General features: G+C 65.7%; 113 protein-coding genes and 2 tRNA genes (1 of these 115 only partly in view). 73 read left to right on the forward strand and 42 right to left on the reverse strand.

The window, feature by feature from the left end:
- The 7 genes from RJT48_RS00270 to RJT48_RS00295 form a co-directional block, all read left to right on the forward strand.
- Positions 1-198: hypothetical protein (locus RJT48_RS00270; protein ID WP_311170223.1), on the forward strand; the 198-nt coding region annotated here is incomplete at its 5' end.
- 63 nt (positions 199-261) lie between these two features.
- Positions 262-903, forward strand: coding sequence for an Era-like GTP-binding protein (locus tag RJT48_RS00275; protein ID WP_311170224.1), 642 nt, complete (start codon positions 262-264; stop codon positions 901-903).
- Positions 904-908: 5 nt separating this feature from the next.
- Positions 909-1,298, forward strand: coding sequence for a DUF2073 domain-containing protein (locus RJT48_RS00280; RefSeq protein ID WP_311170226.1), 390 nt, complete (start codon positions 909-911; stop codon positions 1,296-1,298).
- 74 nt (positions 1,299-1,372) lie between these two features.
- Positions 1,373-2,335 (forward strand): OapC/ArvC family zinc-ribbon domain-containing protein, encoded by a 963-nt coding sequence (locus tag RJT48_RS00285; RefSeq protein ID WP_311170227.1) that lies wholly within the window; start codon positions 1,373-1,375, stop codon positions 2,333-2,335.
- 99 nt (positions 2,336-2,434) lie between these two features.
- Positions 2,435-2,524 (forward strand): hypothetical protein, encoded by a 90-nt coding sequence (locus RJT48_RS20710; protein WP_425604684.1) that lies wholly within the window; start codon positions 2,435-2,437, stop codon positions 2,522-2,524.
- Between the two features lie 101 nt (positions 2,525-2,625).
- The gene (locus RJT48_RS00290) at positions 2,626-3,429 is read left to right on the forward strand and encodes a DUF7089 family protein (protein ID WP_311170228.1); all 804 of its coding nucleotides are present in this window, start codon (positions 2,626-2,628) and stop codon (positions 3,427-3,429) included.
- A gap of 270 nt (positions 3,430-3,699) precedes the next feature.
- Positions 3,700-4,677, forward strand: a complete 978-nt coding sequence (locus RJT48_RS00295; protein ID WP_311170229.1) for a D-2-hydroxyacid dehydrogenase — start codon at positions 3,700-3,702, stop codon at positions 4,675-4,677.
- 70 nt (positions 4,678-4,747) lie between these two features.
- Here RJT48_RS00295 and RJT48_RS00300 read toward each other — a convergent pair whose 3' ends face one another.
- The 5 genes from RJT48_RS00300 to RJT48_RS00320 all read right to left on the reverse strand — a co-directional run bounded on the left by RJT48_RS00300 (position 4,748) and on the right by RJT48_RS00320 (position 10,671).
- Positions 4,748-6,127 carry an aspartate aminotransferase family protein gene (locus tag RJT48_RS00300; RefSeq protein WP_311170230.1) on the reverse strand — a complete coding sequence of 460 codons (1,380 nt, stop codon included), beginning with the start codon at positions 6,125-6,127 and terminating at the stop codon, positions 4,748-4,750.
- Between the two features lie 459 nt (positions 6,128-6,586).
- On the reverse strand, positions 6,587-6,835 hold the full coding sequence (locus RJT48_RS00305; RefSeq protein WP_311170231.1) for an acetyl-CoA carboxylase: 249 nt from the start codon (positions 6,833-6,835) through the stop codon (positions 6,587-6,589).
- Positions 6,836-7,012: 177 nt separating this feature from the next.
- Complete coding sequence (locus RJT48_RS00310) at positions 7,013-7,984, reverse strand: 5-oxoprolinase subunit C family protein (RefSeq protein ID WP_311170232.1); 972 nt, start codon at positions 7,982-7,984, stop codon at positions 7,013-7,015.
- Entirely contained in the window at positions 7,984-8,883 is a 900-nt protein-coding gene (locus RJT48_RS00315; RefSeq protein WP_311170233.1) for a 5-oxoprolinase subunit B family protein, read from the reverse strand. The genes RJT48_RS00310 and RJT48_RS00315 overlap by 1 nt, the downstream gene beginning before the upstream one ends.
- Positions 8,884-9,039: 156 nt before the next feature.
- Positions 9,040-10,671, reverse strand: a complete 1,632-nt coding sequence (locus RJT48_RS00320) for a TCP-1/cpn60 chaperonin family protein (RefSeq protein ID WP_311170234.1) — start codon at positions 10,669-10,671, stop codon at positions 9,040-9,042.
- 134 nt (positions 10,672-10,805) lie between these two features.
- Between RJT48_RS00320 and RJT48_RS00325 the strand changes: the two genes are divergently transcribed.
- Both RJT48_RS00325 and RJT48_RS00330 read left to right on the forward strand, forming a co-directional pair.
- The gene (locus RJT48_RS00325; protein WP_311170235.1) at positions 10,806-11,915 is read left to right on the forward strand and encodes an ABC transporter ATP-binding protein; all 1,110 of its coding nucleotides are present in this window, start codon (positions 10,806-10,808) and stop codon (positions 11,913-11,915) included.
- A 275-nt stretch (positions 11,916-12,190) separates the two neighbouring features.
- Positions 12,191-13,534, forward strand: coding sequence for an acetyl-CoA carboxylase biotin carboxylase subunit (locus tag RJT48_RS00330; protein ID WP_345784718.1), 1,344 nt, complete (start codon positions 12,191-12,193; stop codon positions 13,532-13,534).
- Between the two features lie 58 nt (positions 13,535-13,592).
- Here RJT48_RS00330 and RJT48_RS00335 read toward each other — a convergent pair whose 3' ends face one another.
- Complete coding sequence (locus RJT48_RS00335) at positions 13,593-14,081, reverse strand: Lrp/AsnC family transcriptional regulator (RefSeq protein ID WP_311170236.1); 489 nt, start codon at positions 14,079-14,081, stop codon at positions 13,593-13,595.
- Between the two features lie 215 nt (positions 14,082-14,296).
- Between RJT48_RS00335 and RJT48_RS00340 the strand changes: the two genes are divergently transcribed.
- From RJT48_RS00340 to RJT48_RS00350, 3 genes are read left to right on the forward strand one after another with little or no spacing between them, the layout of a single operon-like run.
- Entirely contained in the window at positions 14,297-15,547 is a 1,251-nt protein-coding gene (locus RJT48_RS00340; RefSeq protein WP_311170237.1) for an ABC transporter substrate-binding protein, read from the forward strand.
- 25 nt (positions 15,548-15,572) lie between these two features.
- Entirely contained in the window at positions 15,573-16,526 is a 954-nt protein-coding gene (locus tag RJT48_RS00345; protein WP_311170238.1) for an ABC transporter permease, read from the forward strand.
- Positions 16,526-17,371, forward strand: a complete 846-nt coding sequence (locus tag RJT48_RS00350) for an ABC transporter permease (protein WP_311170239.1) — start codon at positions 16,526-16,528, stop codon at positions 17,369-17,371. Before RJT48_RS00345 ends, RJT48_RS00350 begins: the two co-directional genes overlap by 1 nt.
- Positions 17,372-17,511: 140 nt before the next feature.
- Here the strand turns inward: RJT48_RS00350 and RJT48_RS00355 are convergent, their stop codons facing one another.
- The gene (locus tag RJT48_RS00355) at positions 17,512-18,273 is read right to left on the reverse strand and encodes a LamB/YcsF family protein (RefSeq protein WP_311170240.1); all 762 of its coding nucleotides are present in this window, start codon (positions 18,271-18,273) and stop codon (positions 17,512-17,514) included.
- Positions 18,274-18,552: 279 nt separating this feature from the next.
- On the opposite strand from RJT48_RS00355, the gene RJT48_RS00360 reads away from it, so the two are divergent.
- The gene (locus tag RJT48_RS00360; protein WP_311170241.1) at positions 18,553-18,969 is read left to right on the forward strand and encodes a RidA family protein; all 417 of its coding nucleotides are present in this window, start codon (positions 18,553-18,555) and stop codon (positions 18,967-18,969) included.
- A gap of 8 nt (positions 18,970-18,977) precedes the next feature.
- Entirely contained in the window at positions 18,978-20,348 is a 1,371-nt protein-coding gene (locus RJT48_RS00365) for an MFS transporter (RefSeq protein ID WP_311170242.1), read from the forward strand.
- Positions 20,349-20,421: 73 nt separating this feature from the next.
- Here the strand turns inward: RJT48_RS00365 and RJT48_RS00370 are convergent, their stop codons facing one another.
- From RJT48_RS00370 to RJT48_RS00380, 3 genes are all read right to left on the reverse strand, one after another.
- Positions 20,422-22,089 carry an aldehyde ferredoxin oxidoreductase family protein gene (locus tag RJT48_RS00370; protein WP_311170243.1) on the reverse strand — a complete coding sequence of 556 codons (1,668 nt, stop codon included), beginning with the start codon at positions 22,087-22,089 and terminating at the stop codon, positions 20,422-20,424.
- A 107-nt stretch (positions 22,090-22,196) separates the two neighbouring features.
- On the reverse strand, positions 22,197-22,775 hold the full coding sequence (locus RJT48_RS00375) for a DUF7090 family protein (protein WP_311170244.1): 579 nt from the start codon (positions 22,773-22,775) through the stop codon (positions 22,197-22,199).
- A gap of 129 nt (positions 22,776-22,904) precedes the next feature.
- Positions 22,905-23,357: a DUF2391 family protein gene (locus RJT48_RS00380; RefSeq protein WP_311170245.1), complete on the reverse strand. Its 453-nt coding sequence runs from the start codon at positions 23,355-23,357 to the stop codon at positions 22,905-22,907.
- 123 nt (positions 23,358-23,480) lie between these two features.
- Here RJT48_RS00380 and RJT48_RS00385 point away from each other — a divergent pair, with 123 nt between their 5' ends.
- Positions 23,481-24,161: a class I SAM-dependent methyltransferase gene (locus RJT48_RS00385; protein ID WP_311170246.1), complete on the forward strand. Its 681-nt coding sequence runs from the start codon at positions 23,481-23,483 to the stop codon at positions 24,159-24,161.
- Between the two features lie 93 nt (positions 24,162-24,254).
- On the opposite strand, the gene RJT48_RS00390 is transcribed toward RJT48_RS00385, so the two are convergent.
- The 5 genes from RJT48_RS00390 to RJT48_RS00410 all read right to left on the reverse strand — a co-directional run bounded on the left by RJT48_RS00390 (position 24,255) and on the right by RJT48_RS00410 (position 29,330).
- On the reverse strand, positions 24,255-24,674 hold the full coding sequence (locus tag RJT48_RS00390; protein WP_311170247.1) for a type II toxin-antitoxin system VapC family toxin: 420 nt from the start codon (positions 24,672-24,674) through the stop codon (positions 24,255-24,257).
- Positions 24,674-24,931 carry a hypothetical protein gene (locus RJT48_RS00395; protein WP_311170248.1) on the reverse strand — a complete coding sequence of 86 codons (258 nt, stop codon included), beginning with the start codon at positions 24,929-24,931 and terminating at the stop codon, positions 24,674-24,676. Before RJT48_RS00395 ends, RJT48_RS00390 begins: the two co-directional genes overlap by 1 nt.
- Positions 24,932-25,170: 239 nt before the next feature.
- Positions 25,171-26,370: an ABC transporter ATP-binding protein gene (locus RJT48_RS00400; RefSeq protein ID WP_311170249.1), complete on the reverse strand. Its 1,200-nt coding sequence runs from the start codon at positions 26,368-26,370 to the stop codon at positions 25,171-25,173.
- Between the two features lie 34 nt (positions 26,371-26,404).
- Positions 26,405-28,150: an ABC transporter permease gene (locus tag RJT48_RS00405; RefSeq protein ID WP_345784719.1), complete on the reverse strand. Its 1,746-nt coding sequence runs from the start codon at positions 28,148-28,150 to the stop codon at positions 26,405-26,407.
- 34 nt (positions 28,151-28,184) lie between these two features.
- Complete coding sequence (locus RJT48_RS00410; protein ID WP_311170250.1) at positions 28,185-29,330, reverse strand: thiamine ABC transporter substrate-binding protein; 1,146 nt, start codon at positions 29,328-29,330, stop codon at positions 28,185-28,187.
- A gap of 199 nt (positions 29,331-29,529) precedes the next feature.
- On the opposite strand from RJT48_RS00410, the gene RJT48_RS00415 reads away from it, so the two are divergent.
- Together RJT48_RS00415 and RJT48_RS00420 are read left to right on the forward strand one after the other, a co-directional pair.
- The gene (locus RJT48_RS00415) at positions 29,530-30,585 is read left to right on the forward strand and encodes an AI-2E family transporter (protein ID WP_311170251.1); all 1,056 of its coding nucleotides are present in this window, start codon (positions 29,530-29,532) and stop codon (positions 30,583-30,585) included.
- Positions 30,586-30,721: 136 nt separating this feature from the next.
- Positions 30,722-31,045: a HalOD1 output domain-containing protein gene (locus RJT48_RS00420; RefSeq protein WP_311170252.1), complete on the forward strand. Its 324-nt coding sequence runs from the start codon at positions 30,722-30,724 to the stop codon at positions 31,043-31,045.
- A gap of 75 nt (positions 31,046-31,120) precedes the next feature.
- Here the strand turns inward: RJT48_RS00420 and RJT48_RS00425 are convergent, their stop codons facing one another.
- From RJT48_RS00425 to RJT48_RS00435, 3 genes are all read right to left on the reverse strand, one after another.
- Entirely contained in the window at positions 31,121-33,733 is a 2,613-nt protein-coding gene (locus tag RJT48_RS00425) for a DEAD/DEAH box helicase (RefSeq protein ID WP_311170254.1), read from the reverse strand.
- A 122-nt stretch (positions 33,734-33,855) separates the two neighbouring features.
- Entirely contained in the window at positions 33,856-34,032 is a 177-nt protein-coding gene (locus tag RJT48_RS00430; RefSeq protein ID WP_311170255.1) for a hypothetical protein, read from the reverse strand.
- Between the two features lie 76 nt (positions 34,033-34,108).
- Complete coding sequence (locus RJT48_RS00435) at positions 34,109-34,348, reverse strand: ferredoxin (RefSeq protein ID WP_311170257.1); 240 nt, start codon at positions 34,346-34,348, stop codon at positions 34,109-34,111.
- A gap of 132 nt (positions 34,349-34,480) precedes the next feature.
- Here RJT48_RS00435 and RJT48_RS00440 point away from each other — a divergent pair, with 132 nt between their 5' ends.
- Together RJT48_RS00440 and cgi121 are read left to right on the forward strand one after the other, a co-directional pair.
- Positions 34,481-37,123, forward strand: coding sequence for a DEAD/DEAH box helicase (locus RJT48_RS00440; protein ID WP_311170258.1), 2,643 nt, complete (start codon positions 34,481-34,483; stop codon positions 37,121-37,123).
- 34 nt (positions 37,124-37,157) lie between these two features.
- Positions 37,158-37,733 (forward strand): KEOPS complex subunit Cgi121, encoded by a 576-nt coding sequence (gene cgi121 / locus RJT48_RS00445; RefSeq protein ID WP_311170259.1) that lies wholly within the window; start codon positions 37,158-37,160, stop codon positions 37,731-37,733.
- Between the two features lie 136 nt (positions 37,734-37,869).
- Here cgi121 and RJT48_RS00450 read toward each other — a convergent pair.
- Positions 37,870-37,942 (reverse strand) — tRNA-Gln (locus tag RJT48_RS00450).
- Between the two features lie 181 nt (positions 37,943-38,123).
- Between RJT48_RS00450 and RJT48_RS00455 the strand changes: the two genes are divergently transcribed.
- Both RJT48_RS00455 and RJT48_RS00460 read left to right on the forward strand, forming a co-directional pair.
- Complete coding sequence (locus RJT48_RS00455; RefSeq protein ID WP_311170260.1) at positions 38,124-38,711, forward strand: IMP cyclohydrolase; 588 nt, start codon at positions 38,124-38,126, stop codon at positions 38,709-38,711.
- A 131-nt stretch (positions 38,712-38,842) separates the two neighbouring features.
- Positions 38,843-40,651 (forward strand): type IV pilin N-terminal domain-containing protein, encoded by a 1,809-nt coding sequence (locus RJT48_RS00460; protein ID WP_311170261.1) that lies wholly within the window; start codon positions 38,843-38,845, stop codon positions 40,649-40,651.
- A 6-nt stretch (positions 40,652-40,657) separates the two neighbouring features.
- Here the strand turns inward: RJT48_RS00460 and RJT48_RS00465 are convergent, their stop codons facing one another.
- Positions 40,658-41,869, reverse strand: coding sequence for a hypothetical protein (locus tag RJT48_RS00465; RefSeq protein WP_311170263.1), 1,212 nt, complete (start codon positions 41,867-41,869; stop codon positions 40,658-40,660).
- Between the two features lie 147 nt (positions 41,870-42,016).
- Between RJT48_RS00465 and RJT48_RS00470 the strand changes: the two genes are divergently transcribed.
- Positions 42,017-42,676 (forward strand): metallophosphoesterase family protein, encoded by a 660-nt coding sequence (locus RJT48_RS00470; RefSeq protein WP_311170264.1) that lies wholly within the window; start codon positions 42,017-42,019, stop codon positions 42,674-42,676.
- An 86-nt stretch (positions 42,677-42,762) separates the two neighbouring features.
- Here RJT48_RS00470 and RJT48_RS00475 read toward each other — a convergent pair whose 3' ends face one another.
- Both RJT48_RS00475 and RJT48_RS00480 read right to left on the reverse strand, forming a co-directional pair.
- Positions 42,763-42,999 (reverse strand): hypothetical protein, encoded by a 237-nt coding sequence (locus tag RJT48_RS00475; RefSeq protein WP_311170265.1) that lies wholly within the window; start codon positions 42,997-42,999, stop codon positions 42,763-42,765.
- A gap of 218 nt (positions 43,000-43,217) precedes the next feature.
- Positions 43,218-44,396 carry an aspartate kinase gene (locus RJT48_RS00480; RefSeq protein WP_311170266.1) on the reverse strand — a complete coding sequence of 393 codons (1,179 nt, stop codon included), beginning with the start codon at positions 44,394-44,396 and terminating at the stop codon, positions 43,218-43,220.
- Positions 44,397-44,597: 201 nt separating this feature from the next.
- Here RJT48_RS00480 and RJT48_RS00485 point away from each other — a divergent pair, with 201 nt between their 5' ends.
- Positions 44,598-45,038 (forward strand): hypothetical protein, encoded by a 441-nt coding sequence (locus RJT48_RS00485; protein WP_311170267.1) that lies wholly within the window; start codon positions 44,598-44,600, stop codon positions 45,036-45,038.
- A gap of 275 nt (positions 45,039-45,313) precedes the next feature.
- Positions 45,314-48,409 carry a PAS domain S-box protein gene (locus tag RJT48_RS00490; protein WP_311170268.1) on the forward strand — a complete coding sequence of 1,032 codons (3,096 nt, stop codon included), beginning with the start codon at positions 45,314-45,316 and terminating at the stop codon, positions 48,407-48,409.
- A gap of 67 nt (positions 48,410-48,476) precedes the next feature.
- Here RJT48_RS00490 and RJT48_RS00495 read toward each other — a convergent pair whose 3' ends face one another.
- Positions 48,477-50,342: a DNA-directed DNA polymerase II small subunit gene (locus RJT48_RS00495; protein ID WP_311170269.1), complete on the reverse strand. Its 1,866-nt coding sequence runs from the start codon at positions 50,340-50,342 to the stop codon at positions 48,477-48,479.
- A gap of 144 nt (positions 50,343-50,486) precedes the next feature.
- On the opposite strand from RJT48_RS00495, the gene RJT48_RS00500 reads away from it, so the two are divergent.
- Complete coding sequence (locus RJT48_RS00500) at positions 50,487-51,356, forward strand: S24/S26 family peptidase (protein WP_311170270.1); 870 nt, start codon at positions 50,487-50,489, stop codon at positions 51,354-51,356.
- A gap of 101 nt (positions 51,357-51,457) precedes the next feature.
- Here the strand turns inward: RJT48_RS00500 and RJT48_RS00505 are convergent, their stop codons facing one another.
- The 3 genes from RJT48_RS00505 to RJT48_RS00515 form a co-directional block, all read right to left on the reverse strand.
- Positions 51,458-51,688, reverse strand: coding sequence for a CDGSH iron-sulfur domain-containing protein (locus RJT48_RS00505; RefSeq protein WP_311170271.1), 231 nt, complete (start codon positions 51,686-51,688; stop codon positions 51,458-51,460).
- A gap of 128 nt (positions 51,689-51,816) precedes the next feature.
- A complete protein-coding gene (locus RJT48_RS00510; protein WP_311170272.1) occupies positions 51,817-52,452 on the reverse strand; it encodes an Sjogren's syndrome/scleroderma autoantigen 1 family protein in 636 nt (211 codons plus the stop codon).
- A gap of 269 nt (positions 52,453-52,721) precedes the next feature.
- Positions 52,722-53,246: a DedA family protein gene (locus tag RJT48_RS00515; protein WP_311170273.1), complete on the reverse strand. Its 525-nt coding sequence runs from the start codon at positions 53,244-53,246 to the stop codon at positions 52,722-52,724.
- Positions 53,247-53,339: 93 nt separating this feature from the next.
- Between RJT48_RS00515 and hemB the strand changes: the two genes are divergently transcribed.
- The 14 genes from hemB (at position 53,340) to recJ (ending at position 68,022) form a co-directional block, all read left to right on the forward strand.
- On the forward strand, positions 53,340-54,320 hold the full coding sequence (gene hemB / locus RJT48_RS00520; RefSeq protein WP_311170274.1) for a porphobilinogen synthase: 981 nt from the start codon (positions 53,340-53,342) through the stop codon (positions 54,318-54,320).
- A gap of 429 nt (positions 54,321-54,749) precedes the next feature.
- Positions 54,750-56,144 carry an ammonium transporter gene (locus RJT48_RS00525; protein ID WP_311170275.1) on the forward strand — a complete coding sequence of 465 codons (1,395 nt, stop codon included), beginning with the start codon at positions 54,750-54,752 and terminating at the stop codon, positions 56,142-56,144.
- Positions 56,137-56,499: a nitrogen regulatory protein GlnK1 gene (glnK1, locus tag RJT48_RS00530; protein WP_311170276.1), complete on the forward strand. Its 363-nt coding sequence runs from the start codon at positions 56,137-56,139 to the stop codon at positions 56,497-56,499. The genes RJT48_RS00525 and glnK1 (RJT48_RS00530) overlap by 8 nt, the downstream gene beginning before the upstream one ends.
- A gap of 318 nt (positions 56,500-56,817) precedes the next feature.
- Positions 56,818-58,281 (forward strand): ammonium transporter, encoded by a 1,464-nt coding sequence (locus tag RJT48_RS00535; RefSeq protein ID WP_311170830.1) that lies wholly within the window; start codon positions 56,818-56,820, stop codon positions 58,279-58,281.
- Positions 58,278-58,643 (forward strand): nitrogen regulatory protein GlnK1, encoded by a 366-nt coding sequence (gene glnK1, locus RJT48_RS00540; RefSeq protein WP_311170277.1) that lies wholly within the window; start codon positions 58,278-58,280, stop codon positions 58,641-58,643. The genes RJT48_RS00535 and glnK1 (RJT48_RS00540) overlap by 4 nt, the downstream gene beginning before the upstream one ends.
- Before the next feature lie 156 nt (positions 58,644-58,799).
- Positions 58,800-59,258 carry a universal stress protein gene (locus tag RJT48_RS00545; RefSeq protein ID WP_311170278.1) on the forward strand — a complete coding sequence of 153 codons (459 nt, stop codon included), beginning with the start codon at positions 58,800-58,802 and terminating at the stop codon, positions 59,256-59,258.
- Between the two features lie 63 nt (positions 59,259-59,321).
- The gene (locus tag RJT48_RS00550; protein WP_311170279.1) at positions 59,322-60,107 is read left to right on the forward strand and encodes a CPBP family intramembrane glutamic endopeptidase; all 786 of its coding nucleotides are present in this window, start codon (positions 59,322-59,324) and stop codon (positions 60,105-60,107) included.
- Between the two features lie 82 nt (positions 60,108-60,189).
- Positions 60,190-61,536, forward strand: a complete 1,347-nt coding sequence (gene hemL, locus RJT48_RS00555; protein ID WP_311170280.1) for a glutamate-1-semialdehyde 2,1-aminomutase — start codon at positions 60,190-60,192, stop codon at positions 61,534-61,536.
- A gap of 83 nt (positions 61,537-61,619) precedes the next feature.
- Positions 61,620-62,252, forward strand: a complete 633-nt coding sequence (locus RJT48_RS00560) for a hypothetical protein (protein WP_311170281.1) — start codon at positions 61,620-61,622, stop codon at positions 62,250-62,252.
- A gap of 105 nt (positions 62,253-62,357) precedes the next feature.
- A complete protein-coding gene (hemC, locus tag RJT48_RS00565; RefSeq protein WP_311170282.1) occupies positions 62,358-63,497 on the forward strand; it encodes a hydroxymethylbilane synthase in 1,140 nt (379 codons plus the stop codon).
- A 2-nt stretch (positions 63,498-63,499) separates the two neighbouring features.
- A complete protein-coding gene (gene cobA, locus RJT48_RS00570; protein ID WP_311170283.1) occupies positions 63,500-64,372 on the forward strand; it encodes a uroporphyrinogen-III C-methyltransferase in 873 nt (290 codons plus the stop codon).
- Complete coding sequence (locus RJT48_RS00575) at positions 64,369-65,190, forward strand: uroporphyrinogen-III synthase (RefSeq protein ID WP_311170284.1); 822 nt, start codon at positions 64,369-64,371, stop codon at positions 65,188-65,190. The genes cobA and RJT48_RS00575 overlap by 4 nt, the downstream gene beginning before the upstream one ends.
- Positions 65,191-65,274: 84 nt before the next feature.
- Positions 65,275-66,435: an MFS transporter gene (locus tag RJT48_RS00580; protein WP_311170285.1), complete on the forward strand. Its 1,161-nt coding sequence runs from the start codon at positions 65,275-65,277 to the stop codon at positions 66,433-66,435.
- A 138-nt stretch (positions 66,436-66,573) separates the two neighbouring features.
- On the forward strand, positions 66,574-68,022 hold the full coding sequence (gene recJ / locus RJT48_RS00585; protein WP_311170286.1) for a RecJ family nuclease: 1,449 nt from the start codon (positions 66,574-66,576) through the stop codon (positions 68,020-68,022).
- Between the two features lie 581 nt (positions 68,023-68,603).
- Here the strand turns inward: recJ and RJT48_RS00590 are convergent.
- Positions 68,604-69,731 (reverse strand): RNA ligase, encoded by a 1,128-nt coding sequence (locus RJT48_RS00590; protein WP_311170287.1) that lies wholly within the window; start codon positions 69,729-69,731, stop codon positions 68,604-68,606.
- Positions 69,732-69,851: 120 nt separating this feature from the next.
- Between RJT48_RS00590 and RJT48_RS00595 the strand changes: the two genes are divergently transcribed.
- Complete coding sequence (locus RJT48_RS00595; RefSeq protein WP_311170288.1) at positions 69,852-70,544, forward strand: RNA ligase partner protein; 693 nt, start codon at positions 69,852-69,854, stop codon at positions 70,542-70,544.
- 97 nt (positions 70,545-70,641) lie between these two features.
- Complete coding sequence (locus RJT48_RS00600) at positions 70,642-71,013, forward strand: Hsp20/alpha crystallin family protein (protein WP_311170289.1); 372 nt, start codon at positions 70,642-70,644, stop codon at positions 71,011-71,013.
- Positions 71,014-71,226: 213 nt separating this feature from the next.
- On the opposite strand, the gene RJT48_RS00605 is transcribed toward RJT48_RS00600, so the two are convergent.
- Together RJT48_RS00605 and RJT48_RS00610 are read right to left on the reverse strand one after the other, a co-directional pair.
- The gene (locus RJT48_RS00605) at positions 71,227-71,526 is read right to left on the reverse strand and encodes a DUF424 domain-containing protein (protein ID WP_311170290.1); all 300 of its coding nucleotides are present in this window, start codon (positions 71,524-71,526) and stop codon (positions 71,227-71,229) included.
- Positions 71,526-72,275 (reverse strand): tetratricopeptide repeat protein, encoded by a 750-nt coding sequence (locus tag RJT48_RS00610; RefSeq protein ID WP_311170291.1) that lies wholly within the window; start codon positions 72,273-72,275, stop codon positions 71,526-71,528. The genes RJT48_RS00605 and RJT48_RS00610 overlap by 1 nt, the downstream gene beginning before the upstream one ends.
- A gap of 144 nt (positions 72,276-72,419) precedes the next feature.
- Between RJT48_RS00610 and thpR the strand changes: the two genes are divergently transcribed.
- The 13 genes from thpR to RJT48_RS00675 all read left to right on the forward strand — a co-directional run bounded on the left by thpR (position 72,420) and on the right by RJT48_RS00675 (position 81,110).
- The gene (gene thpR / locus RJT48_RS00615; RefSeq protein ID WP_311170292.1) at positions 72,420-72,980 is read left to right on the forward strand and encodes an RNA 2',3'-cyclic phosphodiesterase; all 561 of its coding nucleotides are present in this window, start codon (positions 72,420-72,422) and stop codon (positions 72,978-72,980) included.
- A gap of 320 nt (positions 72,981-73,300) precedes the next feature.
- Positions 73,301-73,453 carry a 50S ribosomal protein L39e gene (locus tag RJT48_RS00620; RefSeq protein WP_311170293.1) on the forward strand — a complete coding sequence of 51 codons (153 nt, stop codon included), beginning with the start codon at positions 73,301-73,303 and terminating at the stop codon, positions 73,451-73,453.
- A 2-nt stretch (positions 73,454-73,455) separates the two neighbouring features.
- Entirely contained in the window at positions 73,456-73,734 is a 279-nt protein-coding gene (locus RJT48_RS00625) for a 50S ribosomal protein L31e (protein ID WP_311170294.1), read from the forward strand.
- Between the two features lies 1 nt (position 73,735).
- Positions 73,736-74,398, forward strand: coding sequence for a translation initiation factor IF-6 (locus RJT48_RS00630; protein WP_311170295.1), 663 nt, complete (start codon positions 73,736-73,738; stop codon positions 74,396-74,398).
- 191 nt (positions 74,399-74,589) lie between these two features.
- A complete protein-coding gene (gene rpl18a / locus RJT48_RS00635) occupies positions 74,590-74,784 on the forward strand; it encodes a 50S ribosomal protein L18Ae (RefSeq protein WP_311170296.1) in 195 nt (64 codons plus the stop codon).
- Positions 74,784-75,236 (forward strand): prefoldin subunit alpha, encoded by a 453-nt coding sequence (gene pfdA, locus RJT48_RS00640; protein ID WP_311170297.1) that lies wholly within the window; start codon positions 74,784-74,786, stop codon positions 75,234-75,236. Before rpl18a ends, pfdA begins: the two co-directional genes overlap by 1 nt.
- Before the next feature lie 60 nt (positions 75,237-75,296).
- Entirely contained in the window at positions 75,297-76,514 is a 1,218-nt protein-coding gene (gene ftsY, locus RJT48_RS00645) for a signal recognition particle-docking protein FtsY (RefSeq protein WP_311170298.1), read from the forward strand.
- A gap of 55 nt (positions 76,515-76,569) precedes the next feature.
- The gene (locus RJT48_RS00650; protein ID WP_311170299.1) at positions 76,570-77,976 is read left to right on the forward strand and encodes a signal recognition particle protein Srp54; all 1,407 of its coding nucleotides are present in this window, start codon (positions 76,570-76,572) and stop codon (positions 77,974-77,976) included.
- Between the two features lie 177 nt (positions 77,977-78,153).
- Positions 78,154-78,429 (forward strand): type II toxin-antitoxin system HicB family antitoxin, encoded by a 276-nt coding sequence (locus RJT48_RS00655; protein ID WP_311170300.1) that lies wholly within the window; start codon positions 78,154-78,156, stop codon positions 78,427-78,429.
- Between the two features lie 2 nt (positions 78,430-78,431).
- A complete protein-coding gene (locus tag RJT48_RS00660) occupies positions 78,432-78,689 on the forward strand; it encodes a type II toxin-antitoxin system HicA family toxin (RefSeq protein ID WP_311170301.1) in 258 nt (85 codons plus the stop codon).
- 163 nt (positions 78,690-78,852) lie between these two features.
- A complete protein-coding gene (locus RJT48_RS00665) occupies positions 78,853-79,434 on the forward strand; it encodes a magnesium transporter (protein WP_311170302.1) in 582 nt (193 codons plus the stop codon).
- Positions 79,435-79,992: a magnesium transporter gene (locus tag RJT48_RS00670; protein WP_311170303.1), complete on the forward strand. Its 558-nt coding sequence runs from the start codon at positions 79,435-79,437 to the stop codon at positions 79,990-79,992. It begins immediately after the preceding gene.
- Positions 79,993-80,072: 80 nt separating this feature from the next.
- Positions 80,073-81,110, forward strand: a complete 1,038-nt coding sequence (locus tag RJT48_RS00675; RefSeq protein ID WP_311170304.1) for a nucleoside recognition protein — start codon at positions 80,073-80,075, stop codon at positions 81,108-81,110.
- 62 nt (positions 81,111-81,172) lie between these two features.
- On the opposite strand, the gene RJT48_RS00680 is transcribed toward RJT48_RS00675, so the two are convergent.
- Together RJT48_RS00680 and RJT48_RS00685 are read right to left on the reverse strand one after the other, a co-directional pair.
- Positions 81,173-81,592, reverse strand: a complete 420-nt coding sequence (locus tag RJT48_RS00680; protein ID WP_311170305.1) for an RNA-binding domain-containing protein — start codon at positions 81,590-81,592, stop codon at positions 81,173-81,175.
- Positions 81,589-82,215 carry an AAA family ATPase gene (locus RJT48_RS00685; RefSeq protein WP_311170306.1) on the reverse strand — a complete coding sequence of 209 codons (627 nt, stop codon included), beginning with the start codon at positions 82,213-82,215 and terminating at the stop codon, positions 81,589-81,591. The genes RJT48_RS00680 and RJT48_RS00685 overlap by 4 nt, the downstream gene beginning before the upstream one ends.
- A 95-nt stretch (positions 82,216-82,310) precedes the next feature.
- Between RJT48_RS00685 and RJT48_RS00690 the strand changes: the two genes are divergently transcribed.
- From RJT48_RS00690 to mdh, 3 genes are all read left to right on the forward strand, one after another.
- Positions 82,311-82,384, forward strand: a tRNA-Arg gene (locus RJT48_RS00690).
- A gap of 195 nt (positions 82,385-82,579) precedes the next feature.
- Positions 82,580-82,726: a hypothetical protein gene (locus tag RJT48_RS00695; RefSeq protein WP_311170307.1), complete on the forward strand. Its 147-nt coding sequence runs from the start codon at positions 82,580-82,582 to the stop codon at positions 82,724-82,726.
- Positions 82,727-82,801: 75 nt separating this feature from the next.
- Positions 82,802-83,716, forward strand: a complete 915-nt coding sequence (mdh, locus tag RJT48_RS00700; protein ID WP_311170308.1) for a malate dehydrogenase — start codon at positions 82,802-82,804, stop codon at positions 83,714-83,716.
- A 52-nt stretch (positions 83,717-83,768) separates the two neighbouring features.
- On the opposite strand, the gene RJT48_RS00705 is transcribed toward mdh, so the two are convergent.
- From RJT48_RS00705 to RJT48_RS00715, 3 genes are all read right to left on the reverse strand, one after another.
- Positions 83,769-85,037, reverse strand: coding sequence for a hypothetical protein (locus RJT48_RS00705; RefSeq protein ID WP_311170309.1), 1,269 nt, complete (start codon positions 85,035-85,037; stop codon positions 83,769-83,771).
- Positions 85,038-85,095: 58 nt separating this feature from the next.
- Positions 85,096-85,497, reverse strand: coding sequence for a CBS domain-containing protein (locus RJT48_RS00710; RefSeq protein WP_311170310.1), 402 nt, complete (start codon positions 85,495-85,497; stop codon positions 85,096-85,098).
- 328 nt (positions 85,498-85,825) lie between these two features.
- Complete coding sequence (locus tag RJT48_RS00715) at positions 85,826-87,559, reverse strand: excinuclease ABC subunit C (RefSeq protein ID WP_311170311.1); 1,734 nt, start codon at positions 87,557-87,559, stop codon at positions 85,826-85,828.
- 181 nt (positions 87,560-87,740) lie between these two features.
- Here RJT48_RS00715 and RJT48_RS00720 point away from each other — a divergent pair, with 181 nt between their 5' ends.
- From RJT48_RS00720 to RJT48_RS00735, 4 genes are all read left to right on the forward strand, one after another.
- Positions 87,741-88,028 carry a DUF7967 family protein gene (locus tag RJT48_RS00720; RefSeq protein ID WP_311170312.1) on the forward strand — a complete coding sequence of 96 codons (288 nt, stop codon included), beginning with the start codon at positions 87,741-87,743 and terminating at the stop codon, positions 88,026-88,028.
- A 128-nt stretch (positions 88,029-88,156) separates the two neighbouring features.
- Positions 88,157-89,200, forward strand: a complete 1,044-nt coding sequence (locus RJT48_RS00725; protein ID WP_311170313.1) for an ABC transporter ATP-binding protein — start codon at positions 88,157-88,159, stop codon at positions 89,198-89,200.
- Entirely contained in the window at positions 89,197-90,117 is a 921-nt protein-coding gene (locus RJT48_RS00730) for an ABC transporter permease (protein WP_311170314.1), read from the forward strand. Before RJT48_RS00725 ends, RJT48_RS00730 begins: the two co-directional genes overlap by 4 nt.
- A 139-nt stretch (positions 90,118-90,256) precedes the next feature.
- On the forward strand, positions 90,257-92,182 hold the full coding sequence (locus RJT48_RS00735; protein ID WP_311170315.1) for a hybrid sensor histidine kinase/response regulator: 1,926 nt from the start codon (positions 90,257-90,259) through the stop codon (positions 92,180-92,182).
- 34 nt (positions 92,183-92,216) lie between these two features.
- On the opposite strand, the gene ligA is transcribed toward RJT48_RS00735, so the two are convergent.
- On the reverse strand, positions 92,217-94,409 hold the full coding sequence (gene ligA / locus RJT48_RS00740; protein ID WP_311170316.1) for an NAD-dependent DNA ligase LigA: 2,193 nt from the start codon (positions 94,407-94,409) through the stop codon (positions 92,217-92,219).
- Positions 94,410-94,593: 184 nt separating this feature from the next.
- On the opposite strand from ligA, the gene RJT48_RS00745 reads away from it, so the two are divergent.
- Complete coding sequence (locus RJT48_RS00745; RefSeq protein WP_311170317.1) at positions 94,594-95,844, forward strand: pyridoxal-phosphate-dependent aminotransferase family protein; 1,251 nt, start codon at positions 94,594-94,596, stop codon at positions 95,842-95,844.
- Positions 95,845-95,968: 124 nt separating this feature from the next.
- On the opposite strand, the gene RJT48_RS00750 is transcribed toward RJT48_RS00745, so the two are convergent.
- Positions 95,969-96,361, reverse strand: coding sequence for a type II toxin-antitoxin system VapC family toxin (locus tag RJT48_RS00750; protein ID WP_311170318.1), 393 nt, complete (start codon positions 96,359-96,361; stop codon positions 95,969-95,971).
- Entirely contained in the window at positions 96,358-96,618 is a 261-nt protein-coding gene (locus RJT48_RS00755; RefSeq protein ID WP_311170319.1) for an antitoxin VapB family protein, read from the reverse strand. Before RJT48_RS00755 ends, RJT48_RS00750 begins: the two co-directional genes overlap by 4 nt.
- A 142-nt stretch (positions 96,619-96,760) precedes the next feature.
- On the opposite strand from RJT48_RS00755, the gene RJT48_RS00760 reads away from it, so the two are divergent.
- The 6 genes from RJT48_RS00760 to RJT48_RS00785 all read left to right on the forward strand — a co-directional run bounded on the left by RJT48_RS00760 (position 96,761) and on the right by RJT48_RS00785 (position 102,863).
- Entirely contained in the window at positions 96,761-98,140 is a 1,380-nt protein-coding gene (locus RJT48_RS00760) for an O-acetylhomoserine aminocarboxypropyltransferase/cysteine synthase family protein (protein WP_311170320.1), read from the forward strand.
- On the forward strand, positions 98,137-99,336 hold the full coding sequence (gene metX, locus RJT48_RS00765; protein ID WP_311170321.1) for a homoserine O-acetyltransferase MetX: 1,200 nt from the start codon (positions 98,137-98,139) through the stop codon (positions 99,334-99,336). Before RJT48_RS00760 ends, metX begins: the two co-directional genes overlap by 4 nt.
- A gap of 90 nt (positions 99,337-99,426) precedes the next feature.
- A complete protein-coding gene (locus RJT48_RS00770; RefSeq protein ID WP_311170322.1) occupies positions 99,427-99,786 on the forward strand; it encodes a hypothetical protein in 360 nt (119 codons plus the stop codon).
- A gap of 165 nt (positions 99,787-99,951) precedes the next feature.
- Positions 99,952-101,250 (forward strand): O-acetylhomoserine aminocarboxypropyltransferase/cysteine synthase family protein, encoded by a 1,299-nt coding sequence (locus RJT48_RS00775; protein ID WP_311170323.1) that lies wholly within the window; start codon positions 99,952-99,954, stop codon positions 101,248-101,250.
- A gap of 187 nt (positions 101,251-101,437) precedes the next feature.
- Positions 101,438-101,827: a ferredoxin Fer gene (gene fer, locus RJT48_RS00780; protein WP_311170324.1), complete on the forward strand. Its 390-nt coding sequence runs from the start codon at positions 101,438-101,440 to the stop codon at positions 101,825-101,827.
- A 292-nt stretch (positions 101,828-102,119) separates the two neighbouring features.
- Complete coding sequence (locus tag RJT48_RS00785) at positions 102,120-102,863, forward strand: DNA polymerase sliding clamp (RefSeq protein WP_311170325.1); 744 nt, start codon at positions 102,120-102,122, stop codon at positions 102,861-102,863.
- 63 nt (positions 102,864-102,926) lie between these two features.
- Here the strand turns inward: RJT48_RS00785 and RJT48_RS00790 are convergent, their stop codons facing one another.
- Together RJT48_RS00790 and RJT48_RS00795 are read right to left on the reverse strand one after the other, a co-directional pair.
- Positions 102,927-103,406 carry an SHOCT domain-containing protein gene (locus RJT48_RS00790; protein WP_311170326.1) on the reverse strand — a complete coding sequence of 160 codons (480 nt, stop codon included), beginning with the start codon at positions 103,404-103,406 and terminating at the stop codon, positions 102,927-102,929.
- 239 nt (positions 103,407-103,645) lie between these two features.
- Positions 103,646-104,233 (reverse strand): DUF7474 family protein, encoded by a 588-nt coding sequence (locus tag RJT48_RS00795; RefSeq protein WP_311170327.1) that lies wholly within the window; start codon positions 104,231-104,233, stop codon positions 103,646-103,648.
- A 129-nt stretch (positions 104,234-104,362) separates the two neighbouring features.
- Between RJT48_RS00795 and RJT48_RS00800 the strand changes: the two genes are divergently transcribed.
- The gene (locus tag RJT48_RS00800) at positions 104,363-105,610 is read left to right on the forward strand and encodes a DNA primase (protein WP_425604695.1); all 1,248 of its coding nucleotides are present in this window, start codon (positions 104,363-104,365) and stop codon (positions 105,608-105,610) included.
- 54 nt (positions 105,611-105,664) lie between these two features.
- Here RJT48_RS00800 and RJT48_RS00805 read toward each other — a convergent pair whose 3' ends face one another.
- On the reverse strand, positions 105,665-105,859 hold the full coding sequence (locus tag RJT48_RS00805) for a DUF7472 family protein (protein ID WP_311170329.1): 195 nt from the start codon (positions 105,857-105,859) through the stop codon (positions 105,665-105,667).
- A gap of 127 nt (positions 105,860-105,986) precedes the next feature.
- On the opposite strand from RJT48_RS00805, the gene RJT48_RS00810 reads away from it, so the two are divergent.
- The gene (locus RJT48_RS00810) at positions 105,987-106,793 is read left to right on the forward strand and encodes an SWIM zinc finger family protein (protein ID WP_311170330.1); all 807 of its coding nucleotides are present in this window, start codon (positions 105,987-105,989) and stop codon (positions 106,791-106,793) included.
- A 12-nt stretch (positions 106,794-106,805) separates the two neighbouring features.
- On the opposite strand, the gene hjc is transcribed toward RJT48_RS00810, so the two are convergent.
- Positions 106,806-107,276 (reverse strand): Holliday junction resolvase Hjc, encoded by a 471-nt coding sequence (hjc, locus tag RJT48_RS00815; protein WP_311170331.1) that lies wholly within the window; start codon positions 107,274-107,276, stop codon positions 106,806-106,808.
- A 117-nt stretch (positions 107,277-107,393) separates the two neighbouring features.
- Between hjc and RJT48_RS00820 the strand changes: the two genes are divergently transcribed.
- The 3 genes from RJT48_RS00820 to RJT48_RS00830 are packed head-to-tail and all read left to right on the forward strand — an operon-like array spanning position 107,394 to position 110,958.
- Complete coding sequence (locus RJT48_RS00820; RefSeq protein WP_311170332.1) at positions 107,394-109,064, forward strand: ATP-binding protein; 1,671 nt, start codon at positions 107,394-107,396, stop codon at positions 109,062-109,064.
- A 28-nt stretch (positions 109,065-109,092) separates the two neighbouring features.
- A complete protein-coding gene (locus tag RJT48_RS00825; protein ID WP_311170333.1) occupies positions 109,093-110,532 on the forward strand; it encodes a sulfatase in 1,440 nt (479 codons plus the stop codon).
- On the forward strand, positions 110,533-110,958 hold the full coding sequence (locus RJT48_RS00830) for a GtrA family protein (RefSeq protein WP_311170334.1): 426 nt from the start codon (positions 110,533-110,535) through the stop codon (positions 110,956-110,958). It abuts the gene before it with no gap.
- A 37-nt stretch (positions 110,959-110,995) separates the two neighbouring features.
- Here RJT48_RS00830 and RJT48_RS00835 read toward each other — a convergent pair whose 3' ends face one another.
- A protein-coding gene (locus RJT48_RS00835) for an adenosylhomocysteinase (RefSeq protein ID WP_311170335.1) crosses the window boundary here: on the reverse strand, positions 110,996-111,882 show its 3' portion. 397 nt of this gene lie beyond the right edge of the window; 887 of the gene's 1,284 nt are visible here — the last part of the coding sequence; the start codon falls outside the window, past its right edge; the stop codon is at positions 110,996-110,998.

Consider the following 111,882-nt stretch of genomic DNA (forward strand, 5'->3'; position numbering starts at 1 on the left):
ACTGGACACACCAACGTAACCACTGGACACACCAACGTAACCACTGGACACACCAACGTAACCACTGGACACACCAACGTAACCACTGGACACACCAACGTAACCACTGGACACACCAACGTAACCACTGGACACACCAACGTAACCACCGGACGACAGTTCGCCGTCGATAGCCTGTCTGACGCAGTGTTTAAGTGAACACGGAAATGTGGTTCCTTCATACGCCCTCTTCGAGCGGAACCGGAGGGCCGGGAGGCCAGGATGGGACTGTTAACAGACCTCAAAGACAGCATCTCACGGGCCGTCGACCGGATGTTTTCGGACACCGAGCCGAAACGGATCGGGATCTATGGACCCCCGAACGCCGGAAAGACGACCCTCGCAAACCGAATCGCACGGGACTGGACGGGCGACGCCGTCGGTCCGGAGAGCCACATCCCGCACGAGACTCGACGCGCGCGCAGAAAGGAGAACGTCGAGATCGAGCGCAACGGCAAGACCGTCAACATCGATATCGTCGACACTCCCGGCGTCACGACGAAAGTCGACTACAAGGAGTTCCTCGAACACGATATGGAGAAAGACGACGCCGTTCGCCGCTCACGGGAAGCGACCGAGGGCGTCGCCGAGGCGATGCACTGGCTCCGGGAGGACGTCGACGGCGTCATCTACGTTCTCGACAGCACCCAGGATCCGTTCACGCAGGTGAACACGATGCTCATCGGGATTATCGAGAGCCAGGATCTTCCGGTGCTCATCTTCGCGAACAAGACCGACCTCGGGGAAGCGAACGTCCAGCGCGTCGCGAACGCCTTCCCGCAGCACGAGACGGTCCCGCTGTCGGCGCTCGAAGGGAACAATATGGACGAAGTCTACGGGAAGATCGCGGAGTACTTCGGGTGAGACCGATGCCGGAAGTCACACCAGGAGAGACCACCGATGGTGTCCAGATCGACCTCATCAGCGGCGCCCGGATGGAGGGGCTGACGAGTATGGAGAAGATCCGCCTCATCCTCGACGGCGTCCGCGACGGCAACATCGTCGTCCTCGAAGAGGGCCTGTCCCCCGACGAGGAGTCGAAGCTCATCGAGGTCACGATGACCGAGATCAGCCCCGACGAGTTCAACGGGATCGAGATCGAGACGTATCCACGGTCCGGAAGCACGAACCAGGGCTTTATCGGACGGTTGATCGGCAAGGAGTCGACGAAGAAACTCACCGTTATCGGCCCGGCGAACCAGATCGAAACGCTCCACAAAGACGAGAACCTCATCAGCGCACTCGTCTCACGGAAGTGAACCGCGGCGCCCCGCGACACGTTCCACCCGAACGGGACGCATCCCCCACGAAACGCACACACTAACCCACACAGATGCCCCACGAATGCACCAACTGCGGACAGGTGTTCGCCGACGGTTCGAAGGAGATGCTGTCGGGGTGCCCGAACTGCGGCGGAAACAAGTTCCAGTTCCAACCGTCGTCGGCGATGGACGCCGATCCAGGCGCCGAGACACACGAAGCTGACACCGGCGGGAACACCCCCAGACGCGACTCCGGCGGTCCGTCGACCGGATCGAACGCGTGGAGCGGGACTGCCGATCGCGCACTCGACGACACGAGCGGAGCGGACAGCGACCCCGAAGCGGGATCGCCGCACGCCGAATCCGCCGGGTCCGCAGAGTCCGCCGAATCTGCCCAGCAGCCGGACTCGTCCCGCCAGTGGGTGAATCAGCGAGACGGAGAGGCGTCCGATATCACCACCGACTCCACGGGCGACCACGAATCGCCGCTCGTCGATGACTCCGGACCCGACGCCGACACGGGCGCTCCCCACGCCGACTCCGGACCCGACGCCGACACCGACGCCTCCGACGTCGAATCCCCGCCCGACGCCGATCCTGCGTCAGACGACTCCCAGTCGGCGGAACGGGGGCCTCTCGAAGACACGGCACAGGCGAGCGCTCGCAGCGACGTCGTCTCCCCCGACGAAATTCCCGCTGCAGGGCGTGACAGCTCCGATCGCCGACAGCAGGACCCCGCGTCGTCGTCTCCTTCGGGGGCCGACCGGCCAGACCGCGACGGCCCGCCGACCGACGCCGATGGCAGAGTTATCGAACCGTCGAGCGAGGACCGTCCCGACCTCGAAGACCTCCGGGAGGAACTCAACGAGCAGTTCGAGAGCATCCGTATTGTGGCTCCCGGCGAGTACGAACTCAATCTGATGGAACTGTACGACCGGACCGAGTACATCATCTCTCTCCAAGAGGACGGTCGGTACGTCATCGAGGTCCCGGACACCTGGGACACCACCCCCGATCCCGGCGACGATACCTGAGACGACGGATTCGATGACGACGGATTGCGACGGTACACAACGAGGCTTCCGTCGCGACGGATTGAAGCTTTTAAGCGCTATCGCGGAGACGGAGTCTGTATGAGTCAAGCGACGAAGATCGTTCTCGGTACCGTCGGCGTGTCGGCTATCCTCGCGATCGCCATCATCTTCGCACTCGCGTTCGGGTGACGGTCCCCCGAGACCCACTCGGCTGTCCGAACTGCTGAAACAGTCCCGGAATCCACTTCGCGTAGCGGACCTCTCAAGCAGCTCCGTCTCCAACAACGGGTATGTTCGACCGACGCGAACTCTCCGAAGATGTCGCGGCCGTCCGCGCGGAGCACGCCCCCGACTCGATCGTGCTGGATACGGCGGCCGATTTCGAGACGATCCCGCCCGCAGCAGCGGAGGATCTCGGCCTGCTCGTCGACGCGCTCGACCCGGCCACGTACCCGAATGAGTGGCTTCCACCCGACGCCCCGAGCCCGCTTGTCGCGTACGCGGGGGCTGATTTCACTGTCGGAATGCCCGGGGACGGCACCGTCGTCTGGACGCGACAGACGTCCCCGCCGACGGTCCTCGTGAAGAAACGCGCCGAAGGTACCCCCGACCCCTTCCTGGAGTTTCTCCTCGCGGAGGCGTTCGTCCAGGTGGGAACGGACGCCCCCGAGCATTTTCTTCCATTCTTCGGCGAGGGCTACCGCGAACTCGACGATGCGGTCCCCCTCGGTCCCGCGGACGTCTATCAGATCGCCGCCGCCCTCTACGACGCCTGGCTGGGGCTCCAGACCCGCGAGACGTTCGCCGCGTGGGAGGGCGATCACCCGGGACTCTACGACGCGTGGGCCGATGCCGGCGAGAGACTGGAAGGTCGCCTGTCGACGCTTCCTCGCGCGGTCGCACGCGGGGAGACTTCCTTCCCGGAGGCGACCGAGTACGCCTGCTCGGCGATCAAACACGGGCTGGGTCTCCCCGCCCCGTTCGCCGCGCTCGACACGCAGGCGTTCGTCGAATACGGCGCCGAGTACGGGGTCCGCTGGGCCGAAAAGACGTTCGAGAAACTGGAAACGAGCGCCGAGACCGACTCGGCGTAGTCTGCGATCAGGGGTGAATGGCTCTGCGATCAGAGGAAAGCGGATCTGGGATCAGAGGAAAGCGGCTCTGGGATCAGAGGAAAGCGGATCTGGGATCAGAGGAAAGCGGCTCTGGGATCAGAGGAAAGCGGCTCTGCGATCAGAGGAAAGCGGATCTGGCATCGTGGCTGTGCGGTCCCGACATCTGCAAAACCAGGTGCTCTCGTCACAAAAGATAAATCCGCAACCGTTGAGGGGAGAGTAGACCCGAATTCGGGTATACCAACCTCTATGACAGACACTGATGTCGATATTCTGGTTCTCCGAGAAGGAACCGAGGGACTCTCGATGGCCGCCTACGCCGACAAGCTTCGCGAACGACTGCCGGACCGGGCTGTGGTCCACGCCCGAACGCCGCAGGAGGAACGGGAGTACATCTCGACCGCCCGGATCGTCACCGGTAACACGATCGACGAAGGTCTCCTCGAACGCGCGGACCGTCTCGAACTGTTCGCGTGCACTTTCGCCGGGACCGACCACCTGCCCGGCGACCGCCTCCGCGACCGCGGCGTCACCGTCACGAACGCCAGCGGGATCCACGCCCCGGGGATCGCCGAGCAGGCGCTCGGCCAGATGCTCGTGTTCGCCCGGGGGCTCCACGAAGCGTGGCGCCGGCAGAAAAACGGCGAGTGGCGACACTTCGGCCCGGGCGAGTTCACTGGCAGCACCGTGACGATCGTCGGTCTCGGCACGATCGGCCAAGCCCTGGCGCAGCGCCTGCAGGGGATGGATGTCGAGTCGATCGGCGTCCGCTACACGCCCGAAAAGGGCGGCCCCACCGACGAGGTCGTCGGATTCGACCCCGCGGCCGTCCACGACGCCCTCGCCCGGAGCGACTACGTCGTCCTCGCCTGTCCGTTGACCGAGACGACCCGCTCGCTGATCGATCGGGCGGCATTCGCAACGATGCAACCCGACGCAGTCCTGGTGAATATGGCGCGCGGCGGCGTGGTCGATACCGCCGCACTCGTCGATGCTCTCAAAACGGAGAAGATCCGCGGGGCGGCACTCGACGTCACCGAACCCGAACCGCTTCCGGAGGATCATCCGCTGTGGACGCTGGAGAACTGCCTCATCACTCCACACATCGGCGGCCACACCCCGAAGCACTGGGATCGGCTCGCCGACATCGTCGCCGAAAACGTCGACCGGTTGGCTGCGGGCGAGACACTCACCAACGTGGTGTCCGCTCCGGACGACGAGACCTGACAAAAAACAGAGTTGTTCCAGCGAACCCGTCGGCGAACAGAATCGCGAAGGGAGTCGCGAGCGGAGCGACTTACTCGGCGACGGCGGCGGTGACTTCCGTGATCGCGTCGGCGATGATATCCAGTGCGGTCCGGGTCTGCTCTTCGGTGATGACCAGCGGTGGCAGGAGCCGGAGGACGTTGCTGTGCTGGCCGGCCTTCCAGACGAGCAGTCCGTGCTCGTAACAGTATTCTTGGACGTCTTCGACGATGTCGCCGGCGTCTTCGACGGATCCGGTTTCGTCGACGAACTCGGCGCCGATCATCAGTCCCTTCCCGCGGACCTCGGCCACGTGCGGGTTCTCGTCGGCGACTTCCCGCAGGCGCGACTGGATCAGTTCACCCATCTCGGTCGCGTGATCCAGGAGGTCGTGTGCTTCGATGTACTCGATCGCCCGGAGGCCGGCGCGCATCGCGGGCACGTTCCCGCGGTACGTCCCGGCGTGATCCCCGGAGTCCCAGGTGTCGAGGTCCTCGTGGTAGATCGTACAGGAAAGCGGCAGTCCGTTCCCGCCGAGGGCCTTCGCGCTCGTGATGATGTCCGGCGTGATGTCGTAATGTTCGCTGGCCCACCACTCGCCGGTCCGGCCGAACCCGGCCTGGATCTCGTCGACCATCAGCGGCACCTCGGCCTCGTCTGCGATCTCGCGGAGGCCCTTCATAAACTCCGTCGGCGGGACGACGACGCCGCCCTCGCCCTGAATCGGTTCGACGAAGATCCCTGCGGGGTTTGCGAGTCCGCCGTACGGCTCGGTCAGGATCGATCGAACCTCCTGGAGGGCGTGGTCGACGGCCGCCTCGGGGTCCCTTCCCTCCTGGAACGGATACGGGTAGGGGGCATGCACGACGTCCGGAAGCATCGGCGTGTAGTGGCCCTTGAATCCCTTGTTCGCCGTGAGACTCATCGCGCCGGCGGTCGCGCCGTGGTAGGAGTTCCTGAACGCGACCAGTCCGCTCCCCTCGGTGTTGAACTTCGCGAGTTTGATCGACGCTTCGACCGCGTCGCTTCCCGTCGGCCCGCCGAACACGACGCGGCTGTTCCCCGACAGGTCGCCCGGGGCCAGCTCCTCGAGCTTCTCGATGAGGTCCAGTCGGGCTTCGGTCGGGAAATCGACCGTGTGGACGAACTTGTCCGCCTGTTCGTACATCCCCTCCATCACGTAGGGGTTCGTGTGCCCGACGTTGAGCACCCCGATGCCCGCGAAGAAGTCCAGAAACGTGTTACCGTCGACGTCCCGAACGGTCGCGCCGCTGGCTTCGTCGAGCGCGATGGGGATGTTCTCCGGGTAGGCGACTGCGCTACTGTCGATTTCGCGCTGTCGTTTGAGGAGTCGCTTGCTCTCCGGACCCGGAACGCTGTCGACGTTCGGTGCGTCGTCGAAATGTAGTTCGTGTATCTCTGGGCCGACCATACTGACCGTTTCGGCTCGTATAATAAATAACTTTGTTACCTATTTATGAATCAGGTACATAATATCTCTCATTTATCGGATGAGGTCTATCTACGCTCGTTTCGGTCTCTCGCCATCGCCCCGGCGGTCGCTCCCCGGGTGATCCCAGTCCGCTCCCGGGGGATGTCTATAGTAGCGTTTGCAAGTCTTCGCTCACACGATCGCACGACAGCGTGCGATCGGATGAGTAATCAGTTGCAAACGCTACTATAGCGGACACTCGACGACTCCTTTACGGGGCCGACTCTTTCGTGATTCCGACTCCTTTATGAGACCGACTCCGTCGTGAGTCCGACTCCTTTATGAGACCGACTCCGTCGTGAGTCCGACCCACCAGCCACTCTCCGAAGTCACCCTCGGAAACGGCATTTCGTCTCATCTGTAGGTGCGCGAAAACCGGAAGCGCCCGCTCGGACGGCGTCAGACGGGAGCGATCTCGACGAGTTCGTCCCCTGCGTCGACTTCCGACTCGTGCTCTGCGAGGAACTCGACGACCTCGCCGGCTTCGTCGGCTTTCACGTCGTGGAAGTTCTTCATCACGCCGATGAGACCGACGACGTCTCCCGCCTCGACTTCCTCACCCTCGTCGACGAATACGGGGTCTTCGGGGTCGGGACGTCGATAAAACACGCCCGGCATCGATGCTTTGATGACGACATTCTCGGCCATATCGTTCCGTATGTGCCGACGCCGATCTACATATATCTTCCCCTTGGTCCGGGCTGTCAGCCGAATACTGACTCTCCTTTGAGAAACCTGGAAAAAATGGAAACATATCCAACTGCGTGTCTCCCGTGGCCGGTCACACCGGCCGCCGACACGAGGAGTTGCCTACTGCAACTGCTCTCACTCGAGGAGCGCTGTTCGCACCGACTCCAGTTGCTCGTCGTGCTGCGCACGAGCGTCCAGCGCCTCGTCGATGTCGATCGCCTCGAAGGTGATGTTCCGGTGGGTACGGGCCTGTGCGAGCATGTTCCGGTCGATACTGATGACCGTCCCGACGGTCGCGTAGCCGCCGCCAGTCACGGCGTCCTGCATCAGGATGATCGGCTGTCCGGCCATCTGGATCGAGCCGACCGGATATCCCAGGTCGACGACGTTCGTCGCGTCGGGACCCGCCCCGAAGGGCTGTTCGCGCTTCTCGAACATCGGCTCGATGTCCGGACCGGTCAGTCGGCAGCCGACCCGATCGGCCTCGTCGCTGACTTTCCACTCCGCACCCAGGAACTCCTCGCGCCCTTCGTCGGTTAACCGATAGTCACAGAGTCCCATCACGATCCGGATCGTGTCGTTGTTCGCGTAGTCCGGGACGTTTTCGCTGTCGACCGACGCTCCGACGGGCGCGCTTTCAGTCGCCTCGCCGATCGCGAGCGTGTCACCGTCTTCGAGGGCACGCCCCTCGTAGCCGCCGATCCCGATGAGCGTGTACGTCGACTGGCTCCCCATAATCGACGGGACGTCGATGCCGCCCGCGACGCTCAGATACGACCGGACGCCTTCGGTCGCGAACTCGAAGGAGAGGGTGTCGCCCGCCTCGACCTGCACGGCGCTCCACATCGGTACCGGCTCGCCGTTGAGCTTCGGTTCCATGTCGGCCCCCGTTGCGGCCACGACGGCGTCCTCGCCGAATTCGAGGTCGGGACCCGCATACGTCATCTCGAGGGTGGCCGCGCTCTCGTCGTTGCCGACGAGGTAGTTCGCGACCTTGTGGGCGTACTGATCCATCGCGCCCGACGGCGGCATCCCGATGTGATAGTGCCCGTACCGACCCGTGTCCTGTACCGTCGTAGACAGTCCCGATTCGACGACTTCGATCATTACTGTAGCACCTCCTGGATCCGCTGGTTGTAGCCATCTGGGTCCTCGAAGAACTCCTCGGGATGGAAGTCGATCGTCCCCATATTGTACTCGTAGGTTCCGTTTTCGACCTCCTCTCGGATCGCGTCGTACTCCGCCCGGTCGATCTGGCGGTAGTTGAGAATGTCACCCGGGTTCGGGAGGACCATCGACTCCTGGAAGTCGGCCAATTCCTGATCGACGTCCAGCACCTCGACCGGCGTCCGACCGAACAGCTGGTAGCCGCCGGCCCCCTTGACGGGATAGATCGCGGTAAACGCCCCGCCGTAGCCGACCGCGCGGCTCGGCGTGGCCGTCCGCGGTTGGACGTACTTCGGGACCTCGATCTGCTGCTCACGCGGGACCATCTGGAAGGTAAACGGCAATCCGGGCACGAACCCGACCATCGTGACCATCTGCGGGGCTCCCGAGTGGGCGTCGATGAACGCCTCGACGCTGTCGAAGCCGTTGATCCGCGCCGAGTACTCCAGGTCGGTCGCGTCGGGGTCCTGGTGCCGCTCCCGGAACTGCATCAGCGTCTCGTGAGTCCACTCGTCCTGGTACAGTACCGGGATGTCGATGACCCGGGCCTCCCAGGTGTACTCGGCGATGTCGATGTCCTCTTTCAGCTGTTTGAGTTCCTCGATGAGGTCGTCCGGATTCTGCTCGGCGGGATCGAACCGGATCATGTACGAGGCGTTCGACGGTGCTACCTCGACGATACCGGGGAGGTCCCGCTCTCTGATCTCCTGACAGATTGCCTGCGCTGTGAAGTTCGCGTCGAAGCTCATCTCCTCTGCGAGTTCCACGAACACGTGGTCGTCTCCCCCGTATTCGTATCTGGGCGAGGAGAGCTCCTGTCGCTGGATACCGTTCGTCATCTCTCTGGGTGTTCAGTTTCTCTTCTCCGAGTTATAGATTCTGGTAAATCTCCGCTGGCTAATACTTTTGAGAATATGACGTACAACAACGGAATCGATACCGGAACGTCATCCGATATTGGACGTGCAGACCGGCACAAGGTTTCTATCTGCTACTCAGACGACATCTCGCTCCGGATCGGGCTGGAAATCGTAGTCGTCTTCGACCTCGTCGTCGTCGTCAGCGGCCGGGAGAGTGTCGTCGATGCGGACGAGTTGAATGACGACGTCGGACGCCGCCGTCACGGCGCTTTCGACCACTGGCGCGAGATCGAACGGGCCGCGGTCACCCGCGTCGCGCACGACCTTCTCGTCGGCGTCGAAGACGGCGTCCGCGCCCGACGCCCGAAGCCGTGTGAGCGTATCGATCGGATCCCCGCCCGCGTTCCGAACGAGCGTCCGTGGCAGTGCTTCGAGCGCCTCGGCGTACTCGTCCATCGCGACCGCAGAGCGGTCGCCGACCCCCTTGGCCTCGTCCCGCACGGCGGCCGCGATTTGCATCCACGTGCCGCCGCCGCCCGGCACGAGCCGGGTCCCCTGTAAGATCGTCCGACCCGTCGAAATTCCGGACATCAGCGCGCGCTGGATCGACGTCGCGTCGTACTGAAGTGCCCCCGAGATCACGAGCGTCCCGACTTCGCTCTCCGCACACTCCTCGATCCGCACGTACGTCTTGTCGCCCGATTCGACCGTGACTCGCCCCGCGGAACCGACGTCTTCGGGGCCGATGTCGGTGTTCCCCATCACGATCCTGGCGCCGGTCGCTCGCGACACGCGACGGGCTTGCGGGGCCTGGAGACTCCGGAACGCGGTGATACCGGCCTTGTCGAGCTCCGCGATCGCGCGATCGCTGATTCCCATCGTCGTGAACACGACATCCACGTCGGCGTCGACGAGCGCCTGAACCTGGGCTTTCACGTCCTCGACCTCGTGCTGTCGGAACGCCTCGAGATCCTCCGGCGTCTCGGCCTGCAGGGTCACTTCCGTCCGTCCTTTCCCCGTACTCCCGCCGGTCCGTTTCAGTTCCCGTTCTTCGATCCCGTGGCCCGCCTTCTTCCCGCCGCCGAGGACGGCGATCCGTGCGTCCTCGAACTGCCGTGCTGTGTTCGGTGTTACCGGCTCCCGTTCGAGAAAGAGTCCCCGCCGGAATTCGACAGCGGGGGCCGACGCACCAGTCCGGTGGTGAAACTCGACGTGATCGACGCCGATCCCCCTGGTTCCGCGGTCCCGTGCGCGCTGGGTGAGTCTGGCCGCTTCGATCACTGCCTCGACGCTGCCGTCGAGTTCGGTGGCCCGACCGAGCGACGCGCGGATCGCCGCACGGCTTCGTGGGTCGTCGAGGTCCGCGACCGGCGTTCCGGGATCCGCAACTGCGGCGACCGCGGCGCGCTGTCCGCGATGAAAGCCCTTGGCGATGGTCGCCCGGTGCATCCCCTTCGCCAACAGGTCGTCTGCCCGGTCACCGAGCGCCCCGATGAGCAGGGCAACGGCGGTCGACCCGTCGCCGGCGGTCTCCTTCTGTTCGACCGCGGCGTTGGCTGCGATGCGAGCGCCCGGATGGACAAGATCGAGCGTGTCGAAGAGCTGGTGGAGATCGCCCGTGACGACCGTCTCGCCGTCGGTGACGACGAGTTTGTCCCGCCCGCCGGGTCCGTAGAGCCCCGCTGCCAGTCCGCCGAGCTGTACGGCACCATCGAGCACAGCGTGGTCCTCGCCCGCGTCTGCGGAGGTGATCGAACTCGAATCCATTCGTGCATATAGGACACCCTCCCACATCTAAGCCTTTTCTTTATATGCGATCTAATTTCGAACCACAAACTCGGGACTGTGTTGTTCTCCCACAGATGGATTTAAATATACCCGTCGTCAGTATTCGATGAAAAATGAACGCGGAGGCCAGCGAAGAAACTACTACGCCCGAGCAGAACGTCATCGAAATTCGGAACCTGCGGAAGGAATACTACGGGCCCGAAACCGTCGTCGCCGTCGACAACGTCGATCTCGACATTCGCGAAGGGGAGTTCTTCACGATCCTCGGTCCCTCCGGCAGCGGCAAGTCGACGCTGCTACAGATGATCACCGGCATCGAGACCCCGACTGACGGGGAGATCCGGATCGACGGCGATCTGGTCAACAACGTGAAATCGTACAACCGGAACACGACCCTCGTGTTCCAGGAGTACGCCCTGTTCCCGCATATGACCGCCCGAGAGAACGTCGAGTACGGACTGATGCTCCGCGGCGTCTCCGAAGCCGAGCGCCGCGAGCGGGCGGACGATATGTTCGAGCTGATGGATCTCGTGGGGAAGGAAGACCGGAACATCCAAGAGCTCTCCGGCGGCGAGCGCCAGCGCGTCGCGACGGCTCGCAGCCTCGTCATCGAGCCCGACGTGCTCCTCTTAGACGAGGTCCTCGGCGCGCTCGACGAGAAACTCGCAAAGGAGATGCAGGTCGAACTGAAGCGCATCCAAGAGGAGGTCGAAAAGACGTTCGTGTTCGTCACGCACAGCCAGGAGGAGGCGTTCTCGATGAGCGACCGGATCGCGATTATGAACCAGGGCAACGTCGAGCAGGTCGGGACGCCGCTGGAAATATACAACAACCCGGCCTCGGAGTTCGTCGCCGACTTCCTCCAGATGCCTAACCTCATCACTGGCGAGATCGTCTCGGTCCACGACCGACTCGTCACCGTCGAGAGCGACGGCATCGAGTATCGGATCGCCAAAAAGAAAACCGCCGGCACCCCCGCCGTCGGCGACGAACTGACGTTTCTGATTCCCAACGAGCGGCTGCTTTTCGACAACGACCACGAGAACACCTTCGAGGCGGTCGTTACCGATACGATCTTCAAGGGATCCTACACCGAGTACGCTGTCCAACTACTGAACGACCGCGAACTCCGGGTCCACGAAACCACCGGCGAGTCGCTCCTCTCGGAGGGCTCGGAGGTCAAGGTCGGCTTCGCGCCCGACGCCGTCGTCGTGTTCTCGTAGTCTGCCGGTCTCTCCGTCGTCGTGGTCTCGTAGTCTGCCGGGCTCTCCGTCATCGTGGTCTCTTAGTTCACCGGGCTCTCCGTCGTCGTGGTCTCGTAGTTCGCCGGCCTCTCCGTCGTCGAAACGGTGACAGCGTTTCGCTGTCTCCGGAGCTGTTGTTTCGCTGCCTCCGGAGCTATTGAACGCTGTCCCGCATACAAATTCTATTCCGAATAGCGTACGAATATACGGCTTATCAAAAGACTAATATTGGAGATACGGCGTAATTGACCCGTATGTTTGACAGTGTCTTGGTCGCGAACCGGGGGGAGATCGCCGTCCGTATCATCCAGGCCTGCCGTGAACTCGGCGTCGACGCCGTCGCGGTGTACAGCGACACCGACGAGTCGGCAAAGCACGTGCGCCTCGCCGACGAGGCGTACCACATCGGCCCGTCGGTCGCCCGGGAGAGCTACCTCAATCAGGAGGCGATCATCGACGCCGCCCGCGAGGCCGGCGTCGACGCGATTCACCCCGGATACGGGTTCCTCGCGGAGAACACCGGGTTCGCGGCGAACGTCGAGGACAGCGACTTCAAGTGGATCGGCCCGCCGAGCGACGTGATGGACGACTTCGGCGAGAAGACGAAATCGCGCAAGATCATGCGGCGCGCCGACGTGCCGATCGTCCCCGGGACGACCGATCCGATCGAAAGCGTCGCGGAGGTCCGGGAGTTCGCCGAGGAACACGGCTACCCGGTGGCGATCAAGGCCGACGGCGGCGGCGGCGGTCGCGGGCTCAAGGTCGTCCAATCCGAAGACGAGATCGAATCGCAGTTCGAGAACGCGAAACGCGAGGGGGAGGCGTACTTCGACAACGATACCGTCTACGTCGAGCGGTTCCTGGAGAACCCCCGTCACATCGAGGTGCAGATCCTCGCCGACGAACACGGAAACGTCCGGCATCTGGGCGAACGGGACTGTTCGACGCAACGCCGGCAGCAGAAACTCATCGAAGAGACGCCGAGTCCGGCTCTCGACGAAGCGACCCGGGGCGAAGTCTGGGATGCCGCCCGGCGCGGCGCGTCGGAAGCCGGGTACGTCAACGCCGGTACCGTCGAGTTCCTCTACGAGGACGGCGACTTCTTTTTCCTCGAAGTCAACGCCCGGATTCAGGTCGAACACGCCATCACCGAAGTCGTGACCGGGATCGACATTGTCAAATGGCAGATCCGGATCGCCGCCGGCGAGCACCTCTCGTTCCCGCAGTCCGCGGTCGAGCCCCGCGGTTCCGCAATCGAGTTCCGGATCAACGCCGAGGAGCCGAGCAAGGAGTTCGCGCCGATGCCCGGTGAAGTGACGACGTACCGGCCGCCCCGAGGTATCGGGACGCGCGTCGACGACGGCATCGACCAGGGCGACCGGATTGCCCCGTTCTACGACTCGATGTTCGCCAAGTTCATCGCCGCCGGGGAAGACCGCGAGGAAGCGATCAGTCGCGGACTGCGCGCCTTAGAAGAGACCACGATCGAAGGCGTGCCGACGACGATACCCTTCCACCAGCAGGTACTCACGGACGAGCGGTTCCTGAACGCCGAGCACACGACGAAGTTCGTCGACGAGGAACTCACGATCGAGTGAACTGCCTCAGGGTCAAGCCCCGAGGTACTCGCCTTGTTTCATCTGTAGAGAGCGCAGTTCACTCCGGATCGACGAGATCTGTCAGGGTATCGAGCTCGAAGTCGCGGAACGGCGTCCGCTCGTTTTTGATCGTCGTGATCACGAAGTTGGTGCTCGTGCGTTCGATCTCGTCGATCCTCTCGTACGAGGAGATGAGGTCCTCGACCATCTCGCGGCTCGCGAAGTGGGCGATGACGATGAAGTCCGTGTCGCCCGCGGTAAAGTACACCTGGTTGACCCCTTCGATGTCGCTGAGTTTCTGACCGACTTCCTCGTGGTACTCCTCGCTGTACTCAGCGTTCACTTCGGTAATGACCGTGAGATTGAGTCCGACCTTCTCGAGGTCGATGGTGAACAGCCCGTCTTTGATGATGCCTTCTTCCCGGAGGTTTTCGAGGCGATAGTGGATCGTCGATTTCGGAATCCCCGTCGCTTCCTCGATGGCTTTCGGACTCGGTTCACCGATCTCGGCGATCTTTTTAATTATTTTGATGTCTCGTTCGTCCATATTGACTCCTGTCCATAGCTCTGATTAGAACCGCGTCTAAAATTCCTGTGGTTCTGGAGGAGCTATTGAAACCGGTCCCAGATATAGATTATTATTTGGACCTTGTATAGTTTAATCACTGTTCCCCGGCAAATATACGAATCCCACTTTATTACACACCGTACCTGAGACGTATAAATAGAAATATTCATATCCGTGTCTGTCCAGCAATCTGTATGGATCGGAAAAATGCTAGCGAAGGTCAAGAAGAATCACGCCGCGACTTTATGAAGCTCGCGGGCGGGGTCGCCGGTGCGGCATCGGTCGGAGGCCTATCCGGATGTCTCGGCGGTAACGGCGGCGGCGATACTGCCACCGAGGGCGACGGAGACGAAGACACCACGACCGAACAGACCACCGACAGCGGCGACGGCAGTGACGGCGGAGACTCGGTCGACGAGCTCTCGTACTGGGCCGTCGGGACCACGAACCCCGAGGAGTGGGGCGATTTCACCGACGAGTCCGGCATCGAAGTCGACTACTCCGCTGCCGCGTGGAGTCCCGGCGAGACGGTGACCAAACTCGTCCAGGGGACGGCCTCGCAGGACTTCGACATCGCCGGCAACGACACCACGCTCACCGGCGTGCTCGACGAGCAGGACGCGATCGTCCCGACGAACCTGCAGGACCTCTCGAACTGGGAGTACGTCTACGACGAGATCAAAAACAGCGGGCCGACCGAGATCGACGGCGAACAGCATTCGCTTTCCAGCGTCCAGAACGGCGACTCGGTCGCGTATCTGCCGGACGAGGTCGGCGATCCGGGGAGCATCAACTCCTATGGCATCCTCTTCGACGAGGAGTTCCAGGGGAAGACCTCGCTGGAGGCGGGCTGGGCGACCGCATTCCACAAGGTCGCACTCTATCTCCAGCGGAACAATATGGCCGACCTCGAGAGTATCGAAAACCCCACTGAAGAGGACGTCAGGACCGTGGTCGACTTCCTCCTCGAGCAGAAGGAGAACGGCCAGTTCCGGACGTTCTGGAGCGGCTGGCAGACGGCTGTCAACCTGCTTTCGAAGAAGGAAGTCGTCGCGATGGACACCTGGGAGCCCGTCGTGTTTGCGCTCCGTGATCAGGATATGGAAGCCGAGTACCTCGAACCCAAGGAAGGGTACTCCCTGTGGGCTATCGGCCCCTGGATCACGAACGCGGGCGCGGAGAACCGCGAGGCCTCCGAGAGCCTGATCAACTGGATGATGGGCGGCTGGTACAACGCACAGATCACGACGATCCGCGGCTACCTCTCCTCGAGCGAACTCGGCATCGACTACGCGGAAGAATCGGAGGACTTCGACGCCGAGTTCATCCAGCAGCGCCACGAGGAGGTCCGCTCCCGCTTCAGCGACGACATCAGCGTCGTCGGGAACCGGTACCCGGACTCGTTCAGTACCCTGAACTCCCAGTGGAACCGTCTCACCTCCTAACTCCACGCGTCAGTAGCGTTCTTTAATGGCTCACGACAACTCACAGATGGCGACAGACGGGGGTGAACGCAGTGGGGTCGATTACGCTGCACAGCAGCGGATCCCGTCGGTTCTCCGCCCGTTTATCGAGAACGACCGACTCCGATTCGGGATGCAGGTGCTCCCGTGGCTTTTGGTGCTGACACTCTTCGTGTTCCTCCCCCTCGCGGCGATCTTCGTCTGGAGCGTCGCGATCCCGCAGCCGTTCGGGTTCGAACTCGGGTTCACTCTGGAGAACTACGTGACGTTCATCGACTCCTACCGGCTCGGCATCTTCTTCGTGACGATCGGCGAGGGGGTGCTCCTGGTCGTCCTCTCGCTGCTCTTTGGCTTTCCGATCGCCTACTACGCCGGCATCCGGAAGCGACACTCGAAGTACACCTTCCCGGTGATGCTGCTGTTTGCTATCCCGTTTCTCACGAACTACATCCTCCGGACGCTCTCGTGGATCTCCTTCCTCGGGAACGACGGGCTGATCAACACCGTGTTGGCGCTGTTCGGGATCATCAACCAGCCGCTCAGCTGGCTGCTCTACTCGGAGTTCGCCGTTCGGGTCGGGATGCTCGCCAGCTACCTCCCGTTTATGATCTTCCCGGCGTGGCTGGCGATGAGCCGCATCGACGACGAGATCCTCCAGGCGAGCACGGACCTCGGGGCCTCGCCGCTTTCGACGATCCGGCACATCGTCCTCCCGCTTTCGATCCCCGGACTCCTCATCGGGAGTGTGTTCGTGTTCGTCGGCGTGCTCGGCGAGAGCGTCGTGCCCGTCATCCTGGGCGGCGGTAACGTCTCGCTCATCGCGACGGTCATCAGCAACGCGGTCAACTCCGCGCGGCTTCCGCTCGCGAGCGCCATCAGTTCGGTGCTGCTGGTGTTTGCGATCCTCCTCTTGCTCCTGTGGGAGTACGCCTTCGGCCTCAAAACGGTGGGTGAGATCTGATGAGCACGAAAACCACCTCCCCGGGAGCGCTGCTCCGAATCGATCCGGACGCCTGGCTCTCAGATCAGTCGAAGGACCGACTCTGGAAGGCGTTTATGGGATTCTGGATCCTCTATATCCTCGCGCCGCCGATTATGCTGGTGTTCATCTCCCTGGACACCGCGCCGTACGTACGGGTCCCGCAGGGGATCACGCTCTCGAAATACGAACTGATGCTCCAAAGCGAGCCCCTGATCACCGCGATGGAGCGATCGATCAAACTGGGCGTCGTCACGATGATCGTCGCGCCCCTCCTCGGACTTCTGGCTGCGCTCTCGTACCGGAAGACGAACTACAAGGCGGGGTTCGTGGGAGCGATGATCCTCCCGCTTTTCGTCCCCGGCGTCGTGCAGGGGTTCAGCCTGCTGATGCTGTTCAAGCAGATCGGGTTCGGCCAGCCGTTCGTCTCGACGGCCATCGGCCATACCATCTGGGCGTTCCCCTTCGCGTTCCTCGTTATTCTCACCAGTATGTCGACGGTCCGTGAGGACGTCCTGCTCGCGAGCGCCGACCTGGGCGCAAACGAGTTCGAGACGTTCCGGCACGTCATCCTGCCGCAGATCCGGCCGGGACTGATCAGCGCGATCATCTTCAGTTTCGTCCTTTCGTTCAACGAGTTCTCCCGGACGGTCTTCCTCCAGTTCGGGCAGAACACCGTGCCGACGTACGTCTTCGCGAAGCTCCAGGTCGAACTCTCACCGGAGGTGTTTGCGCTTGCGGGCTTTACCGTCGTCTTCTCGTTCATCCTGATCGGGATCGCGATCGCGGTGCTCTACCGGTCGACCTCCAATAACCAGGAACACTGACTGTCGGCCCGTTTCCGCCGTTATCCGTGTCTTCTCGGCGCTCGGCGGTATCACCCAAAAAATCGAAGATCGTGGACGCCAGTTGGCAACGACGTCCGTTGTAGACTTCGAGAGGCTCGGTCACACCCCTTCAGGCGGCGTTAGACGATCTCGTGGAGCGGTGCGAGTTCGATGTCGTGTTCGTCGAGCCGGTCGTGGACGGTTTCGAGGATCTCGACGGCGTTCGGCGTGTCGCCGTGGATGCAGATGCTGTCGGCCGGAATGTCGATATCCTCGCCGTTTGCGGCCTCGACTGTTCCCTCGGTTGCGATTCTGACGAGCCTGTCGGCGACGAGGTCCGGGTCCCGGGCCTGTTTCTCCTGTTCGACGATCAGACTCCGATCCGGGTTGTAATCGAGGTCGACGTAGCCCTCGAAGACGGCATCGAGGTTGTCGTACTCCTCGGTGACCTCGTAGATGTTCATATCCGTCGCGAGATAGATGAGATCCTCGTCGACGTCGAGGATTCCCTCCATCACCGCACGGGCGTGGTCCGGACTCTCCGAGAGCATCGAGTACATCGCCCCGTGGGGCTTGACGTGCTGGAACGTGACGCCGTGCTGGTCACAGAACGCCCGAAGCGCGCCCAGCTGATACGTGACGTAATCTTTGACCTCCTCGGGCGTGGCGTCCATCTTCCGGCGGCCGAACCCCATCTTGTCCGGCAGGCCGGGGTGGACTCCGACGCCGACGCCGTGGTCCGCTGCGAGCTGGACCGTCTCCCGCATTACGTGCGGATCGCCCCCGTGGTAGCCGCCGGCGACGTTCGCCGACGTGATGTACGGCATCACCTCGTCGTCTCGCCCCATCGTCCAGTTGCCGAAGCTCTCGCCCATATCGCAGTTGATGTCGATCTGTACCATAGAGGGGACTTCGATTCGAGATACTATAGATTTTGGGACGATGGATCAATCACCGCCGTTGAGTGCAACGAAATTCCGCATATCCCGATCCCCTCGATTTAGATTCAGATACGATTCAGATCGCGTCGAGACGGCCCCTCGGGGGCTCGAACGGTGTGGTATCCGCTTCAACTCGAGAGCCCCCGGCCGGTTGGCGCTTCGGGATATTCGATTGACCGTTCACGATCCCCGCACCATTGATCATCCTAATTTATACCTCCGAGCGTTCATCAGAGTCGTATGTCGCGACAGAATATTTCTACAGGAACCAAGTGGGAACCGAAGTTCGGCTATTCGCGCGCGGTTCGCGTCGGCGACGAGATCCGCGTGTCGGGCACTACAGCGACCGACGATGACGGCGCCGTCGTCGCTCCGAACGACCCGTACGAGCAGGCGACTCACATCTTCGATCTCATCGAGAGCGCCCTCGAAGAGGCCGGTGCCTCGCTTGCGGATGTGGTCCGTACTCGAATCTTTCTCACCGATATCGACGACTGGGAGGCCGTCGGGACGGCACACGCCGACGCGTTCGCCGACGTCCGGCCGGCGACCAGCATCGTCGGCGTCGCCGAACTGCTCGATCCGGCGCTCGTCGTCGAGATCGAAGCCGATGCTGTCGTCACTGACGACACAGCCGAGGAGTCCCACTCGGGCTGACGCCCACGATGGCGAGTCCGCTCCCGGTCGGCGAGGTTCTGACGCGGATCCCGCGAGGTCCTGTCCAGCGGGACGTCCTCCTTGCGACGGGCACGGCCTGGGCGCTTGCGGCGATGGAAGTGCTCCTGATCTCGTTTACCCTCCCGACGATGACCGAAGCCTGGGGGCTTTCCGGGACTGCGGCCGGCGTTCTCGGCAGCGCCAGCCTCGGGGGGATGGTCCTCGGGAGCCCGATCGGCGGCCGACTCGGCGACAGCTACGGTCGGCTTCGGACGCTGCAGTTGATGGTGGCAGTGTACGCGGTTTCCGCCGGCCTCACGGCCCTCGCGGGTGGCCTCTATTCGGCCACGCTTCTGCGATTTCTGACCGGTATCGGCATCGGCGGCACCGCAACGGCGACGACGGTCTACCTGAGCGAACACCTCGCGGACGACGACCGAGGGCGGTATCTCACGTATCTCGACGCGTTCTGGGCGATCGGCTCGATCGCGGCGGTGCTTCTGGCGTGGGTGCTTCTCACTCCGTTCGCGTTCTCGCTTCCGGTCGGCGGATTCGAAAACTGGCGGCTCCTCTTCGCCGTCGGCGCGACGCCGATCCTGCTGGTTCCGCTGTTCGGCCGCTTCGGCGACTCCCCGCACTATCTGGCCGACCACGGTCGCGAAACCGCGGCCCGTGAACGGCTCGAAGCCATCTCCAGGGGAAACGGCGCGCCGCTCGATCTCTCGGCGGTCCGGCTTGTGGTCCGGACGGCGGGCGACGACGACGCCGGATTCAAACAGTTGCTCTCGCCTTCGCTCGCCCGTCGAACCGTCGTGACGTCGCTCGCCTGGTTCGGCACCAACCTCGGCTTCTTCGGCGTGTTCATCTGGCTCCCGGGCGCGATTGGTGCCGCAGAGTTCGTCGGCGGCACGTATCAGTATCTACTGCTCGCCAGCGTCGTCCAGATCCCGGGCTATCTCAGCGCCGCCTGGCTCGTCGACCGCGTGGGGGCAAAGCGGACGCTCGGCGGGTATCTCCTCCTCTCGGGGGTCGGCACGTACGTCTTCGCGGCTGCGCTTCCCGGTGTCGGATTCACCCCGCTGTCGGGATTCTGGCCGTTTCTGTTCGGGCTGCTGGCGGCGAGCTTCTTTTCTGTTGGCGCCTTCGGGTCGCTCCGGGCCTACACGCCCGCACAGTTTCCGACGAGTCTCCGCAGCACCGGCTCCGGGGTGGCGGAAGGAACCGGCCGGATCGCCGGGATCTTAGGGCCGATCGTGGCCGGCAGCCTCGTCGGATCGGGCTACCTCCTCGCGCTGGCACCGCTCGCGGTCGGGTTCGCGCTCGCGGGCGCACTCGTCTTCGTCTTCGGCACCGACGCCGACGAGTTCGTCTCGGCGTGATGCCCGGAGTCGTCGGTTACGATGATACTCCGGCTCGCCGCGTCCGAAAGATCCGAGGCGAACGCCTCGCTCCCTACGAGGGCAGCGCCGCGTTCGGCACAGTTCCGTCCGTGTTCCAGTCTCGGACCTGGTAGTACTCCACGAGCGCGTCGTCGAACCCGGGCAGGTCCTCGGCGTACGGGAGTGTGTCGTCACCCTCGTCGAACCCGCGCTGGTTGTTGAAGTGCCGTTCCAGCGTCACGGTCCGGTCGCCGACGGCCAACAGGTCCTCGAAGTCCGCGTCGAACAGCATCTCGTAGCGCTCCGGCGACATATAGTCGCGCGAGAACTTGCAGACGACGCCGCTGTCGTTGAGAGCCATCAGGTTCTCCCGCTCGACGAGCCGTTCGGCCTTCCCCTCGAAGCCCGTCGGCTCCATCGCCTGGTCGCTGGGGACGAGCGGGTACTCGACCGAGTAGAACGTCGCGTACATGTGGTCGGCACCGCGGTTCGCCACCGCGTAGGAGAGCGCCTGTCCGTGGAGGACGCGCCCCTCGTGGGCGGCGAAGTCCATCCCTTTGACCGACCAGTTCTCGACGCCTAACTCCTCGTGCGTCCGGTCGATCCCTTCTGCGAGGGTGTCACCGACGCCGTCGCGGTGGGCGATCTTCTCGACGAGGTCCCAGATGAGCTCGCGGTTGCCGAACTCGTCTTCGGCGGCGAGATAGGAGGCGACCACGTTGCCCGCGGAGATGGCGTCGAGGCCGTAGTCGTCGCACAGCTGGTTCGATTTCATCACGTCGACGATGTCGTCGACGCCGCTGTTGGAGCCGAACGCCATCGCCACCTCGAACTCCGGCCCCTCGGTTTCGACGCCGCGTTCCTCGTCTCTCGTCGGAAGTTTGCACGCGAACGCACACGCCGAACAGGTTCCCTTCTTGTACTTCTTGTCGGCGACGGCGCTGCCGTTGATCCCCTCGACGCCCTCGAAGGACTGCTCCGAGAAGTAATACGACGGCAGGCCGTTCTTCTCGTTCGCGAGATCCATCACGGCGACGGTCCCCTGCTGTTTCATGATGTGGTCGTCGGTCGCGGCCTCGCGGTGGATCTCCATCTGCTCGGCCGGGATCTCGATCTCCGGGGCCGAGTCGCCGTCGAAGGTGACCGCCTTGACGTTCTTCGCGCCGAGGACGGCCCCGAGGCCGCCGCGGCCGAAGGCCCGCTCTTCGGTGGTCATCACCGAGGCGAACCGGACCTCGTTTTCGCCCGCCGGCCCGATGCACGCGACGTGGTCCGCGTCGAGGTCGTGTTCCTCGCGGATGTACTCGCAGGTCTCGGGGACGGTCGCGCCCGCGAGATCCGGGACCGGCTCGAATTCGACGCCCTCGTCGGTGACGTGGACGACGAGGAGTTCGTCGCTCTCGCCGGCGAACTCGACGGCGCTGTAGCCCGTGTCCGCGAAGTGTCGCGACATAAACCCGCCGGCGTTCGACGAGAGCAGCCCGTCGGTCAGCGGCGACACCGCGGTGGCGTTCATCCGCCCCGTGAAGCTCATCTGCGAGGCCTGCATCGGCCCCGTGGTGAAGACGAGCCGGTTCTCGGCGCCGAGCGGGTCGGCGTCGAAGGGGACGCGGTCGTGGACGAGTTTCGTGCCCACGCCTCGTCCGCCGATGTACGATTCGAGTACGTTGTCGATATCCTCCGTGTGTGTGTCCTGCGCTGTGAGATCCACAGAGAGCAGTGGTCCTTTGCTGTGCAGCATTACTGAAACGATGGCTGCCGCAGTAATAAAAGTTCTACAGTCAGTGCGGAACCCGTCCTGTCATCGCGTCGATATTCTCGACGGCCACGCTTGGGCATCCGACAGCGTCAGAAGTCCGCCTCGACGCCACCATCGAGATCAAGTTCGACGACGCCGTCGAAAAGCTCCCGGAACCGCTGGATCGTCTCCGCGTCGTGGACCTCATTCGAGAGGTGGAACAGCCCGACTGCGTCGTGTTTATCGAGGAGATCGAGGAGCTTGCGGGTGGCGTCGTAGGCCCCGTCGACGTCGGCGTAGTAGGCCAGTTCCGTCACCGAATCGACGCTGAGCCGCAGTTTCCCCTCGTGGGACTCCAGAAAGTCCGTCACCTGCGCGACGATCCCGTCGAGGTCGTCGGGCGCGGAGACGTAGTGGACGTTGTCCGTCCGCCAGCGGGAGTACCCTCGCTCGACCGACAGCGTATCGAGGATGTCCGCCCGCGACTCGTCGACGTCGTAGTGTTCGAGTTTCTGTTCGACTTCCCTGGCGGTCGTCCGGGTCGAGACGATGAGGAAGTGATCGGTGTCGGTTTTGAAGAAGTCCGTGTCGATCCGGTCGGTCTCGCCGATGCTCGGGTGGAGCAGTAAGATGCCTGTGCCACCGGGGACGGTGTCCGGCGCGTTCTCGATAGCGAGCTGGTAATCCATACCGGATCAAATCGGCCCTGTCGACTTAACCGTGCGGGGGATCCGCTGACACGTTCCAGACGACTGATCTCGACGAGTCGGGGCCGTTCGGGCGTATTCACGCTCGGAACCGGCCCGAGGCGGAGAGTGTCAGTACAGCGAGTCGGCGGTCGCCGCGCCGATCACGCTGAAGACGGCGCCGATGCTGACCGCTTTCGCCGTCGTTTTGACGACCGCGCTGTCGATTACTCCGTCGAAGAGCACGCCGGATTCAGCCCCCGCGCCGCCGAGAAACGTCCCCGGCGCGTCGAACGCGACCGCGAGGAGTAACACCGAGAGATACGAGACCGTGATCAGGGAGATGAACCGCAGCGGCACCCCACCGACGTCGGATTCCCGATCGGGATCCCTGTCGTCGGCCTTGTACAGAGCGCCGTAGCCGATCGTGAAGACGATGACGACGGTGAAAAGCGCCTGCACTGCGGACATACTCTCGGCGAGCACCCACACCTCCTCGGTGACGACGAAGGGGCCCGCGAGGAGGAACCCCCCGACGATCTGTTGTGCGGTGTCCGTGAGCGCGAACCGACGGCCCCGAGCCATACCTCCTGTCTTCCCCCGGACAGGATATACTCTCCGCTCTCAGCGCTGAGATACACCTGTCCGCCGTCCGAAGCACCCCGACGAAACCCGACGGTTCTTGTCCGCGCCGGATCATCGAGGGGTATGAGCGTCAGAGCCGAGTTCGACGCCTGGGCGGCCGACGGGCGCGACAAGGGAATGGAGGAGCGACACTGGCACACCGCGAAACACGCGCTCGCGCGGATGCCGATCGAACCAGGTGACACCGTCCTGGATCTCGGATGCGGTAGCGGGTACGCCGGCCGCGCACTCCGAGAGACGAAAGACGCCGGCCGCGTGTACGGCCTGGACGGGTCGCCCGCGATGGCGCGCAACGCCCGCTCGTACACGGACGATCCGGACGTCGGCTTCGTCGTCGGCGACTTCGACGACCTGCCCTTCGCGGCCGATAGTATCGACCATATCTGGAGTATGGAGGCGTTCTACTACGCGCGGGACCCCCACCACACCCTCGAAGAGGTCGCCAGGGTCCTCGCGCCCGGCGGGACGTTCTACTGCGCGGTGAACTACTACGAGGAGAACGTCCACTCCCACGAGTGGCAGGAGCGCATCGACGTCGAGATGACCCGCTGGTCCCGCAAGCAGTACCGCGAGGCCTTCCGGGACGCCGGTCTCTATGTCGCCGAACAGGATTCGATTCCCGACCGCGAGATCGAGATCCTGCCCGCCGAGTCGTTCCCCACCGAGGAGTGGGAAACCCGGGAGGCGATGGTCGAACGGTACCGGACGTACGGGACGCTTCTCACCGTCGGCGTCGCGCCCTAACCCCTCCGAAGGGCGTCATAGAATGATCACCACGCGTTAAGTGCGAATCGTTCAGTCCTGAGGCTGTCTGCAGCAGGAAACGCAACTCATCGCTCAGTAGGTATGGATGTGGGCGACGCTGTCCGCGTACTCACTTCCGTCCAAATCCTGCAGGAGATTCCCATCAGCGGTGTAGGCTGTCGCATCCCGTTCGACGGCGAGTGCGACGTAGGCAGCGTCGTAGGCCGTGATGTCAACGGTGGTCGTGATCTCTGCGATGGGGCCAACTGACCCGAACGAGACGAGTTCGATACCGTAGTTGTCGAGCGAGTGTGCGGCCTCGCGGAGTCGCTCGCCGTCGTAGTGGCCGCTGTAGTTGAGTGCATTGACCGCCTCGAAGGGCATAAGCGCCGGTGCGCACAGGTCGTGTTTCCCGTTGAGGAAATCGTCACGAAGTGCACGGGCCTGTTCGTGATACTGTTCGGGAATGAACCACTTGACGACAGTGCTGGTGTCGATAACGATGTCGGCCATCAGGGTCGCTCCTCGCCGTATCGGGTATCACGGAACTCACGAATCTGTTCTGCCGTGTTCGTCGTCGCCACCTCGTCGGCGTCGATGGAACTGCTCAGTCGCTCGCTGGTCGCAACCGCGTGAGCGATATTCCGCGATTCCAGACTGTGCAGTTCCTCCTCGATGTGGTCACGGAGTACTGCACTCCAGTTCACCTCGTCGTGTTCTTCCATCCGTGCTTTCACTTCGTCGGGAACACGGAAACTCACACTTCCCATAGTGCATTATATGTACTACTGTAATATAAGTAATACGCCGTGTCCGGAGCTGGGTGTGAACTATCCACCTGTTTTGCGCGAGCGGTCGACGACGCCGACTCGAGCGGAAAAAAAGTGCGAAAACGCGCTCTGACGGCTGGTTCAGCCGCAAAGGTGTGAAACGATCCCTCGCGAATCGTACTATGATACACCTATTCTCGGGATACACGTTCCGTAGTCCGCCATACCGCGTCCGGTTCTCACCTGTCGTCGACTTCGACAACGTGGGCATCCACCATCGCGAACCCGACGCGCACGTCGCCGGCGAGCGGGTCACGCGACCGGACGCTCAACTCCCGATCCCCCCACGTCAGATACGACCGCGTCGACTCGCCGAGGAACTCCGTCTCCGACACCGTCGTTTCGAGCACGTTCTCGATGTCTGCGCCGGGTCCGTCCCCGGCGTCGTCGACGACGGTCACCTGTTCCGGGCGGACACAGAACGTCACGCGGTCGCCCACGCGCAGCTCCCGCGTCGTTGTCACCGCGAACGTCGTCCCGTCGGCCTCGATCTGGGCGGTGTATCGCCGGTCCGCTGATCGCTCTCGATCCGTCGCCGGCCCTCCTGCCGCCGCCGGCCGTCCCGCCCCCGTCTCTGAACACCCCTTCGTTTCGACTGGAGATTCGCCCGCGCTGTGTTCTCTCTCGACGGATACGACTCGCCCCTCGAACACGTTGTTGTCGCCGACGAACTCCGCGACGAACCGAGTCGCCGGGCGTCGGTAAACCCCCCGCGGTGTCCCGACTTGCTCGATCCGACCGTCGTTCATCACCGCGACGCGGTCGGAGACCGCAAGCGCCTCCTCCTGGTCGTGGGTGACGTACAGCGTCGTGATCCCGAGCGTCGACTGGATCTCCCTGATCTGCATCCGAAGCCGTTCCCTGAGTCGGGCGTCGAGCGCGCTCATCGGTTCGTCGAGCAACAGTAGATCGGGCCCCGGTGCGAGCGCCCTGGCGAGGGCGACGCGCTGCTGTTGCCCGCCGGAGAGTTCCGTGGGATCCCGCCCCCCCGTGTTCGGGAGGTCGACGAGTTCCAGAAGCGACGCGACGCGCTCCTCGCGGCTCTCCCCGCCGGGCGGGTCGCCGAACCGGAGTCCGTAGGCGACGTTCTCCGCGACGGAGAGGTGCGGAAAGAGCGCGTAGTTCTGGAAGACGACGCCGACGTTCCGGTCTTCGGGCGGTACGCCGGCCATCTCCCGGCCGTCGAACGCGACCTGCCCGGTCGTCGTCGGTTCGAATCCGGCGACGAGTCGCAGTGTCGTCGTTTTCCCACACCCGGAGGGCCCCACCAGCGTGAAGAACTCGCCGTCCTCGACGGTCAGGTCGACCCCGGCGGATTCCCTGCCGAGCGCGACCGCCTCGCCGTACTCCTTCCGAACGTTCGTGAGCGTCAGTTCCATCTGTGGATCCCCCAGTGGCGTGTCGATTGCATACTCAGAACCCCCCTCGACCGCCGTATCGGCCACCGAACCGCTCGATAACGACGAAACTCAAGCTCGTGACTGCGAGCAGGAGACAGCCCATCGCCGTCGCCGGACCGAGCCGGCGGCCGAGGTAGCGCTCGACGGCGATCGGCATCGTGTAGCTGCTGGATCCCTCGGCGAGGACGATCGTCGAGTCGAACTCGCCGATGCTGATGGCGAACGCGAAGGCCGCCCCCGCGACGACGCCGGCGGCGACGAGCGGCAACTCGATGTCGACGAGCGCCCGCACGCGACTCGCGCCGAGGCTCCGGGCGGATTCGACCAGCCGCGGATCGAGATTCCCCAGGAGTGGCGCGACGCTGCGGGTCACGAACGGGTACGCGCCGACGGCGTGGGCGGCGATGATCGCGAGCGCCCCGGTCACCTGGATCCGAGTGCCGAACGCCTCGACGCCGAAGACGAGCCCCCGGAGGAGCCCCAGACCGACGACGATCCCCGAGACAGCGAGCGGCGCCATCGCCAGCGCGTCGACCACGGCGCGCCCACGGAACTGCCGCGTCGTCAATACGCCGAGAACGACCCCCATCGGCACCGCGACGAGCAGCGTGGCGCCACCGAAAAGCAGCGAATTTCGGATCGCCGGCAGGGGGCGAACCTGGTACGACGCGCCGGTCTGCTGGCGTTCGAGCAGGAACAGGTAGTGCTCGGGCGTGATCGCCCCGTTCGAGCCCGTCAGGCTCGTCAGGAGCATCGAGGCGATCGGGAGGACGAACACCGCGACGAGGGCGACGGCGTAGACGGCGATTCCCGCCCGCGTGCCGATCTCCCGCGGTGTCCACGATCCGGGCCACAGCGACCGCCGGGGCTGCGGACGCGCACCCTGTCCGGATGCACGCTGGCGCCCCTCGTAACGGAGGTACAGGTACGTCAGCCCCAGCGAGATCACCGTCTCGATGACCGCGAGTGCGGCCGCCTCGGCGTACGCGAGGTTCTGGATGCGGGAGTAGATGAACACCTCGACCGTGGCGAGCTGGAAGCCCCCGAGCGCGAGCACGATCGGGAACGAGGCGAACGTGAACACGAACGTCAGCGTCGCGCCGATGGCGACCGCGGGCAAAAGCTGCGGGAGGACGACATCGCGGAACGCCCGCGTCGGCGACGCGCCGAGGCTCCGGGCCGTCTCGATCGCCGAGGCGTCGACGCTCTCCCAGGCGGCGGTCGTCACCCGCGCGACGAGCGGAGCGTTGTAGAACGCGTGAGCGATCACGATCGCCGGCAGCGAGAACAGCAGTTCGACGGTCGGCAACCCGAACGCCTGCAGGATGGCGTTGAGGGTGCCGTTTTTCCCGAACGTGGCGACGAACCCGATCGCGACCATAATCGAGGGCATCACAAAGGGGAGGATCGTCAACGAGCGGAGCGTCTCCCGACCGGGGAACTCGAAGCGCGCGAGGAGCCACGCGCCGGGCAGGCCCAGGGCGACCGACGCGATCGTCGAGAGCAGCGCCTGGTACGCCGTGAACCCGAAGATGTCGACGAGGTAGAACCGCGAGGAGAGGACGGACACGAGCGGCTCGACCGTCGGGCGGCCGTCGACGACGACGGCCTCGACGAACACCGTCGCGACCGGGTAGTAGAAGACGACGAGCAGCACGAGCGCAGTCGCCGCCGCGACGAGCGTGAGCGCTCGCGCTTCGAGGACCGACAGGAACGAGCGTAACCAACCCGGCACGGACGGAAGGGCGTCTGAATCCACGGCTCTCAGACCTCGATCCTCGTCCCCGCCGTCCTCACTTGCTCGCGAACTGTCGCTCCCACGCCTCGGTCCACTCACTCACGTTGCCTCGGAGTTCGTCGTACGTGAAAGTGACCCCTTCCGGCGGCTCTTTGGCGTACTGCGCGAACTCCTCGGGGAGTTCTGCGGACGTCGTCGCCGGGAACGCGACGTTGCGCTGGGCGATCTCCCCCTGCACGTCGGGCCGAAGCATAAATTCGAGGAACCGCCGGCCGAGTTCGGGTCGGTCGGTCCCCTCGAACAGCGCCATCCCCTCGGGGTAGGCGTAGCCCTGGTCGTTCAGAAAGCGGATCTGGTGTTTCGCCATGTCCTGGTCGTAGCGGTTGGCGTACACCTGGTCGGTCGAGTAGGAGACGACCATCGGCGCCTCCTCCTCGGTGTACATATCGTAGGAGGTGTCCCAGTCGGACACCACCCGAACGTCGTTGTCCTGCAACTGCTGCCAGTACTCGAGATAGCCGTCTTCGCTCTTCGCTTTGATCGAGTGGAGCAGAAAGGACTTCCCCGTCGCACTCGCGGTCGGGTTCTGTGTGAGCAGGTCGCCCGCGAAGGCCGGGTCCAGCAGTTCGTCGAACGTCTCCGGCGCGACGTACTCGCCGTCCTCGCTCATCGTCTCGTTGTAGACGATACTGACGTAGCTCGTGTCGTAGGGGACGGTCCGCCCGTCGGGATCGAACTGCAGCGACTCCTTCACGTCGGCTTGGCCCGCAAGGCCGTCGACGGTCGTGAACAGCCCGTCGTCGAGCTTGTTGTCGATCCGGACGAGCATGTCCACGTTGAGTCCGACGTAGACGTCGGCCTCAATGTCGGCGCCCTGCAGGCCGCGCTCGATGTAGTGGTTGATCTCGCTGTCGGGCGTCTCGAACGTGAGCGTGGCGTCGAACTCCGACTCGAAGGTCTCCTTGAGCCACGGCCCGGGGCTCGTCGACGGCGCGTCCACGAACGCCCCGTACGTCGAGACGATCAGTTCCGGCGGCTCGGAGTCGGCGCTCCCCGCGGTCGTTCCGGTGGCCGTGTCGCTTTCAGTTGTCGCCACCGTGTCGGTCGCCGTATCCGTCGCTCCGCCGTCGCCTCCGGTACAGCCGGCGAGGCCGGCGACACTCCCCGCACCGGCCACGCGCAGGAACGTTCGTCGTTTCATTACCAGGTAATCACACCGGGTGGTATTTAACGGTGGTGGACTGATACTGATTACTCTCGTCTCTTACCCCCGAGCGCTGCCACTGGGGGTGGCGCTCGGCGGTAAAAAGTGAGAGTAATCAGTATCAAACTGTGGGACTTCCGTCTGACAGGACGGGGACGGAAGTAACGCTCTTGTCACTTCGACGTGAGAGTCGACCGTGCCACTCAACAGACGGTACGTCCTCGGTGGCCTGTTCGTCCTCGCTGGACTCCTCGCGTCGGTCCTCCTGCAGTCGGTGCTGGGGACCGTCTTCTTCGCCGTCACGGTCGCGTACGTACTCTGGCCGCCCCGCAGAGAGCTAGTTTCCCGCGATCACTCGCGGCGGGTCGCAAGCGCGGGCGCGGCTCTCGGTGCGTTTCTGCTGGCGCTTTTCGTCTTCGTCCCGCTCGTCGTGGTCGTCTACTTCCGTTTTGACTCCCTGGTGGCGCTTCTCGGACTGCTTCCGGACGAACTTGTCTTCTCCTTCTTCGAGTTGGAGTACGCAGTCACGCTCGAGGCTGTCAACGAGTACACGATCCGCGTCATCGAGCGGGCGGCGCGCCGTGCGGCCACAGCGGCCCCCGTCCTCGTAATCAAGATCACTCTCTTCGTTTTTCTGGTGTACTCGCTGTTATTCTACGGCGAAGACGCCCAGCGCGCCGTGATTGCGCTCGTTCCGCCCACCTATCACGACGCCGCGACGGCGCTGAACGACCGCGCCCGGGAGACGCTGTTTGCCATCTACGTGCTACAGGCCGCGACTGCGCTCGGGACGTTCGTCCTCGCGCTCCCGGTGTTCTTCCTCCTCGGGTACGAGGCGGTGATCGCTTTAGCGACCGTTTCGGCGGTCCTCCAGTTCGTCCCGATCGTCGGTCCGAGTGTCCTGCTCGCGGGGCTTGCGGCGTATCACGTCGCTGTCGGCGAACTGCTGCGGGGAGTGCTCGTCTTCCTCGTCGGCGGGTTCGTGATTGCGCTCCTTCCCGACGTTCTCATCCGCCCCCGGCTCGCCCGCGAGACGGCCGACATCCCCGGGAGCCTCTACTTCATCGGCTTCTTCGGCGGCGTGCTCACGCTCGGCCCCATCGGCGTCGTCGCGGGACCGCTAGCCGTCGGACTGTTCGTGGAGTCGGCGACGCTCCTGTCGCGGGAACTGCATCCGGGAGAGTCTGCGTCCCTGGCCGACGACGATGCGCGGAGCGGCGAGCCCACGGAGGGCCCCAGCGACTCGGCGTAGGCCCTCTCGCCGGGATAACGGACACCGTGCTATCTGCTCCGAGTGGACGATGGCCCGACGCCGGCGCTCGGTGGCAAATTATCAGATACGACATTTTGAACAGCACATTTTAATTGCGGGGGGCCAAGTCCCAGATATGTCCGAAGTTTTCGACCCAACGTCCGCCTCCTCCTCTTCCGGCTCGTGGTCGGTACTCACGCGCGAACCCTGGGAGACCCAGGACGAACTGTTGGTTGCACTCGCTGATGCGGTCCGTGGGATCGATGGGATCGACGACGACCTGACCCTCTCCGACGCCGTCGATATCGAGGCCGTGATCTCGGCGTTGTTGCCCGATCCGCGGTCACGCGGCGTCTCCGAGATCCGGTTCGAGATCGACGGTTACGAGATCCGCATCACCCGAGACGGCGTCATCGCCGCGCAATCGACCTCCGACGCATCGAAGCAGCACTCGGTGTAAATTCCGTCCCGCTTCCGTTCTTTCCCGCGTCTCCAGTTTCTCGCTTTCTTTCGCGCTGCTGTCTCTCGTCCCACACTACTCGTATTCGCTGCCGACGACCTCGCGGATCCGTTCTGCGGTCACCTCGCCGACGCCGTCGACCGCCCGAAGGTCATCCGCCCGGGCGGTCATCACTGCCTCGACGGTGCCGAACTCGTCGAGTAGCGACTGAGCGGTCACCGGGCCGATATCGGCGATCGCCGAGACGACGTACTCCTGCTGTTCGGTCAGCGTCTTCGCGCTCTTCTCTCCGTGGACGCTCACGGTCCGGTCCCGCTCGGTCTGCTCGCGCTCGGCGATCGTCAGCAGGAGTTCTGCGGTCTCCCCTTCGTCGCCGGTCTGCAGGACGCTCACGTCGAAATCGACCGCCAGCGAGGCGAGCGCTCCTCGGATCGCGCCCGGGTGGACGTTGCGCTCCTCGTAGAGCCCCTCGCCTTCGAGAATCAACACCGGCCGGGCGTACGCGCGGGCGAGGTCGCCGATCTGCTCAAACAGCGACCGCTCGCCGTCCAGAAGCGTCTCCAGGAAGTCCGAAACCGACTTCCGCTCGACGGCGACGCGGTCCGAGAGCACGTAATCGCCGACGGCGAGCGTCTCCAGACGGGTCCGGACGCCGTCGCGCTTCGAGAGGTCTTTCGCCACTGCGGCGTCGAGTTCGCGCTGGTCGACGACGATTTCTGTCTCCGCTTCGTCGCCCTCGGCGGTGGCGACGATGGCGTCGTCGGTCCCGGCTTCGTCTTCACTCTCGGGTTCGGCGTCGACGCCCGCTTCCTCCGGCGTCTCGCTCTCGGTGTCGCTTTCGCCCTCCGGTTCGTCCCCGCGGGCCCGGTCGACTTCCTCCGCGGTCGGGCCGAAGTCCGTCAGGCCCGCCTGTCCGTTCGACTGGGCCGTCGGTCGAGACGCCGATTCGCCTGCTGAATCGGCTGCGACAGCTGCCGTGGCGTCGGCGTCCGCTCCGGATTCCTCGCTGTCGGTGTCATCGGCATCGACGTCAGCCCCGCCTTCGCTGTCGGTGCCACTAAGCTCGGCTCCGTCGGGGTCGCTGTCGCCGTCGCTATCGTCGTACGCCTCCAGGTCCCGCTGGGGCGGATCGAGTTCCGATTCGATGTCGCCGACGACGCTCTTGAGTTCCCGGAGTTCCGACTCCATCTCCTTCTCGCGGCGGCGGGAGATCCAGAAGTACGCCTCGTCGCGGGTGTCCTCCGCCAGCAACACGACGACCCGGCCCTCGGCCTGTCGCCCGGTCCGTCCCTTCCGCTGGATGGAGCGGATGGCCGTCGGCACGGGCTCGAAGAAGAGCACCAGGTCCACCTCGGGGACGTCCAGTCCCTCCTCGGCGACGGACGTCGAGACCAGCACCTCGAACTCCCCGGCCCGGAAGTCGTCGAGGGTCTCCTGCTGTTCGGTCTGCGTCATCCCCTCGGAACTCTCCTTGTCGCCCTGGCCGACGAACCGGCGGACGTCGAACGACGCCGAGAGGAACGCCGTCAGCGCCTCGGCGGTGTCGCGGGATTCGGTGAAGACGATGACGCGCTCGCCGCCCTCGATGCCGAGCGTCTGTGCGAGCAGGATCCGCGCCCGCGAGAACTTGGGGTGGGTGCCGTCGAACGACTCCGCGAGCCGCATCGCCTCCCGAACCTTCGGTTCGGCGACGAGTCGCTGGCTGGCTTTCGAGGCGCCCGACGACCGTGCGGCGTTCCGCTGGCGCTCGAAGTACCGGCAGACTGACTCGACGGACTGCGTCTCGACGAGTTCGACCGCCCGCCGGAGCTTCATCACCTCCGCGTGCGTCGACATCCCCTTGTAGCCCTCGGATTTGTCGGCGTTCATCAGCTCCTGCAACTTCCCGCGCATCCGGTTCAACTGCTTCTGTGAGACGTCGGGCTGGGTCGTGTTCGTCACCCCCAGCGACTTCAGTTTCTGGAGGCGGTCTTTGATCACCTCGTTGAGCGCGTCGCGGATCTGGAGGATCTCGTCGGGCAACTCGATCCGCTCCCACTCCACGGACGTGTCGTGAGTGTACTCGTCGACGTCTGCGTCCTCTTCGGTCATCACCTCGACCTGATCGATTCCGAGGTTCTGACACACCTGCAAGATCGCCTCCTTGTCGCCGCCGGGCGAGGCGCTCATCCCGGTCACGAGCGGGTTCTCGGCGTCCGCGTGGTACCGCTCGGCGATGTAGACGTACGCGTAGTCGCCGCTGGCGCGGTGACACTCGTCGAACGTGAGGTGGGTGACCTCGGCAAGCGAGATGCGACTGCCGACGAGGTCGTTTTCGACCACCTGCGGCGTCGCAATGACGATCCGCGCGTCGGTCCACCGATCGGCCCTGTCTTCCGGGCGGATCTCCCCGGTGAAGACGACGATCTCCTCGTCGGGGATCGAAAGGGCCTCGCGGTAGAACTCGGCGTGTTGCTGGACGAGCGGTTTCGTCGGCGCCAGAAAGAGCACCTTTCCTCCGACCTCCTGCAGTCGGTGGGCGGTCACGAGCAGGCTAACGGTGGTTTTGCCAAGCCCGGTCGGCAGACAGACGAGCGTGTGCGACTCCCGTGCGGTCCCCGCCAGCCGGATCTGGTAGAGCCGGCGTTCGATAAAGTCCGGACGCAGCAGCGGGTGATCCACGTACGCGGGGTCGTCGGTGGCCGCCATCACGCCCGATACGGCGCCATCGCTGTTAAGGGTTCGCCGAGGGCGGTGAAAGTGAAGCCGGACACGTACGGACGCCTGTCTGGTGGATCGGCGGCGGGGAGTTCAGCGCGGGCGTGATCGAGCTATCCCTTCCGCTCCCCGTCTCCGAACTCGTACCCGAACGGTTCCCCGGTCTCCGTTTCGACGTAGGCGTCGACGCTTCCTCCCACGTCGTCGAGATCCTCGACGGAGTCCGGCAGCGATGCTCCGACGAGATCCGCCCACTCCGAAAGGTTCTGACCGCGGTTACGACTGTTCATAGCTTCCCTTCGCCGTAAAAATCTTCGCGAACGTATATAACGGTTGTGCTGGTTATCGCCGACTGCCGCCGATCGACTAGATTACCTGTTCGCCGTCGTCGTACAGTTCGATCGCGTCGACCGGACAGGCCCGGGCAGCGAACTCCGCGTCGAGTTCCTCGCCGTCCGGGACCTCGAGTTCGAAGACGCCCTCCTCGATCTCCTCCCCGCCGGCGAGGTCGGCCTTGCCGGCGTCGACGTTCTTCTCGAACGCCTCCCACTCCTCGACGCACTGGAACATCCCGATGCAGGTCTCCCGATCGTAGCGGATCTTCATACCCGCCGTTCGTCGACCGGGCACATATCGTTGGCGCCGTACCGGTAGCCCTCGTCGACATCGTCGAACTCGCGCCGAACAACTCGGCTACTCTCCGACCGTTTAAATCCGAGCACGGCATAGCCGACCGTGATGGAACCGGAGGAGGTCCCCGAACTGCCCGCCGAGGTCCCCGCCCACCTGCGTGAGGAGGGAATCGAGGAGCTTTACCCGCCGCAGACGGCTGCCGTCGAGGCCGGGGTCACCCGCGGCGAGAGCCTCGTCGCCGCGGTTCCGACCGCCTCGGGGAAGACGCTGATCGCGGAACTGGCGATGCTGTCGAGCGTCGCTCGTGGCGGGAAAGCGCTCTATATCGTTCCGCTGCGGGCGCTCGCCTCCGAGAAGAAAGCCGAATTCGCGCGCTGGGAGGAATACGGCTTCGACGTCGGCGTCTCGACGGGCAACTACGACGCCGACGGCGAGTGGCTCGCGTCGCAGGACATCATCGTCGCCACTTCCGAGAAGGTCGACTCCCTGATCCGCAACGGCGCGGCGTGGATCGACGACCTCTCCTGCGTCGTCGCCGACGAGGTTCACCTGGTCGACGACGCGGGCCGCGGCCCCACGCTCGAAGTGACGCTCGGGAAACTCCGCACGCTCAACCCCGGACTGCAGGTCGTCGCGCTCTCGGCGACCGTCGGCAACGCGGACGTCATCGCCGAGTGGCTCGACGCCGAACTGATCGAATCGGCGTGGCGGCCGATCGACCTCCGGACGGGCGTCCACTTCGGCAACGCGATCACGTTCGACGACGGCAGTCAACGCGAGGTCCGGGTCGAGTCCGGCGGGCGACCCACGGCCGCGCTCGTGGACGATGCCCTCGAAGGCGACGACGAATCTGCTGGCAACGAGACGCTGGCGGGCGATGGCGACTCCGTAGGCGACGAGACGCTCGCGGGCGACGCCGACTCCGCAGGCGAGGATGCAGTTGCGGGCGAGGACTCTGCCGGGGGGGATGCAGCCACCGACCAGGGCTCCTCGCTCGTCTTCGTGAACTCCCGGCGGAACGCCGAGGCGGCGGCCAAGCGACTGCGCGACGTCACCGCCCGGCATCTCACCGACGATGAGCGCGGGCGACTCGCGGAACTCGCCGCAGAGATCCGGGACGTCTCGGACGCCGAGACCAGCGACACCCTCGCCGACTGCGTCGCGAAGGGGGCGGCGTTCCACCACGCCGGCCTGGCCGCCGAGCACCGCTCGCTCGTCGAGGACGCGTTTCGGGACCGCCTCGTCAAGTGCATCTCGGCGACGCCGACGCTCGCGGCCGGCGTCAACACGCCCAGCCGCCGGGTGATCGTCCGCGACTGGCGGCGCTACGACGGCGAGTTCGGCGGGATGAAACCGCTCGACGTCCTCGAAGTCCACCAGATGATGGGCCGCGCCGGCCGGCCGGGTCTCGACCCCTACGGCGAGGCCGTCCTCCTGGCGAAGGACGCCGACACGCGCGACGAACTGTTCGAGCGGTACATCTGGGCGGAGCCGGAGCCGATCCGCTCGAAGCTGGCCGCGGAGCCGGCGCTCCGGACGCACGTTCTGGCGACCGTCGCCTCCGGGTTCGCCCACACCCGCTCGGAACTGCTCGAATTCCTCGATCGGACGCTGTACGCCGCCCAGACTGACGAGTCCGGCCGGCTGGAGACGGTCACCGACGACGTGCTCGCGTATCTCGACCGCAACGGGTTCCTCGAGCGCGAGGACGGGTCGCTGACGGCGACGAGTATCGGACACACGGTCTCGCGGCTCTACCTCGATCCGATGACCGCCGCGGAGATCATCGACGGCTTGGAGTGGGCCGAGTCCAACCGCGGGGAGATGATCCGCGCGCTCGCGGGCGGCGGCGACGCCGACGGGGACAGCAGCGGGTCGTCCGATACCGGTGGTACCGGCCGCGACGGCCCGGAATCGGACGCGCCCGGCTTCCAGCGCGCCAGCGAGTTGCCGTCGTCGACGGCCGACGGCGACGACGAGTCCGGGCAGGACCCCGATCCCGAGGCCGTGGAGCCAACAGACGAACCCACCTACCCGACCGCGCTCGGGCTCTTTCATCTCGTCTCCCGGACGCCGGATATGTACCAGCTGTACCTCAAATCCGGCGACCGCGAGACGTACACCGAGGTGTGTTACGAGCGCGAGTCGGAACTGCTCGGCCGGACGCCCTCCGAGTACGAGGACGTCCGCTTCGAGGAGTGGCTCTCGACTTTGAAGACGGCGAAACTCATGGAGGACTGGACCAACGAGGTCGACGAAGACCGAATCACCGAACGCTACGGCGTCGGGCCGGGCGACATCCGCGGGAAAGTCGAGACCGCCGAGTGGCTGCTGGGGGCCGCAGAGCAACTCGCCGGCGAACTCGGCCTGCCGGTCGTGCCCGTCCGCGAGGCGAAAAAGCGCGTCGAGTACGGCGTTCGCGAGGAACTCCTGGATCTCGCGGGAATCCGCGGCGTCGGTCGGAAGCGCGCCCGGCGGCTCTACGAGGCTGGCATCGAGACGCGCGCGGAACTCCGCGAGGCGGACAAATCCGTGATCCTCCGGGCGCTTCGGGGCCGTCGCAAGACCGCCGAGAACATCTTAGAGAACGTCGGGCGACAGGACCCGTCGATGGACGAGGTCTCCGAGGCCGACGGCGGCGGAGAGTCGGCGTCGATCACAGAGGTCTACACCGGCCTCGAGGACGGAGAGCACGAAGGTGGCGAGTCAGATCCCGAAGAACAGGCCAGCCTGGGTGATTTCGGGTGAGAACGAGAGCGTCGGGCGATGGAGGTGAACCCGAATGAGGCTCGTCGAGGGCACGGTGGCCGTCGACGACGTCGACGCGTTCGTCGCGACGATCGGCGAGATCGCCGCCGAGACCGGGGCGACGATCCAGGCGTTCGACGCCCGGTACGTCGTGAGCGAACGTCACCTCGAACGCGCCGTCGAGTTGGCCGACAGAGCCATCGAACGCGGCGAGAACGTCGCCCGCGACCGAGCGGTCGAGATACTGCTGTACGCCGCCGGCCGCCGGCAGATCAGCGACGCGCTCGAACTCGGCGTCTCGGCCGGAGAGAACCGGGCCGTCGTCCTCGTCGACGCCCGGAGCGGAGGGTCGTCTGCGTCGGGCGACGAGCCCGAGGGAACCGGTGGCGGCAACAGAACGGAGCCGATGGATCCGGACACCGCGGAGGCGGCCGCAGCTGACGCGATTCGCTCGCGTGTCCTCGATACCGTCGAACCGACGCTCGCGGAGTACGACCCAGAGCGCGTCCGCGAGTACTACGATATCGACGGCGCCGAACTCGACGTCGTCGACGGCGACTTGGCGTCGCTGGTGCTCGAGCGGGTGGCGCTGCTCGTGGTCGAGAAGTGACTACAGGTCAACAACCCTTCCGGAAACCTATTTTCTTCAAGTGAAACTTCCGCCTCGACGCTCACCGAGAAGCGTCTCAACTACTGATCGTGCGGATGCGAGGAACGAACCGTCGAACGATCGCGCGAAAGTTGTATAGTCCCACCAGGATTCGAACCTGGGTCGAAGCCCCCAGAAGGCTTCAGGATTGGCCGCTACCCCATGGGACTGCCGTCGTCGACGCCGCCTGCCGACTACGTGGACGTTCGTTGCCTGTCGCTCCATATGAGTGTTGCGAAGTCGGTGCTCGTGTGCCGTCCGTGGGGCTATACTGTCACCAGCGCCGACCACGCGTCCGTATCCATCTCCGATCCACTACCTATTTAGTTCGCTCCCGGCCACAGTTCGTGTATGTACATCGGACGGTTCGTCGTCGTCGCACCCGACTTCGGCGCCTACCGCGTCTCCTCCCGCTCGTTTCCCAACCGACAGATCGTCGCCCGCGAGGGCACGCTGACGGTCGCGCCGACGCCCGACGCGCCCGAGAACGACAACCCCTACGTCTCCTACAACTGCGTCCGCGAGGGCGGCGACGGCGTCGTCGTCGGCAACGGCTCGCACGTGGATCCGATCGCGGAGAAACTCGACCTCGGCTATCCGGCGCGGGACGCGCTCGCGGAGGCGCTGCTCGCGCTCGACTACGAGAAGGACGACTACGACACCCCGCGCGTCGCGGGCGTCGTCGGCGAGGAGTCGTTCGTCGGGATCGTCCGCCGAGACGCCATCCTCGTCGAGGCCGTCGACGAACCGACGCTCGTGGCCACCTACGAGGAAAACGAGCCCACTGCCATCGACTTCGCCGGGAGCGCAGCGGCCGATCCCGACGACCTCGCCCGCGACGCCTACGAACTGCCGTACGAACACGCGGTCTGCGCTGCGGGCGTCACCTACGAGGACGGCGACGTCGCCGTCGGCTTCCACAACGGCGAGGAGGCGTGATGGCCGGTCCCAGTACGCGTCGCACTTCTTCCCGGCGTTTGACGGTGTACTGTCTCTGGTCGCCGCAGTCGCAGCGAATTCGCCCCCGGGCGTAGGTTCTTGACGCTGTGACACGTACCCCGAGCAGGGAAATGTCGTCGGGGAACCGTGGGCAGAGCGAAATCATCGGGACGCTGCTGCTGACAGCGGTTGTGATCATCTCTGTCACCCTCGTCGGCGTCGGGTTCCTCACGGCCCAATCGCAGGGCGCCGATCGCATCGAGCAGCCCTCCAAATTCGAGACGACGCTCGGGGAAACGTCGCTCACGGTCACCCATCTCGGCGGCACGGACTACGCGTTCGCTGATCTCGCGCTCGTGATCCAGCAGGGGGATGCCGAGACCCGATACGACCTTTCCACCCCCAGCGGCGACTTGGACGCCGACGCCGTCTTCGAGGGTGGCGAATCGGTGACCGTCTCGCATTCCTATACCGGCGAGATCCGGATCTTGCTGATCGACACGTCCGCCGGGGGCTCGATTCTCTACGACGAAACGAAAACCGCGCCCGGGACGGAGGCCGACCTCGCCCCGACGATCGAACGGTTCGACGTCACGGATACCAGTTCCGGCGGCGACGCGTCGTACGACGTGACGTGGAACGCCAGCGACGACCAGGGCGACATCGTCGAAGTCAGCGTCGAACTCATCAGCGACGGCACTACCGTCGACACCGCGACCACGACGTTCGGCGACGTCGGCTCGACGGGCGTGAACACCGACACGCTCACCAACGCGAGCGGCGGCGGTGAAATATACGAAATCAAACTCACCGTTACCGACGCAGCAGGCAACACTGCAAGCGAGAGTACGGTCGACACCGCCGACAGCGAAATCGGACTTCGGTCCCCCGTTTTCGAGACGTTCTCGGTGACCGATCTCAGCACCGGCAGCGAAGTTTCCTACGACTACGAGTACAACGTCTCCGATCCCGACGGGGATCTCGTCCGCGTGCGCCTCGAACTCGTGCGTGAAAGTACGGACACGCTCGCTGACAACGTGACCGACACCTACTCGGAGAACGTCACGACCGGCCCCAAGACGGGCACTCTCTCCGATCCGGATCGCGATAAGCAGGACGGAGAAAAGTATCGGATCGACATTCTGGCGACGGATCTGGAGGGCAACGACGTCCTCGCCAGCGCCACCGACGTCGCCGACGGCGACGGCACGAGCGGCGGGACGGGCTCGCCGCCGACGATCGATCGGTTCGACGTGACTGACACTAGCTCCGGTGGCGACGTCTCGTTCGACGTGACGTGGGAAGCGAGCGACGTCGACGGCAACCTCCAAAACGCGACGTTACGGCTGTGGGACAAGAACAAAAACAACATCCAAGACTCCGTGACGTACACCATCGGCGACTTCAGCAACGGCAGTGACACGGGCACACAGACCGGGACGCTGAGCCTCACACAAGGGAACAATTTCGGCAAGGAGTACGTTATCGAAATCGTGGTCAACGACGACGAGGGCAAGACCGGGACGCAGGACGAAACGCAGACCGCCGACGGGGACGGGGGCAGCGGTGGACCCGGTTCAGCGCCGACGATCGATCGTCTGGATGTGACGGACACGACGGTCCCAAGCGGCAATCAAAACAATGACGCCTCGTTCGACGTGACGTGGGAAGCGAGTGACGTCGACGGCAATCTCCAAGATGCGACGCTCGAATTGATCGAGGTCAAAAATAATAATCAGGTACAAGTTACCATCGATTACACTAGCGCCGCCTTTACGAACGGCAGCGACACGGGCACACTGACCGAGAGCCTGAGCGATAAGAACGGCGAGGGGAACGAATATATCATCAGAATCACTGTCAACGACGATACGGGACAGACCGCGACGCAAGATGAACGCCACATTGCAGACGGTGACGATACCGGATCCCCGCCGTGAACGGGATCACGCCGGCACGTCGACGAAGTACGTCCCCTGCTCGCCGTTCGAGAAGAACAGTTGGATGACGAAGAAGTCGTCCTGCGAGAACTTCTCGCCGCCCTGATTCTCGAACCTCAGTGTCGTCTCCGTTTCGTTTCCGGGAAGAGTGACCTCGGGATCGACCGGCTCTTCGCCGGCGAGCACCTCGATTTCGAGCACCGTCACCCCGTTCTGATCGATCATATCGATCGGCCCGATGTCGCCGCCGGTGTCGCTCGGATTGTTGTAGAAGCTGATCCGGGCCTCGGTGATGTTCGCGTCCCGGTTCCCGGTGTTGTTGAACGTGACTTCAACGACGTCGTTGAAGGGGCGGTTGAAGCTCCGGATCTCCACGTCGTTCGGGCCCGCGGGGTTGATCTGGGTGCCGCCCGCGGTGCGTGACCCGCCATCCGGCGCTTCGTTCAGTCCGACCGGGGCGCACGCGACGGTGATCTTCCCGGTCGTGTTGAGCGTCAGTTCGCCGTCGGTGACTGTCACCTGTTCCCGGTTGAGATCCTCCGAGAGAAGTTCCCGCCAGGTCTCCTGGCTCAGTCCGGTCGGGAACGTCACGTTCGCGTCTTCGACGTTCCGGCTCTTGGTCAGCCCCGGTCGCGGCTCCACCGAGATCCGCCTGATCCCGGTCTTGTAGAGGCTCGTGTTCAGGGGGTTGACGTTGACTGTCGACCCCTGGACCAGCTGTTCGTCGGAGAGGAGGACGGTCTCGTCGCCGTAATCCAGGTACACCACCGTGTTCTCGTAGACGATCGTCGGGGGGTCCTCGTACTCGTTGTAGCCGGGCGTGTAGCTGAGTGTTCGGGTCTGGATCGGGTTCCCGGTCGGACAGAGGCCGGTAACGGTGGTCCCCGTCCCGTCGACGACGCTGATGTTCTCCGGCGCGTCGGTGCTGAGTGTCCCACTGGGAGGCCCCGGGTTGATCGCGATGAGGCGACTGGTGTACGTCGGGCCGAGTCTGACGGTCGCAAACGTGGTCTGTCCCGTCGTATCCGATTCGAGAATCGCGTTCCGCAGTTCCACCATATCGTTCTGCACCTCGATACTGTGGTCGAACTCCACCTGTTTGTTCTGCAGCGGGACGAACTGCGCCTGATAGACCGACAGCATAATGATCAAAAACCCGAGGAGCAAGACCGCGCCAACGAGTGACGATACTGCGCGGTCGTCGCGTCTGAAGCCCATTTGATATCAGTCCTACTTCGCCTGGTGGTATATGTCATTCGGGACCGTTCCTCGTGCTGAGTTTTTCAGTTGGAGGACTGCGACGATCAGTGGAGATCCGGGGCGATCGAGACAGGATCTTTTGCCCCCGGACCCGAAGACCCGGGTATGCAGGTCGCCGTCATCTCCGACATTCACTCGAACAAAGTCGCCTTCGACGCTGTCCTCGATGATCTCCCCGACGTCGATGCCGTCGTCTGTGCCGGCGACGTCGTCGGCTACAACCCCTGGCCGGCCGAGTGCGTCGCTGCCGTGCGCAACGGAGAGATTCCGACTGTGATGGGCAATCACGACCGGGCGGCCTCCTCGGGGACGGCCTTCCGCTTCAACTCGATGGCCGCCGCGGGCGTCGAACACGCCCGAGACCGACTCGACGACGACGCCATCGCGTGGCTGGCAGACCTCCCCGACACCCGAACGGTCCTCGACGGCCGCCTGAAACTGGTCCACGGCCACCCGGACGATCCGGACCGGTACACCTACCCCGAGGAGTTCTCGCCGTCGATGCTCGACGACGAGGACGTGCTCGTGATGGGACACACCCACGTCCAGGGACACGAGATCTTCGACGACGGGATCGTAATGAATCCCGGCAGCGTCGGCCAACCGCGAGACAGTGATCCACGGGCGGCCTACGCCTTAGTCGATCTCGACGATCTCTCGGTCGAGGAGCGGCGGGTCGGTTACGACATCGACTCGGTGATGGAAGCGGTGAAAGAGGCGGATCTCCCGGATCGGATCGGCGAAAGATTGTACGACGGGCGCTGACTCCCTTCTCTCGCATCGCTTCCGACGGCTTCGTTGCGAGCAACGGTTGCGATCCCGCCGGAGAGTTCCGGTCAGTTGACGCGCGATTACCCGCTGATCCCGCTCAATCCGGTCATCGGTGTCGCGCCGGCGACGATTGCCCCCGTCGCCAGAAGCGCCGCGGAGAGGACCACGAAGTCTCCGCTGGGCGAGTATCCCGCCAGTCCGGCGCCCACCTGTACGATGAACACCGTGATGAAGAAGCTGAGGACCGCGAAGGCCAGCATCACGAACGCTGCGATGATACTACTGAGCAACGCGCCGAAGGAGTCGAGTACACTCATCTGATCTCTCCCTCTATCGGAGCGCCGCAACACGGTTACGACTTGGGTTTGGCCAACGCTGCAGCGATCGACTGCCGTCGTACACTTCTGCGATCGCCGTACCGGCTACTCGATTCACCCGAACGTGCGGGCGCCTCATACTGATTACTCTCGTCTCTTCCCGCCGAGCGCCGTCGATCGGGGTGGCGCTCGGCTGAGAAAAGTGCGAGTAATCAGTATCAGAACTCGTTTTGGACGATTTCGAGGGTCTCCTCGCGGTCGTCCCACGCGACGAAGATCGCCACCGAGGTCGCGGAGGTGATGACGTCGTGGATGTTGATGCCCGCCTCCGAGATCGGCTGGACGATTTCGAGGATGACGCCGGGGCGGTTCGGCAACTCGCCGCCGGTGACGCGGATGACTGCGACGTCGTCGTCGACGGTGACCGACGACAGCGTCTGGTCGTCGACGACCTTCGCGTGCAGGAGGTTCTCCGCCTCCGCGGCGTTGTCCTCGCTGATGTAGAACGTCACTGAGTCCATCCCGGAGGCCACCGCGTCGATGTTGATATCTGCCTCCCGGAGCGCCTGCGAGAGGTCCGCGAGGATTCCTGGGCTGTTCCGCAGCGAGCGACCGGCGACGGTGACACACGCGAGTGGGTCCTCCTGCATATCGATGAGGTTCTGGAACTCACCCTCGATCAGCGTGCCGCCGGTGAGCAGGTCGCCGTGCTGGTAGTGGACGACGCGGACGTCGAGTTCGTCGTTCTTGTAGGATAGTGCCGAGGGCGCGACCACCTCCGCGCCGCGGAACGAGAGGTTGCGGAGTTCGTCGACCGTGATCCGGCCGACGTTGCGCGCGCCTTCGACGACGCGCGGGTCGCCCGTCATCACGCCCTCGACGTCGGTCACGATGACGACCTCGTCGGCGTCCATGTACCGGCCGAGCATCACGGCGGTCGTATCCGACCCGCCGCGACCGAGCGTGGTGATCTCGCCGTCGTGGTTCTGCGAGAGAAAGCCCGTGATCACCGGAACGGTGTTGTCGAGGTCGGCCGCGAGCGTGGCCGCGCGACGCTTCGTCTCCTTGACGTCGACCTCACCGAGTTCGTTGGCGATGACCGGCCAGTCGTCGCTGCCCGGCTCCACGAAGATCGAATTGACGCCGCGCGCGGCGAGTGCGGCTTTCAACATCCGGACGCTGGTTCGTTCGCCCATCGAGACGATCTCCGCCCGATCCCGGTCCTCGGCCTCGAACTCGATCTCCTCTAAGAGCTTGTCCGTCGTGTTCCCCATCGCGGAGGCGACGACGGCGATTTCGTGGCCCTCTTCGACCGCAGCGGCGATCGAGTCCGCGGCGCGGTTGATGCGGTCCCCGCTGCCCAGGGAGGTGCCCCCGAACTTCGCGACTACACGCACGATCGATCCTCCTGTCGGATGACAGATACGAACTGCGAGCGGTGCTCTGACATAGCCGGAGATTGCGCGGGGGTAATGTAAAATCTTGTCTCCCGCTCCCGCGGATTCCCCCCGCAATTCGACCCGTACCGCTGGCTCCTGCGGGCGTTCGTTCCGGAATACGCGTCGGCCTTTTAAGTTCCCTCGGCCAAATACGGAGATATGGACGTAGACGTCCGGGATGCGGTCGAGGCCGACGCCGAAACCCTCGGCGCCATCGTGGACCTCCCTGCGGACGCGCTTCGGAACGTCGTCCACGACCGGACGGTGCGTCTCGCGGTCGAGCGGCCGTCCGATCCGGGACCGAACGCCGATACCGCGGGGGAAGATACCGAGACCGTCCACGGGTTCGTCGCCTTCGACGTCAGAAACGGGACGGTCCACGTGACACAGCTCGCGGGCGACGCCACCGTCGCGGAGCGACTCCTCGCGGAACCGATCCGCTTTGCGCTCAACGAGGGGTTCGACGTGGAGTTCGTCGTCCCGGAGTCCGACGTCGATGCCGAGACGGCGGCCGAAGCGGCCGGGTTCGAGGCCGTTGGCCCGGGCCCCGCATTCGAGGGTGCGCCCACGACGCGGTACCGGTTCCGTCCCGGCGAGTAGCGTCGGTGCGGTGTGAGTGTCGTCGATCGACTCGCCCTGTCCAGCGACTCCGCAGGTCCGCAGTCGCGAATCTCCTGTACTCGTTCCAGCCGACAGTATCGGTATTGCCTCCCCGCTCGACAGCGAGCGCGGCGAGCGGCCAGCAGTCGTCTCCCACCGTCTGTCGAGCAGTACCTGCGGGCGTCATCCCCTGTCTCACCGGGTGTGACGGACTATTCGTCTGGATTCCCGCGCGTCGAGACAAGCTTTAGGAGCATCGCCGCGGTCGTACGAGTATGTCCTCCCAGGGCGACCGTGGCGACTTCTACCGGCAGCTCTTCGAGGAAGTATCCGACGCGATTTTCGTCTACGATCCCACCACGGGCGTCGTCGTCGACGCGAACCCTGCCGCAGCACGACTTACGGGCTACGCCGTCGAGGATCTCACCGGGAACCCCGTCACGCAGTTCAGCGCTGGCACGCCCGAAGAAGTCGAGCAGGCGGCCACGCAGATCGTGGACCGGGCGACGGACGACGATCAGCAATTCGAGTGGAGCGTTAAACGGGCTGACGGCGACGTCCGGACGACCGACGTGTCCCTTCATCGAACCGTCGTCGACGGGACAGACCGGGTAGTCGCGATTATGCGCGACGTGACCGAGCGTGAGCGTGCACGGGCCGACCTGGCGGAGAGCCAACAGCGGCTCTCGCTTCTCACTCAGCGGAGCCCCGACGTGTTCTGGATGTTCACCGCCGACTGGCAGGAATGTCTGTTCGTCAACGACGCCTACGAGGCCGTCTGGGGACGGCCGGCCGACGCCCTCCGGAACGACCCCGCCGATTTCCTCGCCGGGGTCCACCCGGACGACCGTGACACGGTCCGATCAGCGATGGAACGGCTCGCGAACGGATCTCGGGTCGACTTGGAGTATCGTGTCAACGAGGGAGAAGACTTCGAGCGATGGGTCTGGGTCGAAGGCATCCCGATCCTCGAAGACGGAGAGCTGACCCGTAGCGTCGGGTTCGCGCGGGACATCACCGATCAGAAGAACCTCGAAAAACGGCTCAGGGAGCAAAACGAACGGCTGTCGGCACTGACCGACAACGTTCCGGTGATCCTCTTCGAACTCGACTCCGACGGGGTGTTCGTCCAGTCGACCGGGCGCGGGCTGGACGTCCTCGATCGCCAACCAGGAACGGTGGTCGGCAAGTCGATCTTCGATGTCTACGGCGAAAACGACACGATCCTTGCGGCCTGTCGGCAAGCCCTCGATGGGCGGTCTGCCAGGCGCACTGTCGAGTTAGGGGGAACCACGTTCGACGCCTGGTACGAACCGATGGTGGACGACGATGGGACCGTCGACGGGGTTATCGGTGTTGCAGTCGACGTCAGCGAACGACACCGGTTACAGACGGAACTCCGCGCCAACGAGCAAGGGCTCCGCGATCTCCACACTCGGGCGTCCCGAACTGATCTCCAGCTGGACGAACGGATTCGGGCCCTGCTCGAGATCGGTCGCGATCGGCTGGATCTCCCGTACGGTTTCCTGACCCGAATCAGCGACGGGACCCAGTACATCGTCGAGGCGCTCGGGACACACGAGGAATTACAGTCCGGCGCCTCGGCCCCACTTTCGGATGCGTATTGCCGGAAAACGATCGAGCGGGAGGGGCTCCTCGGCGTCCAGAACGCACCGGCAGAGGGGTGGGAGGGGGACCCCGCCTACGAACGGTTCCAGCTCAACTGCTATCTCGGCGGCAAAGTCACGGTTGAAGACGAGTTATACGGGACCGTCTGTTTCGCCAGTTCCGACGTCCGGGATCGGGAGTTCTCCCCGTCCGAGCGAGCGTTCGTCAAACTGCTCGTGCAGTGGCTCGGCTACGAACTCGAACGCGAGCAGTACGAAGCGGAGCTTCGGACAGTCAACGAGGAACTGGCGTCGGTGCTGGAGACGTCGCCGCTCGCAATCGTCGAACTCGACGAGAACGCTGTCGTCCGGCGGTGGAACCCAGCCGCCGAGGAGCTGTTCGGACTCTCTGCAGAGGACGTAATCGGCTCCGAGAACCCGATCATCCCCGAATCCAAGCGGGACGACTTCGAGCAGCTGTTTGAGCGCGTGTTCGCTGGCGAGCGGATCATCGACTTCGAAACCGTCCGACAGCGTCCCGGCGGATCCGAGATCGAGGTGTCGCTCAATATCGCCCCGGTCACTGACACCGTGGGCGAAACGGACAGAGCTGTCGCGGTAATCAGTGACGTTACTGCCCGAAAGAAACGCCAGCGACGGATCGAGGCACTTCGCCAGGCGACACAGCGACTCGTCGGGGTGCACAGTGAGGCGGAGGTCGGAGCCATCGCCATCGAAACCGCACAGGACGCGCTCGGATTCCCCGTCTGTGCGATGTGGCTCCACGACGAGTCGAAGGACGTCCTCAGACCGATCGCGGAGGCCGAAGAAGCGACCGAACTGGTCGGCCCCGCACCGACGATCGAGCGCGGGGAGGGACTGTTCTGGCAGGCCCTCACGACTGGCCGCTCCCAGCGATACGACGACCTGGGCGAGCAAGCTGACGTGCTCAACCCACAGACCGAGATCCGCTCCGAGGTCGTCATCCCGGTGGGAGACCACGGCGTCTTTACGGTCTCGGCGGATGTGAGCGACGCTTTCGATGAGGGTGACGTGCAGGTGTTAGAGACTCTAGCCGGAGCACTCGACGCTGCGCTCAACAGCGTCGAAAGCCAACAACTCCTGCAGGAACGGGAACGGGAACTCAAGCGCCAGAACAAACAACTCGAGGAGTTCGCCGACGTCGTCGCCCACGACATCCGCGGGCCGCTGACCGCTGCGCGTGGGTACCTCGAACTCGCACTCGAAACGAACGAGCAGGAACATTTCGAGCGCGTCGAGAACGCTCACGAGCGGATGGAGCGGATGATAAACGATCTGCTGACGCTGGCGAGTCAGGGGAGATCGATCGCCGACCGGGAACCAGTGGACCTCGGCGAACTCGCCCGCTCGGTGTGGCCCCAGATAGAGGGCGATGCCTCCCTCGAAATCGAGGATCACATCTCGGAACTGTCCGGCGATGCCTCGCGACTCGAACAGGTATTGACGAACCTGTTTCGTAACGCCGTCGAACACGCCGGTCCGACCGTGACCATCCGTGTCGGATCGATCGATGGGGAAGGGTTCTACGTGGAAGACGACGGCCCCGGGATCCCTCCGGCCAAACACCCTCACATCTTCGATTTCGGCTACACGACGGATCCGCGCGGGACCGGCCTCGGCCTCGCCATCGTCAAAGAGATCATCGAGGCTCACGGGTGGACGATAGCGGTGACGGACGGTTCAGACGGCGGGGCGCGATTCGAGGTCCGGACGGTGAACTGACGGGCGCACACCAACGAAAGCCACCGCCGCTCCCGTGTCCGTCATACTACGACCGCCACAGCCCCGCCTACACGAACTTCCGGACGGTCATCTCTAAGGTGTCGAGGTCGAGAATCGGCGCGTAGCCGACGTCGGGGTCGATGTTGACCGACTTCTGGAAGTCGGTCTGGGCCTGCCAGCAGCCGGAGTTGACCGCGAGGACGTTGTGGTACTTCCCCCACCCGAGTTTGTGGACGTGACCGGTGTGGAACACGTCCGGGACCTCCTCCATCACCAGATAGTCCTTCTTTTCGGGTGCGAGGCGCGTCTTCCCGCCGAACTGCGGCGCGACGTGGCGCTTCTTCAGCAGTTGATACATCGCCCTGTGTGGGTCGTCGTAGCTCGCCTTCGACTCCGGGAGTTCGGCGATGACCTCGTCGAGGGAGACGCCGTGGTACATCTGGATCTGCACGCCCTCGACTGTCACAAGCGAGGGGTTGCCGGTGATGCGGGCGTCGTGGGCCGACATAATCTCCCGGAGCGTCTCGTCGAATCCCGGCTGTGGCTCCGCGAGCCGGACGGCGTCGTGGTTGCCCGGGATCATCAGGATCTCCAGGTCGCCGGGGACGTCCTTGAGGTGCTCGGCGAACGCCTCGTACTGCTCGTAGATGTCGACGATGTCGAGTTCCTCGTCCTGACCCGGGTAGACGCCGACGCCCTCGACCATATCTCCGGCGATCAGCAGATACTCGACGTGCTGGGCTTCCTCGGTGTGGAGCCACTCCGCAAAGCGCGTCCAGGCGTCGGCGACGAACTCCTCGCTGCCGACGTGGATGTCGGAGACGAGCGCCGCCTGCACGTGTCTGTCCGCCGTGTTGGGCGTGTACGTCCGGGGAACGTCGGGAAAGTACATCGCGTCGACGAACATAATGCCTGAATCGTCCGCCAGCGTCCCCTCGACGGCGACACACTCGTCTAAGAGGAGTTCGTCGACGAGGTCTGCGATCTCGCGGTCTTTCATCACCAGACAGGGGAACGTCCCGGTGGTATCCTCCAGTTCCACGAGCCAGTGGCCGCTCTTCGTCGACCGGATGTCGTTGACCAGTCCGATCATCGCCGCGTCCGTCCCGCCGCTCATCGACTGGATCGCCTCCGCGGGTCGGTGGTTCACCCGCCCGCGGAGCTGTTTCGAGAGCTTCTCGTAGCGGTCCCGGAACACCGTCACGAAGTCCGAGTACTCGCCGGTTCCGGTGCTCTGCCCGGTCACGTCGCCGGCCACGTCGAGCGAGCGGAGGGAGGGATCGCTGGTTCTGGTAGCGCGGGCGTTATCGGATGCGAGAGCGGATGAGCCGCCGCTTGCTGCTGTGGCCGGATCCGACCCGTCCCCCGCGGCGGAGGGGTCTCCAGCCCGGGCGGCGCCTTCACGGGCGGCGTCCTCGGTGGCGGTGTCCGCAGCGGCCGCGTCGTCGCGGTCGGGGGACGGACTGTCACCGCCGGAGGCGGCGCCCTCGTGCTGGCTGTTCTCCTTCGTCGATGACGACGAGGCCGACTTATCAGTATCTGCCTCGCCCACACCCTGCATTTCATCTGCAACGTTCTTTTTGACTGAACCACCGGACGTATCCCGACTATCTTCGTCATCTCCAGTCGAAACGATGGGGTGTAAATCGGACGGTTCCGACTCTTCCGACTCGGCCGGATCGCGTGTCGAATTCGGATCCGGCGGCGCGTCCGTCCCCTCGGTCGGTTCGGCTGTAGGTTCCGAGTCGTCTAGCGCCGCGCGGACGTCGGCGGTGGTGATGCGGAGCGCGTCGTCGTCGACGTGGTCGACGACCCGGTCGAGCGCGACTGCGGGGGCATCGGCGCCGGCGATGAGCGTCACTGCCTCCCGCTCGGCGTTGTAGCCGCGCTCGGCAAGTGCGGCCACGATCCGAACCGGCGTCTCCAGAGGCACACCGGCCGAAGGAGACACCGGAAGAAAAGCGTACTGACCGCGGTCGGGGCGGCACGCGTCCGCGTGGAGATGGCCGAAAGCGAGAACGCGGCGCGGGGGGGACGACCGACACGCTGAAACACGCCGACGGCGAACGTCGGGTAGATGACGGACGAAGCGGGCGGGAGGGACACGCCCCATCGTCGTGACGACGCGTCGACCGAGGAGTCACCCGGCGACGGATCGTCCGACGACGATCGGAAGGACTCCGACACTCCTGCAGACGCTCCGGACCGCGGCGCAGGCGACACCCCGGATCACGACGACCAGTCCGACGTACCACCCGGCGTCGCCCAGTCACGGCGGCGCTCGACCCGCCCGCGCCCCGAACCCGGGACTCGGGCGAGGGACCCCGAGGTGGGCTTCATAACGCGGTTCCGAACGGCCCGGAGCGGACCGCTTCTGTACATCCGCGAGACGCTCTACAGCGCGATGGCCGTCCTCGCTGTCGGACTCCTGCTGTTTGCGATCAGCGGCGTCTGGCCCCCGATGGTCGCCGTCGAAAGCGGGAGTATGGAGCCGGAGATGCACCGCGGTGACCTCGTCTTCGTGACTGAACCGCACCGCTTTTCTCCCGACTACGCCGTCAACGACACCGGAATCGTCACGGTCGAGGTCGGTACCGACCGGGGATACCGGAGTTTCGGCGGCAACGGCTCGGTGGTGATCTACGATCCGCCCGACCGCGCTGGTTCGCCGATCATCCATCGGGCACACTTCTACGTCGAGGAGGGCGAAAACTGGTACGACCGGGCGAACCCACAGTATCTGAGCGCAGACGATTGCGAGGCGCTCTCGAACTGTCCCGCGCCCACGGATGGGTTCATCACGAAAGGCGACGCCAACGCCCGGTACGATCAGGCCAGCGGGATCGCGGCCCCCGTCCGCACCGAGTGGATCCGCGGCACCGCTCGCCTCCGGATCCCGTACCTCGGTTACGTTCGGCTGCAGCTGGCCGGGATGTTCGCCGCGTAAAACGGACTGTCATCGTCCCTTCCCGCCCATCACGAACACGGTGCCGCGATGAGGGGTGAAAACGTCAACAGTCCCGGTGAGCCCCCGCAGTCCGTCCGCCGCTACTCGTCTTCGTACTCGATCGACGCGATAGCGTGACGTGGGCCGTCGCTGTCGTCGTTCTCGTATTTGTACGTGACACCGTCTTCCTCGTCTGCGGTGGCGTTGTGTGAGCCGTCGCAGAACGGCTTGTTGTCGGAGAGGCCACACTGACAGACGTAGATGTCGCCGTCGTGGTCGTCGGGGTCGATCGTGGTCGGTCCCTGCTCCTCGTGAGTAATTTCGCGTGCCATCATCTCGCATAGCGGACGCCAGGGGTATATATTCCAGGCAACACCGGTGTTACCGGGCCCGGGGGCGTCGACGGCGGAGTTACGGCGGGACGACGACCGATCGAGTACGGCAAGTTCCGTCGGCGGGGCTAGGACCCGCCGAGGGCGTCGAGCGCCTCGGCGGCTTCCCGCGCCGCGGCGAGATGATCGGCCGCCCGTCGCGGCTCGTCGGTCTCTTCGGCCAACCGCGCGTGCCGCGTCAGCGCCCGCAGGAGGGACTCTCGTGCGGTCGCGCTGTTCGGCGTGCGGCTGGTGTCGGCTGTGGGCTCGTTCCCGCGCCCCGTTTCCGCCGCCGTTCGGTCGGTCGTCGTCGGCCCCGGAGCGGGCTGTCGATCGGTCGAGGGCGTCGGCTCGGTGGCGCCGCTGGACGACCCGGGTTCCGGTTCGTCCGGCTCTGATCCGGCGCCCGCTGCCGGAGTGCTCGCCCCGCCCGCAGGTGTCGACGGTGTCTCTCCGGTCTCGTCCGCCCCGTTTGCCGCCGCGGCCGCTTCAGTCCCGGCCCCGTCGGCGCCCGCCGCTCCCGCAGTGCGCTGGCAGGTCGGACAGAACTCCTGTCCCTCGTAGCGGAAGATGGGCGATCCGCACTCCCCGCAGTGGCTGTTTGTCATCGTCGCGCCCTTCAACAGCAGTTCGCTCATCTGCTGGGTCTCCTTGCGCTGCTCTTCGTCCTTTTCGTACTTCTCGCGCAGTCGCTTCCGCTCCGCTTCCTCGTCGAAGTCGCTCACACCTCGATACAGGCGACCTGTCTCGAAAAACCCTCCGGACGGGCCACTGGCTGTCGTGACGCGACGTTCCGGCGACGACGTTCTACAGCAGCGCTCCCGACGGCGACGATACCTTACCGCAGCGCTCTCGACGGCGACGATACCTTACCGCAGCGCTCTCGACGGCGACGATACCTTACCGCAGCGCTCTCGACGGCGACGATACCTTACCGCAGCGCTCCCGACGGCGACGACACCTTACCGCAGCGTTCTCGATGGTGACGACGCCCCTACAACAGCGTTCCCGCATAGAGGTAGAGCGCGGCGAGTGCGACCTCGAAGACGAGCGTGCCGGCCGCCGACAGCACGAGGAACTGCCGGTCGTCCATATCGGCGAATCCCGCGGGCACGGTCAACATCCCGCGGGTGAAAAGCAGCGCGTTGCTGACCGGGACGACGATCGGTCCCCACCGCTCGAACCAGCCGTCGAAGCGGTCGAGTTTCGACTCGTCGATGCGGAACCACGACCGCGAGAGGAGGTACTGGCGACCGCCGCGCTTGGCCATCTTGAACAGCGCGTACTGCCCGACCGTCGCGCCGAGAACCGCCACCCCGAGCACCGGCAACAGCGCGTCGGTGCCGAGCAGAAGCAAGGAGCCGGGGACGATGAGTTCGCTCGGCATAAAGTACATCAGCATCGCTCCTTCGAGGACGAAGACGCCGAAGAGCGCGAGGAAGGCCCACTCGGACTCTAAGAGCGCGAGCAAACGCGGGGGCATCGCGTCGAGTTGGAGGGCGACCGCGTGCGGCTGCATTGCCCCAAACTACCGCCGAATCGCACAAACCCCTTTCGCTCCGGGTGCCGTCGACTCCGATGCGATTTTTTCCACCCGCCGCGAACGGCTGGTATGGATCTCACCCACCGCCCGCGGCGACTCCGACGCGACGGGATCAGACCGCTCGTCAGCGAAACGGCGCTGCGCGCGCAGGATCTCGTTGCGCCGGTGTTCGTCGACGCGACCACGGACGAACGCGTCCCCATCGGTTCGATGCCCGGGCAGGTGCGCGTCCCGCTCGATGAAGCGGCCGAGCGCGTCGCGGAGGTGCGCCAGACGGGCGTCGAGGCCGTGATGGTGTTCGGCATCCCCGAATCGAAGGACGAACGCGGATCCCGCGCGTGGGCGCCGGACGGCGTCGTCCAGGAGGCAGTCCGGCGTATCACCGAGGAGACCGACGCCTACGTGATCACGGACGTCTGTCTCTGTGAGTACACCGATCACGGCCACTGCGGCGTTCTCGAACCGAACGCGGAATCTGACCCCACGCTGACCGTCCGGAACGACGAGACGCTGGATCTGCTCGCGAAGACCGCCGTCTCCCACGCGGAGGCGGGCGCCGATATGGTCGCGCCGAGTTCGATGACCGACGGGATGGTCGGCGCGATTCGCGAGGGACTCGACGGCGCGGGCTTCGAGGACGTCCCCATTATGTCCTACGCGGCGAAGTACGAGAGCGCCTTCTACGGGCCGTTCCGCGACGCCGCCGACGGCGCGCCGGCGTTCGGCGACCGCCGCCACTACCAGATGGACCCCGGAAACGATCGGGAGGCGCTCCGGGAAGTCGCCCTCGACGTCGAACAGGGTGCCGACGTACTGATGGTCAAACCCGCGCTCGCGTACCTCGACGTCGTCAGTACGGTGCGCTCGGAGTTCGACCACCCCGTCGCGGCGTACAACGTCTCCGGCGAGTACGCGATGCTCCACGCCGCCGCGGAAAAAGGATGGCTCGACCTCGACGCCGCCGCCCACGAGTCGCTGCTCGCGATGAAACGCGCCGGGGCGGATCTCATCATCACCTACTTCGCCGAGGACCTCGCTCCCCAACTCTGATCGCGTGGAGACGGCGGCAGGCCGGTCTGCTCGGGTGCGGAACTCGGCGTGCGGTTCTGGCCGGGAGAGAAACTCGTAGTCCGTCCTGCGCGCTGAGTCGCGGGCGCGCAAAAGTTGCGAGCTACTTATTTAGATTTACTTACTTTGTCCGCCGCGCACCCGATATCTCGGGGCATATGGCAGCATTTGCCTGAACGTTTGTCCAGAAGAGGGCCAGAAAACTGGCGCAAAGCCAACGAAGTCGAACCTTATACACATTATATTATTGCCTAAATTATACGAACGTCTACCCAACCATAGATATTTTGTATATTTTCAACTCCAAGCTTTATATACTACCTCTACTTGAGGAATCAACGTGAGTTACACCACGAATCACACCAAATTTGGGGCATCGCTGGACGATTGTTTGGCAATGGGGGCGGGACAATGGTAACGCCGCTTCAGGTCGATCCGACGGTCATCGCAAACGGGATCAACAACGTCTGGGTCCTGATGGTCTCGTTCCTGATCTTCTTCATGCAGCCGGGCTTTGCCCTCCTGGAGTCGGGGCAGGTCCGCGCGAAGAACGTCGGGAACGTGCTGATGAAGAACATGAGCGACTGGTTCCTCGGGACGATCATCTACTTCATCGTCGGCGCAGGCGTCGTCGGTGTCGTCGGCGGGCTGACCTCCGGCGGCGGCATCTCCGGGGCCTTCGCACACATCAGTGATCCGACGGCCTGGATCGGCTGGCTGTTCGGCGCGGTGTTCGCGATGACGGCCGCGACGATCGTCTCCGGCGCCGTCGCCGAGCGGATGAACTTCGACGCGTACGTGCTCTTTACGGTCCTGATGACGGCGATCATCTACCCCGTCGTCGTCGGGTTCACGTGGGGCGGCGGCCTGCTCTCGGCGAACGGCTTCATCGGGAGCGCGCTCGGCGCGGGCTACCTCGACTTCGCCGGGGCGACGGTCGTCCATATGTGCGGCGGGATCGCCGGCCTCGTTGCAGCGAAACTGGTCGGCGCCCGCAAGGGTCGCTACGACGAGAACGGCAACAGTCAGCCCATCCCGGGGCACTCGATGCTGCTCGCCGTCCTCGGGACGTTCATCCTGGCGTTCGGGTGGTACGGCTTCAACGTCGGCACGCAGGCGACGGTCCTCGCTGTCGAGGACGGGAGCCTCACGTTCATGGGTGCGGCGCTCGGTCGGGTCGCGCTCGTGACCACGCTCGGGATGAGCGCCGGCGGCGCGATGGCGATGCTCACCTCCGCGCGCTACCAGGGCAAGCCCGATCCGCTCTGGACGGCGAACGGCCTCCTCGCGGGGCTCGTGGCCGTGACCGGTGCGGTGCCGCACGTCACCTGGTGGGGCGGTGCGCTGCTCGGCGGCCTCGGCGGCTTCCTGGTGCTGCCGGCGTTCCGCTTCACCGTCGACACGCTGAAGGTCGACGACGTCTGTGGCGTCTTCGCCGTCCACGGCGTCGCGGGGGCGGTCGGCACGGCGCTGATCCCGATCTTCGCGGTCGGCGGCTTCGCGGTCAACCAGTTCGCGCTGCAGGTCATCGGCGTCGTGGTCATCGCGCTGTGGACGATCGTCGCGTCGGCAATCGCGCTGTACGCGATCGGCGCTGTCGTCGGCCTCCGCGTGACCGAAGAAGAGGAGACCGAGGGGCTCGACGAGGGCGAACACGGCGTCTCGGTGTATCCCGAGTTCGTTCCAGACAACCGTCGTGAGGGCGGTGTCGCCGCCGACGGCGGCAGTGTGCGTACCGACGGCGGCAACGTCCGCACCGACGGCGGAGTCCCCGCTGACGACACGGAGGTGATCGACGATGAGTGACTCCGAAGATCGGTCGATGAAGCTCGTGATGGCGTTCATCCGTCCGGACAAACTCTCGGACGTCAAGCAATCGCTCGTGGAGGCGGGCGCGCCGTCGCTGACGGTGACGAACGTCTCCGGGCGCGGCTCACAGCCCGCGAAAACCGGCCAGTGGCGCGGGGAGGAGTACACGGTCGATCTCCACCAGAAGGTGAAGATCGAGTGTGTCGTCGCCGATATCCCGGCCCAGGACGTCGTCGACGCGATTCAGGACGGCGCACAGACCGGCGAACCGGGCGACGGCAAGGTGTTCGTCCTCCCGGTCGAGTCCGCCCGGCAGATCCGTACCGGCAAGACCGGTCCCGACGCGGTGTAGGGACCGCCGACTCGCTCGCAGGTCGGACACTCGCCGCTTCGGCTTTTCGCGTTCGTCCCGTTCACATTCGTACGGAACTTCGGCAACATTTGTTTCATCGCTGCCGAAATAACGTCCTTATACTCCTTTTATTCGATAGTAGTTTTGACGCTCGTCTATCAGAGCACGTATTATTTTAAAATATAAACAGTAATGGTTATACTCGCTTGGATCGGTATGATAATCCGGGATTCGAATAACGAATCTGCCTGAAACAGCACAAACAATGTACGACTGTCCAAGCCACACTTTTGCACCAGCGCCGGGGGGTATCGTATGCTGAACACTCTACTGCAGTCGGATCTCGGCGCCGTCGTCGAGGGCGTCAATATGATCTGGGTGCTGACGGTGACGTTCCTGATCTTCTTTATGCACGCCGGGTTCGCGATGCTCGAGGCGGGGCAGGTCCGCTCGAAGAACGTCGCAAACCAGTTGACGAAGAACCTGCTGACCTGGAGCGTCGGCGTGATCGTCTTCTTCCTCGTCGGCGCAGCCATCTCGACGATCGTCGGCGGGATGACCGGCGGCGGGTCCTATTCCGTCGTCGTCGCGTTTATGAGTCTCTACGCGCCCGAGGCAGGATCGGCCACCGCGTGGGTCTCCTGGCTGTTCGGCGCGGTGTTCGCGATGACGGCCGCGACGATCGTCTCCGGCGCCGTCGCCGGCCGCGCGAAGCTCCGCGCGTACGTGGGCTACACGATCCTCCTGGCGGCGGTCATCTACCCCGTCGTCGTCGGCTTTACGTGGGGCGGCGGCTTCCTCGACGCCCTGGGCTTCTATGACTTCGCTGGTGGCGTCATCGTCCACGCGATGGGCGGGATCGCCGGCCTGACCGCGGCGTGGATCATCGGCCCGCGCGTGAACCGCTTCAACGAGGACGGCTCCGCGAACGTCATCCCCGGCCACTCGATGACGTTCGCCGTCCTCGGCACGCTCATCCTGGCGTTCGGCTGGTACGGTTTCAACGTCGGGACGTCGGCGTCGCCGCTCGCGCTGGCGGAGTCGGGGGAAGTCGTTCTCGGCTCCTTCGAGACGGTCGGGCGGGTCGCGCTCGTGACGACGCTCGGGATGGCCGCGGGTGCGATCGGCGCCGCTGCCGTCGCGCTGTCGAAGACGGGCAAGGTCGACACGCTCTACGTCGCCAACGGCGTGCTTGCCGGCCTCGTCGGGATCACCTCGATCGCCGACGCAATCGTCTGGCCCGGGGCCATCGCGGTCGGCCTGCTTGCCGGCGCTCAGCTCCCGGTCGTCTTCGAGTTCGTCGAGAAGCGCCTCCACATCGACGACGTGTGTGCGGTCTTCCCGGTCCACGGCTCGGCGGGGATCCTCGGCGCGCTCGCGTACCCCTTCGTCGCGACGGCCGTCTGGAGCGGCAACGCGTCGTTCGTCTCCCTCGCGATTCCTCAGGTCGTGGGCGTCGTGGTCATCTCGCTTTGGACGTTCGCCGCGACCGCGCTCGTCTTCGGCGCGTTCCGCGCTGCGGGCCAGGCACGCGTCTCCCGCGAACACGAGATCGAGGGGCTCGACACGTCGGAACACGGCGTCGACACGTATCCCGAGTTCGGCAGTCCGGACGAGTCCGGCGCCCGCGTCGACGGCGGCTTCATTCGCTCGGACGGCGGCGCGTACGCGCCCACGGACGACTCTGGGCGCTCGGCCCGCGATACTGACCGCTCGGCCCGCGATACTGCGAGCACTGAGACCGAAACTGACACCCCGAATACCCGGGAGACGAACTTATGAGCGATACTCCAGCGAACCACGAGATCAAACTGGTGATGGCGTACATCCGTCCGGACAAACTCTCGGACGTGAAACAGGGACTCGCGGAGGCGGGCGCGCCGTCGCTGACGGTGACGAACGTCTCCGGGCGCGGCTCACAGCCCGCGAAAACCGGCCAGTGGCGCGGCGAGGAGTACACGGTCGATCTCCACCAGAAGGTGAAGATCGAATGCATCGTCGCCGACACACCCGCCGAGGACGTGGTCGACGCGATCGCCGACGCGGCACACACAGGCGAGAAGGGCGACGGCAAGGTGTTCGTCCTTCCGGTCGAATCCGCTCGCCAGATCCGTACCGGCAAGACCGGTCCCGACGCGGTGTAGCGTCGAACCCTGACGACGTTCCAGTCGATCGTCGCATCGTTACTCCACAGGGCCTCCGCTGCACCGGGTAGGCCGGCGGCCCGTTCGTACTACGGAGAACTCGAACCCGAGTAAGTTTGTATTGATTTTAAATACTGTCGGCGAGAACGGGCGGATATGGCCATTGATACTGTGTTAGTTGCGGTCGGAACCGACGACGAGGACCGCCTGGAGGCGGTCACCTCGACGGCGATCGATCTCGCGGCACCGGCGGACGCGACAGTCAGACTGGTACACGTGTTCGAGCGCGAGGAGTACGATCGGGTTCGAGAGCAACTTGACTTCGATCCCGACAGCGAAGTCACTCCCGACGAGGTCGTAAAGCGCCACCTGTCGATCCGGAAACTCGGCAGCGCGATCGACGACGCCGGCGTCGACTCCACGTGGCACGGACGCGTCAGCAAGAAAAACGAGGAGGGCGAAAAGCTCGTCGAGGCGGCCGAGGAACTCGGCGCCGACCTCGTTGTGGTCGGCGGCCGAAAACGCTCGCCGACGGGGAAGGCGCTCTTCGGCTCGACCGCCCAGGAAGTGCTTTTGAACGCCCCCTGCCCGGTGACGTTCGTCCGGTCGGAGTGATCCCCGGCTCTCACCACTCCACAGAGAGAAAGAGCAAAGACCGGCGCTCCCGGCACTGGGAGTGTGGAACTGACGCCGGTCACCGCCCTCGGGCTCGTGGTCGCGCTCGGGGGATTCACGGCGCTCGATCGCCTCAGAGCCGCCGCTTCGGCGTCCATCGACCGAATTCGGACGCGCCCCCGGCGTCAGGGTCGCCCACACCCCGCCTCGGACCTCCGAGAACACGTCTGGAAGTGGGTTGTCCCGGCCGTACTCGTGGTCGTCGTCGCCGCCGAGGGGAACTCCCTCGCGTCGATCGGATGGCACTTCGATTCGCCGCCGCGGTTTCTCGCGCAGGTGGCGATCGGACTCGGGATCACGCTCGGAGTGAATCTCGTCTCGGCGCCACTGTGGCGTCGCGTCGGCGACGGCGGCGAGAGTCTCGCGGCGGGCCTCGGTGCGTTCGCGTCACTCTCGACCTCTGAGCGGCTGTTTGTCGCCTTCACCGCGGGCGCGACCGAGGAGACCGCCTTCCACGGCTACGGCATCGAGCGCCTCGTCGCACTCACCGGCAGTCTCCCGTTCGCCGGCGGCGTCGCGTTCGTCGCGTTCACCCTCGGCCACGCCGGCGAGATCTGGGACCGCGAGGCCGTCCTCCGGATCGCCCAGCCTGCGCTCGTGATGACGCTTTTGTATCTCACCTTTCGATCGCTTCCGGTGCTGATCGCGATCCACGCCCTGAACGACGCTGTCGGACTGCTTCTTGCCGATCGGTTTGCGCCGGGCACGGACGACGAGGCCGGGGACGCGGACGGCCTGGCCGACGAACGCGAACCCTCGGCCGCGGTGCAGTGGCTCCGGGAGGAGTGACTGCCGGGTATCGCGGCCGCGAGGAGGGGCACCGTCGGACGAAGCGACAAGGACTTTGCACCCGCCGGCCGAACCGGCGCGTATGAGACACGACGAGTCGCGAGCGCTGTACGACCGGGCGCTGTCGGTGATCCCCGGCGGCGTCAACTCCTCGGTCCGGGCGACCCGCCCGTATCCCTTCTTCATCGAGCGCGGCGACGGCGCCCACGTCGTCGACGCGGACGGCAACCGCTATCTCGACTACGTGATGGGCTACGGCCCGCTCCTGTACGGCCACGATCCGCCGGAGCCGGTCCGTGCGGCGATCCAGTCGTACGCCTCCGAGGGGCCGATGTACGGCGCGCCGACGGAGATCGAGGTCGAACTCGCGGAGTTCGTCGCCCGCCACGTCCCGTCCGTGGAGATGACCCGCTTTGTCAACTCCGGGACTGAAGCGACCGTCTCGGCGGTTCGACTCGCCCGCGGATACACCGGCCGCGACAAGATTGTCGTGATGCAGGGCGGCTACCACGGCGCTCAGGAGTCGACGCTCGTCGAGGGCGGTCCCGACGGCGCCGAACCGAGTTCGCCGGGGATCCCCTCCTCGTTTGCCGAACACACGATACCGGTCCCCTTCAACGACAGCGAGGCGATCGAGGCGGTCTTCGCGGAACACGGCGACGAGATCGCCGCCGTCCTGACGGAGCCGATCCTCGGCAATACCGGCATCGTCCACCCCGTCGACGGCTACCTCGAACGGCTTCGGGAACTGACCGCGGATCACGGCGCGCTCCTGATCTTCGACGAGGTCATCACGGGCTTCCGCGTCGGCGGCCTCCAGTGCGCCCAGGGGAAGTTCGGCGTCACGCCCGACGTGACGACGTTCGGCAAGATCGTCGGCGGCGGGTTCCCCGTCGGCGCGATCGGCGGCCGCGCTGCGATCATCGAGCAGTTCACCCCCTCGGGCGACGTCTTCCAGTCCGGCACCTTCTCCGGGCATCCCGTGACGATGGCGGCCGGCTACGAGTACCTGTCATACGCCGCCGAGAACGACGTCTACGAGCACGTCAACCGTCTCGCCGAACGCCTCCGGGAGGGGATCTCGGACATCCTCGAAGATCAGGCACCCGGCTACACGGTCGTCGGCACCGACTCGATGTTCAAGACGGTCTTTACGCGGGGCGGGGCCGTCGGCGACGCCGAGCACAGCGACGTCTGTGCGGCTGGCTGCCGACAGCGGGAGTCGTGTTCGAAATACGACACCTGTCCGAAGACGGGCGCGGACGTCGCCGACGCCGAGACCGACCGCTGGGAGCGGATCTTCTGGCAGGAGATGAAAGAGCGCGGGATCTTCCTCACCGCGAACCAGTTCGAGTCGCAGTTCGTCTCCTACGCCCACACCGAGGAGGACGTAGAGGAGACCCTCGAAGCGTACAAGGAGACGCTGTAACTCGCAGTCGACCGCCGACGCTGTAGCCCGCGGGCGACCCCCCGACGCGCGGCTTTTTGTACGGTCACGGCGTAACCCGGGGTATGACGAGCCCTCCAGCAGACGACGCAGAGCCGAACGGCGGTTCGCCATCCGGTCGCGACGATCGGGATCCCGGCCGCGACGAGTCGGCGCGGCGGCACGACGCCGGCATTTCCGCCCGGGACACTCCGACATCGAGCCGCGACGACGACACCGCCGCCCGCGAGGGTTCCACGGCTAACGGTCGCGAGACGGGACCGAGCGCCGGGGCGTCGACTCGGGAGGTCGACGATCCGGTCGGCGACCTACTTCCCCACGCGACCGTCGACTCGCGGTGGTGGTACTGGATCGCGGCGATCCCGCTGTACGTCGTCCTCGGCGGGGTGCTCGCGGTCCTCTTCGTCGGCGCGTTCATCTTCGATCTGTTCCTGACCGGCGGCCTCGCCACCGTCTTCGGCGCGTTCATCGTCATCCCCCTGTTGGGCCTCGTCGGCCTCGTCCTGACGGTGCTGTTCCCGGTCGCGACGTACATCGACGCCCGTGCGATCGCCGAGTCGGATGCGGAGTGGACGCCTGACCCGCTGGTGTGGGGTCTCGCTGCGCTCGCGACGGTCGTCCTGAGCGCGTTCCTGCTGAGCGTGCTCCAGGCACTCTACTACCTCTACAGGCGTCACGTCGCGGTCGGGACGCCCTGACGCGCCGGGACTCGTGTTCCCTACCCGGCGACCGTAACCCACCCTGCCACCACTCCCGCGGCGGAAGTAGTGGCCTTTTCACCCGTGGCCGCCGAGGACTCGGTAATGACTACTCGCGGGACACTCAGGCTGGCGACGCGGGGCTCGGATCTGGCGCTCCGGCAGGCGACGAGCGTCCGCGACGCGCTCGCGGATCGCCGTTTCGAGGTCGACATCCTCGAAGTCGAGACGCGCGGCGACCGGATCAGAGACGAACTCATCCACCGACTCGGGAAGACCGGCGCCTTCGTGCGCGCGCTCGACGAGAAGGTGCTCGACGGCGACGCCGACGCCGCGGTCCACTCGATGAAGGATATGCCGACCGAAGGCCCCGAGGACCTCGTCGTCGCGGGCGTTCCGGAACGTGAATCCGCGGCGGATTTGCTGCTCACCTCCGACGGGACATCCCTGCAGAACCTCCCGAAAGGATCGGTCGTCGGAACGTCGTCGCTCCGCCGGAAGGCCCAACTCCTCGCGGCCCGGCCCGATCTGGAGGTCGTCCCCCTCCGCGGGAACGTCGACACGCGGGTCGAAAAGCTCCTCGCGCCGGACCTGCAGGCCGAACACGAGCGACGCGTCGAGGCCGATCGCGACGAGAAGGCGAACGCCGGCGAAGAGTCGGACGACGAGGGGGGTGCAGATGACGCCGCGGAGGATGACGACGCCGAGACCTTCGAGCAGTCGATCGAGGAGTGGTTCGACGGCCTCGCGGAGATCCAGCGGCGCGCGCTCGAACGCGACCTCGACACCGAGTACGACGCGATCGTCCTCGCAGAGGCGGGACTCCGCCGCTCGGGTCTCCTGCACCACGTCGAGTACGCCCGCCTCGATCCGGCGAGGTTCGTCTCCGCGCCTGGGCAGGGTGCCATCGCGGTCACGACCCGCGACGGCAGCGAGGCGACCGAGCAGGTCCGATCGACGATCGATCACCCGCGGACACGCGTGGAGACGACCGTCGAGCGCACGGTGCTTGCGACGCTCGGCGGCGGCTGTATCGCTCCGATCGGCGTCCACGCGAAACTGCAGGGCGAGCACGTCCACGTGACCGTTCGCGTCCTCTCGGGAGACGGCGAGGAGGAGGTGTCCGGGAGCCGTGACCTGCCGGTCGCGAACCACGCTGATGCAGCCGCGGAATTCGCCGAATCGCTGGCCGAGCGCGGCGCCGACGACCTGATAGCCGCGGCCCGCAAAGACGCGGAGGAGTGACGATGCGCGAGGACGCCGAGACGACAGACGGCGGAGATTCGGACGGGAACGTCGGCGTCGACGGAGCTTCGGACGTGGACGACGACGCTCCCGACGGAGTCGGCACGGTCTATCTCGTCGGCAGCGGCCCCGGCGACCCGGAACTGCTGACGGTGAAGGCGCGGCGGCTCATCGACGACGCCGACGTCGTGCTCCACGACAAACTCCCGGGCCCGGAGATCATCGAGTCGATCCCGGAAGCCAAACGCGAGGACGTCGGCAAGCGCGCGGGCGGGGAGTGGACGCCCCAGGAGTACACGAACCGCCGGCTGGTCGAACTCGCCCGCGAGGGCAAGTCGGTCGTCCGGCTGAAGGGCGGCGACCCGTTCGTCTTCGGCCGCGGCGGCGAGGAGATGGAACACCTCGCGAGCGAAGGGATTCCCTTCGAGGTCGTCCCGGGGATCACCTCGGCGGTCGCCGGCCCTGGAACCGCGGGTATCCCGATCACGCACCGCGATCACGCGTCGTCGGTCTCCTTTGTGACGGGCCACGAGGACCCCACGAAAGACGAATCCGCGGTGGACTGGGCGGCGCTCGCGGCGACCGGCGGGACCATCGTCGTCCTCATGGGCGTCGGCAAACTCCCGGACTACACCGCAGCACTCCGCGACGCCGGGATGGCTCCCGACACGCCGGTCGCGCTCGTCGAACGCGCGACCTGGCCGGAGATGCGCGTCGCGGGTGGGACGCTCGCCGACATCGTCGACGTCCGCGACGAGGCGGGTATCGAACCGCCCGCGATCACCGTGATCGGCGAGGTGGCGGCGACGCGGGAGCGCGTCGTCGAGTTCCTCCGGAACCGGACCGGCGCCGGAAGTGAGGTGACCGACGCGTGACTCGCGAGGTCCGCGTGGCGGTCTTCCGACCCGACGACGAGCGGATGGTCGACGCCGTCGAACTGCTGGAGTCGCTCGGCGCGATCCCCGTCCCCGATCCGATGCTCGCCGTCGAACCGACGGGGAACGTGCCGGGCGACGGCGGAAGCGACACTGACGACGAAACCAACCCGGACGTCGTCGTCCTCACGAGCAAGACCGGCGTCGAACTCCTCGACGACGCGGGCTGGGGCCCAGGCGCCGCCGCGCTCGCCTGTATCGGCCCCCGGACCGCGGCGGCGGCCCACGACGCCGGCTGGACGGTCGATCTCGTTCCCGCGGAGTACTCCTCGTCGGGACTCGTCGCGGCCCTCGAAGGCGGCGGTTCGGAGACGAGATCGGCAGCCGCGGCCGACGTCCTTGCCGACGGCGTCGCGGGGCTGCGAGTCGAAGTCGCCCGGAGCGACCACGGCAGTGACGTCCTCCTCGATGGACTGCGGGAGGCGGGCGCGGACGTCCACGAGACCGTACTGTACCGGCTCGTCAGCCCGGAGGGATCGGGCCAATCGACGGTGATGGCGGCCGGCGGCGAACTCGACGCCGTCTGTTTCACTTCCTCGCTCACCGTCGAGAATTTCCTCGACGCCGCCGCGGAGCGCGGCGTTCGCGATGAGGCAATCGCCGGACTGAACCGCGCCGTCGTCGGGACGATCGGTGAGCCGACGCGCGAGACCGCCGAGAGCTACGGCATCCGCGTCGATGTCGTCCCGGAGGACGCCACCTTCGAGCAACTCGCGACAGCCGTCGTCGAGGCGTCGGCGCCGACGTACCGCGACTGACCGGTTCCGGGCGCCGGTGGGTCGGCGCCGTCCGTCGGCGACGACTCGACAGGATGAAGTCGAGATCCACCCGACCCGACGAACGTGTTGGACGACTGGCGGCCGGTCGGCCTCGTCGCGGGCTGGCAGACGGCGGCGAGCCTCTGTTATTACAGCATCTTCGCCGCGACGGGGTTCGTCCGCGAGACCTTCGCGCTCTCGGAGTCCCTCGTCGGTGTCTTCCTCACGGCCGCGCTCGTGGGCTACACGGTCGCGCTCTTCCCCAGCGGGGCCGCCGTCGACGGCTACGGCGAGCGGCCCGTGATGCTCGCCGGCCTGGTGGGACTTGCCGTCGCCGCGGTTGCGGTCTCCTTTGCGCCCACGTACGCGACGGTGCTCGCGGCTTCGGCGCTCCTCGGCGCGGCGTATTCGACGGCGATGCCCGCCTCGAACCGCGGTATCGTCGCCGCCGCCCCGGCCGGTCGCACGAGCCTCGCGATGGGGCTCAAGCAGGTCGGCGTCACCACCGGGAGCGCGGCGGCCTCGCTCGTCGTCACGGGCGTCGCGGCCGTGGCCGCGTGGCAGGTCGGCTTCTGGGCCATCTCCCTCCTGGCCGTGGGATACGCTGCCGTCTTCGCACTCCGGTACCGCGGCCGCCCCGGCACCGGTGATCTCTCGGTGCCCGACGTGCGCGGCCTGCTGGGGCAGCGCACGTATGTCGTCCTCGTCGCCGCGGGCTTTTTCGTCGGCGCGTCGATCTTCACGATGCTCGGTTACATCGTTCTCTACGTGCAGGACGCCGTTGGCGCGAGCGCCGCGGCCGGCGGGATCGCGCTCGCACTCACGCAACTCACCGGTAGCGCCGCCCGGATCGGGGCCGGTGGTCTCGCGGACCGCCTCGGCGGCGCGCGCGGGTCTGCACTCGTCGCGCTCGGCCAACTCGGCCTCGGCGCGGCGCTGTTTGCTGGGGTCGCGGTCGCGCCGGGATCGCTCGCGGTCGCGTTCGTCCTCTTCGCCGGCCTGGGGGTGTCGATCCACGGCTCGACCGGCGTGTTCTACTCGTGTCTCACCGAGCTCGTCGACGGCGACGAGGTGGGCGCGGCCACCGCCGGCGGCCAGACCGCGATCAACCTCGGCGGCGTGGTCACGCCCCCGGTGTTCGGCTACCTGGTGGAGATCGGCGGCTACGATGCGGCGTGGGGGCTACTCGCCGTCTCCGCCGGTGCCGGTGCCGTGCTCCTGTTCGTCGTCGTCCGGCGAATCTGATAATGATTACTCTCACTTTTTACCGCCGAGCGCCACTCCCGATAGCGGCGCTCGGCGGGAAGAGACGAGAGTAATTATTATGAGTCGACACCGCGGATCGAGCGTGGGTTTAAATCCGATAACGCCCCACGCTCGGGTATGAGCGCGGACACGACGAACGCCGAGGGGCCCGTTCCCGAACTCCGGGAGCGCGCCGTCGGCTGCGCGGACCGGCTGCGAGCGGCCGATCGCGTCCTGCTCGCGTCGCATATCGACGCCGACGGGCTGACGAGTGCTGCCATCGCGGCGGCGGCACTCGAACGGGCCGAAATCCCGTTCGAGACCGTGTTCGCGAAACAGCTGGACGAAACGGAGGTAAAGCGCATCGCCGCGACCGACTACGAGACGGTGCTCTTCACCGACTTCGGGAGCGGCCAGCTGGACGTGATCGCGCCGTATGCGGCCGGCGAGGCGTTCACGCCGGTGATCGCCGACCACCACCAGCCCGCCGACCTCCCGGCGGACGTCGAGGAACCCACACACCACCTCAACCCGCTGCTCTTCGGCATCGACGGCGCGTCAGAACTCTCGGGAGCGGGAGCGAGCTACACCCTCGCCCGCGCGCTGGAAGGCCCCGACGGGGACAACCGCGACCTCGCGGGACTGGCGGTCGTCGGTGCCGTCGGCGATATGCAGGGTACCGACGGTGGTCTCTCGGGCGCGAACGAGGGCATCGTCGCGGAGGGCGTCGACGCCGGCGTCGTCGAGGAGGCGACGGATCTGCTCGTCTACGGGCGGCAGACGCGTCCGCTCCCGAAGTTTCTCGAATACGCGACCGACGTCCGGATTCCGGGCATCACCAACGACGAGAACGGCGCGATCGAGTTCCTCTCCGAGCTCGACGTAGACCTGAAAGAGGGCGGCGAGTGGCGCCGCTGGGTCGATCTGACGATGGCGGAGCGGCAGGCAGTCGTCAGCGGACTGCTCCGGCGGGCAATCGCCTCCGGTGTGCCCGCCGATCGGATCGAGCGCCTCGTCGGCACGACGTACACGCTGTCCGACGAGAAGCCCGGCACGGAACTCAGAGACGTCAGCGAGTTCTCGACGCTTCTGAACGCCACGGCCCGGTACGAGCGCGCCGATGTCGGTCTGGCCGTCTGTCTGGGAGACCGCGACGAGGCGCTCGAACGCGCGCGGACGCTCCTCCGGAACCACCGGCGGAACCTCTCGGAGGGACTGGAGTGGGTCAAAACCGAGGGAACGACCGTCGAAGACAACATCCAGTGGTTCGACGCCGGCACGCGCATCCGCGAAACCATCGTCGGCATCGTCGCCGGGATGGCCGTCGGTGCCTCCGGCGTCCGCGGCGACGTGCCGATCGTCGCCTTCGCCGAGAAGTCCGACGAGGAGGTGAAAGTCAGCGCCCGCGGGTCCCACGCGCTGGTCCGGCAGGGACTGGATCTCTCGCGGGTGATGCGCGAGGCCGCCCGAGCGGTCGGCGGTGACGGCGGCGGCCACGACGTCGCGGCCGGCGCGACGATTCCTACCGGAGAGCGGGAGGCGTTCGTCGCCGAGGCGGACCGCATCGTTGGCGAACAGTTGTCGTGAGGTACTGGGAGTCCCTCGGGCGAGAAAACGGATTCTATATCGCGATATGGAATTTATACAGTGGCTGTTTCCGCTTAAGACGTCCTGAAAGCAAAATCCGGGACGGACCGGAGAGCGCTTTTGCCTGCTGAAACCGACCGATATCGTCCAATACCTCTCTCGTCGGACTGAGAGGTCGTGACGGGACTTCTGAGCGGGATTTGGCGGTCGAGCGATCCTCAGCGGTAGTCGCTTTGCAGGCCACGGCTCCTTCCTTCAGTTTGCAGACCTGATCCCACGATCCTCCCTGCTCCCGCCGAGACGAGTCTTCGAAAGTAGATGTCGCTCGGACTATACCGCGTTCGAGTGGCACCTGCTTGCACCGAAGCCCATTCGTGACAGGATTTATACACTAACAATCGATTTTCAGCGCTAGCCGCTCCCGTCTGATTCTGTATTGCTCCTCTTCGGATACATCCCCGACTCGGACGGATCCAGGTTCACGACCAACTGCTGGCCCCGAACCCCGATTTCACGGCCCAAAACCCGTTCACTGGCTGCCGATAAACAATATACCGATATACAAAACGACTTGGTCCGGCTCACTCGTCGTACGTGCCGCCATCGAGGTAAAACTGGATCCGGTCCATCGTCGATTCGGCGACCTTGCGGAACTCGACGACGCGCTGGCCGTCCTCGCGGTAGTCAGCCTCGACGTCGATCGTCAGCGACTGCCCACGAAGGTGATCGAGGAGGGCATCGATCTCCTCGCTCTCCCCGCGGACGCGGTGGTGCTCGCCGATGGTTTCGCCGTCCCCGGCGTCCCGGATCGTCTCGACCGCCGGCAGCAGGATCGACTCCCCGAGGTCGTGGGCGCGCTCCCTGAGTCGTTCCTCGCTCTCGTCGAACTCGGCGGCCTGAAACGCCTCGCGGGTGATCCGCGAGAAGACGAAATCCCGGCCCAGATCGAACGGGAGCGCGAAGGCGTCTGCGAGTTCGGCGTGGTGTTTCGCTTCGGTGGTGTACTTGACCATCGAGGCGCTATCGGGCGTCTTCATCACGACGCCCTCCCGGCCGTCCTCGTCGAGGTCCTCGATCGCGCTCCAGACGCCGTCCGTCGCTGTCGACGGTTCGTACCGGCCGAAGAGTTGTGGCTGCTCGAAACCGTACCGGTCGCAGAGGTCGCGGCGCTCGTCGACCGGGAGCGGCGTGCCGGTCTCGCGGTCGCGGACGTCGAAGACCCGGATAGCGTGGGAGTCGACCTCGTCGTAGTCGTGGGTCGTGTAGGGCGTCTCGGGGCCGATCAACTCGGCGCAGATCATCTTCTCGGGGTAGTTCGCGAAGAACGGCGGTAAGTCGAGCAGTTCGTTGACTCGCGCGGTGGTGTACGGGCAGACGTATCCCCCTCGGGTGAACGCCAGTGGTCGCCCGACGTCCGCGATACGGACGTTGAACCCGTCGAGTTTCTCCTCGACGACGACCGTCTCGTCGGCATCGAAGAAGGATGTCACGCCGGCATCCAGCGCGAGCACGCGGGGAATGCTCGGATAGCCCCGGACGATCGCCTCGGCGTCTTCGACGAGCACGGTCCCGCGTTCGACGCCGTGCCGGGCGTCGGGAAGCACGTAGTGGGTGTTCCCGTCGACGGTCCGCTGCTCGAAGTGCTCGAACAGCTCGTCGGGACTCGACGCCGTCGAGTCCAGCCGTCGGAAGTACGCGCGTTCGTTCATAGTGAAGGTCCGTGGGAGCAGGTGAAAAACGGCGGGGTCGGTGGGGCACCGTATCCAGTCTGTCGACGGAACTGTCGGGGCAGCACAAAGTTACAACACACCGTGTCCCGAAATGCGAGTATGCACGGTGACCTGCCGCGTCAGCAGTTCGTGCTCGATACCTCGCTTTTCATCACCGAGGAGATCCGTCAGGACGGCGAGTCGCTGTCGGCGGCCGTGCTCCGGCTCTTGGATCTCGTGGCGACCGCGCGGCTGGAACTCAACATCTCGTGTCACATGCCGCCCTCGATCCACGACGAACTCGCCACGATGCTCCGCGACCGCGACGTCGACGAGGAGGTGTTCTCCCGGCTGGACACCTGGGTCGTCCGGAAGAGCCCGGACCGGTACGGCGTCACGATTCCGGCGAACATCGTCTACGACTTCATCGACGAGATGAGCGACCGGGTCGACCGTGGACTGCGCGTCTCCGAGACCGCGCTCCGGGAGGTCGAACAGCTCGATCCCGACGAACTCGCTCGGGAGACCGACGGCGACGGGACCGAGGCGTACATGACCGAAGCCGACGAGATCCTCTCGGATATGCGAGACAAATATCGGCGGGCGCTCAGACAGGGCGTGCTCGACTCGCGGGAGGACTTCGATCTGCTCGTGCTCGCCCGTGAACTCGACGCGGGCGTCGTCACCGAGGACCGCGGAATCATCTCCTGGGCCGACGAATTCGGCCTTCGGTACGTTCGCGGCGGCCAGTTTCCAGTGCTGTTGGAGGAGTACCTCCGCGCCACTGGTGTCGAGGGCTACGCCCCCGAATAGCCGCGTCAGAATCGGTAGTTTTTCACAAACTACCAAATCTCAATAATTTTTATTACGAACCGCGAACAAGTGTCAAATGGAATCGAGGTGAATAGCAATGCCGCTCCCGACCGACACAACGAGTTCCTGGATGCAGGGGCTCGGATTCCCCACCCGCGTCTTCGGCGAAGACGGGACAGACTACCAACTGTACGAGGAGGACGACGAGTTCGTCCTCAGCGTCGAGATGCCGGGATTCGACCGCGACGAGATCGATCTCGCGTGGGACAACGGTGTGTTGAACATCGCCGCCGAACACGTCGATGAGGACCGCGGTCGGAAACGTACCTACCACCGACGGTTCCGCTTCCCGAAGGACGTCGACGACGAGGCGATCGACGCGACGTACACCAACGGCGTCCTCGAGGTGACCCTCCCGCTGGAGGAGGGCGGCGCCACCCACGGCAAGACCATCCCGATCGAGGGCTAACCGCGGTCGCCTTCGGGTAGCGAACCGATTGCGGTTGCTCGATTTTTCGTCTTCGCGTACGACCGTATCGAGGCCCAGTCGCGGTCTCCCGAGCGGCCGAAACGCAGGTCGAGGAGGAAGTCGAAGAGCGAGTAGAGGACCGCCCCGGGAGTGAGTGCGCCGTCCGAACCAGGTGCCGTCACTCGACCCGGCGAACTGACACGCCGCGTCCGGTCACATCCACAACAACTGCGCGTGCAACGTCCCGTCGACGGACAGCACGCGGTCCTCGTCGACGATGCCCGCGTCGACGGCGACGGAGACGGCACGTTCGCCGACGATGTTGGCGACGCTGGCGCGGGTGAGGCTGTCGACGACCGCCGCCTCGTCGGCCGTTTCGGCCTCGTCGCCGCCGTAGAACGCCTCCGTCACTTCGAGCGAGACGTCGCCTTCGGTGTACGTTTCGCCGAGACACTCGGAATCGCAGACGGAGACGAGCAGTCCCTCCGGCGTCTGTCGTTCGCGGAGTAACATCACCGGTCCTGTTGCTGCTCCAGCATCTCCTGTTCGCGCTCCTGGCGGAGTTCGTCGGCCTGCTGTTGGACCTGTTCGGCCTGTTCGTCCTCGCCGAGTTCTTCGAGCGCCATCGCCTTCTCTTCGAGGACGTCGGCGGTGCGCATCCCCAGGCGAATCGCGTTGTCGAAGGCGTTGACCGCCTCCTCGTTGAGGCCGCGCTCCCGGAGGAAGAAGCCGCGGTTGTACCACGCCTGTGGGAAGCGCGGATCGATCTCGACGGCGCGTTCGGCGTGGTGCAGCGCGGCCTCCGTCTCCCCGGCGTTCCACAGCGCGTACGCCAGATTTGTCTCCGCGGAGGCGGCGTGCTCGGAGTCGTCGTCGATCCGGAGCGCCTCCCGGTAAGAACCGATCGCCTCGTCCCACTCCTCTAGTTCGCCGTGGGCGGCGCCCTTGTTCACCCACGCCTCCTGGGCGGCGATCGAGTCCTCGTCGGCGAAGCGCGCCGCGCGCTCGAAGGTCTCGGTGGCCTCCTCGAAGCGGTTGATCTGCATATACGAGAGCCCGACGTCGACGAGCTGTTCGACGTCGACCGAGTCGGAGTCGACGTTCCGGCGGTCGAGTTCGTCGGTGACGACCCGGCTGTCAACGGGGTCGACCTTCGTCGGATCGACCTTCAGCTCCGGCGGATCGAGTGTGAACTCCTCGTAGTCCTCGTCGAACCCCTGCCCCGAGGAGAACTCGTGGTCGTCGCGCTCGCCGTCTGTCATACACCGAAGTTGGGTATCGGGACGGTTAAGCACTACGTCACGGGCTCGATTCGAGCCGCTCGGTCGCTGTGGACCCGATAGGTGAGGAGTGTGATCCGATTCGACCGGCGTAGATTAAATTGGGTCGAACGCGTACGCGGGCGTATGCGACTCTTCGTGAGCATCGACCTCCCCGAGCAGCTCGCCGAGGCCGTCGCCGACGCACAGGAGCGCTTCGCAGACGCCGCGGGACTCCGCTTTGTCGACCCCGAACAGGCGCATCTGACGCTTTTCTTCCTCGGAGACACGGACCCAGAACGAGTCGACGAGATCGAATCGGCGCTGGAACGCGCCGTCGAGGCCGCCGCCGTCGACCCGTTCGAACTCGCCGTGGGCGGCTTCGGGGTCTTCCCGTCGCTGGACTACATCAGCGTTCTCTGGGCCGGTGTCCGGGAGGATCGGGGTGCCGCGGAGACGACGCGGCTCGCCGAGGCGGTCGAAGACGAACTGACCGCGCTCGGCTTCGAGGCCGACGATCACGAGTTCACGCCACACGTGACCATCGCCCGGATGGACGACGCCCGCGGGAAGGACCTCGTTCAGGAGGTCGTCCGCGAGACCGACCCCGATCTCGGCTCGTTCGCGGTCGACGCCATCCGGCTGAAGAAGAGCACGCTTCGGAACGACGGGCCGGAGTACGAGACCGTGGCGACTATCGAGCTGTGAGCCGTTGTCGGGGCGACGTGTCGGCGGCGATGAAATCGGCGTCGCCGTTCGCTCCGGTCGAAATTGTGAGTTATGCGATTGCTGGCCGGAAAACCGCTCTCGGGTGGGACTGGAAGGGGCCGCGCTCTCGACGATGGCGCGTGACGTAAGCACCGCAGGAGTGAACGCAGTGAGCGACGAGGAGCGCAGCGAGCGCACCGAGTCGAGAGCGCGGGGGCTTCCGAGGTCCTATTGACCGTTCCTGACGATTTATCGCTAACGTACCAGTATCGGGCCGAAGGAACAAGATTTTATGCGGTCCCGGGATAGAGACGAATACTATGAGCAAGAAGTCGAAGGCGAAAAAGAAGCGGCTCGCCAAACTCGAAAAGCAGAACACGCGCGTCCCCGCCTGGGTGATGATGAAGACGAATATGGAAGTCACGCGGAACCCCAAGCGGCGCAACTGGCGGCGGAGTGACACGGACGAGTAACGATGAGCGCAAGCGACTTCGAGGAACGCGTCATCACGGTCCCGCTGCGTGACGTCGCCGCGGTCCCCGGCCACGAGCGCGCCGGGAAGGCGATGTCTATCATCCGAACGCATCTCGCGAAACACTTCTCCGTCCCCGAGGACGCGGTGCGGCTCGACCCCTCGCTCAACGAGACGGTGTGGGGCCGCGGGCAGCAGCAGCCCCCGAGCAAACTCCGCGTTCGCGCCGCCCGATTCGACGAGGACGGGGAGTCCATCGTCGAAGCGGAGCCGGCAGAGTAACGTGCTCCGCGCCTCCTTCGCCGGGTCGCCGTACGTCGGCGTGTTCGCCCGTGCGACGGATCACGTCCTCCTGGTTCGGTCCGACGCGGAGTCCGACGTCGTCGATTCGATGACCGAGGAACTCGACGTCCCGGCGGTCTCGACCACCGTCGGTGGGTCCGGCACCGTCGGCGCGCTCGCGACCGGCAACGAGAACGGGATCCTCCTCACCAGTCGGGCGACCGAACGGGAGAAGGAGGCGATCGCGTCGGCAGTCGACGTCCCCGTGACCGAACTGCCCGGTCGCATCAACGCCGCCGGCAACGTCGTCCTCGCGAACGACTACGGTGCCTACGTCCACCCCGACCTCTCCGACGACGCCGTCGACGTCGTCGAGTCCGCACTCGACGTCCCGATCGAACGCGGCGAACTCGCGGACGTCCGCACCGTCGGGACGGCGGCGGTCGCGACCAACGACGGCGTGCTCTGTCACCCGAAATCCCGCGAGCCCGAACTGGAGGCCCTCGAAGCACACCTCGACGTCCGCGCCGACATCGGGACCGTCAACTACGGCGCCCCGCTCGTCGGCTCCGGGCTGGTCGTCAACGAATCCGGGTACGTCGCCGGGCAGGACACCACCGGCCCGGAACTGACCCGGATCGAAGACGCGCTCGGTTATCTGTAACGCCGGACTACCGCTTTTTCCCGCCGCGCTTTCGCCTGGCTTCGCACAATTCGGGAGATTGCCAGCCGCCAAACCGCCGGACGAGAGCGACGCCGCCGGCCGTCAAAGCCCGTAGACGCCCCGGGACTCATCCGGACGCGTCGGGCCCCCGAGTAGGAAGATACTTCCCGTTCGCTCGGGTACATCGGTGTATGAGTAAATTCGCAGTGAGCGGCCGGTTCCAGAGCCGCGACGGGTTCAGCGAGTTCCAGACGACCGTCGAGGCACCGAACGAGAAGGTCGCCCACGAGCGCGTCTACGCGAACATCGGGAGTCAACACGGTCTGAAGCGGACCCAGATCGAGATCGACGACGTCGCCGAGGCCGAAGAGGTGACCGCCGCATGATGGGTGGCGGACAGCAGCAACTTCAGCAGCTCTCGCAGGAACTGGAAGCGATCGACCAAGAGATCGAGGCGCTGGAAGCCGAGGTCGAAGGGTACCGAACGGAACAGTCCGAGATCGACGAGGCGGTCGAGGCGATCGAGACGCTCGACACCGGATCGACGGTTCAGGTCCCGCTCGGTGGCGGGGCGTACGTCCGCGCGGAGATCCAGGACATCGACGAGGTCATCGTCGACCTCGGCGCCGACTTCGCCGCCGAGCAGCCGGCCGACGCCGCGATCGAGGCGCTCCGCACGAAGCAGGACGCGCTCGACGACCGCATCGAAGAGGTCCAAGCGGAGATTCAGGAACTCGAATCCGAGAGTTCCGAACTCGAACAGCAGGCCCAGCAGATGCAACAGCAGATGCAGCAACAGCAGATGCAGCAGATGCAGCAGCAGGGCGACGACGAGTAACGTGGCCGGTGCCGACCGCCACGGTGTAGCGCGGATATCGACGCGAGAGCGGCAGACACTATGTTCGACGGACTGAAAAACAAACTCGACAGCTTCCGCGAGGACGTCGAGGAGACGGCCGAAGCGAAGGGCGAAGAGGAAGCTGACGCGGCGACGCCGAGCGGCGAGGATGACGCCGACGCGGCGGACGGGCAGGACCGGCAGGCCCTATCCGAAGACGCCGACGCGGCGGATGGACAGGATCGGCAGGCCCCATCCGAAGACGCCGACGCGGCAGCCGCCGCCACGGGCGACGAACCTGCCTCAGCTGATGCCGAGCCCGGTGCCGAAATCGCCGCCGAGGAGGCCGCGGAGGCGCTCGAAGCGTCCGAGGAGGACGACGAATCGGGCCCCGGTCGGCTCAAGCGCGCCGCGGCGTTCGCCACCGGGAAGGTGATCATCGAGGAGGAGGACCTCGAAGACCCGCTGTGGGAACTGGAGATGGCGCTGCTCGAAAGCGATGTCGAGATGCAGGTCGCAGAAGAGATCCTCGACACCGTCCGCGAGAAGATGATCGGCGAGACGCGCGCCCAGGTCGAGACCACGGGCGAACTCGTCCAGTCGGCGCTGCACGACGCCCTCTACGACGTGATCAGCGTCGGGCAGTTCGACTTCGACGCCCGCGTCGCCGACGCCGAGAAGCCGGTCACGATCGTCTTCACCGGCGTCAACGGCGTCGGGAAGACCACGAGCATCGCCAAACTCGCCCGGTACTTCGAGGAGCGCGGCCTGTCGGTCGTGCTCGCGAACGGCGACACCTACCGCGCCGGCGCGAACGAACAGATCCGGGAGCACGCGGCGAACCTCGATACGAAGCTCATCAGTCACGAGCAGGGCGGCGACCCGGCGGCGGTGCTGTACGACGCCGTCGAGTACGCCGAGGCAAACGACATCGACGTCGTCCTCGGCGACACCGCGGGGCGGCTGCACACCTCCAACGACCTGATGGCCCAACTGGAGAAGATCGACCGCGTCGTCGACCCCGATATGACGCTGTTCGTCGACGAAGCGGTCGCCGGCCAGGACGCCGTCGAGCGCGCAAAGACGTTCAACGACGCCGCCGAGATCGACGGTGCGGTCCTCACGAAGGCCGACGCCGACTCCAACGGCGGCGCCGCGATCTCGATCGCGTACGTCACGGGCAAGCCGATCCTCTTCCTCGGCGTGGGGCAGGGATACGACGACATCGAGCGGTTCGACCCCGAACGGATGGTCGACCGGCTGGTCGGCGAGGAGTAGATCTTCTCGGCCCGCAGAAAAAGGCTTTACCCGCGTGGCGGCGTAGAGGTGGGTAATGGTACTCGACAATCTCGGGAGTTCCCTCCGCAGCAGTCTGGATAAACTGCAGGGGAAATCCCGCCTCGACGAGGAGGACGTCGAGGAGATCGTCAAGGAGATCCAGCGCTCGCTGCTCTCTGCCGACGTCGAAGTGAGCCTCGTGATGGACCTCTCCTCGTCGATCGAGGAGCGTGCGACCGAAGAAGACCCGCCCGCCGGCACGTCAGCGCGGGATCACGTCCTCAGAATCGTCTACGAGGAACTCGTCGATCTGGTCGGCGAGTCGACGGACCTGCCGCTCGAATCGCAGACCATCCTCCTCGCGGGCCTCCAGGGCTCGGGCAAGACCACGAGCGCCGCGAAGATGGCGTGGTGGTTCTCGAAGAAGGGGCTGCGCCCCGCGGTCATCCAGACCGACACGTTCCGTCCGGGCGCCTACGACCAGGCCGAGCAGATGTGTGAACGCGCCGAGGTCGACTTCTACGGCGACCCAGAGGAGTCAGACCCGGTGCAGATCGCCCGCGACGGCCTCGAGGCAACCGAGGACGCCGACGTCCACATCGTCGACACCGCCGGCCGGCACGCGCTCGAAGACGACCTCATCGCGGAGATCGAGGAGATCGAACGCGTCGTCGACCCCGATCGCTCGCTGCTCGTTCTCGACGCCGCGATCGGACAGGGCGCAAAGGAGCAGGCCCGCGAGTTCGACGACGCCATCGGCATCGGCGGCGTCGTCGTCACGAAACTCGACGGGACCGCGAAGGGTGGCGGCGCGCTGACCGCCGTCAACGAGACCGGCTCGTCGATCGCCTTCCTCGGGACCGGTGAGACCGTCCAGGACATCGAACGGTTCGAGCCCAACGGCTTCATCTCCCGGCTTTTGGGGATGGGCGACCTCAAGCAACTCTCCGAACGCGTCGAGCGCGCGATGGCCGAGACGGGCGACGAGGAGGACGACTGGGAGCCCGAGGACATTATGCAGGGCTCGTTCACCCTGAAGGATATGCAAAAGCAGATGGAGGCGATGAACAAGATGGGCCCCCTCGATCAGGTGATGGATATGATCCCGGGGCTGGGCGGCGGCCTGATGGACGAACTGCCGGACGACGCGATGGACGTCACCCAGGATCGGATGCGCGATTTCGACGTGATTATGGACTCGATGACCGACGACGAGATGGAGAACCCCCGCTCGATCGGCGCCTCCCGCGTGCGGCGGATCGCCCGCGGCGCCGGGAAAGACGAGGAGACCGTCCGGGAACTCCTCCAGCAGCACAAGATGATGGAGCAGACCATCCAGCAGTTCCAGGGGATGGGCGACGGCGATATGCAGCGGATGATGAAGAAGCTCCAGAACCAGGGCGGCGGCGGGATGGGCGGCCTCGGCGGCGGTGGCGGCGGCCTGGGTCCGTTCGGCGACTGATAATGATTACTCTCACTGTGTACCGCCGAGCGCCACCCCCGGTGGCGACGCTCGGCGGGAAGAGACGAGAGTAATCATTATGAGCTGTTCTGTTGACTCCGTTTGTAAGCCGCCCCGACACGGGTGTGGTGGCGAGACTCCCGAACTGTTTTGCGCGTGGGTAGAGTAGTAGTCGGTATGGCGAGAGCCGATCCGGGCGATACGGACGCTCCCGACAGAGAAATCAGGTTACTGAAGAACCCGGATGGACAGTGGACGGCTCGCGATCTCCGTGTCGGCGTGACTGCACAGGGAGAGAGTCGAGATGCGGCACTCGACAATCTCGATGCCGTCGTCGACGCGGTCGAAGGCGATGGCGGTCACCCACCAACGGACGACGAAATTCGTGACCTCGGTATCGATCCCGAAGTGGCTCGGACACAGGGCGACGAACTTCCCGACGCACTACAGTAGCGATGGTCACTCGGGACTTTTCGGGAGAGGATATCTACAAAGTACTGGTGAATGTCGGTGGCTTCCGGCACGTCCGCCCCACCGGTGATCATCTGATCCTGCGGTGGGAGCCACCAGACACTCACGAAGGTACCGAGACTCGGACTGTGACCGTCCCCGTCCACGACTCGATCAGCATCGGGACGCTCCACGATATTGCCGATGACGCCGGCGCGAAAGACTTCGAGACGTTCTGCGAGTGGGTCGACGAGAACCGGTGATGATCGATCCCGTTCAGGTCGTTCGCTCGTGGGATCTGCGTCGTGAACCAATCCTGGTCCGAATGAGGGCATCCTACGACGGCGTCTTCACCGAAAACTGCGATCACCTCTCCGATCGGACCGACACGCCCGATTTTTTAGCCCCCGCATCCACGACTCCCGTATGACCGTCAGGGACGCCGCGCGCGACGCATACCGCGAGGCGCTCCCTGCGCTTCTGGCCAGTCTGGTCGGCGGTCTGCTCGCTGGCGTCGTGCTGAGCGGGATGCGAGCGGAACTACGCGCCGTGCCGGGGCTGCTCGTCCTCGTTCCCGCGCTGCTTGCAACCCGCGGCAACGTCTACGGCTCGCTCGGCGCGCGGATCTCGACTGCGCTCCACCAGGGGCTGATCGAACCCCGCGTTCGCGGCGGCGACGAACGCCTCCGTGCGGCGGTCGCCGCCGCGCTCTCGAACGGGCTCCTCGCGTCCTCGTTCGCGGCGGTCGCCGTCTTTCTCATCCTGACGCTGTTCGGTGACGCAGTCGCACCGCTCCCCGTGCTCGTCGCGATCGCGCTCGTCGCCGGCTCGCTCTCGGGCGTCGCGCTCTCGGCCGTCGTCGTCACAGCTGTCTTCGCCGGCTACAGGCGGGGCCGGGATCCAGACACCCTCGTCGGCCCGCTCGTGACGACGACGGGCGACGTTTTCGGCGTGTTGTTCCTGCTCGCGGCTGTCAGGCTCGTGTTGTTCGTCGCCGGGGTGATCTGAGTGACGACCGACTGGACCGTCCGGGCGATCTCGCGCGCGATGCTCCCGGTGCTTTTGGCGCTCACGCTCGTCGAGGTCGGGAGCGGCCTGGTCCTCGGGCGCTTCGAGGCGCAACTGCTCCGGTATCCCACGCTGCTGGCGCTGGTGCCCGTGACGATCGGGACCGCCGGCAACCTCGGGAGCATCCTCGCGGCGCGGCTCTCGACGGCGTTTCATCTCGGGACGCTCTCGTTCGATCCCGCGGACGAACAGCTCGCGGGCAACGCCGTCGCGACACTGGCGCTCGCGCTCTCGATCTTCCCGCTCGTCGGCATCGGCTCGTGGGGCCTCACCGCGCTCGCGGGGAGCGTGCAGTTGTCGCCGGGGACCGTTCTCGCGATCTCGCTGTCCTCTGGGATCGCGCTCGCCGTCCTCGCAGTCGCGGTGACGCTCACGGTCACGTACGTCGCCTACCGACTGGGGCTGGACCCCGACGACGTGGTCATCCCGGTCGTCACCAACACCTGCGACGTGCTCGGGGTCGTGGTGCTGTTTGCGACCGTGCAACTGCTGCTGTGAGGGGTATTCCCCCAGGACCCGTGATACTGCTCGGCTCGGAAACCGACGGGGATTAGTCGCCGGCGTCCGGAGCCTGAGTCGTGCAACCGGCAGCGGTCGTCGACGCGGTCTGGCCGATCCTGATCGAGGTAGCGCCACGAGTCGCTCGCATCGCCGTTCTCATCGGCGTCGGCGTCTTCCTGGCGAACGTCGCCGTCGGCTTCGGCCTCGTGGAGTACATCGCCGCGTTCTCGAAGTATCTCACCCGGCCGGCGAACCTCCCGGACGAGGTGGGGACCGCGATCGTCACGACGGCGGCATCGACGACCGCGGGCTACGGGATGCTCGCGGACTTCCGCGAGTCGGGCCGGCTCGACGACGTCGAGACGCTCGTCGCTGTCACGATCAACACCTTCTTCGGCTTCGTGCAGCACATTTTCACGTTCTACGCGCCGGTGTTGATCCCGATCCTCGGGCTCGAAGTCGGCCTGCTGTACGTCGGCTCGCGGGCCGCTATCGCGCTCTGTATCACGGTCGTCGGCGTCCTCGCCGGCGGGGTGTTGCTCTCGCGGGGGGCCGAGGCGGACGCACGCGACGCCGATCCGTCGACGACGCCGGACGGCGGCGTGGCGGGTGCCGGCGACGTCAGTGCTGCCCCGAGTGACGACGCCGGCAACGACACGGACCCGCCGCTCTCCGTCCTGCAGACTGCCGCGGAGAAGACCTGGCCGAAACTGCGGCGCATCGTGCCGCGGCTCGCCGTCGTCTATGTCATCGTGACCATCATCGTGCAGACGCAGGACCTCCAGTCGGCCACTGCCGTCGCGGAGCCGCTAACCTCGATTCTGGGCCTGCCGGGGGCGTCGCTCCCGGTGATCGCGGTGTTCGCCTTCGAGACGACTGCCGGCGCGGCCACCATCGCGCCGATGATCGGCTCGACGTTCACGCCGCGGACCGCCGTCGTGACGATGCTGCTCGGCGGGATCGTCTCCTTTGCGGTGTCGACGTTCAAGCGCTCGATCCCGTTTCAGTACGGCATCTGGGGCCCGCGTTTCGGCTCGAAGGTGATCGTCGTGAACACGGTCCTGAAAATCGTCTTCATCGCTGTCGCGATCGCCGTGCTGCTCGTACCGGTGTAGGTGCGTCCCGGCGCGCCGCCGTTCGGCCGCCGAAACGGCCTCTCAGGCCGCAAAAAGTGAATTCACTCCCGCTCGTCGACGTCGACCGGCCGCCCCTCCTCCGTCGGCGGCGCGACGTGGTCGATGTAGGATTCGACGTCGGGTTCGTGGACGGTGACGTGGACCTGGATGTCGCCGAGTTCGTCTGGGTTGCCCACGGCGAAGTTGATCACGCCCTTGAACGCGGCCTGCTTTTTCAGCGCGAAGGAGAACCCGTCCTCGTCGGCGCGCTTGAAGAACTCCCGTCTGGCGGTGTCGAGGATCTCCTGTTCGTGCAGTCGCTCGGAGAACCGCTCAAGCGAGTGCGTCTCGCCGACGAGTTCCCCCGGCGCCTGCTCGAAGGAGACGTTCGGGAAGAGGGTGCGGACGGCGTCCTCGACGCGGTCCGTCACCTCCGTGTCGCGCACCGGGGCCACGATGCGGGCGTCGATCCGGTAGATCATCCGGCAGCACCCCCGTCGTTGGCCTCGACGGCCAGCGCATCCCGCCTGAGTTCGACGTGATCGTCGTCGATCAGGGCGGCGAGGTCGTCGTTGAGGATTGCTCTGATTCGCTCCCGGAACGCCGGGAGCGTGTCGGTGTTCTCGACGACGACGTCCGCGCGGTCCATCACCTCGCCCATCCCGAAGCCGAGTTCCCGTTCCTCGCGTTCTTTGAGTGCCTCCCTGTCGAGGTCGGTGTCGTCGCGGGCGCGATCGAGGAGACGATCAGCGCGCGTCTCGAACGGCGCCTCGATGCTCACGAGGAGAAAGGCGTCGCCGAACGCCGCCCGAAACTGGTCGAGTTCCACGTCCGAGCGCAGGCCGTCGACCAGCACGGCGTCCTTCGATTCGAGTTCATCTTCGATCAGTGGGAGCGACCGTTCGGCGATCGCTGCGGGGCCGTTTTCCTCCCGGAGCGTCTGCGCCATCTCGCCGTGGTGCTCCGCGGGGTCGAGGCCGCGCTCGCGACACGCCTCGCGGATCACGTCGCCCATCGTGACGACGGGAACGTCCGCCTCGCGGGCGACGGCGGCAGCCTCGCCTTTGCCGCTGCCGGGAAGCCCGACAGTGCCGATGACCTTCATTACGCTGTACTTTACGTCTACGGACCTTACGAGTTCCGTTCGCGCGAGGCCGAACCCGCATTCCTTTTTACCGACCGCCGATTGGTCTCCCACGAGGGCGCGTAGCTCAGTCGGACAGAGCGTCGGACTTCTAATCCGATGGTCGCGGGTTCGAATCCCGTCGCGCTCGTTCGCTTCGCTCACTCGCGCGACGACCCCCCACTCGCTCCGCTCGTGGGGGTCCCGTCGCGCTCGTGCAGCGAGGAGGAACGACGGGCGAACCGGCACGCGGGATAGTTATCAGCGTGTGGGAGCAAAACTGCCGATCGGCGTCGAACGACCGTCTGACGGAACTATTTGTCGACGGGAGTCGTACCGCCCGCGTATGCAGGAGATACCGGGTGGAAACTGTCCAAAAACCGCCGAGGAACGCAAACAACTGTCCAACTACTGCTCGGAGTGCGGGGGTCGACTGACGTGGGTCTCCCAGGAGGTCGGCGTCGAACTGTACGAGTGTCCCGACTGCGACTAGGGGAACAACACCCCCTCGTCCGCATCCGTAGTTTCCGAAGCGTTTAATCGCTCGCCGCCGCCTCTTTTAGCCGATATGACGAAAGTCAGCGTGGTCGGTGCCGCCGGAACGGTCGGCGCCGCCGCCGGATACAACCTCGCGCTCCGTGACGTGGTCGACGAACTCGTCTTCGTCGATATTCCGGACAAGGAGGACGAGACGGTCGGACAGGCCGCGGACACGAACCACGGGGTCGCCTACGACTCCAATACCGAGGTCGTGAAGGGAACCTACGAGGACACCGCGGGGTCGGACGTCGTCGTCATCACCGCGGGCATTCCTCGCCAACCCGGCCAGACCCGTATCGACCTCGCAGGCGACAATGCGCCGATCATAGCGGACATCGGCTCGTCGCTTGCGGAGTACAACGACGACTTCGTCTCGGTCACGACGTCGAACCCGGTCGATCTGCTGAACCGGCACCTCTACGAGACCGGCGACCGCGACCGACACCAGGTGATCGGCTTCGGCGGTCGCCTCGATTCGGCGCGTTTCCGCTACGTCCTGAGCCAGCGCTTCGATGCGCCCGTGCAGAACGTCGAGGGGACGATCCTCGGCGAGCACGGCGACGCGCAGGTTCCCGTCTTCTCGAAAGTCCGCGTCGACGGCGCCGATCCGGTGTTCTCCGCCGACGAGCGCGAGGAGATCCTCGGCGACCTGCAGGAGTCCGCGATGGACGTCATCGAGCGCAAGGGCGCGACCCAGTGGGGCCCCGCGACGGGCGTCGCCCACACCGTCGAGGCCATCATCCGAGACACCGGTGAGGTCCTTCCCGGATCGATCGTGCTCGACGGCGAGTACGGCTACGAGGACACTGCTGTCGGCGCCCCGCTGAAACTCGGCGCCGACGGGGCCGAGGAAGTCGTCGAGTGGGATCTCGACGAGTCCGAGGCGGAGATGCTCGAGGAGGCCGCAGAGAAACTCTCAGAGCAATACGAGAAGATCGCGTAGGCGTCAGTCCGCCGATAGCGGTTCCGGGTGGACTCCTCGGAGTCCGGTTCCGTCACCGGGTCACGCTCCCCGCAACCGACGGGATGGTGTCGACGACGCCGACGGCGGTGCCGTAACACGCCAGTGCGTGCGCTCGCGGATAGTTGTCGAGTATTTCACCGTCGGTCAGGAAGCGATCCCCCTTCGAGAGATACATCGCCGCACGACCCAACAGCCACCGCTCGAAGGCGTCGCCAGCGGTCGCGATCCGATACGCGCCGTCGACGGCCCGGCGTTTGGTATCGAACAGCAGTCGTCTCGGAACTGTGGAGTTCCCCCGCAGTCGCTCGATACGCTCTTTCCCGGTCGCGAAGCCGCGAAACTGCGCTGCTGCTTCCGCAAGCTGGACTGTCTCCAGTCCGGCCAGTCCGTCGCGACGGGCCCACTCCGCGTCGTCGAGGCTGCGTTCGCCCGGTGCGAGCGTCAGGAGTCGGTTCCACGCGGTGTCACGCGGCGTCTCCTCGTCGACACGACGTTCGTCGTACCACTCGTGGTCGTGTGCCGCCGTCCGAATCTGCTCGCGGTAGGTTCTGCGCGCCGCGTCAAGCCCCAGCGATGTCCCCGACGACTGTCGGGCTCGAAACGTTCGGTAGAACTGGCGAGCGTCGCTCAGAAACCGGACGGAGCGCTCGTGGTTTCTGACCGCCCGAGCCAGTGCCCGGTTGCGGACGCGCTCGGACTCCGCCGATAGTGCCTCGCGATCGACCTCCGCGTTCCGTCCGGCGATCATCGCGACGTGGAGCCACGACTCGATCAGGTCGATCCAGACCATCGTCTCGGCGGGCGCGTTGCTCTCGTAGCGGATGCTCTCGCTAAGCGCGTCGATGTCGGATGCCCGCCCGGTCTGTGCTGGTCCGGACGGGCCGATCGTCACGTCGTCGAGACTGGCAACGGCGACGCCGAACGTCTCGGCGACGTAGTTCACGTGATACCGAGCGGTCGAGATCGTGTCAAACGTCGCCGGGTGTGACGTATCGAGGAATTCCGTCGCGGACGATACGCTCCCCTCGTAGCCGAGGAAGCGCTCGCCCTCGAACACACCGGCCTCGCGGGCGCGTTCGACGATCGGAGCGGCACGCTCCACGAGGCTGCGGAGATGCTCGATCGCAGCATCCCGGTGAGCCGGGCGGACCGTTGCGACGTCCTGATGCGATGGGCCGTCCGGAACGGGAAGGGTCGACGGACCGGCTGCAGCCACGGCGCCGATACCAGCGAGCGCAGCGATGCTCCCGACGGCACCGCCGCGGAGGAGGGAACGGCGTGAGATGGAGGGACCAGTCACGCCGCACCGTTGGCAACTGACGGTAATACGTCTTTTCGTCGCTTGAGCGAGCGGCTGACTACGCGCTTACCGCCCGGAGGTCCGAGACGTACGACGTCAGATCGGTCGTGGTCACGATGCCGATCACCGCGCCGTCGTCTTCGTCGACGACCGGGACGTGGTGAATCCCGTGTTCGATCATCGACTCGGCGACCTGTGTGATCGGGACCTGTGCCGTCGTCGTCACCGCCGTGTCGGACATATACGCCGACACCGGCGTGCGGTCCTTCGGCTTCCGCTCGGCGACGATCTGCACGAAGTCCGTGTTGGTCAAGATGCCGACGAGCTGTCCGTCGTCGACGACGACGACCGAACCGATTTCGGCGTTCAGCATCTTCTCGGCGGCGTCCTCCACCAGCGTGTCGGGCGAAACGGTATGTACCGGTGATGACATCACGCGTGCGACGAAAATGTCGTCCATACCCGGAGTTGCGGCGCAACGTCTATTAATGATTCTGTCGGGCGCCGTGGGTGGTGAGCGACATCGAATCGGATCCGTCGTCGACTCGGCCGAGCATTTATATACGAGAACGGGACCACGCCCGGCGTGACGTAGCCATAGCCCCGTACCGAGCAGCGGTTGTTCGGCACACCGGTGCGGGCGGCGAGCGTGCCGACTGTAAGCTATCATCGCAGGCCAGGGACGACCGAGTTGGTTCCGGCGACAGCGACCCTTCTTGGCTGTGAGGGCAGAACTGATATCGGCGCCAGCGACCGTTCCCGGCAGCTGCACCGACGTCGCGGTGCGGTCACAGTCGCTCGCGGATCGTCTTCGCGGTCCCTTTGCCGACGCCCGGCACGTCGGTGAGGTCCTCCGTCGACGCCGCGCGGACGTTCTCGACGCTCCCGAACCGCCGCAGGAGCGCCCGCCGGGTCTTCTCGCCGACGCCCGGCACGTCCTCCAGGACCGTCTTGACTTCGTCGCGCAGCGTCTGGTGGTACTGGACGGCGAAGCGGTGTGCCTCGTCCCGCACGCGCTGGAGGACGTGGAGTGCTGGATCGCCGTCGTCCCAGTCGGAGACGCTGTCGGAGGTCACCACTAATTCCTTCTCTTTGGCGAGTGCGACCGCGGGGACGCCCCAGCCCGTCTCCGCGAGTGCGTCGCGCGCGGCGCCGAGTTGCCCCTCGCCGCCGTCGATCAAGAGCAGGTCCGGATCGGGTCTGTCGTCACGGCCCTCGATCGCGCGTTCGGCCCGCCAGCGGACGAGTTCGCGCATCCGCGCGTAGTCGTCGTTGCCGTCTGACAGCTGCTTCCGGCGGTAGTCGGACTTCTCGGCGGCGCCGTCGACGAAGCAGACGTTGCTGCCGACGACGGCTTTGCCGCCCGCGTGGCTCACGTCGAACCCCTCGATTCGCGTGACTGAGTCGAGCCCCAGCGCGTCCGCGAGCGCTCCGAGTTCGTCGTCCCGGTCCGGCCCCTGCCGCGCGTTCTTCAGCGCGAGGTCGACGAGCTTCGCTTCCCGGCCCGCCCCCGGCACGCGAAGCTCGACGCCCTCGGCGTTCAGCCACGCCGCCACGTCGGGGTCGTCGGGGCGTTCGGACGCTAGGACCGTATCCGGGAGCTCGCGCTCGGCGTAGTACTGCGTCAGAAACGCCGTGAGGACGGCCGCCGATCGCTCTCCGCCCTCGGGAGCGTCGAGGCGGTGCCGCGAGCGGTCGACTAGCTGCCCGCGTTCGCTGTGGAGTCGCGCGACGGTGGCGGTGTCGCCCTCGACCGACACACCGAGGGTGTCGACCGCGCTCTCGTCCGACTGGGCGGACACGGCTTCCTCGCCGGCGCCGTGGAACGACTCGACAGCGTCGAGTCGGTCCCGGAGGTTCGCGGCGCGCTCGAACTGCTCGGACTCGGCGGCCGTCTCCATCGCTCGCCGGAGCGGATCGGCTAGGGCGCCGGTCTCGCCCTCGAAAAAGCGGACGGCAGCGGCGACGTCCTCCTGGTACGATTCGGGGTCGATCTCGCCGGTGCAGGGTGCGGTACACAGCCCCATCTCGTAGTCGAGACACGGCCGGTCGCGGCCCTCGTATTTGTGGTCCGAACACCCGCGGAGGCCGTATATTTCGCGGAGCGCCTTCACCACAGTCTCGACGCGACCCTTGTCGGTGAACGGGCCGAAGACGGTCGCGCCCGGGTCCGGGTCCCGGGTTATCTCGATCCGCGGCACCGGATGGTCGGTCAGCTGGACCAGTGGATAGGACTTGTCGTCCTTCAGCCGGACGTTGTACCGCGGCTGGTGCCGCTTGATGAGGTTCGCCTCGAGCAGCAGCGCCTGCGTCTCGGTGTCGGTGACGGCGACGTCGATCGACCCGGCGCGGGCGACCATCTGCCGGATGCGCTCGCCACGCGGATCCGCGTACGAGCGGACCCGACCCCGGAGGTCGACCGCTTTGCCGACGTAGAGCACGTCCTCGCCGTCGAGGAACTGGTAGACGCCGGGGTCGGTCGGCAGCCCCGCGGCGCGCTCGCGAAGGTCGCTGCGCTCCATCGACCCGATGTAGCGGGCCGAGCGGCTTGAGCGTGACGTGATCGGACGTCAGGATTCGACCTGGAGATAACCGTCCGGCTATCTGCCGTACCATCAGGTATAGTCCACTCGGGGGAATGCTGATCGCTCCGAGGACGACGCGGGTCAGTAGCTACAAACCCCTCGCCGACGACAGTCACCTATGAGCGAGGACGCCACCGAGGACGACACGATCCGCTGTTGGCTGGTCGAGCGGACGTACACCGACCGCGGACTCGTAGACATGACGTACGCGACGCCGGACGGCTCGCACGTCCGCCGCAAACAGGTGTCGACGACGATTATGCGCCAGCGCGGGTCCGGAACCACGGCCGCCGTCGACGTGGCCCGTTCCGATCTCGATCCCGTCGACGACGAGGAGACCCAGGAACGCTACGCTGCGGAGGCCGAGCGAATGCGCGAGGAGCACGATCCCGAAGAGGAGGTGTGACCGGCGAGCGGCCGCCAAGGCTCCCCCGTCGGTTCTGATCCACAACCTCGATAGTCCGGTCGCAGGCGACTCTCAGGCCTGATACTGTTCACGAAACCCTTTAACGAAAGACCTGACAACGCTTGGCTATGGCCGCCATCGAACTCGACGGGATGACAAAGCGGTTCGAGGACGTCATCGCCGTCGACGATCTCTCGTTGACAGTCGAGGAGGGCGAGGTGTTCGGCTTCCTCGGGCCGAACGGGGCGGGGAAATCGACGACGATCAACGTCATCCTCGATTTCGTCCGTCCCACCGAGGGGACGGTGACCGTGCTCGGTCACGACGCCCGCGAGGAGAGCGTCGCGGTCCGGGAACGGACCGGCGTGCTCCCCGAAGGATTCGGCGTATACGACCGACTGACCGGTCGCGCTCACGTCGAGTTCGCGATCGAGTCGAAGGCGGTCGACGTCGACCCCGACGACGTCTTAGCGCGGGTCGGCCTCGCCGACGCCGCCGACCGGCAGGCAGGCGGCTACTCGAAGGGGATGCGCCAGCGACTCGCCTTGGCGATGGCGCTCGTCGGTGATCCCGACCTCCTGATTCTCGACGAACCCTCCTCGGGGCTCGATCCCGCGGGCGCAAAGGAGATGCGCGAGATCGTCCTCGAGGAGGCCGAACGCGGCACGACCGTCTTCTTCTCCAGCCACATCCTCGAACAGGTCGAGGCCGTCTGCGATCGGGTCGGCATCCTCCGGGAGGGCGAACTCGTCGCCGTCGACTCGATCGACGGGCTCCGGGAGGCCTCGGACGCAGACGCCAGCCTCCGCGTCGCGGTCGCGGATCCGGTCGACGACGACGTCCTCGCGGCGATCCGCGACCTCGAGGGCGTCGACAGCGTCGCCCGCGACGGCGACGCGCTCTCGGTCGTCTGCGACAGCGACGCCAAAACGGGCGTCGTCACGGAACTGGAGTCCCGCGGAGTGTCGGTGACCGACTTCACCACCGAGGAGGCGTCGCTCGAAGATCTGTTCCTCGCGTACACCGAAGACGAGGACGAGACGGATCTCGCGGGCGGCGAGCCGACTGCTGCGGAAGCCGACACCGAGTCAACGGCCGACGCCGGGTCAACGGCCGACTCCGACTCGACGGACGATGCTGAATCCACCGTCGACACGGAGGCCGGCCGATGAGCTGGCAGGCCGTCGCCCACAAGGAGTTCCGCGACGCGATCCGCTCGCGGTGGCTCCACGGCTCGACGCTGTTTTTCGCGCTCTTCATCGGCGGCGCCGCGGCGATCTTCTTCGGCTTCCTGCTGCCGCCGGACAGCCGCCAGGTGTCGAACCTCTTCGGCTTCTTCGCCAGCCTCGGCGTGTTCAGCTTCTCGTTCCCCGGGCTGCTCGCGCTCGTTCTCGGCTTCGTCGCGCTATCGACCTCCTACGGGTCGATCACCGAGGAACGCGAGTCGGGGTCGATCAAGCTCCTGCTGTCGCTGCCGAACTCCCGGCTCGACGCCGTCATCGGGAAGCTACTGGGCCGCTCGGCCGTCGTCGTCGTCGCGCTGCTCGTCGGCTTCCTGGTCACGTTCGCAATCCTCGTGGCCACGGGCACGCGGCTGGAACTGGGATCGTTCGTTCCGCAGGTCGCGTTGACGGCGCTTCTCGGGATCGCGTTCGTCTCGATCGGGCTCGGCATCTCGGCGCTCGCAGACTCGAACCGCGAGGCGACCCTCGCGACGATGGGCGTGTATCTCATCTTCGCGATCCTCTGGGGATCGATCTCCGAGGGGATTCCGAAGCTCATCAACTACGCCGCAGAGCAGGTCGGGGTGGGGACCGTCTCCGAACTCACGCGCGTACAACTCGGCGTGTTCCTGAAGTACCTGAACCCGCTGAAGACCTACGAGACGCTCGCGGCACAACTGTACTACGGTCCGGCACAGGCACGCCTGGTCAGTACTACCTTCGGTGAACGAGCGGTGATCGCCCCCGTCTTCGAGGGCTCCGTGCCGTTTTACTTCTCCGGGTGGTTCCTCTTCGTCATCCTCCTTTTGTGGATCGTCCTCCCGGTCGCCGTCGGGTACTGGGCGTTCGAGCAGACAGATCTGTGACCGACTGTCGGTCATACAGGCGGTCCGGACAGTAGGGTCGTTCACGTTCGGTAGGGTCGGTCCGGGCACGGTATCGCCGCTCACGTTCGGTAGGGGACCATTACCATAGCAATTTAATTACCCGGTCCGTTCACCCGGTATGGCCGAAGCGATTCGCGTCCTCCACGTGGACGACGACTCGTCGGTCGGCGAGTTGACCGCGACGTTGCTCGAACGCGAGGACGAGCGAATCGAGGTGCAGACCGCCGCAAGCACCGACGAAGGGCTTGCGATCGCCGCCGAGCGGAGCATCGACTGTATCGTCTCCGATTACGAGATGCCCGGCCGGTCCGGCCTCGACTTCCTGGAGGCCGTCCGCGAGGACCAACCGGACCTGCCGTTCATTCTCTACACGGGGAAGGGATCCGAGGAAGTCGCAAGCGACGCAATCTCCGCGGGCGTAACCGACTACCTCCAGAAGGGAGTCGGCGCTGACCAGTATGCGCTGCTGGCAAACCGGATCCGGAACGCCGTCGAAGGCCACCGGGACAGTCAGCGCGTCACCGAACAGCTCCGGATCAACAGGGTCGTCCGCCGGATCAACCGCGCACTCGTCCGGGCGACAACCCAGCAGGAGATCGACGAGCGCGTCTGTGAGATCATCAGCGGCGCGGAGCCGTACCGGTTCGCCTGGATCGGCGACCACAACCCCGATGCCCGGACTGTCGAGCGGCGGACGGCCGCAGGTGTCGGGGAGGACTATCCCGACGTCATCGAGATCACGACCGACGAGGCGGCGACGGCCCGCGGCCCCACCGGCGAGGCCGTCCGAACCCGCGAACTGTCGGTGATGCAGGACATCCACGAGGATCCGGATTACGAACCGTGGCGGGAGGAGGCGCTCGAACGAGGCTACAGGGCGAGCGCCGCGGTCCCGCTGATCCACGATGATATCCTCTACGGCGTCCTGAACGTTTACGCCGACCGCACGCACGTCTTCGACGATCACGAACGGCAGCTACTCTCGACGCTCGGCGCGACGATCGGTCACGCCTACCACCGGATCGAACTCCAGCAACAGTACACCGACCAGTACCGCGTCCTGTTCGAGGAGGCGCCGGTGATGGTCGTCTTCACCCGATCGGTCGACGGCGAACCGATCATCGACGACTGTAACCGATCCTTCGCCGAACGGCTCGGCTACGAGCGGGCGGAACTCCGCGGGACACCGCTGGCGCGGTATTACACCGAGGAGTCGACCAATCGGCTCCTCGAGAAGGGCTACCAGCGCGCGCTCACCGGGGAGTTCGTCCGCGAACAGCGGACGCTTCTCACTCGCAACGACGAGGAGATACTCACCATCCTGCGTGCGTCGCCGCGGCGAAACCCGGAGGGTGAGATCGTCGGCACCCACGCGCTGTTTCTCGACATCACGAACGAACAGCAGGTGACGGAGCTCAAACGGAAGAACGAACGCCTCGACGAGTTCACGAGCGTCGTCTCCCACGACCTCCGGAATCCGCTGAACGTGGCGCAGGGCCACCTGGAACTGGTACGCGAGACGTACGACGACGATCACCTCGACGTCGTCGCCTCGGCCCACGATCGGATGGAAGCGCTGATCGACGACCTCCTCCGTCTCGCCCGCGCGAGCGAGGCGGCGACCGAAACCGACGTCGTGGATCTGAAGTCACTCTTGAACGGCTGCTGGGGGAACGTCGATACGGCCGATGCGACCCTCGACATCGACATCGACCGCGCAGTCGACGGCGACGAGACGCGACTGAAACAGGTGTTCGAGAACGTCTTCCGCAACAGCATCGACCACGGCCGCGCGGACGTGACCGTGACGGTCGGCGAACTCGACGACGGATTCTACATCGAGGACGACGGCCCGGGGATTCCTGCCTCCGACCGCGACAACATCTTCGATGCGGGCTTCTCCACCAGTCCGGACGGGACGGGATTCGGACTGAGCATCGTCAAGCAGGTGATCGAGGCGCACGGGTGGGCGATCGACGTCACCGACGGCACCGAGGGCGGCGCGCGGTTCGAGATCACCGACGTCGCGTTCGCGGACGAATGAGTGTCGCCGTCGACCGGTTTGCTGCAGTGGTGGACTACTCCTCGGACGGATACGCGATTCCACGCTCCGCGAGCAGGTCGGCGAACGCCGCTTCCTCCAGCGTCGGAACGTCGTTGTCCTCGGCGTCCTCGCGCTTCGTCCGCCCCGGATCCTCGCCGACGACGAGGTAGTCGGTGTTGCCGGAGACGCTCCCGGTCGCCGTCGCGCCGTGCCGCTCGACCAGGTCTTGCGCTGTCGCCCGCGTCGCCGACAGGGAGCCGGTGAAGACGAACGTGAGTCCGTCGAGTGCCGCGCCCTCGTCGGGCGTCTCGACGGGCTCGGGCTCGACGCCGACTTCGCGGAGTTCCTCGATGACGGCGCGGTTGTCCTCGTTCTCGAAGAACTCCCGGATCAGCGCTGCGACCGTCGGCCCGACGTCGTCGACAGCCTGGAGTTCGTCCTCTGTCGCGTCCATCACCGCATCGAGGGCGCCGAACGCCCGCGCGAGGTTCCGGGCCGTGCTCTCCCCGACTTCGGGGATCCCGAGACCCACAAGAAACTCCGAAAGCGGCGGCGACCGCGTGGCATCGACGGCGTCGACGAGGTTCCGCGCGCTCGTTTCGCCCCATCCCTCCAGATCGGCGAGCTCCTCGATCGAGAGCCGGTAGAGATCCGGTAGCGTCGAGACGACGCCGGCGTCGACGAGCTGTTCGACGCGCTCTTCGCCCAGCCCGTCGATGTCGAGCGCCCCCCGGCTGCCGTAGTGGACGATCGCACGGACGAGCTGCGCGTCGCAGGTGAGCCCGCCCGTACAGAACGCCAGCGGGCCGTCGCGCTCGACGGAACTCCCGCAGACCGGGCAGGTCTCGGGGAAGTCAAAGGTCCCCTCGGCGCGCTTTTCGATCACCTCGGCGACTTCGGGAATGACGTCGCCCGCGCGGCGGACGCGCACCTCGTCGCCGACGTCGACGCCGAGGCGCTCGATCTCATCGGGGTTGTGCAGCGACGCCCGGGAGACGGTCACGCCGCCGACGTCGACGGGATCCAACAGCGCGACCGGCGTGAGCCGGCCGGTGCGGCCGACCTGGACGACGATGTCGGTCACCCGCGTCACCTCCGTCCGCGGCGGGAACTTGTAGGCGAAGGCCCAGCGGACGGCCCGGCTGGTGGCACCCAGTTCCTCGCGGTCGTCGCGGTCGTCGACCTTGATGACGGTGCCGTCGATCTCGTAGTTCAAAGCGTCCCGCGCTGCAAGCAGGTCGTCGCGGAAGTCGATCGCGGCCTCGACGTCGCCGACGACGTCCACGCGGTCGTTCACGGGCAGCCCCCACTCGCGGAGGCGGTCGAGGGTCGCCCGCTGGGTCGGCGGCACGTCGCTCGCGTCTAACACGTCGTAGACGAAGCAGTCGAGGGGGCGGTCGGCGACGACCGCGGGGTCGAGCTGTCGGAGCGTGCCCGCGGCGGCGTTCCGGGGGTTCGCGAACGGCTCCTCGCCGCGTTCGACCCGCTCGCGGTTGTGTTCCTGAAACGCGTCCCGCGGGAAGAACACCTCCCCGCGAACCGCCAGGGTGTCGGGATAGTCGCCGCGGAGCGTCAGCGGGATCGAGCGGATCGTCCGCACCTGTGCCGTCACATCGTCGCCGTACTCGCCGTCGCCGCGCGTGGCCGCGCGGACGTACTCGCCGTCCTGGTAGACCACTTCGATCGAGAGGCCGTCGAACTTCGGTTCGCAGGCGTAGTCGACGTCGCCCACGGCCTCCCGCACGCGACGGTCGAACTCCCGGAGGTCCGCAGCCTCCGTCGACTGGTCGATCGAGAGCATCGGCGCGACGTGTTCGACGGTGTCGAGTTCGGAAAGCGGCTCGCCGCCGACGCGCCGGGTCGGACTCGTCTCGCTGTCGAGGTCGAACGCCTCCTCTACGGCTTCCAGTCGAGCAAACAGGTCGTCGTACGCCCGATCGGAGATCATCGGATCCGCCTGCACGTAGTACCGGTGGTCGTGTTCGCGGATCGCCGCCCGCAGCCTCGCCGCCTGCGACTCCGCCTCCTCCCGGCTCAGGTCGTCGATCGGCGCGAAGTCCGTGTCCGGATCCTGAAGGTAGGGGTTGTCCGACTCCGCGTACACCGGCTCGACGTCGGCGTCGGCTGCCGAGCCCGAATCCGGAGCCGATTCCGTCTCTACGCCCGGGTTCGAGGCTCCCTCGTCGCGGCCGCCCCCGGCGTCCCCCGACGGCGTCTCGTCGGTCATTCTACCGGGCGGTCGGCCGGCACGGAGTTAGGTGCTTCGTCATCATCACCGGCCCTCGCCCGCCGGACCGAGTGCGACCATCCGGCGGCGACACGTGAACTCGAATCCGTGTTACTGACCCTCGAGGCGGCCGGTGCCGGGCGAAACCCGCACCGCTTATGCCCGCGCGCCGCAATCGCCGCGTATGGAAGAGGACTTCCTGCTGCTCAACCCGGGCCCGGTGCCCATCACCGACGAGGTGTCGGCAGCGATGGACGAGCCGATGGTCTCTCACCGCTCGGCGGCGTTCGAGGCAGTCTACGAGCGTGCACAGGACGGTCTCGACTACGTCTTCGAGCAGTCGACCCTCGACGGCACGGACACGGCGACCGACGGCGGCGGGACGTCGCTGCTCCTCAACGGCACGGCCTCGATGGGGATGGAGGCGGCGGTCGCCAACCTCGTCGGCAGCGCGGGACGGAGTCCCGCGAGCGACCGGACGCAGTCCGGTAACGCGGGCGACCACGTCGTCTCGCTCGTCAACGGGAAGTTCGGCCGCCGGTTCGCTCGGATCGCCGAGCGCTACGCCGACGTGACTCGCGTGGAGGTCCCGTGGGGCGAGTCGATCCCGCTGGCGGACGTCGCCGCCGCCGTCACCGACGAGACGGATCTGGTGACTATGGTCCACAACGAGACCAGCACCGGCCTGCTCAACCCCGTCGCTGGCGTCGGTCGGATCGCTGAGGACCACGACGCCCGGTTCGTCGTCGACGGGGTCACCTCGATCGGCGGCGACGTGTTCTGTCTGGACCCCTGGAACGTCGACGTCGCGATCACCGACGCCCAGAAGGCGCTGGCGGCGCCGCCCGGAATCAGCGCGATGTACGTCACCGAGGAGGTCGTCGACGACCTCGACGGCGAATCCGCGCCGTTCTACGAGGACCTCGAGTGGCACCTCCGGAAGGCCGAGTCCCACCAGACCCCCTTCACGAGCGCGGTCCCGCTGTTCCGCGCGATGGCGGTGGCCGTCGAGGACATCGTCGCCGAGACGATGCCCGAGCGGATCATCCGTCACCGTCGCCAGGCTGCCGCCTTCCGCGCCGGATTCACTGAGATGGGACTGGATCTGTTTGCGAACGCCGATGACGCCACTGTGCTCTCGAACACCGTGACTGCCGTGTCGCTGCCGGACGCGGTCGCAGGCGACGACGCCGACGCCTTCTTCGACGGCGTCGACGCCCGGAACGTCAGCATCTCGGGCGGGCAGGCCCATCTCGGCGGGACGATCTTTCGCGTGAGCAATATGGGCGGCCTGCCGGACGATGCGATCCTGCGCGGCGTCCGGACCGTCGGCGAAGCGATGGCCGACGCGGGCGTCACCGTCGACGTCGAGGCCGGACTGGACGCCGCCCGCGAGGAACTCGACGTCGCCGAGACGGCCTCCGCGGACGACTGATACTGATTATGCTCACTTTTTACCGCCGAGTCCCGTCAACGGCGTGGCGCTCGGCGGTACGTGAGGAGAGGAATCAGTTTGAAGCGGGAGAACGCGGATCGAACGTTAGCCGGTTTTCTCTCGGTCAGTACGTTCGGACGTCGAGGCCGTCGATCCGTCGGAAGTGATCGGCATTCCCTGTGACAACCGCCTCATCGTGTAGCAGTCCAGTCGCGGCGATGATACAGTCTTCCCGTTCGATCCGTTGTCCTTCAGTGATGAGTTGGCCCGAGAGTTTCCCTGCCTTCCGCATTACCTCGTTGCCGGCCGGTACGATGTGTTTGGATTCGAGGACGTTGATGATCCGATCCTGAGTTGACGTCGACGCCCCAGATCTCGCCACTCCTTCGTACAGCTCGAAGACCGTGATCGACGCGACTTTTTCAGGACGAGATTCCGATTCGATCACGTCGAGAAGCGCTTGGGCACCCTCGTCGCCACGGAGCACATCTATAATGAATGATGTGTCCTGTATCATTTCGACCCGTCGCGATCGCTTGCAGCGTCGAGTTCGTCGGCAAGTCGATCACTTCGTGCCCGTGACCGAGACCGGCCTTCTTTCACAGTCTCTCCGAGGGCCTCGGCTTCGTCGGGACTGAGTATACCGGCCACTTCACTCCACGATCGCTCGCCAGCGAGTCGTTTTACGACATCGCTGAAGCTTTCTCCCTCCCTTTTGTGAGCCTTCAGCCGCTCGTAGGCTTTCTCATCGAGAGAGATCGTCTTCGTCGCCATACCAATACACAGTTGTGTGTGTACATTTATCAATTCTTGGCTGTGACGCGGAGGCAATCCGTCGCAGTACGTGACGAATTCACACCACCGACCGTAACCGCTGGTTATAAGTCTGAGAGAGAATATGCGTAATATACATAGTATGGTCGATGGGTTCCACACCCGGAGTCTGCACGCCGGCCAGGAGCCGGACTCCGCGACGGGCGCTCGCGCGCCGCCGATCTACCAGACCACGTCTTACGCGTTCGAGGACGCCGACCACGCCGCGGACCTGTATGCGCTCGCGGCCGAGGGCGACGTCTACTCGCGGATCTCGAATCCGACCACGCGGATCCTCGAACACCGGCTGGCGGCGCTGGAAGGCGGCGTCGCGGCCGTCGCAACCGCTTCGGGGATGGCCGCGCTCGACTCGGCGACCAGCATTCTCGCCTCCGCGGGCGACAACGTCGTCGCCTCCGCGGACATGTACGGCGGGACGGCGACGTACCTCACGAAGATGGCGACGCGCCGCGGCGTCGACGTCCGGGTGGTGGATACCCTCGATTACGACGCCTACGCCGAGGAAATCGACGAGGACACCGCCTTCGTCCACGTCGAGACCATCGCGAACCCCTCGCTGAAGACGCCCGACTTCGAGCGTCTCGCGGAGGTCGCCCACGACGCCGCAGCCCCGCTCGTCGTCGACAACACCTTCGCGACGCCGTATCTCTGCCGCCCGCTGGAGCACGGCGCCGACATCGTCTGGGAGTCGACGACGAAGTGGATCCACGGCTCGGGGACCACCATCGGCGGCATCCTCGTCGACGGCGGCACGTTCCCCTGGGAGCACGCCGACTACGACGAACTCTCCGGGGAGAATCCGGCGTTCGGGGTCGAATTCGTGGAGCGCTACGGCGACGCGGCGTTCGCCAACGTCGTCCGCCAGCGGGCGCTCCGGACGCTCGGTAACCAGCAGTCGCCCTTCGACGCCTGGCAGACGATCCAGGGGCTGGAGACACTCCCGCTGCGGATGGCCCGCCACTGCGAGAACGCCCGGGCGGTCGCCACGTTCCTCCGCGATCACGAGGACGTCGCGTGGGTGTCCTATCCCGGCTTTCCGGATCACCCAACGCACGAGACGGCGAGCCGGTATCTCGGCGACGACGAGGCCGACGAATACGGCGGGATGGTCACCTTCGGTCTCGAAGCGGGCTTCGAGGCGGCAAAGCGGACCTGCGAGGCGACCGACCTCGCGTCCTTCCTCGCCAACATCGGGGACGCGAAGACGCTCCTGATCCACCCTGCGTCGACGACGCACGCCCAGCTATCCGAGGAGGAACAGCGCGCCGCGGGGCTCTCTCCCGAGATGGTCCGCCTCTCGGTCGGCATCGAGGACGTCGACGACGTGATCGCCGACCTGGACCGGGCGATCCGAACGGCGACGCGGGACGTGGAAGGGTCGTCCACCGGGGAGGCGTCGTCCGACGCCGCGACGTCATCCGACACCGATATGTCGTCCGAGGGGGAGGTGACCGACGAATGAAGACCGACAGCGGCACCGTCGACCTCGGCCGGTTCGACTTCGCCTCCGGCGACGAGATCGAGAACCTCGAAGTCGCCTACGAGTCCTACGGGGAGTTCGACGGCGATAACGCGGTGTTGGTCTGCCACGCGCTCACCGGCAGCCAGAACGTCGCGGGCTACGGACAGGAGACGACTGGCCAGGCGCGCGCGTGGTGGAACGACATCGTCGGGCCCGGGAAGGCAATCGACACGAACGAGTACTACGTCGTCTGCGCGAACGCCCCCGGATCGTGTTACGGAACCACCGGCCCCGCCTCCGAGGATCCCGAGGGCGAGGTGTACGGCACCGACTTCCCGCCCGTGACAGTCGACGACTGGACCCGCTCCCAGCGGCTCCTGCTCGACGAACTCGGCGTCGGTCGCCTCCACGCCGTGATCGGCGGCAGCGTCGGCGGGATGAACGCTCTCGACTGGGCGAAGCGCTACCCCGACGACGTCCGGTACGTCATCTCCGTGGCGGCCGCGGCACGGCTCGACGCCCAGTGTCTCGCGCTCGACGCTATCGCCCGCCGCGCGATCACGACCGATCCGAACTGGAACGGCGGCGACTACTACGGCGGCGAGCATCCGAAAGACGGCCTCGCGCTCGCCAGACAGATCGGCCACGTGATGTACCTCTCGAAGTCGTCGATGGACCAGAAGTTCGGCCGCCGCGCCGCGGGCCGCGACGCCCAGCGGGATTCCTTCCCGGCAGACCCCGCGGCGGCCTTCTTCCCGTACCGGGACGTCGAGTCGTACCTCGACTACCAGGCCGAGAAGTTCGTCGACCGCTTCGACGCAAACTCCTATCTGTATCTCACCCGCGCGATGGACGACTACGACCTCGCGGAGGGCCACGAGGACGACGCCCACGCCGTCGCCGCCTTCGAGGGCGAGACGCTTCTGCTCTCCTTTACCGGCGACTGGCACTTCACGGTCGAGCAGTCCGAGACGCTGGCGGCGGCGTTCCGCGAGACGGGGATTCCGGTCGCGCACCACGTCATCGAGTCCGATCACGGCCACGACGCCTTCCTCGTGGAACCCGAGAAGGTCGGGCCGCCGATCCGGGACTTCCTCGCCGAGGGGGTTGCGGGCCGCGCCGTCCACGATACCGACGAGGGCGCCGACGACGGCGGCGACTTCGCGCCCGTCCACGCCTCGCTGTTCAGCGAGTAATCAGTACGAGACGAGAGTAATCATTATGACGTCGTTGCTGCCGAGCGCCGAACCCGAACGCACTTTTCGGTCCGCGCTGTCCCCGTAGATATGTCTCCCGTCGAACTCGCCGCACGCCTGATCGGTCTCCTCGTCGCCGTCGCCGGCGGCGTTCTCGCGTGGGCGGGCCTGCGTGCCCCGACCGCTGCTTTCCGCGGCGTCGAACTGTTCGCCCGCGGCGACGTCGGGACCGTCGCCGGCGCCGTCAGCGTCGGCCTCCTCCTCGCGGGCGTCGCCGTCCTCGTCGACCGGGGGCGATCGATCGCGGTCTCCGTCGGCGGGGCCGCGCTCGTTGCCGCGGTCGTTCTGGTCGTGGTCGACACGCCCGCGACCGTGAGTGTGCTCGGAATGGGCGCCGTCGCGGCGGCCGCGCTTCTGGCGGGTGCGTCGATCGGCAGATCTCGGGCCTGAGCGGAGTGTGAGACCGATCGGCGGATCTCGGGCCTGAGCGGAGTGTGAGACCGATCGGCGGATCTCGAACCCGGACGGCGGGCCGATCGACGGCCTGCGTCGCAGGTAGCGGCGTAATTTGCACACGCCACGGCGGTTAGGCGCCCCCTCCGAGAAGGGGCAGGTATGTCTGACGACGAGACACCGCAGGGATTCACGACGCGAAGCCTCCACGCCGGCCAGGAGCCCGATCCAGCCACCGGCGCTCGCGCCCAGCCGATCTATCAGACCACCTCCTACGTCTTCGACGACGCCGAGGACGCCGCCGGGCAGTTCGCGCTCGAAAAAGAGGGGTTCATCTACAGCCGGCTGATGAACCCGACCGTCGCGACCCTTCAGGAGCGGTTGGCGTCGCTCGAAGGCGGCGTCGGGGCCGCGGCAACCGCCTCCGGGATGGCGGCGCTCGATCTCGCGACGTTCCTGCTCGCGGAGGCGGGCGACAACATCGTCACCGCGGCGTCGCTGTACGGCGGCACCTACACGTACTTCACCCACACTGTCGAACGGCGCGGTATCACGACGAAGTTCGTCGACACGCTCGATTACGACGCCTACGCGGAGGCCATCGACGAGGACACCGCCTACGTCCACCTGGAGACGATCGGTAACCCGGCGCTCGTGACGCCAGATATCGAGCGGATCGCCGACATCGCCCACGACCACAACGTCCCGCTTTTCGTCGACAACACCTTCGCGACGCCGTATCTCTGCCGCCCGATCGAGCACGGCGCGGACCTGGTGTGGGACTCGACGACGAAGTGGATCCACGGCGCGGGCACCACCATCGGCGGGATCCTCGTCGACGGCGGGACGTTCCCGTGGGCCGACCACGCCGAGAAGTACCCCGAGATCGGCGCCTCGAACCCCGCCTACCACGGCGTCAACTTCGCGGAGCGGTTCGGCGACGCCGCGTTCACGTACGCGGCGATCGCTCGCGGCCTGCGCGACCTCGGGAACGCGCAGTCCCCCTTCGACGCGTGGAACACGCTCGAAAAACTGGAGTCGCTGCCGATGCGGATGGACCGGCACTGTGAGAACGCGATGGCCGTCGCCGAGTTCCTCGAAGACCACGAGGCGGTCTCGTGGGTCAACTACCCCGGCCTGGAGAGCCACGAGACCCACGAAGAGGCCTCCGAGTACCTCGAGGGCGGCTACGGCGGGATGATCACGTTCGGCCTGGAAGCCGGCTACGAAGCCGCCCGCGACACCGTCAACAACGTCGAACTCGCCTCGCTGCTTGCGAACGTCGGCGACGCGAAGACGCTCGTGATCCACCCCGCATCGACGACCCACCAGCAACTGACCGAGGAAGAACAGGCCGCTGCGGGCGTGACACCGGATATGGTCCGACTCTCGGTCGGGATCGAGGACGTCGGCGACATCATCGCCGACTTAGAGCAGGCGATCGAAGCCGCAACGGAGTGAGGACGCAGAGAGGAACTGCGGACGTCGCGCCGGGGTGAGCACGCCGCGACCCAACCTGTCGGAACCGCGGAAAATCGAGGATCGATATCTACTCCCCCCGAGCAGACGCCGCTTTCTCGCCCGGACCACCGACCGCTCGACGTCCGAACAGCAAAGTCTAATGGGGTGGCTTACGAACTGCCGGGTGATGCCTACTGTAGAATACCTCAACTACGAAGTGCTGGACGACAACGGCTGGGATATGGACGAGGACGACCTCTTCGAGAAGGCCGCCGACGCCGGACTCGACGCCGAGGACTATGGCTCCCTCGAAGTCAACCAGGGAGAGTACATCCTCGAAGCCGCCGAGGCGCAGGGCTACGACTGGCCCTTCTCGTGCCGTGCCGGCGCCTGTGCGAACTGTGCGGCCATCGTCAGGGAGGGAGACATCGACATGGATATGCAGCAGATCCTCTCCGACGAGGAGGTCGAAGAGAAGGACGTCCGGCTGACCTGCATCGGGTCGCCGGCCGCCGACGAAGTGAAGATCGTCTACAACGCGAAACACCTGGATTACCTCCAGAACCGCGTCATCTAACTTAGCGGAACGACGAGTTCCGCGACTGATGCCCTTTCCGGGGGACGCATCCGGTGCGATCCCCTGATCATCTCTGTCAGCCGCTGCTCTCTCGGCAGATGCTACCGTAGTGCAGAGAACAGACGGGCGCAAAACTTCTGCAACGGTTGCTCTGGCCGAATCAGCTGACTCGGGTCGGTCCCTCTGCTATCACTGACCGGTCGCGGAGACGACCGAGAAGGCCACCCCCAGCGCCGACGTTCCGTCGCCGGATCAGGAGTATTTTTAAGACGGCTGTCGTACCACTGTCCATATGTTCAAGGCCATCGTGGGCGCGTCGACATTGCAGGACGCGCTCGACTCGGTGAGCGTGCTGGTAGACGAGTGTAAGATCCGGCTGAACGAGGACGAACTGTCAATCCGCGCCGTCGATCCCGCGAACGTCGGGATGGTGGATCTCTCGCTCGCTGCCGCCGCCTTCGAGTCCTACGAGGCCGACGGGGGCGTCATCGGCGTCAACCTCTCGAAACTCGAGGACTTCGTCGGGATGGCAAGCGGCGACGAACTCGTTGAACTGGAACTCGACGAGGAGACCCGGAAGCTTTCGATTCGGATGGACGGCCTCTCCTCGACGCTGGCGCTCATCGATCCCGACTCGATCCGCCAGGAGCCCGACATCCCCGATCTGGATCTGTCCTCGGAGATCGTGATGGAGGGCGCACAGCTGGATCGGGGGATCAAGGCCGCGGATATGGTCTCCGACCACGTCCGGCTCCGCGTCGATCCCGACGCGGAGGCGTTCCACATCCAGGCCGAGGGCGACACCGACGACGTCGACTTCCAGCTGGACGTCGACGACCTCATCGACCTGACCGCCGGCGTGGCGGACTCGCTTTTCTCCCTGGACTACCTGAAGGATATGAACAAGGCGATCCCGAAGGACGCCGAGGTCACCGTCGAACTCGGCGAGGAGTTCCCGGTGAAGATCCACTACGCGGTCGCCGAAGGACAGGGCAACGTCACGTATATGCTCGCGCCGCGCATCCAGAGCGACTAGGCCACTACTGCCGGGTTACACAAAGGCGAGGAGAAAGCCTCGCACTGCAGCGCGGGGAGAAAATCAATCCCCCTCTCGACGTCCGGCCAATTCGGATTCGATCCCGGTCGACATCGGAGCCGTCTCCTGGTCGACCCCGGTCCCAGTTTCCCGCTCGTCCTCGTCCGACGGCGGGTCGATCAACGTTTCTAGCCGACGTTCGAACTCAGCCTCGGAGACGGCCCCCGACGCGTACTGGTGTTTGAGTTCGGCAACTGCATCCCTCTCGTGATCGGACCGGCTCCGTGTCTCGCCGCCGCCCGGGGCGAGCAAAAGCGTCGGAGCCAGAGCCGCAGCCGCCAGCGTCAGCACTGATCCGACGAGCACCAGGAGGCTCGGCAGGGTCCCGCTCCACGTACTCGATACGAGCCGCACGGTGTAATAGAACAGGATGGGTGCGGCGACGGCACTGAGGCCAGCGAGCGCGTACCGCCATCGTCGGCGGTCCGGAGTGTATCGTGCGAGTCTGCGTTTCGAAGACGAGTCGGGTTCTGGAGGGCACATCAGCGGGAGTCTCGTCCCGGTTTCGTGTTAATTTTGGGGTGATACTGATTACTCTCGTCGCTTCCCGCCGAGCGCCGTCGACGGAGGGGTGTGCTCGGCGGGAACTGATGAGAGTACTCAGTATGAGGAGCGGTCGGGGTGAATCTCTCGCGGCTGTCGAAGTCTGTATGAGCCCTGTCGCGCTCGCTGATCTGCAGGCGCTTCAAGGCGAGTGTCTCGGGGCTTGTCCCCGAGGTACTTCACCCGTGCCGGTCGATGATGCGCTTTGCCGCCTCGGCCTTCTCCTTCCAGCCGTATCCGGCCTCGTAGACGTGGCGCTTCGCGTCGACGAGCTCTTCGGGCGAGGACTCCTCGAAGCCGCCGCGGGCCCACGCGCCGCTTTCGTGGAGCCACTCGATCACGTTCGCGCGCGTCTCCGACCACGACAGGCCGACCATCTCGTACCACGCGATCATCGCGAAGGTGGCGTTGTCGTGACAGCCGGGGACGCTGCCCTTCCGGTAGATGGTCCGCATCGGCTCGCGGGTCGGCTCCGACACCGCCTCGCGGAACTCCGTCGGCGTGAGCAGGCGGAGCACGTCGTTGGCCTCGTCGACGCGGCCGTCGCGCTTCAGCCGTTCGAGCGCCGCCCGGTGGAGCGCCCCCCACTCGCCGTCGACGGCGTCGTAGAGGTCGGACTCCGGGGTTGGTTCCGCCGTGAGCCGCGCGACGATGTCGGTGTACGCCTTCTCGACGTCGGGCCACGGCGTCCCCTCGAACTCGCAGTCGGTGTCGTGGAGGCTGTTCGTGGCCCGGCAGTCGGGACACGGGTAGTCGAACTGCGGCACGGGCGAAGCGAGGACGCGTGCCGTCTTAGATGATACGGTATTTGCGGTCGGGGGAGGTCGACAGGCGGGTCGGGGGAGCGCCGACCGCCGTGTTTATTCGCCGCCGCCCGCAACGGACGTGCGATGCCGATGGACCCGCTGTACGCGCGCTACCCGTTCTTCGAGGGCGCGCGTGAGGCCGTCCGCGAGGCGGACATCTCGCCCGCGGCGCTCATCGCCGAGGACGCGCCCGCCGTCGAGCGGGCGACAGAGCGGGTCGAACGCGCGCTGATGGCCGGGACCGTCGCCGCCGAGGAGCCGCGCCGCTGGGAGTCACGGGCGGAACTGCTCTCGTATCCGATCGCGCGTATCCTCGTGTCGCTGATCGAGACGCCCGCGGCCGTCGACAAGTACGCGGCTGCGGAGGCGAACACCGCCCGCGAGCGGTTCGAGGCCGACTTCGCCGCCGACGGAGAATCCGGAACCGCGGGCCGCGCCCGGGCCTCCCGCGAGGCCGTCCTCCGGGAGTTCGACCTCGGCGGGGCCGTCCGCCCCGAACGGACCGATGGACCCGGCGGCAACCGGGCGGGACGCGCCACCGGCGGTCGCTCAGGCGGGCGGGCGCCGTCGCACTACCGGGTCGACCTCGGCCCGTATCTCGACTTCGCGGATTCTACCTGGGGCGAGCGGTGGCGACTCGTCAACCGCGAAGTCGCCGAGGGCGCGGTCCGAATCACCGACGAGGGACTGACTCGGATCCTGGAAGCGGCCGTCGAGCGGCGCGTCGCGGCCGGGCTCCCCTTCGAGGTCCGCGGCGACGACGGCGGCGACGCCATCGCAGAGGCGCTGGCGCCGGCCGTCTCCGAACTCAGGTCGCTCCTGAACGATCACGGCGCTACACGCGAGCCAAACGTCGAGACGGTGGTTCCCGCGCTGTTTCCGCCCTGTATGAAAACGCTCGTCCAGCGGACCCGCAGCGGCGAGGCGCTGCCGGACCACACCGAGTTCTCGCTGGTCTCGTTCCTGGTGGCGCTCGGATTAGACGCCGAGGAGGTGTTGACGCTCCTCGACGTCGGTGGCGCCGACGACAGCACTCCTGAGAAGGAAGGCGCCGGCGACAGCGACGACGCGGCCGACAGCAGCGACGAAGCAGACAGCAACGGCGAATCCGGCGCTAACGAGCGGCGAGAACGGATCAAGACGCGAGTCGAGTACCTGACCGAGGGCGACGGGACTCAGTATCCGCCGCCGTCGTGTGCGACGATGAAAGCCTACGGCGACTGCGTCGATCCCGACGAGCGGTGTGAGACGATCTCTCACCCGCTGTCGTACTACACGGATGCCGTGCGGGATGCCGGCGACGTCCGCGACTGGCGCGAAGCGACCGAAGGCGGCTGATTCGTATCTGTCTCCCGGTGAGCGCGGGTACGGCGACGCATCCGCCTGGAGCGGTCAGTCGCCCAGATACACGCCGACAGCGGCCATCACGATCACGAAAAGCGTGATCGCCGCCACCAGGGCGAGGCCACCCGTATCGCCGAGGTCGGGGCCGAACTGCATCCCGATACCGATGAAGACGGCGAAAAAAGCGCCGACGGAGACGATGGAGACGGCGATCTTTCGGCGCATCTCCGCGTCTATTTCCATACCTGCGCCTTCCGGTGGCCGTTCTAAAAGGGCTTCGATGCGTTCGGGCGTGTTCCACCTGAAACGAGGGTTTAGGGTCGTGGAGCCCGTAACTTCCGCTGAGAGAGCTACGCTCTCCGGAATACCGATGACGCACACTCGAAACACACCCGCGTCAGAAACTGCCGGGGCCGCGGGTGGACGAGGGACGCCCTCGCCCGACCTCCGACAGCCTACCGTACGCAAAGCCCGGACGCTTCCTGCCGAGGGATACGAGGGACGCGCCCGCCGCGCCCGCGCCGAACCGATGACGGTCAGACCCCTCCGCGACGGTCGCTACGTCGTCGAGACCGCGGGCGGGACGTACGTCGTCGCCGTCGATCGATCGACGTGTACTTGCCCGGATAGCGCCATCCGCGGCGCCCGCTGCAAACACACCCGTCGCGTCGCCGCCGAGATCGAGTTGGGATATGTCCCGGCGCCGAACGAGCGCGAGAGCGTCTGTGCCGTCTGCGGCGGTCGCGCGTTCGTCCCGCTCGCCGCCGACGGGCCGGCGCTGTGTGAGCGGCACGACCACGACCCTGGCGAACTCGTCCGCGACCGGGAGACGGGGACGCTCCTCGTCGTCGTCGCCGCCGTCGGTGAACGCGCCGACGAAGCACGGACCGACGAGGGACGCGTCGTCGCGAACTACGAGACCAACGCCGCCTACGGCGGCCACGAGCCCGTGTTCGCGGCCAGATACGTTGATGCCCTGCCGCCTCGCGACGGCGCAGTCGACGCTGCCGGCACGGATGCCGACGGCGACGACACCGACGAGCGGTCTGTGGACGCCGAGGGCCGCCGCTACCTGTTTCCGGCTTCGCGGCTCCGTCCGGTAGAACTCGACACCGAGGATCCGACGGCGGAAGACTCGCACCCAGACTGTGGATCCGCAAGCGGGATCGTCCCGTAGTCCCGTCCGTCGCTATGCTTCGCCGTCGGTCCCGTCACCGCCGTCGTCGACACCGTCGTCGCCGACCTCGGTCAAGCGGGCCTGCGCCGGGCCGCCGACGAACGACTCGAAGTCCTCGCCCTCCGCGAGCGCGGTCTCCTTCTTGACGCGGTAGTTGCCGCCGTCGGTCGTATGGAGATCGCCGGGGTGGAAGAAGTACCAGGATTCGCGGTCGAAGCGGACGCCGATCCGCGCCTTCGCGCCGAAGTTCTGGGCGAAGTAGACCAGCGCCTCGACCTCCTCACCGGTGAGATAGATCGGCCGTCCGGAACTGGACTTGGCCTCGATGGCGTAGAAGACGTCGCCGTTACCGGCGAGCACGTCCGGGAGTTCCCGCTCGGTCGCCGACCCCGACGCGGGGGCACGCATCACCGCAAAGCCCGCCTCGTCGAGCCGGTTGACGAGTTCGCGCTCGCGGCGGTCGCCTTTCCGGTTCGAGGACATACACGACCGCTGGCTGCGGCCGGACATAAATCGGGCGAACCCGGTCGGGCCGTCGGTTGTGTGTAATCGCTGCCAATCCGAGCCACGTTGAATCGGGAGTGTGTCGTCGGTCTCCCCGTGTCTCAGCGCAGGCGCCGATGGTGGGCCGGGGGCAGCGGGTTCGTGGTTGCCGGAATCGGGTTTCTTCTGACCCGGTCGACGACGGCCGCGTCGGCGACCGCCGAGTCGTCGGCATCGTTTCTCTTCGGAGAGGTCCCGTTTCTGGTCGTGGGGCTCGGGCTCTCGCTTTTCGGCGTCTCGATGGCGGTCAGCGAGTGGGGGCGCGAACACGGAGTGACCGTCGCACGCTGGTGTCTGTTCGGGACTGCGGCCACGGGCATCGCCGTCGCCGCCTCCCTCTTCGGGGCCGGGATCTTCGGTGCGCCGTCGGGGGCGCAGACGGTCGCCCTCGGCCTCGACATCCTCCTGACCGGCGCAGTCGGGGGAACGGTGACCGGGATCCAGGTGTCGCGCCGCCGAGCGAAAGGCCGGGCGGTGGCCGAGCGCAACACCCGGCTCACGCTCCTGAACCGGATCCTCCGCCACGAGGTGCTGAACAGTCTCAACGTCGTCCGGGGGTACGCGGGGATCGTCGGGACGGACGACCGTGAACCGGCGGGCGGTTCCGCGGACGGCGACCGCGAAGCGACCGCCGATGGCGGGGTCGCCGACGCCGCGGACGCGATCGAACGGAGTGCTGATCGCATCAACGAGGCCATCGAGGAGGTCAACCGCCTCACGCGGTCGGGGACGACCGGGACCGTCGACCTCGGAGCCCTCTTGGAGTCTTGCGTCGCGGATGCAGAGACCCGGTACCCGCACGCCGAGTTCGAACTGCAGAACAACACCGATGACAGCGTCGCCGTGGCGACCGACCGGATCGAATATCTGTTCGAACATCTGCTCGGCAACGCCATCGAGCACAACGACGCGGCGAGGCCCCGCGTCCGCGTGGAACTGGACAGCGACTGGGAGACGGTGTCGGTCACCGTCGCCGACAACGGGAACGGGCTCCCGGAACGGCAGCGACGGGTCCTTCTCGACGGGGAACTGCCCGAATACGACGATCCCGGTGCCGGATTCGGGCTGACGATCGTTCGCCTGCTCGCGACGGAATCGAACGCCGACGTCGCCGTCGGCCGGGGAATCGACGGCTCGGGTGTCGGGATCACGCTGACCTTCCGCAGAGAGCGGACACCCGACGGGACGGCGGTTGCTGCCCTCGGCGGTGGGGTGTCGGCCGGATCACTCGGTGTCGCGGCTGCCGCGGCGACCGTCGCGGGGTTCGTGATGGGCGTCCCGCTCAGTCTGGTTCAGGGGTCGATCCCGGTCATCGGGGCGCTCTACGGAATGCCGTCGCCGGTCGCCGGCTGGACGGTTCACATGTTTCACAGCGTCGTCTTCGGACTCGGGTTCGTGGCACTGCTCTCGACGCCGCGGCTGATCCGATATCGGTCGGAATCGGCCGTCGCCGCCGTGCTCGGCGGGCTTTACGGAACGGCAGTCTGGTTCGTCGCGGCCGGGTTCGTGATGCCGGTGTGGCTGCGCGTAATCGGGCTCCCGGCGACGATTCCGAACCTCGAACTCGCTGGCCTGTTCGGTCACCTCCTGTGGGGGGTGACGCTCGGCGCCGCCTTCGCCGTGGGTCGGCGACGGCTCCCCCGGTACGGCAGCGGGATCAAGAAATATATACGTGCAACCCTCCACAAGGCGAACAACGCAGGACATCGGTCCGACAAGGGGGCGTGAGGACCGGTGCCCGGATCGACCCCGAATGATGGAGCCATCAACCGAAATATCGAACGTGGTGCTCGTTACGGTCGACTCGTTGCGAGCGGACGCGCTGGGGACGTACGACGAACGCCGGCATACCCCGGTGATGGACGACCTCGCCGACCGCGGGACCGTGTTCGAGCGGGCCTTCGCGACCGGTAACTGGACGCCGTTTTCGTTCCCGTCGATCCTGGCTTCCCGACCGGTGTTCGCCGACTCCGGCGACATCGGCGTCGAAGACGTGCCGACGATCGCACGGACGCTCTCTGACGCCGGATTCGCCACGGGCGGGTTCAACGCCGCCAACGGCTTTCTCACCTCCTTTTGGGGGTACGACGACGGCTTCGACGAGTTCGAGTCGTTCGTCGCGAACGTCGGATCGAGCCTCTACAGCCGGTACCTCGCCACGCATCCCACGGTCGAGGCGTGGTTACAACTGGCGACCTCGCCGCTGCGACGGCTTCGCTCACGGCTCGCGGGCAACGCCGACGACCGGCCGTTCCTCGACACCTCGCGGATGTTCGACGTCGAGCACGGCGCGGCGTCGTTCCTCGAGGATACCGACGAGCCGTTCTTCCTGTGGATCCACTATATGGACACTCACACGCCGTACGTTCCGGCGCCGCGCTACATCCGCGAGGTCTCTGAGGGCTTCCTGGGCACCCACCGGATGCTGCACGCACACACCCGGACCGGCCTGGGGCTCGAGGTCGACGAGCGGACGTTAGAGGAACTCCGGACGCTGTATCAGGCGGCCGCCCGGCAGGTCGACGCCAGCATCGGCCGGTTGCTGGACGAACTGGACGCGACCGGTCAGAGAGACGAGACGGCCGTCGTGCTGGCGGGCGACCACGGCGAGGAGTTCCAGGACCACGGCCACCTCGCTCACTACCCGAAGCTCTACGACGAACTGATCCGGGTACCGCTCGTCGTCGACGTCCCCGGCGTTGAGGGAGGGCGGATCAAAGAGCACGTGGGACTGGACGCGATTCCCCCGACGGTCACGGAGTTGCTCGACGTCGACGCCCCAGCTGAGTGGGCCGGAACGTCGCTTGCGCCGACAGTGCTGAACGGCGAGACCCCGTCCGACGAGCCGGTCGTTTCCGTCACCGTCCGGGGCGAGGAGGTGACCGCCCAGCCGATCCCGCGGTCGCTTTCCGACGGCGACCTGCTCGTCTCCGTGCGGGACAAAGACTGGACGTACATCCGGAACGTCGACGCGGATTCCGAAGAGCTGTACTACAGCCCCGACGACCCCGGACAGACGGCGGATCGGTCGGACCACCCCGACGAGGCCGCCCAGGACGTCATCGATCGGTTCCGACCGATCACCGAGGCACACGCGAAACTGCTCCGTGAGAAGGACGGAGGTGACGCGGACGAATCGGGGGAAGGGATCGACGAGGATCTCGGAGCGCGGCTGGAGGCGTTAGGCTACCGATAGATGCTGCGGAGCTTTCTCCGAAACCTCCATAGCGGTCCGCTCGTCCTTCAGCTCCGGCGGTTCGTCATCGTGGGTGTCTTCACTGCAGGCGTCCAGATGGCGCTTCTGTGGCTTTTTGTCGACGTCGGCGGCCTACACTATCTGATCGGGGCGGTGGTATCGATCGAGATCACGATCATCCTCTCGTATGTCCTCAACAACGCCTGGACCTTTGAGGCGACCCAGAACACCGGAACCGGGGAGTACCTCTACGGACTCCTGAAGACGAACGTGGTCCGGGGGACGGCGATCCCGATCCAGCTCGCGGTGCTCTTTGCGCTCGTCGAGTGGGTCTCGCTCTTCTATCTCGTGGCCAACGCTGTGGCGATCGTCATCAGCGGCATCTACCGGTACGTGCTCGACGCGAAGTGGACGTGGGGGCAGTAGCCGATACATCGCCGCCGTCTCGCTCAAAGTCGTTCGCTTACGTTCCGTGGCTCCAGCTGTTCATATACTCCGCCTGCGTGTCCGTCAGCGAGTCGATCTCGACGCCCTCGGCGTCGAGTTTGATCTCCGCGACCTCCCGGTCGAGTTCGTCGGGGACGTCGTGGACGCCCGGGTCGTATGCTTCGCCGTTCTCGACGAGTTCGCGGACGCAGACGGCCTGGATGCCGAACGACTGGTCCATCACTTCGACAGGGTGGCCGAGTGCGATCGGCGAGGCGAGGTTGACGAGTCGCCCTTCCGCGAGCACGTTGAGTCGGCGGCCGTCCGGTAGCTCGTAGGCACGGACGCCGTCGCGCGCCTCGTACTCGTCGACAGCGAGATCCGAGAGGTCCTCAAGGTTGATCTCGACGTCGAAGTGGCCGGCGTTCGCGAGCAGCGCGCCGTCGTCCATCACCTCGAAGTCCTCGCGAGTGATGACGTCTCTGTTCCCGGTCGTCGTGACGAAGACGTCGCCGACCGCGGCTGCTTCGTTCATCGGCATCACGTCGTAGCCCTCCATGTGCGCCTCCAGGGCGCGGCGCGGTTCGACCTCGGTGACGATCACGTTCGCGTTCTGGCCGGCGGCCTTCTTCGCGACGCCCTTCCCGCAGTAGCCGTAGCCCGCGACGACGACGTTCTTGCCGGCGTACGAGAGGTTCGTCGTCATCGCGATGGTCGCGAGCGAGGACTCGCCCGTGCCGTGGACGTTGTCGAAGAGCCGCTTCATCGGCGTGTCGTTGACGGCGAACACCGGATAGTCGAGCTCGCCGTCCGCGGCCATCGCGCGCAGGCGGTGGACGCCGGTCGTCGTCTCCTCGGCCCCGCCGACGATGGTGTCGATCAGTTCGGGGTAGTCCTCGTGGATAGCGTAGACCATGTCCATCC

Source organism: Halobellus ordinarius, assembly GCF_031823395.1.
Taxonomy (GTDB): domain Archaea; phylum Halobacteriota; class Halobacteria; order Halobacteriales; family Haloferacaceae; genus Haloquadratum; species Haloquadratum ordinarius.

What these genes read in the sequence shown, in the direction of transcription:
- RJT48_RS00695 (WP_311170307.1), top strand. Translation starts at nt 82,580, where the DNA reads ATGCAGGAGATACCGGGTGGAAACTGTCCAAAAACCGCCGAGGAACGC.
- RJT48_RS00280 (WP_311170226.1), top strand. Translation starts at nt 909, where the DNA reads ATGCCGGAAGTCACACCAGGAGAGACCACCGATGGTGTCCAGATCGAC.
- glnK1 (WP_311170276.1), top strand. Translation starts at nt 56,137, where the DNA reads ATGAGTGACTCCGAAGATCGGTCGATGAAGCTCGTGATGGCGTTCATC.
- RJT48_RS00285 (WP_311170227.1), top strand. Translation starts at nt 1,373, where the DNA reads ATGCCCCACGAATGCACCAACTGCGGACAGGTGTTCGCCGACGGTTCG.
- RJT48_RS00725 (WP_311170313.1), top strand. Translation starts at nt 88,157, where the DNA reads ATGGCCGCCATCGAACTCGACGGGATGACAAAGCGGTTCGAGGACGTC.
- RJT48_RS00775 (WP_311170323.1), top strand. Translation starts at nt 99,952, where the DNA reads ATGTCTGACGACGAGACACCGCAGGGATTCACGACGCGAAGCCTCCAC.
- RJT48_RS20710 (WP_425604684.1), top strand. Translation starts at nt 2,435, where the DNA reads ATGAGTCAAGCGACGAAGATCGTTCTCGGTACCGTCGGCGTGTCGGCT.
- ftsY (WP_311170298.1), top strand. Translation starts at nt 75,297, where the DNA reads ATGTTCGACGGACTGAAAAACAAACTCGACAGCTTCCGCGAGGACGTC.
- RJT48_RS00650 (WP_311170299.1), top strand. Translation starts at nt 76,570, where the DNA reads ATGGTACTCGACAATCTCGGGAGTTCCCTCCGCAGCAGTCTGGATAAA.
- RJT48_RS00785 (WP_311170325.1), top strand. Translation starts at nt 102,120, where the DNA reads ATGTTCAAGGCCATCGTGGGCGCGTCGACATTGCAGGACGCGCTCGAC.
- fer (WP_311170324.1), top strand. Translation starts at nt 101,438, where the DNA reads ATGCCTACTGTAGAATACCTCAACTACGAAGTGCTGGACGACAACGGC.
- RJT48_RS00745 (WP_311170317.1), top strand. Translation starts at nt 94,594, where the DNA reads ATGGAAGAGGACTTCCTGCTGCTCAACCCGGGCCCGGTGCCCATCACC.
- RJT48_RS00395 (WP_311170248.1), bottom strand. Translation starts at nt 24,931, where the DNA reads ATGGGAAGTGTGAGTTTCCGTGTTCCCGACGAAGTGAAAGCACGGATG.
- RJT48_RS00770 (WP_311170322.1), top strand. Translation starts at nt 99,427, where the DNA reads ATGTCTCCCGTCGAACTCGCCGCACGCCTGATCGGTCTCCTCGTCGCC.
- RJT48_RS00455 (WP_311170260.1), top strand. Translation starts at nt 38,124, where the DNA reads ATGTACATCGGACGGTTCGTCGTCGTCGCACCCGACTTCGGCGCCTAC.
- RJT48_RS00800 (WP_425604695.1), top strand. Translation starts at nt 104,363, where the DNA reads ATGGACCCGCTGTACGCGCGCTACCCGTTCTTCGAGGGCGCGCGTGAG.
- RJT48_RS00430 (WP_311170255.1), bottom strand. Translation starts at nt 34,032, where the DNA reads ATGAACAGTCGTAACCGCGGTCAGAACCTTTCGGAGTGGGCGGATCTC.
- RJT48_RS00810 (WP_311170330.1), top strand. Translation starts at nt 105,987, where the DNA reads ATGACGCACACTCGAAACACACCCGCGTCAGAAACTGCCGGGGCCGCG.
- RJT48_RS00350 (WP_311170239.1), top strand. Translation starts at nt 16,526, where the DNA reads ATGAGCACGAAAACCACCTCCCCGGGAGCGCTGCTCCGAATCGATCCG.
- RJT48_RS00560 (WP_311170281.1), top strand. Translation starts at nt 61,620, where the DNA reads ATGACGAGCCCTCCAGCAGACGACGCAGAGCCGAACGGCGGTTCGCCA.
- RJT48_RS00275 (WP_311170224.1), top strand. Translation starts at nt 262, where the DNA reads ATGGGACTGTTAACAGACCTCAAAGACAGCATCTCACGGGCCGTCGAC.
- RJT48_RS00760 (WP_311170320.1), top strand. Translation starts at nt 96,761, where the DNA reads ATGGTCGATGGGTTCCACACCCGGAGTCTGCACGCCGGCCAGGAGCCG.
- RJT48_RS00595 (WP_311170288.1), top strand. Translation starts at nt 69,852, where the DNA reads ATGCACGGTGACCTGCCGCGTCAGCAGTTCGTGCTCGATACCTCGCTT.
- metX (WP_311170321.1), top strand. Translation starts at nt 98,137, where the DNA reads ATGAAGACCGACAGCGGCACCGTCGACCTCGGCCGGTTCGACTTCGCC.
- RJT48_RS00470 (WP_311170264.1), top strand. Translation starts at nt 42,017, where the DNA reads ATGCAGGTCGCCGTCATCTCCGACATTCACTCGAACAAAGTCGCCTTC.
- RJT48_RS00325 (WP_311170235.1), top strand. Translation starts at nt 10,806, where the DNA reads ATGAACGCGGAGGCCAGCGAAGAAACTACTACGCCCGAGCAGAACGTC.
- RJT48_RS00345 (WP_311170238.1), top strand. Translation starts at nt 15,573, where the DNA reads ATGGCTCACGACAACTCACAGATGGCGACAGACGGGGGTGAACGCAGT.
- RJT48_RS00460 (WP_311170261.1), top strand. Translation starts at nt 38,843, where the DNA reads ATGTCGTCGGGGAACCGTGGGCAGAGCGAAATCATCGGGACGCTGCTG.
- RJT48_RS00825 (WP_311170333.1), top strand. Translation starts at nt 109,093, where the DNA reads ATGGAGCCATCAACCGAAATATCGAACGTGGTGCTCGTTACGGTCGAC.
- RJT48_RS00590 (WP_311170287.1), bottom strand. Translation starts at nt 69,731, where the DNA reads ATGAACGAACGCGCGTACTTCCGACGGCTGGACTCGACGGCGTCGAGT.
- RJT48_RS00500 (WP_311170270.1), top strand. Translation starts at nt 50,487, where the DNA reads ATGACGGACGAAGCGGGCGGGAGGGACACGCCCCATCGTCGTGACGAC.
- RJT48_RS00515 (WP_311170273.1), bottom strand. Translation starts at nt 53,246, where the DNA reads ATGCAGCCGCACGCGGTCGCCCTCCAACTCGACGCGATGCCCCCGCGT.
- RJT48_RS00420 (WP_311170252.1), top strand. Translation starts at nt 30,722, where the DNA reads ATGTCCGAAGTTTTCGACCCAACGTCCGCCTCCTCCTCTTCCGGCTCG.
- rpl18a (WP_311170296.1), top strand. Translation starts at nt 74,590, where the DNA reads ATGAGTAAATTCGCAGTGAGCGGCCGGTTCCAGAGCCGCGACGGGTTC.
- RJT48_RS00735 (WP_311170315.1), top strand. Translation starts at nt 90,257, where the DNA reads ATGGCCGAAGCGATTCGCGTCCTCCACGTGGACGACGACTCGTCGGTC.
- ligA (WP_311170316.1), bottom strand. Translation starts at nt 94,409, where the DNA reads ATGACCGACGAGACGCCGTCGGGGGACGCCGGGGGCGGCCGCGACGAG.
- RJT48_RS00755 (WP_311170319.1), bottom strand. Translation starts at nt 96,618, where the DNA reads ATGGCGACGAAGACGATCTCTCTCGATGAGAAAGCCTACGAGCGGCTG.
- RJT48_RS00300 (WP_311170230.1), bottom strand. Translation starts at nt 6,127, where the DNA reads ATGGTCGGCCCAGAGATACACGAACTACATTTCGACGACGCACCGAAC.
- RJT48_RS00525 (WP_311170275.1), top strand. Translation starts at nt 54,750, where the DNA reads ATGGTAACGCCGCTTCAGGTCGATCCGACGGTCATCGCAAACGGGATC.
- glnK1 (WP_311170277.1), top strand. Translation starts at nt 58,278, where the DNA reads ATGAGCGATACTCCAGCGAACCACGAGATCAAACTGGTGATGGCGTAC.
- RJT48_RS00715 (WP_311170311.1), bottom strand. Translation starts at nt 87,559, where the DNA reads ATGGAGCGCAGCGACCTTCGCGAGCGCGCCGCGGGGCTGCCGACCGAC.
- thpR (WP_311170292.1), top strand. Translation starts at nt 72,420, where the DNA reads ATGCGACTCTTCGTGAGCATCGACCTCCCCGAGCAGCTCGCCGAGGCC.
- cgi121 (WP_311170259.1), top strand. Translation starts at nt 37,158, where the DNA reads ATGAGGCTCGTCGAGGGCACGGTGGCCGTCGACGACGTCGACGCGTTC.
- RJT48_RS00605 (WP_311170290.1), bottom strand. Translation starts at nt 71,526, where the DNA reads ATGTTACTCCGCGAACGACAGACGCCGGAGGGACTGCTCGTCTCCGTC.
- RJT48_RS00385 (WP_311170246.1), top strand. Translation starts at nt 23,481, where the DNA reads ATGAGCGTCAGAGCCGAGTTCGACGCCTGGGCGGCCGACGGGCGCGAC.
- RJT48_RS00660 (WP_311170301.1), top strand. Translation starts at nt 78,432, where the DNA reads ATGGTCACTCGGGACTTTTCGGGAGAGGATATCTACAAAGTACTGGTG.
- cobA (WP_311170283.1), top strand. Translation starts at nt 63,500, where the DNA reads ATGCGCGAGGACGCCGAGACGACAGACGGCGGAGATTCGGACGGGAAC.
- hjc (WP_311170331.1), bottom strand. Translation starts at nt 107,276, where the DNA reads ATGTCCTCGAACCGGAAAGGCGACCGCCGCGAGCGCGAACTCGTCAAC.
- RJT48_RS00750 (WP_311170318.1), bottom strand. Translation starts at nt 96,361, where the DNA reads ATGATACAGGACACATCATTCATTATAGATGTGCTCCGTGGCGACGAG.
- RJT48_RS00720 (WP_311170312.1), top strand. Translation starts at nt 87,741, where the DNA reads ATGAGCGAGGACGCCACCGAGGACGACACGATCCGCTGTTGGCTGGTC.
- RJT48_RS00410 (WP_311170250.1), bottom strand. Translation starts at nt 29,330, where the DNA reads ATGAAACGACGAACGTTCCTGCGCGTGGCCGGTGCGGGGAGTGTCGCC.
- RJT48_RS00305 (WP_311170231.1), bottom strand. Translation starts at nt 6,835, where the DNA reads ATGGCCGAGAATGTCGTCATCAAAGCATCGATGCCGGGCGTGTTTTAT.
- RJT48_RS00710 (WP_311170310.1), bottom strand. Translation starts at nt 85,497, where the DNA reads ATGGACGACATTTTCGTCGCACGCGTGATGTCATCACCGGTACATACC.
- RJT48_RS00335 (WP_311170236.1), bottom strand. Translation starts at nt 14,081, where the DNA reads ATGGACGAACGAGACATCAAAATAATTAAAAAGATCGCCGAGATCGGT.
- RJT48_RS00465 (WP_311170263.1), bottom strand. Translation starts at nt 41,869, where the DNA reads ATGGGCTTCAGACGCGACGACCGCGCAGTATCGTCACTCGTTGGCGCG.
- RJT48_RS00330 (WP_345784718.1), top strand. Translation starts at nt 12,191, where the DNA reads ATGTTTGACAGTGTCTTGGTCGCGAACCGGGGGGAGATCGCCGTCCGT.
- RJT48_RS00830 (WP_311170334.1), top strand. Translation starts at nt 110,533, where the DNA reads ATGCTGCGGAGCTTTCTCCGAAACCTCCATAGCGGTCCGCTCGTCCTT.
- RJT48_RS00665 (WP_311170302.1), top strand. Translation starts at nt 78,853, where the DNA reads ATGACCGTCAGGGACGCCGCGCGCGACGCATACCGCGAGGCGCTCCCT.
- RJT48_RS00490 (WP_311170268.1), top strand. Translation starts at nt 45,314, where the DNA reads ATGTCCTCCCAGGGCGACCGTGGCGACTTCTACCGGCAGCTCTTCGAG.
- RJT48_RS00400 (WP_311170249.1), bottom strand. Translation starts at nt 26,370, where the DNA reads ATGGAACTGACGCTCACGAACGTTCGGAAGGAGTACGGCGAGGCGGTC.
- RJT48_RS00290 (WP_311170228.1), top strand. Translation starts at nt 2,626, where the DNA reads ATGTTCGACCGACGCGAACTCTCCGAAGATGTCGCGGCCGTCCGCGCG.
- RJT48_RS00375 (WP_311170244.1), bottom strand. Translation starts at nt 22,775, where the DNA reads ATGGATTACCAGCTCGCTATCGAGAACGCGCCGGACACCGTCCCCGGT.
- mdh (WP_311170308.1), top strand. Translation starts at nt 82,802, where the DNA reads ATGACGAAAGTCAGCGTGGTCGGTGCCGCCGGAACGGTCGGCGCCGCC.
- hemB (WP_311170274.1), top strand. Translation starts at nt 53,340, where the DNA reads ATGGATCTCACCCACCGCCCGCGGCGACTCCGACGCGACGGGATCAGA.
- RJT48_RS00295 (WP_311170229.1), top strand. Translation starts at nt 3,700, where the DNA reads ATGACAGACACTGATGTCGATATTCTGGTTCTCCGAGAAGGAACCGAG.
- RJT48_RS00390 (WP_311170247.1), bottom strand. Translation starts at nt 24,674, where the DNA reads ATGGCCGACATCGTTATCGACACCAGCACTGTCGTCAAGTGGTTCATT.
- RJT48_RS00355 (WP_311170240.1), bottom strand. Translation starts at nt 18,273, where the DNA reads ATGGTACAGATCGACATCAACTGCGATATGGGCGAGAGCTTCGGCAAC.
- RJT48_RS00685 (WP_311170306.1), bottom strand. Translation starts at nt 82,215, where the DNA reads ATGAAGGTCATCGGCACTGTCGGGCTTCCCGGCAGCGGCAAAGGCGAG.
- RJT48_RS00320 (WP_311170234.1), bottom strand. Translation starts at nt 10,671, where the DNA reads ATGGATTCGAGTTCGATCACCTCCGCAGACGCGGGCGAGGACCACGCT.
- RJT48_RS00475 (WP_311170265.1), bottom strand. Translation starts at nt 42,999, where the DNA reads ATGAGTGTACTCGACTCCTTCGGCGCGTTGCTCAGTAGTATCATCGCA.
- RJT48_RS00310 (WP_311170232.1), bottom strand. Translation starts at nt 7,984, where the DNA reads ATGATCGAAGTCGTCGAATCGGGACTGTCTACGACGGTACAGGACACG.
- RJT48_RS00730 (WP_311170314.1), top strand. Translation starts at nt 89,197, where the DNA reads ATGAGCTGGCAGGCCGTCGCCCACAAGGAGTTCCGCGACGCGATCCGC.
- RJT48_RS00620 (WP_311170293.1), top strand. Translation starts at nt 73,301, where the DNA reads ATGAGCAAGAAGTCGAAGGCGAAAAAGAAGCGGCTCGCCAAACTCGAA.
- RJT48_RS00805 (WP_311170329.1), bottom strand. Translation starts at nt 105,859, where the DNA reads ATGGAAATAGACGCGGAGATGCGCCGAAAGATCGCCGTCTCCATCGTC.
- RJT48_RS00365 (WP_311170242.1), top strand. Translation starts at nt 18,978, where the DNA reads ATGGCGAGTCCGCTCCCGGTCGGCGAGGTTCTGACGCGGATCCCGCGA.
- hemC (WP_311170282.1), top strand. Translation starts at nt 62,358, where the DNA reads ATGACTACTCGCGGGACACTCAGGCTGGCGACGCGGGGCTCGGATCTG.
- hemL (WP_311170280.1), top strand. Translation starts at nt 60,190, where the DNA reads ATGAGACACGACGAGTCGCGAGCGCTGTACGACCGGGCGCTGTCGGTG.
- RJT48_RS00680 (WP_311170305.1), bottom strand. Translation starts at nt 81,592, where the DNA reads ATGATCTACCGGATCGACGCCCGCATCGTGGCCCCGGTGCGCGACACG.
- RJT48_RS00340 (WP_311170237.1), top strand. Translation starts at nt 14,297, where the DNA reads ATGGATCGGAAAAATGCTAGCGAAGGTCAAGAAGAATCACGCCGCGAC.
- RJT48_RS00790 (WP_311170326.1), bottom strand. Translation starts at nt 103,406, where the DNA reads ATGTGCCCTCCAGAACCCGACTCGTCTTCGAAACGCAGACTCGCACGA.
- RJT48_RS00440 (WP_311170258.1), top strand. Translation starts at nt 34,481, where the DNA reads ATGGAACCGGAGGAGGTCCCCGAACTGCCCGCCGAGGTCCCCGCCCAC.
- RJT48_RS00600 (WP_311170289.1), top strand. Translation starts at nt 70,642, where the DNA reads ATGCCGCTCCCGACCGACACAACGAGTTCCTGGATGCAGGGGCTCGGA.
- RJT48_RS00610 (WP_311170291.1), bottom strand. Translation starts at nt 72,275, where the DNA reads ATGACAGACGGCGAGCGCGACGACCACGAGTTCTCCTCGGGGCAGGGG.
- RJT48_RS00545 (WP_311170278.1), top strand. Translation starts at nt 58,800, where the DNA reads ATGGCCATTGATACTGTGTTAGTTGCGGTCGGAACCGACGACGAGGAC.
- RJT48_RS00425 (WP_311170254.1), bottom strand. Translation starts at nt 33,733, where the DNA reads ATGGCGGCCACCGACGACCCCGCGTACGTGGATCACCCGCTGCTGCGT.
- recJ (WP_311170286.1), top strand. Translation starts at nt 66,574, where the DNA reads ATGAGCGCGGACACGACGAACGCCGAGGGGCCCGTTCCCGAACTCCGG.
- RJT48_RS00435 (WP_311170257.1), bottom strand. Translation starts at nt 34,348, where the DNA reads ATGAAGATCCGCTACGATCGGGAGACCTGCATCGGGATGTTCCAGTGC.
- RJT48_RS00315 (WP_311170233.1), bottom strand. Translation starts at nt 8,883, where the DNA reads ATGACGAACGGTATCCAGCGACAGGAGCTCTCCTCGCCCAGATACGAA.
- RJT48_RS00380 (WP_311170245.1), bottom strand. Translation starts at nt 23,357, where the DNA reads ATGGCTCGGGGCCGTCGGTTCGCGCTCACGGACACCGCACAACAGATC.
- RJT48_RS00370 (WP_311170243.1), bottom strand. Translation starts at nt 22,089, where the DNA reads ATGCTGCACAGCAAAGGACCACTGCTCTCTGTGGATCTCACAGCGCAG.
- RJT48_RS00655 (WP_311170300.1), top strand. Translation starts at nt 78,154, where the DNA reads ATGGCGAGAGCCGATCCGGGCGATACGGACGCTCCCGACAGAGAAATC.
- RJT48_RS00625 (WP_311170294.1), top strand. Translation starts at nt 73,456, where the DNA reads ATGAGCGCAAGCGACTTCGAGGAACGCGTCATCACGGTCCCGCTGCGT.
- RJT48_RS00485 (WP_311170267.1), top strand. Translation starts at nt 44,598, where the DNA reads ATGGACGTAGACGTCCGGGATGCGGTCGAGGCCGACGCCGAAACCCTC.
- RJT48_RS00505 (WP_311170271.1), bottom strand. Translation starts at nt 51,688, where the DNA reads ATGGCACGCGAAATTACTCACGAGGAGCAGGGACCGACCACGATCGAC.
- RJT48_RS00360 (WP_311170241.1), top strand. Translation starts at nt 18,553, where the DNA reads ATGTCGCGACAGAATATTTCTACAGGAACCAAGTGGGAACCGAAGTTC.
- pfdA (WP_311170297.1), top strand. Translation starts at nt 74,784, where the DNA reads ATGGGTGGCGGACAGCAGCAACTTCAGCAGCTCTCGCAGGAACTGGAA.